This is a genomic window from Streptomyces pseudoechinosporeus, assembly GCF_054783935.1.
In genome coordinates this window covers 84,037-177,067 of sequence record NZ_BAAGPS010000023.1, presented here as the reverse complement: position 1 = coordinate 177,067, position 93,031 = coordinate 84,037, and the positions used below count along the sequence as shown (strand labels likewise).

Here is a 93,031-nt window from a genome sequence, read left to right as displayed (position 1 = left end):
CGACCCGCTGCTGCTGGCCGCCGGACAGCTCACCGACGGGGCGCCGGCGCAGTTCGGTGAGCCCGGTCAGCTCCAGCGCTTCGTCCACCGCCGCCCGGTCCGCCGCGGCCGGGCGGCGCAGCCAGCCCATCTGCCGGGTGCGTCCGGTGAGGACGGCGCCGGCGATGTCGATCACCTGGGCGCCGTCCGCGGGATCCAGGGTCAACGCCCCGTCCGCGTAGGCGATCCGGCCGAGTCCGGGTCCTGCCGTGCGTGCCGTACTGTCGTCCGCGACAGCGGCCCCGCCTCCCGCCAGTCCCACCGGTGTGGCCGCGAGGACCACCGCCACGGCGACCCGCTGAACCCTTCGCTTGCCTCTCATCGGGCGTCCTCCCCCAGGCACTTGGCGAGCTCCGTCGCGTTGTGCCGCATCATCGATACGTAGTCGTCGACGTTGTCGTCGAACGAGTCGCCGTAGATCGTGCAGATCCCGACCCCCTGGTCCTCGGCGACCCGGCGGAGCACGTCGGCGCGCGCCGTGAGGTTCGGCTCCAGGAACACCGACGGGACCTTCTTCTCCCGGATGGTGACGCCGAGTTCCTCCACCTCGGCCGCGCTCGGCTCCTGGTTGGGCACGGGTACGACGAAGCCCGCGATCTCCATGCCGTACGCCTTCGCGAGGTACCCGAAGGCGTCATGCGTGGTGATCAGCTTCCGGTTCTGCTCCGGCACGGTGGCGAGCTTCTGCGCGACCTCCTCATCGAGGGCGCCGAGCGTCTTCAGATACGCGGCGGCGTTCTTCTCGTACGTCGCCTTCCCGTCCGGATCCGCCTTGATCAGCTCGGCCTCGATCCGCCGCACGTACGCCCCGGCGTTGGCGACGTCCGCCCAGGCATGCGGGTCCATGTCGCCGTGCACATGCTTGCCGATCACGGCCTGCGGCAGCACCCACAGCGCGTCGCCCGCCTTGCCGAGGAAGGCGTACGGCTCCTCCTTCGGTACGGCCGCCTTGGCCCGGTCGGGCACGTTGAGCACCACGTCCTCGGCCGCGAGCCGGGCCGGCTCGCCGCTCTTGTCGTCGTCGGCCCGGACGTACACCTTCCCGGTCTCGGCGTTGAGCGCGACGTCGGCGTGCCCGCCGTCGAGGACTCTCGCTCCCTCGGGCGCCTCGGCGTCGTCGCCGACGGTGAAGGTGAAGGTGCCGCTGCCGATCTCCGCGGTCTTCCCGTCGAGGGTCTCGGTGTGTCCCTCGACGGTCAGCCGGTACGTACCGGGCTCGCTGAACGCCCAGTTGACGTGGGTGTGCGCCTCGGGCGGCAGGGTGAAGGAGTCGGCGTCGTCGAGGCCGTCGGCGGAGTCGATGTACACCTTGGGCTTGCCGAGCGTGTCGGTGAGATACACGCGCAGCTCGCCGGGTCCCTCCAGCTTCATGACCGTGCCGCCGTACTCCTCCAGCTTCTCGGCGACCTCGATCTTCGGCGCGGACTTCTGGGCGTTGGTGTGGACCATCTTCATGATCCCGGGCTCTTCGAGCAGCAGCCCGTTGCTGAACACGACATCGGCCTTGGCGACCTTGGTCGCGTCGCCGGGGCTCGGCTCATAGGAGTGCGGGTCGCCGTGGTGCGGCACGATCGAGGTGGTCGTCGACACCGTCAACTCGGCATCCTACGAACCGGCTTGAAGTCCGCTGCACCCGGACAGTAACGCGCTCGCCGCGACCAGCGCGGCGGTGGTGGTGCGTCTGGGATGGCCCCGCATGGGGCTCCTCATTCTCTCGAACACGACAATGCCGCATACGACGGACCGGGTGGCTGCCAGGCGCCGGTCCGTCGTACGCGGAGCTTTCACTGGACGGTACGGCGACGTCGTACGAAGAACACCGCACCACCGCCCACCAGCAGAGCGACCACGGCGATGCCCCCGATCACGGCGACTTGCGCACCGGTGGAGGCGAGGCCGCCGGTCGTCGAGGTGCCGCTGCCGCCGACCAGCCCGCCAGTCGGCTGCGACCGGTGCGCACACTGGACGACGTCGACTCTGCGGTCGCCGCGCTGGCCTGGGCCGGACCGCATCTGCTGGTCACCGCCCACCGCGACGGCCGCGTACGGGCCCACGGGCTGCCCTCGCGGACGACGCTGTGAACCGCCGTACGACACCGATCGCCACCACCACCGGCCGTACGGTGGCGATCGGCGGCGTGGCCAACCGTCCGTGCACGCTGGTCGTCTGCCGCGGCTGCTGCTGCGGCAACCCGCGCAAGCACCCCGGCACCGACCACGCCTGGCAGCTCGACCGCCTGCGCGCGGCAGCGGCCGACTCCGCAGGGCGCCTCACCGTCCGTACATCGGGCTGCCTCGGGCCGTGCGACCTGGGGGCACCTCCCGGCCGGAGGCTGGGGGACAACGTCATGGTCGTCCAGCCCTCCACCGCCGGACGAAGTGCCGGCGGCCGGGCGACCTGGATCGGCTTCGCCCTGGACGACGACTGCACCGACGACCTGCTCGCCTGGGTCACCGCGGGCGGCCCCGGCCTCGCCGAACCCCCGCCCACCCTGAAGCTCCAGTTCGTCCGCCCACCCCGCGAGACGAGGGCCCGTGCACGCCGCTGAGCCCGACAGCAGCGGAGGCGGCAGCCGCGACATCCTCGCGGCCGCCCACCTCGACGAGGCCACCGCCGCCTCCGTCGCCGCCACCCTCCAAGCCCTGGCCACGCCATCTCGGTGCGCATCCTCACCACTTGCACTGCCGAGGTGCCGGACACGGCGTGTGGCACGCTCCCCCACACCTTGCGCGCCCTCTCTTCGCCCCGGCGGGCTGCGTTCCTGAACTGACGGCGGCACAGAAACCTTATGCGGTGGCCAAACCCTTGGCTCCTCCTAGGGCTTAAAGGCATATACAACGGGAAATGATGATCCCCGAACGGTTGTCTGAGTGGCTGCCGGCGCTCGACGGTGTCGCTCGACCGCCGGGGGCTGCAGCCGCCGGTGTACGGGAAGGGGGCCTGCCGTGCGTGCGCCCTTGTATCTGCAGCCGCGGCTGGAGCCACCTCTCGGCTCGTTGCTGGAAGACGTGTCCTTCCTCCACTCCCTCGTCGACGCCCTCGGTTCGCCGCTCAATGTGCTGCTGCCCGACCGGATCGTTGAGAACGCCGCGGGGTTCCGCAGCATCTACCACAAGCACCACCTCACCGGTCGGGTGTACTTCGCGCACAAGGCGAACCAGGCGTACAGCCTGGCGCGGCGGCTGACGGCGACCGACCCGGCCGCGGTCGGCATCGACGTCGCCTCGCTGGGCGAGCTGCGACACGCCCTGGAGTGCGGCTTCACCCCCGACCGGATCATGGCCACCGGTCCCAAGGATCCCGAGTTCCTGTGGCTGGCCGCCCGCACCGGCGCCTGCGTGAACATCGATTCCCACACCGAGCTCGACCAACTGGGCAGGCTGATACGTGAGTACGACCTGCCTCGGACAGACGTGCTACTGCGGCTGTCGGAGTTCGAAGCTTCCGCCTCCGCCGCGTCGGGCACGAGGGTGCTCTTCCGGCGCAGCCGCTTCGGCTCATCCGTGCGGGAGGTCGACACCCTGCTCGACGCGGTCGAACGGCATCGGGACGCCGTCCGGTTGACCGGTGTCGCCTACCACCTGGACACCACCGGGCTCGCGGAGAAGGCCGTCGCGCTGGAAAGTTGCATCACGGTCATGGACGCATGCCGCGCCCGCGGAATGGACCCGCGTGTCATCGACATCGGCGGCGGTTTCGGCGTCGGTTATGTCGCTGACGCCGGTCAGTGGGAGCGCTACACCACCGAGCTCGCCGAGGCCGTGCTCGGGACCCGCCCCGCCCTGACCTGGCGTGGCCACGGCTACGGGTTGCGCAATGAGGGCGGCACACTGCGCGGGGCGCCGGCGCTCTACCCGGCCCACCGTCCCACCGCGGGACCCGGATACCTCGACGAACTGCTGGCCCACCCCGCCCCCACCTCGGGCCGCCCGCTGGCCACCCTGCTCCTGGAGCACCTCTACGACCTCGCCTGCGAACCGGGCAGGGCACTTGTCGACCAGTGCGGACTGTCATTGGCTCGAGTGCTCGACGTACGCCGTACCGGCCAGGACTCGGGCGACCTTCTGGTACGCCTCGGCATGAACGCCGGTGACGTGAGCCTGGAGGAGCACGGGGTTCTCGTCGACCCGGTCCTCCTGCCCCGTCCCGGAGCGCAACAGGATGCCGACGACGGGCCGGTAGGGGTCTATCTGGCCGGCAATCTGTGCCTGGAGGCCGATCTGATCACACGCCGCAAAGTCTCCCTGCCCCGGCTGCCGCGCCCCGGCGATCTGCTGGCGTTCGCGAACACCGCCGGATACGCGATGGACTTCCACGCCCACCATGCGCAGAGGCAGCCGGTCGCCCGCACGGTCGCCGCCACACGGGAGGGGGACTCCTGGCGTTGGTGCCTGGACGAGGAGTACTGGCCGATCACGCGAGGGGACCCGGTTTCATGAGGTACGACAGCATCACGGAGGCCATCGGCAACACGCCGCTGGTGCGGATCGACCCGGCCGTGCACGGCCTGCGCCACATCGACCTGTACGCCAAGCTGGAGATGCTCAACCCCTTCGGCTCGGTCAAGGACCGGGCCGCGTGGAACATGGCCCGCCCGGGTCTGGCCTCGGCGGCGGAGCGCGGTGCGACGGTCGTGGAGCTGTCGAGCGGCAACACGGCCAAGGCCCTCGCCCTGCTCGCGGGGATGCACGGCCTCACGTTCAAGAGCGTCACCAACCGGATGCGGGTGCCGGAGATCAAGGAGCTGCTCCTGCTGCTGGACGCGGAGATCGAGGAGCTGCCGGGGCAGAGCGAATGCCTCGACCCGACCGACACCGACGACCCGCTGACCCGCTTCTACCAGGCGCTCGCCGAGGACGGGAGCGCGTATCTGCACACCGACCAGTACTTCAACCCGCGCAATATCGAGGCCCATGCCACGGGCACCGGCCCGGAGATCGTCAAGGACCTGGACGGGCGGGCGCCGGACTGGTTCATCGCCTGCGTGGGCACGGCCGGCTCCTCCACCGGCGTGGCCCGGGCACTGCGCGAACAGGACCCCGGGGTACGGGTGGTCGGGCTCGTCGCCCACAAGTCGGACTTCATCCCCGGCATCCGCACCATCGACGAGGTGCACCAGGTGGGCCTGTTCGACCCGGCGACGTACGCCACGATCGAGTCGGTGACCGCTGATGAGGCCATCGACGGGATGCTGACGCTGATCCGCCGCTGCGGGATGCTGGCCGGACCCACCGGCGGCGCCGCCTATCACGGTGCGGTACGCCATCTCCGTACGGTGGACACGGAACTGGCAGAAGCAGGGGCGGCGGAGCGGCGTACGGCGGTCTTCATCGTCTGCGACCGTGTCGAGAGCTATCTCAGTTACGTACGGCAGCGCCGCCCCGAGCTCCTGGGCCGGCCGCCCCGGAAGAACTCCGCTGCGGCCCTCTCCGACGCCGAGGTGCGAGAGGAGGCCACGGTCATCGACACGGCGGACGCGCGGCGGTGGATCGAGGACGGGCAGCCGCGGCCCCTCGTGGTCGACCTGCGCGGGCCGCACGCGTACGCCGTGCTGCACATCGACGGATCGGTCAACATCGCCGACGAGCTGTTCGAGGAACTCGTGCGTGGTGGCTTGCCGTTCAGCAAACGGCAGCCGGTACTGCTGGCCTGCCCGATCGGCGAGAAGTCGGCCCGCTATGCCGCGCTGCTGACCCGCATGGGCCATCCCGACGTGCGTAGTCTGTCCGGTGGGATCGTCGCGTGGCGCGACGCCGGCGCCCCGCTGGTAAGGGACTGAATCCGTGCCCGGCCCCGAACTGAAGGAGCTGGCCGACTGGCAGAAGGGGCTGCGGCAGCAGTTCCCCATCATCACCGCACACCCCGATGTGTCCTACCTCGACAGTGCGGCCACCTCGCAGAAGCCGCAGGCCGTCCTCGATGCCGTACAGACGTATCTGACGACGGCGAACGCCAATGCCGGGCGTGGCAGCTACCCGTGGGCCAACCACACGACGCAACTGGTGGAACGGACACGGCACCGCGTCAAGGAGTTCATCGGCGACCCCGAACCAGAGCGCTCGGGCGTCCACTTCACCAGCGGCACCACCGAAGGACTGCGGACCATCGCCCGCGACTGGCTCCCCGGCCATCTCTCGGACGGCGACGAGATCCTCGTCCCCTTCGCCGACCACCGGGCGAATCTGGACCCCTGGCTGGAGGCCCAGCGACTGCTGGCACGACAGGGCATCACCGTGCACCTGCGAGAACTGCCGTACCAGGAGTCGTCCGGCGACTACGACCACCGGGCACTGGCCGGGCTCATCGGCCCGCGCACCCGCTTCGTCGCCGCCACCCACATCCACCACGTCTACGGCAGCGACATGAACGTGCACCGCATCCGCGAGGCCGTCGGCCCGGACGTCCCGATCTGTCTCGACGCCGCCCAGAGCATCGGCCATCTCCCCGTGTCCGTGGACCGGCTCGACGTGGACTTCGTGGTCTTCTCCGGCCACAAGGCGCTGGCCCTGCCCGGCTCCGGGGCCGTCTGGGCCCGCAACGCACCGGGACGCGGCCCGCGGTTCCGTCCCGGCGGCTGGAACGGCACCCCCAACACGGTGGGCATCGCCGCCCTGGAGGCCGCACTCGACTGGCTCGAGGCCGCGGGCACGGACCGCATCGCACGCTGGACCACGGCTCTCGCAGCCCGGCTCACCGAAGGGCTCCGCCGCCTGACCCCCTACGAGATCTTCGGCTGCCAGGCCAGTCTGGCCGCCGACTCCGCCGTGCAGCGGCGCCACGGCATCGTCACCTTCCGACACCGCGACATCCCGTCGGACGACCTGGGCTTCATTCTGTACAGCCACGGCATCATGGTCCGGGCCGACAACCTGTGCCAGGCCGGCACGGACAAGCAAGACGGCTCGGTGCGGGTCAGCCTCCACGTGTACAACACGGTGCGGGAGATTGACCGCCTGCTGACCGTGCTGGCGTCCCTGGAGCAGTAACACGAATGGAAATCGTTTCCAATAGTCGCTAGGTTCTGAGCGTAGCCAGCGGTCGACAGACGGAAGAGGCGACGCGAACCCATGGGCGTAAGCATGGAAACGGCCAAGCTGTGGGTGGAGCGCTGGGAACGCCAGCAGGAGCACTACGCCATCGCCCGTGAGGAGCGGTTCAGAGTCATCGCCGACGTCGTCGAACACGTCGCAGCCCACGAGGCCCGACCGCTGCTTCTCGACCTCGGCTGCGGCCCGGGATCGCTGGCCGCCCGGCTCACCGCGAGGCTGCCGGACGCGGAGATCATCGCGGTGGACATGGACCCGGTGCTCCTGGAACTCGGCCGCACCCATCACACGGAAGCCGCACGCTATGTGGACGCCGTGATCGGGGACAGCGGATGGACCGACACCCTCGCCATGGACCGCCCCCTGGACGCAGCTGTCTCGACAACCGCCCTCCACTACCTCTCGGAACAGACCCTGCTGCGCACCTACCGCCAGCTGGAGAGCCTGCTGCGACCGGGGGGCGCCCTCATCAACGGCGACCACTTCACCCTGGACGACCGGCGGTGCTCGGAACTCACCGCCCATGTGGGGCAACGACGAGCCGAACGATCACGCACACGCGACCACGAGGACTGGGAGTCCTGGTGGAGCGCGGCCGCTCAGGACCCGGAACTGACCGACCTGTTCGCCCAACGCGAGAAGCGACAAGCAGCACTCGGCAACCACTACGGAAACGACAACGACCTCACACTCACCCGCCATATCGAACTGCTGCAGCAGGCGGGCTTTCGCCACATCGCCCCGGTCTGGCAAGTCGGCGACAGCCACGTCCTCGTCGCGCTCAAAGAATGACCAACCCCACCCCGGCCCTGACAGCACTCCTCAATGCCATGCCGCCAAGACAGCGCTCCAGCGATCGCACCCCACATCGGCGACCTTTCCCACACTCCCGCATGCCACCCTTGGCCTGGGTCGTCACCGTTTCGGCCCTATCTGGCGCTACTGGTTCGGCTCGGGCGGCTGATCTTAGGCGCGCAACGGCTCTTCGATCCGCTGATTGTTGATGGACTGACGGTCGTACAGGCACTTGGCGTACCGAGTCAGGAGGACCTCGACACTGTTCCCCGCCCGCTGAGCGACCTCGGCCGGGTCGGCGCCCGCGCACAGCCACGTGGACAGCGCAGGGTCAACAGGCCCTGTCCGGCCACCGGGCGCCGCGTGGTCGGGCCCCGTTGGGCCTCAACCGGCAATACAGCAACCATGAGTTGCCCCTCTGCAACTCTCTTGGAGTAAAAGCCGTGATCACGTCGGCCTCCACCCTGCTCCCGGTCAACCCGCTGCTGGGCGTCGCCCTCGCAGTGCTGCTCGTCGTGGGCGCCGCGGTGGCGGCACTGGCCCGGCTCGGGCACACCCGGGCGATCGTCACCGCGGGACTCCGGGCGACTGTGCAGCTGGCAGCGGTCGCGTTCGTCATCGGCTGGGCGCTCAGCTCGCGTCCGCTGCTCTTCGCCTTCCTCGCCGTGATGTTCGCGGTGGCGACCCGCACGGCCGGCCGCCGGATCACCAGCAACCGCACCTGGTGGTGGGCCGCCGTACCGATCGGCGCCGCCGTGTTCCCCGTCGTACTGCTGCTCGTGGCCATCGGCCTGCTCCCGGTCAAGGGCATCGCCCTCATCCCCATCACCGGCATTTTCATCGGAGGTGCGCTGACCGCGACGGTGCTCGCCGGACGGCGCACGCTGGAGGAACTGGAGACACGGCACGGAGAGGTCGAAGCAGCCTTGTCCCTCGGCTTCCTGGACCGGGAAGCCCGGCTGGAGATCGCCCGGCCGTCGGCGGCCGGGGCACTGATCCCGGCACTCGACCAAACCAGGACGGTCGGACTGGTCACCCTGCCAGGCGCATTCATCGGCATGCTCCTCGGCGGCGCATCACCCCTACTGGCCGGAGCAGTGCAGCTGTTCGTCCTGGTCGCACTCCTGGCAGTGGAGGCAGCAGCAATCGCGGTCGTGCTGGAGCTGGTGGCCCGCAACAAGATCAGCAGACCTCCGCGGGGCACATGACCCCTCGTTCCCGGAACCGATTCACCCACTACGACATCAGGCCACCCGGCAGACAGCCCAGGCAGTCGGCTGGGCCATGGGCGTGGGCGGTAGCACCCGGTCGTCACTGCGACCGGGCACGCGGACGGCTGTTCGTCACCTCGCGCTTGCGACTGGAGGCGCGCACCTCGGGGCAGCACAACCAACCGCATGTGGTCAGTGTCCTCGACTTCGGCGCATACGATGATCTCCACTTCCCGGTCATGAAGCTGGCCCAGGGCGAGAGCCTCGCCCGCTGGCTCACCGGTTCCAGCCCACTGCCCGCCGAACGCGTGGCCCGTACCGCCACCCAAGCAGCCAGTGGCCTCACCGCCACCGGAGAGATCATCGACACCAGCCCCTGCCCGGCGCCCGAGCGCGCCCTGACCCAGTCCGCCGACCCGGCCTCGGACATGCCACTGGGCTGCGTACTCCACCAACTCGTCACCGGCCGACCGCTGTTGCAGCCAGACACTGCGCTCGCGGTCCCAGCACCTCGACGCCTCCCCCACCACCCCGCACACCTCGGCGCGTGCCGATTCACAGGATGGGCAACCAGCGCCACCTCGACGGCGCCATCGACACGCTGCCTGCCCTGCGCACCAATACCGGGGCGGTCTGACCGACTCCCGGCGGCGAGGAAGCGCACCTTCGGTCCGATCTGCTCGTGCACGGGGCACCGGAAGGCCAGCACTTCAGGGCCACCGAGGAGCGCATCGGCCCGCCGAAGGAGTCGGCCGCACAAGGCTTCAACAGGATGGCCAAGAGCGATACTTGACCATGCGGGGGACCATCCCGTGGTGGCTTGATAAGGGAGAGGCAGCAATCCGGTGAGCAGCGACAAGCAGGAAGTGGGGAAGGCCGAGGTACGGCTCAAGTGGGACCCGAGTCCCTGGGATCAGCCGCCTCATCATCTCGACATCATCGCTGCCACCTACTCGGCGGACGCCCCCTACGGGCGGCCGGCGTACGTCGTCCACTTCGACAGCCGCTCACCGGACGGCACCATCAACATGAGCCGCCACAGCCAGACCGGCCAGGGCTTCGGCTATGTCGAAGCGATGTCTCTGGAGCTCGATCGCCTCGCGTCCTCCTTCGCACGGGTCGTCGTGGGCGTGGCGATCCACCAGAACAGCGGCCCCAAGACCTTCGGCGACATATCGAACGCCGGAGTGCTGGTCGTCGAGGGGTACAAGGAGCTACTCAAGGACGACTTCGCACAGGTCGCCGGATCCACCGCCGCCACCGTCGCGGAGTTCACCCGGGATACCTCCGGAGCATGGGAGTTTCACCAGATGGTCCGAGGGTTCGACAGCGACCCCGTGGTCTTCACCGCGGAGATGGGCAGCACCTCACAGCACTGACCGCCAGCAGCGCAGAAACGTACGGCCGTTCACGGTGCTGCCTTCATGATCTCCTGGAACCGAAGCGACAAGCACCCGAACGTGTCACCGTCTTGGCCCCGGCGCTACTCGTCCAACTCGGGCGGCTGGTCGTAGGCGCTCAACAGCCCTTCGATGCGCTGGTTGTTGATGGACTGCCGGTCGTACAGGCACCTGGCATACCGGCTCAGGAGGACTTCGACGCTGTTCCCGGCCCGCTGGGCGACCTCGGCCGGATCCGCGCCCGCGCACAGCCAGATGGACAGCGCCGAGTGCCGCAGATCGTACGGGCGTTTCGCGAGCGGGATGCTGGTGAGTGCGGGTGGCAGGGCGAGGTCGCGGGTTTCGTGCCAGACCCGGTGGTAGGTGGTGTAGCTGATGATCCGGCCCTGTTCGGTGAAGAACAGCCGGCCGTCGTCGGCCGTGCCGAAGGTGGTGACGTGCTCGCGCCACAGGGCCACCAGATGCGTCGGGAGCGGCACCACTCGCGTATCTCCCGGCGGGCGGTTCTTCAGCCCGCGCTCGTCGTGGTAATCGCCGGTGTCGGTCCATGCTCAAGCTGGCTCCGACACCTCAACCCTGCCAACCACAGCCGACAAAAGTGCCGCTTTGATCGAGTCTCAGCGGAGCCCTGACCTGCCCGCCCAGCGATCTGACTCACTGTCAGTAAGCAAGATCAACGAGCGTCAAATGAGCGTCACGAGCGCCATTTCGGCGTCAAGATATCGCCTGCAACGCCCACACCGCACATAATGCGCACGCGTAAAACAGCAGGTCAGGAGCCCTTAGCCACCGGCTCAAGGATGGCAACGCACTCCACATGATGCGTCATAGGAAACAGATCGAACGCCCGAAGCGTCCGCACCCGGTACCCACCCTCGCGGAAGTACCCCAGGTCCCGTGCCAGCGCCGCCGGATCGCAGGCCACGTACGCGATGCGGCGGGCGCCCAGGCGCGTCAGGTGCTGGACCGTCTTCTTGCCGGCGCCCGCGCGGGGCGGGTCGAGGACGATGAGGTCGACCTCGGTGATGCCGGTGCGTGGGAGGACCGACTCGACCTTGCCCTGTTCGATGCGGACGCGGTCGAAGGCGGCGAGGTTGTGCCGGGCGTCCTCCACCGCGCGCTTGGCGGACTCGATGCCGAGCACCGCGCCCTTGTCGCCGAGTCGGTCGGCGAGGGCGCCCGCGAAGAGGCCGACGCCGCAGTACAGGTCGAGGGCCATCTCGCCCTTGCGCGGCAGCAGGCCCTGCATGACCGCCTTGACCAGCGTGTCCGCGGACTTCGGGTGGACCTGCCAGAAGCCGCCGCTGCCGACCCGGTACGTACGGTCGTCCGCGCGCTCGCGCACGAAGGGGCGGCCGTGGACGCGGTGCACGCCCCCGTCCTTCTCCTCCACGCGCATGACCGACACCGGCCGGTCCAGCTCCACGATCGGCAGACGGGCGCCGGGCCGCGGCGTCAGGATCACCTGGCGGTCCTGGGAGCCTGTCGCGGCGATCGCCTCGATCGACTCCATCCCGGGCCACTCACGCCGCTCGATACCCAGCTCGCTGACACCCGGCGCGGCGATCATGCAGTGCTCGATCGGCTCGACCTCGTGCGAGCGGTGCCGCCGCAGACCGGCGTGCCCCAAGTCGTCCACCGCGTACTGCACGCGCGTACGCCAGGCGGGCACCTCACCGGCGGGCAGCTTGTCGCCCTCGGCGGGCATCACCGTGCCGTCCCAGCCGACCTCCTCGGGCGTCAGGCCCGCGAGCCGCTTCAGCTGCTCGGCGATCACCTCGCCCTTCAGGCGGCGCTGCGCGCCCGGCTTGGCGTGCTGCCAGTCGCAGCCGCCGCAGCGGCCGGGGCCCGCGTACGGGCAGGGCGCCTCGACACGGTCCTTGGACGCGTCCAGGATCGTGACCGCGTCCGCGCGCAGGAAACGCGAGTCCTCCTCGCCCTCCGTGACACGCGCGACGACCCGCTCACCGGGCAGCGCGTGCCTGACGAAGAGCACCTGCCCTTCGGACGTACGGGCGACGCAGTGGCCCCCGTGGGCGACGGGCCCGATCTCGACCTCGTACTCCTGCCCCACGAGCGACCCCGCCGGCGATTTCTTCGGTTCTGCCTGCATGGCGGGGTGACTCCAGTTGCGAAAAGGGGGAACGGCCGGACAACAGCCCACCAGTCTACGTGGACGCCGCCCGGCCGTTCGACACGAGTCCGTCAGCCCTTGGGAGTGCTGGGCTCTTTGGGCCGCTCCTCCGCGGGACCACGCCTCACGGAACCCGGCGCGTTCCACTCCTGCCGCTTGCGGGCCCGCCTCTTGGCCACCTCGGAGGACTCCAGCTGGTACGGCACGGATGTCACCATCACCCCCGGGGTGAACAGCAGCCGCCCCTTGAGCCGCAGGGCGCTCTGGTTGTGCAGCAGTTGCTCGTACCAGTGGCCGACCACGTACTCGGGGATGATCACACTGACCGCGTCGCGCGGGGACTCCTTGCGCAGGTTCTTCACGTACTCGATGACCGGCCGCGTGATCTCGCGGTACGGGGAGTCGAGGACCTTCAGCGGTACGTCGATGCCGCGCCGGTTCCACTCCTCCTGGAGTGCTTTGGTCTCGGCCGGGTCGACGTTGACGCTGAGCGCCTCCAGGGTGTGCGAGCGCATCAGCTTGGCGTAGGCGAGGGCGCGCAGCGTCGGGCGGTGGATCTTCGAGATCAGGACGACGGAGTGGACGCGCGAGGGGCGTACGACGTCGTCGCTCGGTCCTTCCGGCGCGGCGATCTCCTCGGCGACGCGGTCGTAGTGCTTACGGATCGCGGACATGGTCGCGTAGAAGATCACCATGCCGAGCAGCGCGACCCAGGCACCGTGCGTGAACTTGGTGACCAGGACGACGATCAGCACAAGCCCGGTAAAGAAGGCGCCGAAGGTGTTGATCGCCCGGGAGCGGTACATGCGGCGGCGCACGGCCTGGTCCCGCTCGGTGGCCAGGTGGCGGTTCCAGTGCCGGACCATGCCGGTCTGGCTGAGCGTGAAGGAGACGAAGACGCCGACAATGTAGAGCTGGATCAGCCGGGTCGAGTCGGCGCCGTAGACCCATACCAGCAGTCCGGCTGCGCCCGCGAGCAGCACGATGCCGTTCGAGAAGGCGAGGCGGTCGCCGCGGGTGTGCAGCTGACGTGGCAGATAGCGGTCCTGCGCGAGGATCGAGCCCAGCAGCGGGAAGCCGTTGTACGCGGTGTTGGCCGCCAGGAAGAGAACCAGCGCGGTGGCCGCGGCGAGCAGCACGAACATGAAGCTGCCGTTCCCGAAGACGGCCTCGGCGACCTGCGAGATCACCGGGTTCTGGACGTAGTCGGCGCCGACCGCGACACCGTTCTCCAGCAGGTCGGTCGCCGGGTGCTCGGCCATGCGTACGTTCGACGCCATGGCCAGGCCGATGATGCCGCAGAACATGGTGACCGCGAGCAGGCCCATCATCGCCAGCGTGGTCCCGGCGTTCTTGGACTTGGGCTTGCGGAAGGCCGGGACGCCGTTGCTGATCGCCTCGACACCGGTGAGCGCCGCACAGCCGGAGGAGAAGGCGCGCAGCAGCAGGAAGACGAGCGCGAAGCCCGCGAGCCCTTCCTGCTCCGCCTCGATCTCGAAGCCGGCGGTCGGGGCCCTCATTGTGTCGTCGAGAACCAGGCCGCGGAACGCTCCCCAGGCGATCATCGCGAAGACGCCCGTCACGAAGACGTACGTCGGAATCGCGAAGAGCCTCCCGGACTCCTTGACCCCGCGCAGGTTCATCAGCGTGAGCAGCACGATGACGGCGATCGCGCAGGGCACCTTGTTCTCGATCACGAAGGGGATCGCGGAGCCGAGGTTCTCGATGCCGGAGGAGATCGACACGGCGACGGTGAGCACGTAGTCGACGAGCAGCGCGCTGGCGACGGTGAGACCGGACTTGGGGCCGAGGTTGGTGTTGGCCACCTCGTAGTCGCCGCCGCCGCTCGGGTACGCGTGCACGTTCTGCCGGTACGAGGCCACCACCGTGAACATCAGCACCACGACCGCGACCGCGATCCAGGGACTGAAGTGGTAGGCCGACACGCCCGCGATGGACAGGACCAGCAGCACCTCGCCCGGCGCGTACGCCACGGAGGAGAGCGGGTCGGAGGCGAACACGGGTAGGGCGATGCGCTTCGGCAGGAGCGTTTCCCCCAGCCGGTCACTGCGCAGTGCGCGCCCGATGAGGATGCGTTTGGGCACGTCGGTCAGTTTGGACACGCTGAGGATCGTAAGCGGTCGGGGTATGGGGTGCCCACCCGCCACCCGACCTCTGCTCTACGAGTGAATTGAGCGACCGGTGATGCTGCGGGTTCCCGCAGCGACGGCGCCGCCATGTCTATATGACAAAACCTCGCCTCCCACCCCTCCTGGAGACCTCATGACGCAAGCCGCCGCGGAGCTCATCGGCGCCGCCGCCGCACTCCTCGGACTCGGTGTCCTCACGCTCGTCAGCGTCCGCAGCATCAGCCGCCGCTGATCGCGACAAGGCGGCGGGCGAGCGTGCACGGGGGTGCCCTCCGCGGACCGCGCGTGTGTAGCTTGGGCATCGGTCTGAGACCCTGTTCGAGACCTTGTTCAGCCTGAGCAGTAACTCCATGAGCAGTAAGAATTGATACCGGAAGGACGGTCGTGCACATCGTCATCATGGGCTGCGGGAGAGTGGGTTCCGCTCTCGCCCAGACCCTGGAGCAACAGGGGCACACGGTCGCCGTGGTCGACCAGGACCCCACCGCCTTCCGACGACTGGGCTCCGGGTTCGGCGGCCGTCGTGTCACCGGAGTCGGCTTCGACCAGGACACCCTGCGCGAGGCGGGCATCGAGGAGGCGGGCGCCTTCGCCGCCGTCTCCAGCGGCGACAACTCGAACATCATCGCCGCCCGGGTGGCCCGCGAGATGTTCGGCATCGAGAACGTCGCGGCGCGCATCTACGACCCGCGCCGCGCCGAGGTCTACCAGCGGCTCGGGATCCCGACCGTCGCCACCGTCCGCTGGACCGCCGACCAGATGCTGCGCCGGCTGCTCCCGTCGGGCGCCGAGCCGCTGTGGCGCGACCCCACGGGCGGGGTGCAGCTCGCCGAGGTGCACGCGTCGACGGCGTGGGTGGGCCAGCGGATCAGCCGGCTCCAGGACGAGACCGGCGTACGCGTCGCCTTCCTCACCCGCCTTGGCGAGGCGATCCTGCCGTCCTCGCAGACGGTGCTGCAGGAGGGCGATCTGGTGCACGTGATGATGCGTACGGACGACGTGGACAAGGTCGAGGCGGCGTTCGCCAAGGGCCCTGACGAGGAGGGCGGTCACTGATGAGGGTCGCCATTGCCGGTGCCGGTGCGGTGGGCCGCTCGATCGCGGGCGAACTGCTGGAGAACGGGCACGAGGTCCTGCTGATCGACAAGGCGCCGACCGCGATCTCGGTCGAGCGCGTGCCCCAGGCGGAGTGGCTGCTGGCCGACGCCTGCGAGATCACTTCGCTGGACGAGGCGGCGCTCCAGCGTTGCAACGTGGTGATCGCCGCGACGGGCGACGACAAGGTCAACCTCGTCGTCTCGCTGCTGGCGAAGACGGAGTACGGCGTTCCGCGCGTCGTCGCCCGCGTCAACAACCCCAAGAACGAGTGGCTGTTCAACGAGTCCTGGGGCGTGGACGTGGCCGTCTCGACCCCCCGCCTGATGTCGGCCCTGGTCGAGGAAGCGGTGAGCGTAGGCGACCTGGTCCGCCTCCTCCGCTTCAGCCACGGCGACGCCAACCTCGTCGAGCTGACGCTCCCCCCGGAGTCGGCCCTGGCAGGCACCCGGGTCGGCGACGTGGAATGGCCCGAGGACACGTCCCTGGTCACCATCATCCGCGGCACCCGCGTCCTGACCCCCACCCGGGAGGACTCCTTGGAGGCGGGCGACGAGCTGCTGTTCGTGGCGGCCCAGGCTCGGGAGGAGCAGCTGGAGGATCTGTTGTCGGTGCGGCGGGAGGATGCGGTCGGCTGATTTCCGGCGATACGAGGATGGGGGCGCCCGGAGATCTCCGGGCGCCCCCATCCTCGTATCCGAGCGTCAGCGCTTGCGGTGCTTCGGGCCGCCCGATTCGACTGAGTCCGTCGGGCCGTCCGTGAGGCGTTGGAGGGTCTCGTCGACCAAGGGCTCCATTGCGTCGCCGAAACGCTCGGCCGTGCGCCGGCGCTCCTCTTCGGCCTTCTCCTCCGCCTCCATCTCCGCGAACACGTCGATCGGCGCGGGCGCCTTCGCCAGGAACACCCAGGTCAGCCACACCGCCAACAGGAACGGCGGAATCTTCAACGCGACCAGGACCCACCCCAGTTGGGTGGTGTCCGCCCACCAGTACAGCGGGAAAAGAATCGCGCACTTGGCGAGCAGGATCGCCCCCCACGCGTAACTCGCCTTCGCGTACGCCTTCTTGCGCCCCGGGTTACGCGTCCGCCAGGAGAGGTTCTCCTTGAAGACCGGACCGAGGATCAGGCCGATCAGCGGGACGCCCGCGAGGGTCGTGATGATGTACGCGAGGCCCAGGCCCAGCGTGTAGAGCATGCCTGGCAGATAGAAGTCCTTGGCGTTGCCGGTCATCATCGCGAAGACCACGCCGAAGGCCACCCCGAAGACACCGCTGAAGGCGTGCTTGACGGTGTCCTTCATGACCAGGCGCACCACGACGAGCAGCACGGAGACGCCGAGGGCCGCGATGGCCGCGGAGTGCAGGTCCTTGTTGACCGTGTAGATCGTGACGAAGAGCAGGCCGGGCAGGACCGTCTCGATCATGCCCCGCAGACCGCCGAACGCCTCGAAGAGCGCGGCCTCCGTCACCGCCCGCGAATCATGGGCGTCGTCATCGGTCGGCTTGTCGAGCGACGTCACCGGCTACTCCCGTCCGAGGGGTCTGAGTTCGTACTTCGGATTGAACAGCACCCGGCGGCCCCGACTCATCGAGATCCGGCCCGATGCGATCAGCTTGCGCCCCGGTTCGATCCCGACGATGGAGCGCCTGCCGAGCCACACCACGTCCAGTGCGGCCGAACCGTCGAACAGTTCGGCCTCCAGAGCCGGGACACCGGCTCTCGGGCGCAACGTGACCGTGCGCAAGGTACCAGTAACGGTCACTATCTGTCGGTCATGTGCGTCACCGATACGCGTACATCCGGTGGTCTCGGTGTCCTCGCGCAGCTCCTCCGACTCCAGGTCCTCCTGCGACGAGGAGAGCCGGTCGATCATCCGCCGGAACCGGCCCGGCGGCCTTCCGGAACGAGGAACAGCACTCATGTCTGAAGCGTACCGGGGGCCGCCGACAGCTTCGTACCCCTTGGACCTACCCGTAGAACTAACGCTCGAATCGATAACCCATACCAGGCTCGGTGATGAAGTGCCGCGGATGCGAAGGATCCCCCTCCAGTTTGCGGCGGAGCTGGGCCATGTAGACGCGCAGGTAGTTGGTCTCGGTGCCGTACGAGGGACCCCAGACCTCCTGGAGCAGCTGCTTCTGGCTGACCAGGCGGCCCGTGTTGCGTACCAGCACCTCCAGGAGGTGCCACTCGGTGGGGGTCAGGCGTACGTCGCGGCCTGCCCGGTTGACCTTCTTGGCGGACAGGTCGACGGTGAAGTCCTCGGTCTCCACGATCACTTCGTCCTCGCCGGCCCCGTTGGGCTCCGCGCGACGGACGGCGGCCCTCAGCCGGGCGAGCAGCTCGTCCATGCCGAAGGGCTTGGTGACGTAGTCGTCGGCGCCCGCGTCCAGGGCCTCGACCTTCTCGTCGGAGGAGTGCCGGGCGGACAGCACCAGGATCGGTACGCGGGTCCAGCCGCGCAGTCCCTTGATCACCTCGACGCCGTCCATGTCGGGCAGGCCCAGGTCGAGCACGATCACGTCGGGGTGGCGGGCGGCCGCGAGCTGGAGCGCGGTGGCGCCGTCGGCGGCCGCGTCGACCTCGTACTTGCGTGCCTTGAGGTTGATCACGAGGGCTCGGGTGATCTGCGGCTCGTCGTCGACCACGAGGACGCGGGTCATGAAGCCTGCCTTTCCGGTTGTGCGAGTGCTACGAATCGTCCGGGACGGGACGGGCCTGCCTGGACGGTGAGCACCATGGTGAGGCCGCCGCCGGGGGTGTCCTCGGCGTCGAGGGTGCCGCCCATGGCCTCGGCGAAGCCGCGGGCGACCGCGAGCCCGAGGCCCACGCCGGTGCCACGCGGGGCGTCCCCGTAGCGCTGGAACGGCTCGAAGATACGGTCCTTGGCCTCGTCCGGGACGCCGGGCCCGCGGTCCACCACCCGCACCTCGACCCGGTCGCCGAGCACGCTGGCGGCCACCAGCACCCGCTCCCCGTCGGGGCTGTACTTCACCGCGTTCTCAACGATGTTGGCGACCGAGCGCTCCAGCAGCCCCGGGTCGACGGCGACCATGGGAAGGGTCTCGGGGATCTCCAGTTCGACGCTGTCCTCGGGGACGCCGCCCAGCGCCATCGGGACCACCTCGTCCAGGTCGATCTCGCGGATCAGCGGGGTGACGGTGCCGGTCTGCAGCCGGGACATGTCCAGAAGATTGCCCACCAGGTGGTCAAGGCGGTCGGCGCCCGCCTCGATCCCCTCCAGAAGCTCGGCCTCGTCCTCCTCCGACCACGCCACGTCATCGGACCGCAGGGACGACACGGCGGCCTTGATCGCGGCCAGCGGGGTGCGCAGATCATGGCTTACGGCCGCCAGCAGCGCCGTACGGATGCGGTTTCCCTCGGCGAGGGTGCGGGCCTGCTCGGCCTCCTGCTGAAGGCGCTGGCGGTCCAGTACGACGACGGACTGGGCGGCGAACGCGGCCAGCACCCGGCGGTCCTCCGCGGGCAGCACCCGGCCGGACAGCGCCAGCGCCATGTGGTCGCCGACCGGCATGTCCACGTCCGCGTCCTCCGGGAGGGCCGGCGGATTCGGGCCGACGCTGGCCGCGCAGGTCCACGGATCGACGTCGCTCGTACGCTCCAGCAGGGCGACCGACTCCATGCCGAAGGTCTCGCGGACCCGCTCCAGAAGGGCGTCCACACTGGTCTCGCCGCGCAGCACGCTGCCCGCCAGGAAGGAGAGGATCTCCGACTCGGCGCGCAGCCTGGCCGCCTGATGCGTACGCCGGGCCGCCAGGTCCACGACAGAGGCGACCGACACGGCCACACCCACGAAGATCACCAGGGCGACGATGTTCTTGGGATCGGCGATCGTGAGCCGGTGCAGGGGCTGGGTGAAGAAGTAGTTCAGCAGCAGGGAGCCGAACGCCGCCGCGGCGAGGGCCGGGAGGAGTCCGCCGAGCAGTGCCGCCGCCACGGTCAGCGTCAGGAACAGCAGCATGTCGTTGGCGAGGCCGAGGTCCGCGTCGATGTGCGTCAGCAGCAGGGCCAGCAGCACCGGGCCCGCCACGCCCGTCAGCCAGCCCCAGATGATCCGGGACCGCCCGAGCCGCGCACCCCGGGCGACCGGCAGTCCGCGCCCCTTGCCGACCTCGTCGTGCGTGATGAGGTGGACGTCCAGGTCGGGCCCGGATTCCCGGGCCACCGTGGCGCCGACGCCGGGCCCGAAGACGTACTGCCATCCCTTGCGGCGGGAGACGCCCAGCACGATCTGTGAGGCGTTGACCCCGCGCGCGAACTCCAGCAGCGCTGAGGGGATGTCGTCCCCGATGACGTGGTGGAAGGTGCCGCCGAGATCCTCGACGAGGGTGCGCTGGACGGCCAGTTCCTTGGGCGAGGCGGACGTCAGGCCGTCGCTGCGGGCGATGTAGACGGCGAGCACCTCGCCGCCCGCGCCCTTCTCGGCGAGCCGGGCGGCCCGGCGGATCAGCGTCCGTCCCTCCGGACCGCCGGTCAGCCCGACCACGATGCGTTCGCGGGCCTGCCAGGTGGAGCGGATGCCGTGCTCGCCCCGGTACTGCTGGAGGTACTCGTCGACGCGGTCGGCGACCCAGAGCAGGGCCAGCTCGCGCAGCGCGGTGAGGTTGCCGGGGCGGAAGTAGTTGGAGAGGGCCGCGTCGACCTTGTCCGGCTTGTAGATGTTGCCGTGCGCCATCCGCCGCCGCAGCGCCTGGGGCGACATGTCGACCAGCTCTATCTGGTCGGCCCGGCGCACCACCTCGTCGGGGACGGTCTCCCGCTGCCGTACGCCCGTTATCGACTCGACGACGTCACCGAGCGACTCCAGGTGCTGGATGTTGACCGTCGAGACCACGTCGATACCGGCCGCGAGCAGCTCCTCGACGTCCTGCCACCGCTTGCCGTTGCGTGAGCCGGGTACGTTCGTGTGGGCCAGCTCGTCGACGAGGGCCACCTGGGGCCTGCGGGCCAGCACCGCGTCCACGTCCATCTCGGTGAAGAACGAGTCCCGGTACTCCAGCTCCCGGCGCGGAACCACCTCCAGGCCGTGCAGCATCACCTCGGTCCGCGGCCGGGCGTGATGCTCCACGAAGGCCACCACACAGTCCGTGCCCCGCTCGACGCGGCGATGCGCCTCGGACAGCATCGCGTACGTCTTGCCGACGCCCGGCGCCGCGCCGAGATAGATCCGAAGCCTGCCGCGTCCCATGGTCCCATTGTCTTCCTGTAACAGTCGCACACGCTGCGTCGACCTTACGGCCAATCATCGCTGCCCAAGGCGCGGAAGGCGGGCCCGGAGACGTCTTTGACGCAACCCTGATGCGCGCCCGGCGCCCGCCGACAACACCTGCCGTCAGCGCTCCGCGATCAGTGCTCGACGATCTCGCCGTCGCTCAGCTCCGGCACCCGGTCCGCCAGGTCGAGCAGCGCGGCGTCATACGTGGCGACGAGCGCGGTGACCTGCTCGCTGCGCACGACCGCACGCAGCAGCTCCATCACGGCGAGGCCGGTCTCCGCGTCGAGCCCACCCACCAGGTTCAGCAGCGTCGTCCTGCCGGACCCCGAACGGCCCTTGAGGGCGACGAGTTCGCCGCGCGGCACATCGAAGGAGACCCTGTGCAGGGCGTGTACGACGACGGGCCGCACCCGGCGAAGGTGCGGCCCATGGTCGTGAATCGGTGTGTCTACCGGACCTCGGTGATCTCCGGCCCGCGCTGCAGCTGCCCCATGCCTCCGGAGAAGCGGGAACCCTCCTGCTCCTCCTGCTGGACGCCCTCGGCGACCATCTGCGCGTCCTCCGGCAGCTTCAACACGATCGGGTCGCGAGGCGCCATCGGGCCCTCACCGCGGACCACCACCGTGTCCCGGAAGATCTGCTCGAGCAGCCCGGCGGCCTGCGGCTGCACCGCGCCCTGCCCGGAGATCACGCCACGCAGGAACCAGCGGGGACCGTCCACGCCGACGAACCGTACGACCTGGAAACCGCCGGTACCGTCCGGCAGCTGCACCGGCACCTGGGCGCGCAGCTCCCAGCCCAGCGGGCCCTCGACCTCGTCGATGACACCGCCCTGCTGGGTGATGCCGGTGGCGATCTCCTCGCGCACCTCACCCCAGATGCCCTCGCGCTTGGGAGCGGCGAAGGCCTGCAGTTGTACGGCGCTGTCCTTCAGCACCACGGTCGCCGCGACGATGGCGTCGCCCGCGACCTCCACACGCAGTTCCATACCGTCCACGCCGGGCACGAAGAGGCCGCCCAGATCGACCCGGCCCTCGGCCGGATCGCGGACCTCCGAACTGTCCCAGGGACCGTCGGGGCGCGGCTTGGGCTCGAGCCGTACGCGCTCCTGCTCTGCGTCGTCCGCCTCAGTGTCGACTTCCTCAAAAACGTCGTCGACCTGCTCGGCCTCGCTCGCCGCGTCCTCGGCGGCACTGCCCTTCTTGCGACGTCCGAACACGTCACTGTCCTTCCCGGTCGGATACGACCGAAGCGTATCGATTCCCACCCGTTGTGCTGTCCACGGCGGCATGCCCGCCGGTGGACCCGAAGCCCCCTGCGGCCCGTGTCGAGTCGGGAAGCTCCGCAACCTCCTGGAAGCGCACCTTCTCGACCTGCTGGACGACCAGTTGGGCAATCCGGTCGAAGCGCTCGAACCGCACGGACTCGCGCGGGTCGAGATTCACCACGATCACCTTGATCTCCCCACGGTACCCGGCATCCACGGTCCCTGGGGCATTCACGAGGGCGACGCCGCAGCGGGCGGCGAGCCCGGAACGCGGGTGCACGAAGGCCGCGTACCCCTCGGGGAGGGCGATGGACACTCCGGTCGGGAGAACGGCCCGTTCGCCGGGCGCGAGCTCACGGCTTTCGGTCGTCCGCAGATCCGCGCCGGCGTCGCCGGGGTGCGCGTATTCCGGCAGCGGTACGTCCGGATCGACGCGCCTGATCAGCACTTCAACGGGGCGCGGGGTCACGGCTCGGGTCACGGGTTCACCTCGAAGGCGCGGGCTCGCCGGACCTGGTCCGGGTCGTTCATGGCCGCCTGGATCTCCTCCTGGCGGCCGTTGTCGACGAAGTGGTCGACCTTCACCTCGATGAACAGGGCGTCCGCGCGGACCGCGACCGGGCCGTCGGGGCCGCCTATCCGGCCGGTGGCCGTGGAGTAGATCTTCCGTCCGGCCACCGCCGTGACCTCGGCCTCCAGATGCAGCACCGTGTCCACGGGGACGGGCCGTACGAAGTCGGTCTCCAGGCGGCCGGTCACCGCGATCGTCCGCAGCAGCCAGTTCAGCGAGCCGAGCGTCTCGTCGAGCGCGCTCGCGAGAACGCCACCGTGGGCGAGGCCGGGCGCACCCTGGTGGGCGGTCTTGACGGTGAACTCGGCGGTGATCCTGACGCCTTCGCCCGCCCGGGCTTCGAGGTGCAACCCGTGCGCCTGTCCGCCGCCACAGCCGAAGCACTGCTCGTAGTGCGCGCCGAGCAGTTCGCCGGGGGCGGGGGCGTCCGGGTGCCGCACCGGTGCCACGGCGTCGGCCGGGGGTCGCAGGGTCGAAGAGGTACCACTCACAGGCGCAGACCTTACCTCCGCGTCAGCGGCCGGTAGGCACCGTGGCAGGCTTGGCTTCATGCAGCTCTCCGCCTCGCCCTACGAAGAACGTCTGACCGCGCCCCGCACCTGGTGGCTCGTCTGCTTTCTGGTCGGCGTCTCGATGGCGCTGATCCTGCTGCCGTTCGGCGTGCTGCCCCTGCTGGGCGGCCTGGCCGGCGGCACGGCGGTCGCGGCGGTGGTGACGAGTTCGTACGGCTCGGTCCGTATCCGCGTGGTGGGCGACTCACTGATCGCGGGCGACGCGAAGATCCCGGTGTCGGCCCTGGGCGAGGCCCATGTGCTCGACGCCGAGGATGCGCGCGCCTGGCGCTCGGTCAAGGCGAACCCGCGCGCCTTCATGCTGCTGCGCGCCTATATCCCCACGGCCCTGCGGGTGGAGGTCACGGACCCCTCGGACCCGACGCCGTATCTGTACCTGTCGACGCGGGAGCCGGAACGCCTGGCGGCGGCACTGGACGCGGCGCGGGCGGCGTAGGTCCCTCGGCGAACTGCTTGCAGGGATCGGCTTTTCGGCGGGCCGCCGTGCGGGCTCAGCGCCCCAGTTCCTTGGGGGTGTTGCCCATGTCCAATGGGTCGGCGGGCTTCTCCAGGGGCGGCAGCGCGGGCAGGGCGTCCCAGGGAACCTGCGTCTTGCGGAGGTCCGTGCGGACGCGGTCCGCGAGTCTTCTGGTCTCGCGGCGGTTCATCACCGCCCCGACGGCCGCGCCCACCAGGAACGGCATCAGGTTCGGCATGTTCCTGATCGTCCGCTTCATGATCCGCTGGCGCAGCTCGCGCCTCATCCGGGCTCCGAGGGCCGCGTTCAGCGTCGACGGCTTGGTCACGTCGATGCCGCGCTCCTCGGACCACGAGTTCAGATACGTGGTCGTGCGCTGCGTGAGATTGCCCGGCGGCCGCTGACCGTAGACCTCGTACAGCTCGGCGATCAGCTTCAGCTCGATGGCGGCGACGCCGGTGATCTCGGCGGCCAGCTCCGTGGGCATCGCCGGTGGTACGGGCATCATCGCGGCGGCGCCGACTCCCGCGCCCACGGTCGCCGTCGCATTGCACGCGCCCGCGACCAGCTTGTCCGCGAGCTGCTCGGGACCGAGGCCGGGGAACTGCCTCTGGAGCGTCTCAAGATCCCGTACGGGGATCCGCGGGGCGTTCTCGATGATCCGGTCCGTGACGTACGCCAGGCCCGCCCTGGCCCGGCTGCCGCCCCAGCGGACGCCTTCCTTCACCCCCTGCCCGACGGCGACCACCCGCCGCTTGGCGACAGGCGCCTTCTTGTCCGCCACCTCGAGGGCACCGGAGGCGCCTGTCACATCCGCTGCTTCGAGCGAGGCCTCGCGGCCTCGCTCGTCGTCACGTACGCCGTCCGCAGACGGACCGGCCGCTCCCTGGTCATGGGAACGGCGCTTCCAGGGCGGGGTCGAGCCATTCACGGCCGACCCTGCCTCAGTCGCAGTCGCGGCAGATCGGCTGGCCGTTCTTCTCGCGGGCCAGCTGGCTGCGGTGGTGGACCAGGAAGCAGCTCATGCAGGTGAACTCGTCCTGCTGCTTCGGCAGGACCCGGACGGCCAGCTCTTCGTTCGAGAGGTCCGCACCGGGCAGTTCCAGGCCTTCCGCGGCCTCGAACTCGTCCACGTCGACCGCCGAAGTCGACTTGTCGTTCCGACGGGCCTTCAGTTCCTCAAGGCTGTCGGAGTCGACGTCGTCGTCGGTCTTGCGTGGGGTGTCGTAATCCGTTGCCATGTCGCTCTCCCCCTCTGGGTTTCTGTGGTGTCTCAGCGCACGTAACGCACGAGAGGCCGGACTTGTGCCCGACCTGAGGCGGAGATTTTGCCTCACATCAAGGTCTGTTACTCAATCGACACCCAACCGAACTCAGCAGTAGTGATCGGCTTGGATGGCGAACGGGACCGTACACGGTCCCAACGCCGCACTTCAAAGGCGTCCCACCTGTACTTCCCGTGAATGAGACCATCGAAAACCCGGACTTTCCCGGCTTTCCGCCAGCCCTCTTGATCACGGAGAGTAGATGGCCAGAAATTCGTCTGTGTGATCGATCACACATGAATCTCCTGGGCTGCTGCCCCGAAAATTCCGCGCAAAGCGAACATCGCCCTGTGTCGGCGACATGTTCTCAGATGGGCAGGGTTACTCGCATCACCAGCCCACCTCCTTCACGCGGCTCGGCGCTGATGTGGCCGCCGTGCGCACGCGCCACGGACCTCGCGATCGACAGGCCGAGACCCACACCCTTGTCGCTGCCCGTCCGCTCGGTCCGCAGCCGCCGGAACGGCTCGAAGAGGTTGTCGATCTCGTACGCCGGCACCACGGGCCCCGTGTTGGACACCACGAAGATCGCCTGGCCGTGCTGGGCCTGTGTCATCACCTCGACCCAGCCGTCCTTCGGCACGTTGTACCGGACGGCGTTCTGGACGAGGTTCAGCGCGATCCGCTCCAGGAGTACGCCATTGCCCTGAACGACCACGGGAGCCCGCTCCCCGCGGATCTCCACGCCGTTCGTATCCGCCTCGGCCCGCACCTGGTCGACGGCCTGCGAGGCGACCTCGGCGAGATCGACCGCCTTGCGCTCGATGATCTGGTTGTCGCTGCGGGCGAGCAGCAAGAGGCCTTCGACGAGCTGCTCGCTGCGTTCATTGGTGGCAAGCAGCGTCTTGCCGAGCTGTTGCAGCTCCACGGGTGCCCCCGGATCGGAAAGATGCACCTCCAGGAGCGTGCGGTTGATTGCCAGGGGCGTACGCAGCTCGTGCGAGGCGTTCCCGACGAAGCGCTGCTGGGCCGTGAACGCCCGTTGCAGCCGCTCCAGCATGTCGTCGAAGGTGTCCGCCAGCTCCTTCAACTCGTCGTCCGGACCGTCCAGCTCGATACGGCGCGAGAGGTCCGAGCCGGCCACCGCGCGCGCGGTGCGCGTGATCCGGCCGAGCGGCGCCAGGACCCGGCCCGCCATCGCGTAGCCGAAGGCGAAGGCGATCACGGCGAGACCGAGGAGGGCCAGGAGGGATCGGCTGAGCAGGTCGTCCAGGGCGTGCCGCCGCTGGAGGTTGACGCACTCGTTCATCGCGATGTTGAACTCGCTGGGCGAAGCTCTTTCGGGCAGGTTGCAGGTCTCGCTGCTGACCCTGCCATCGACGATCTTGAAGGGCAGATCGCTGCCCACGTCCAGGGCCTGTGCGGCGAGCAGGTAGATGATCGACAGCAGGAGGATGCCCGCTATCAGGAACATCCCGCCGTACAGCAGCGTGAGCCTTATCCGGATGGTCGGACGCAGCCAGGGGAACGGCAGCTCCGGCACCCGGGGGTCCCAGGTGGGCTTCGGGGGCGTCTTCGGGGGTGCGGGTGTCGTGGCCACCACGGATCAGATCCGGTAGCCGGAGCCGGGAACGGTCACGATGACCGGCGGCTCGCCGAGCTTGCGACGCAAGGTCATCACCGTGACGCGCACGACATTCGTGAACGGGTCGGTGTTCTCGTCCCAGGCCTTCTCCAGGAGCTGCTCGGCGGAGACGACGGCGCCCTCGCTGCGCAGCAGCACCTCCAGGACGGCGAACTCCTTGGGGGCGAGCTGGACCTCCTTGCCGTCGCGGAAGACCTCGCGGCGGTTGGGGTCCAGCTTTATCCCGGCGCGCTCCAGGACAGGCGGCAGCGGCACGCTCGTACGCCGGCCGAGGGCACGCACGCGTGCCGTCAGTTCGCTGAACGCGAAGGGCTTGGGGAGATAGTCGTCGGCGCCGATCTCCAGCCCCTCGACACGGTCGCTGACGTCTCCGGAGGCCGTGAGCATCAGCACGCGCGTGGGCATACCGAGCTCGACGATCTTGCGGCAGACGTCGTCGCCGTGCACCAGTGGGAGGTCACGGTCGAGGACGACCACGTCGTAGTCGTTGACGCCGATGCGTTCCAGGGCGGCCGCACCGTCGTACACGACGTCGACGGCCATGGCCTCCCGGCGCAGTCCGGTGGCCACCGCATCGGCGAGCAGTTGCTCGTCCTCGACGACGAGTACGCGCACGTCGCTTGTCCTTCCTCTGTCCACCCGCGTAGCGCGCTTTCGGCGCACACGGATGGGTCTGTCGTGGGGTGAGACCTCCATCCTGCCCTTTTCGGCCATAAGTCGGCTGTAAGACGGGTGAGAGGCGAGTGAGGGGCCCGGGAATGCGAGATTTTCTCTTCCGGTTGAGGTTTCCGCGGAAGGGAGTGCGGGGAGGACGGCTTTACACCCCGCGATCACGCTCTGCATGTGGCACACCACCATGTGGTACGCCACCGGCCGCTTCCGCAGAGCGGACGTGGGTGTCCGGCACCGTCGCCGCCCAGCACGGGCAGCGCTGGGCATCCACAGGAGACGTGATCGCCCCTTCCGAACGGCACACCCCCGTGCCACCGACCCACGACCCAGGACGAGGGGGCGCAGCATGGACGCATTCACCGCAGGACTTCTGCAGCGCATAAAGGCGACCGAGTCCGACCTGACGCGGGCTCGCGAGACCGGCGACGACTTCCTCGCGGAGGTCGAGGAGGCCGAGCTCGACGACCTCCGCCGCCTCGCCGCCGAGCACGGTGTGGAGGTCGGCGCGTCGCGCGTCTGATCAGCTCGTACGAAGCGGGGCCCCGGCAGATCCAGACCGGGGCCCCGCTTCGTTGTTGTACGCGGTGTCAATCGCCTGTTGTACGCGGCGTCAGTCGTGCCAAGCGCCCAGTTCCTCCAGGCGCCTCTGGAGCGGCTCGAAGAGGCCGGGTGGGGCCGCGACGGTCAGGTCGGGTGAGAGTGGCTCTCCGGGGCGGCCACCGGTGAGGGCGCCCGCCTCCCGGGCTATCAGGTCACCTGCCGCGTAGTCCCAGGGGTTCAGCCCGCGCTCGTAGTACGCGTCCAGGCGGCCCGTCGCCACATCGCACAGGTCGATCGCGGCTGAGCCGCCGCGGCGGATGTCCCGCACCTGCGGGATGAGCTGGCGGACCACCTCGGCCTGCCGGGACCGGCGCTCGGCGAGATAGCCGAAGCCGGTGCCGACGAGGGCCAGCCCGAAGGCGGGGGCGGGGCGCACGCGCGCGGGGCGGTCGTTCACATACGCGCCCTCGCCCAGGACGGCCCGGTAGGTCTCGCCGCGCATCGGGGCGTGCACCACGCCGACGACCGTCTCGCCGTCCTTGCGGGCCGCGATCGAGACGGCCCAACTGGGCAGCCCGTACAGGTAGTTGACCGTTCCGTCGATGGGATCGATGACCCACTGGATCCCGCTGCTGCCCTCGACGCTGGCGCCCTCCTCGCCGAGCACGCCGTCGTCCGGGCGTAGGTCGGCGAGCAGGCCGGTGATCAGCTTCTCGGAGGCGATGTCCATTTCGGTGACGACATCGGCGGCGCTGGATTTGGTCGCGGCCACGCCGAGATCGTCGGGGCGGCCGTCGCGCAGGAAGGCGCCCGCGTGGTGCGCCGCATCCAGCGCGATCTCCAGGAGTTCGGCCTTCAGGCGGTCGCTCGTTGTCGCGGTCACGGTGCTCCTCAGGCGTACGGGCTGTCGGCGCCCGCAGCGGCGGGCTTCGGGGCGCGGGCGGGGCAGCAGCCCACGGGGCACACGTCGTGGCTCGGCCCCAGGTCGCCGAGGGCGCAGAGCCTCACGTCGCGGCCGCTCTCGGTGGCGGCCCGCTCCACGACGAGCTCACGTATCGCGGCAGCGAACCGTGGGTCGGCGCCCACGGTGGCCGAGCGGCGCACCGGCAGCCCCAGCTCCTCGGCCTTGGCCTTCGCTTCCGTGTCGAGGTCGTACATGACCTCCATGTGGTCCGAGACGAACCCGATGGGCGCCATCACGACGGCCGGCACCCCGGCGCCGTGCAGTTCCTCCAGGTGATCGCAGATGTCCGGCTCCAGCCAGGGGATGTGCGGGGCGCCGGAGCGGGACTGGTAGACGAGCTGCCAGGGATGTTCGGTCCCGGTCTCCTCGCGCACGGCGTCGGCGATCAGCCGGGCGGCGTCCAAGTGCTGCTTCACATACGCGCCGCCGTCGCCGTGGTCCTCGACGGGGCCGGAGGTGTCCGCGGAGGCGTTCGGGATCGAGTGGGTCGTGAAGGCCAGGTGCGCGCCCGTGCGGACGTCCTCGGGGAGGTCGGCGAGGGACTTCAGGACGCCGTCGATCATGGGCTGGAGGAAGCCCGGGTGGTTGAAGTAGTGCCGCAGCTTGTCGACCTTCGGCAGCTCCAGACCCTCGGCCTCAAGGGTGGCGAGCGATTCGGCGAGGTTCTCGCGGTACTGACGGCAGCCCGAGTACGAGGCGTACGCGCTGGTGGCGAGGACCAGGATGCGTCGGCGGCCGTCGGCGACCATCTCGCGCAGGGTGTCCGTCAGATACGGCGCCCAGTTGCGGTTGCCCCAGTAGACCGGCAGGTCCAGGCCGTGCTCGGCGAAGTCCTTGCGGAGGGCGTCCAGCAGGGCGCGGTTCTGGTCGTTGATGGGGCTGACCCCGCCGAACAGGAAGTAGTGCTGCCCCACTTCCTTGAGGCGTTCCTTGGGGATGCCGCGTCCCCGCGTCACGTTCTCCAGGAACGGGACCACGTCGTCGGGGCCTTCAGGACCGCCGAACGAGAGCAGGAGCAGGGCGTCGTACGGATGGGCATCGAGCGCGTCGGACATGTCTTTGATCCTGCCACCCGTCACTGACAGTCGGGAAACGGCGGTATGACGGGCGGGCGCCCGGCACACGTGGGGGTTACCTGACCCGTAAGCTGTATCGGCTACATTCACGCCTTACGGATCCTCACCGGAGACCCCGTGCCCAGCCCCTACCGCGCCCTGTTCGCCGCCCCAGGCTCCACGGGCTTCTCCGTCGCCGGTTTCCTCGGCCGGATGCCGCTGTCGATGATGGGCATCGGCGTGGTCACGATGATCTCCCAGCTCACCGGGCGGTACGGCCTCGCGGGCGCCCTCTCCGCGACCCTCGCGCTGTCCGCGGCGGTGATCGGTCCGCAGATCTCGCGGCTGGTGGACCAGTACGGGCAGCGCCGCGTGCTGCGGCCCGCGACGCTGTTCGCCCTCGCTGCGGCGGCCGGGCTGCTGCTGGCCGCGCACTTCGACTGGCCGGACTGGGTGCTGTTCCTGTGCTCGGCCGGCATCGGCTGCGTACCGAGCATCGGCGCGATGACCAGGGCGCGCTGGGCGTACCTCTACCGGGACAAGCCGGAGTTGCAGACCGCCTACGCCTTCGAGTCCGTCATCGACGAGGTCTGTTTCATCTTCGGGCCGATCATCTCCATCGGTCTGTCCACGGTGTGGTTCCCGGAGGCCGGGCCGCTCCTGGCGGGCTGTTTCCTGGCGACCGGTGTCTTCTGGCTGACGGCCCAGCGCGCCACCGAACCCCCGCCGCATCCCCGCGAGCACCACACCGGCGGCTCGGCCCTGCGCTCTCCCGGGCTGCAGGTCCTGGTGGCCACCTTCGTGGCGACGGGAGCGATCTTCGGCGCGGTCGACGTGGTCACGGTCGCCTTCGCCGAGGAGGAGGGCCACAAGGCCGCCGCGAGCGTCGTACTGGCCGTGTACGCGGCGGGCTCCTGCGTGGCGGGAGCCGTCTTCGGACTGCTGCGTTTCACGGGGGCGCCCGCCCGCAGGTGGGTGCTGGGCATCTGCACGATGGCCGTGAGTATGATCCCCCTCCTACTGGTCGGAAACTTGCCGTTCCTGGCCGTGGCGCTGTTTGTCGCGGGCCTGTCCATCGCGCCGACGATGATCACGACGATGGCCCTCGTCGAACGGCACGTACCTCGCGCGAAACTGACCGAGGGCATGACCTGGGTCAGCACCGGTCTTGCGGTCGGGGTCGCGCTCGGCTCCTCTGTTTCCGGCTGGGTGATCGACGCCGCCGGGGCGCGGGCCGGGTACGGGGTTCCGGCGGTCGCCGGGGCCGTCGCGGTCGCGGTCGGTTTCCTGGGGTATCGCCGGCTCAGCAGGCCGGTTCCGCAGCGGGGAGGGACCCATGAGCAGCACAGCGAGCGGGAAGAGCGGCACGTGGCGTAACTGGGCGGGCAACGTCTCCGCCCGTCCCGTACGGGACGTCACGCCGGCCTCCGTCGAGGAGCTCTCCGCCGTCGTGCGCCAGGCCGCCGAGGACGGACTGAGGGTCAAGGCGGTCGGTGCCGGGCACTCCTTCACGGCCGTCGCCGCGACCGACGGTGTGCTGATACGGCCCCAACTGCTCACCGGTATCCGCAGAATCGACCGCGCGGCGGGCACCGTCACCGTGGAGGCGGGCACCCCGCTGAAGCGGCTGAACGTGGCCCTGGCCCGCGAGGGGCTGTCGCTCACGAACATGGGCGACATCATGGAGCAGACGGTTTCCGGCGCGACCAGCACCGGCACGCACGGCACCGGCCGTGACTCAGCGTCGATCGCCGCCCAGATCACGGCACTTGAGCTGGTCGCCGCCGACGGTTCGGTCCTCACCTGTTCCGAGAAGGAGAATCCGGAGGTGTTCGCGGCGGCCCGCATCGGACTCGGCGCCCTGGGTGTCGTCACCGCGATCACCTTCTCCGTAGAGCCCCTTTTTCTGCTCACGGCACGCGAGGAGCCGATGACCTTCGACGAGGTCACCAGCACCTTCGACGAACTCCACGCGGAGAACGAGCACTTCGAGTTCTACTGGTTCCCGCACACCGACAACTGCAACACCAAGCGCAACAACCGCAGCGCGGGCCCGGAGAAGCCGGTCGGCAGAATCAGTGGCCTCTTCGAGGACGAGTTCCTTTCCAACGGCCTCTTCCAGGTGGCCAATTCGGTGGGCCGTGCCGTGCCCGCGACCATCCCGACGATCGCGAAGATCTCCAGCCGAGCCCTTTCGGCGCGCACGTACACGGACATTCCCTACAAGGTCTACACGTCCCCGCGCCGGGTGCGCTTCACAGAGATGGAGTACGCCGTCCCGCGCGCGGCCCTCGTCGAGACGCTGCGCGAACTGAAGGCCATGATCGACCGCTCTCCGCTGCGGATCAGCTTCCCCGTGGAGGTGCGCACCGCGCCCGCAGACGACATCACGCTCTCCACGGCATCCGGCCGGGACAGCGCGTACATCGCGATCCACATGTACAAAGGCACCCCGCATCGGGCGTACTTCACGGCTGCCGAGCGGATCTTCCTCGCGCACGAAGGGCGCCCGCACTGGGGCAAGCTGCACACGCGCGAGGCGGAGTACTTCGCCGGGATCTATCCGCGCTTCGACGAGTTCACCGCCCTCAGGGACCGGCTCGACCCGGACCGGCGCTTCGGAAACGACTACTTGCGGCGGGTATTGGGGACGTAGTCCCGCCATTGGCAACTACGCGAGAACGAGAGGGCCTTGGAGGGGACTCAGAAGGAACTCAGAGCCGGAACGATCAACTTCAGTCGTGACGATCGCGTGAAGATCGCCACGCACCGTGGTCACCGAAACGGCGCCCCCGGTGGCCAACTCCCGACCCCCGCGAGAAGTTGGGCGGCGTGCCGATCCACGCAGGTGGTTCGAATAGAGTACTGTTGCGAGCCCTGGGTCCGGACACCCGCCAGGGCGTCCGGGGCCTTCCAGGACCGCCATGAGGGGGCTCGTTGCACAGGGTGACGGAGTTTGTCACTTAGCGTTGCGAATAGGTAACCGTGCCATAACGGCGATCCAGGGCCAGCGCCCGACACGCCGGGCAACTCGGCAAGGTTGTGGCAGGCTGCACCCGGGCAGGCCACACTCGACTAGCGGAAGCAGCGACGCACGTGACGTCGGCAGGCACCACCCGGGAGGTCCCCATGCCCGAACTGCGTGTCGTGGCCGTCTCTAACGACGGCACACGGCTGGTGCTGAAGGCTGCGGACAGCACGGAGTACACGCTTCCGATTGACGAGCGTCTGCGCGCCGCCGTTCGCGGCGACCGTCCCCGCCTCGGCCAGATCGAGATCGAGGTGGAGAGCCATCTCCGCCCCCGAGACATCCAGGCGCGTATACGCGCAGGCGCCTCCGCCGAAGAGGTCGCCCAACTCGCCGGCATCCCCGTCGATCGCGTACGCCGCTTCGAGGGCCCCGTGCTCGCGGAGCGCGCCTTCATGGCGGAGCGGGCCCGCAAGACCCCGGTCCGCCGGCCCGGCGAGACCACCGGACCCCAGCTCGGCGAGGCAGTGCAGGAGCGGCTGCTGCTGCGCGGCGCCGACAAGGAGACCGTGCAGTGGGACTCGTGGCGGCGCGACGACGGCACCTGGGAGGTCCTGCTCGTCTACCGGGTCGCGGGTGAGCCCCACTCGGCGAGCTGGACGTACGACCCGCCACGGCGGCTCGTACAGGCCGTGGACGAGGAGGCGCGCTCGCTGATCGGCGAGTCCGACGACGACCTCGCCTCGCCCGAGCCCAGCTTCCCGTTCGTGCCGCGTATCGCCCGGCTGCCGCGCGACCGTGAACGCCCGATGGACCGCGCCCTGGAGCGCCAGACGGAACGTCCCGTCCTGCCCGCCCAATCGCCGGAGCCCGAGGAGGAGAGCATCAACGGTGAGCGGGACTCGCTCACCAGCCTCCTGGAGGCGGTGCCCAGCTTCCGTGGCGACATGGTGGTGCCTGAGCGCCCCACCACGACCACGGAGCTTCCGGTGGAGGAGGAGCCCGCCCCGGAGCCCGAGGCGGAGGAGCCCCCGGCGCCCGCGGCCTCGGCCGGTTCGGCGTACGCCGATGTCCTGATGCCGCGCTCGGTGAGCAGCCACCGCGACCGGCTCGTCGGCTCCACCGACCGGCAGGCCGAGGCGGACGGCGTCCGCCCGGGCCGAAGAGCGGCGGTGCCGAGCTGGGACGAGATCGTCTTCGGGACGCGTCGCAAGAAGCAGGAATAGAAAGCGGAAGATGTACGCGGCTGGGGCTCGCGCCACTTCGGGGCGAGCCCTTTTCGCTGCCGTGCGACTGCGGACCGGGCCGGTCTACTGCGGGTCGGGCCCCGTCGCGACCGGGCGGCTGTCGTCCGCCGACCACTGCGACCACGAGCCCGCGTACAGCGCGGCCGGAATGCCCGCGACCTGAAGCGCGAGGATCTCGTGAGCGGCGGAGACGCCCGAGCCGCAGTAGACGCCGACTTCACAAGTGCCGGTCGCACCCAGGGACTTGAAGCGCTCGGCGAGTTCGGCGGCCGGGCGGAAGTGGCCGGATTCCGTCACGTTCTCCGTCGTCGGTGCCGAGACCGCGCCGGGGATATGGCCGCCGATCCGGTCGATCGGCTCGACGTCGCCCCGGTAGCGCTCGGCGGCGCGTGCGTCGAGGAGCAGGCCGGTGCGGGCGAGGGCGGCGGCTCCGTCCGCGTCGAGCAGCGGCAGCGCGCCGGGCGACGGTACGAACGTACCGGCGACCGGAGAGGGAACACCGGCCTCGATGGGGCCGTCCCAGGCCGCGAGTCCGCCGTCAAGGACGCGTACCGACGGGTGACCCGTCCAGCGCAGCAGCCACCAGGCGCGCGCGGCGGCCCAGCCGAGCCCGCCGTCGTACACGACGACGTCTCGGTCCGCGCTGACCCCGGCCGCCCGCATCGCCGCCCCGAAGACCTCCATGTCCGGCAGTGGATGCCGGCCGCTGGCACCGGCCGGAGCTGCGAGTTCGGAGTCCAGGTCCACGTAGGCGGCACCCGGAATGTGACCCTCCTCGTATGCGGAACGCAGGTTCGGGCCGCCCAGTTGCCAGCGGATGTCGAGTAGCACCGGCGGCTTCGGTCCGGCCAGGGCGCTCGCGAGTTCGGCTGCGGAGATGATGGCGTTCATGGCCACCATCCTTGCGTACGGGGTGGCCGCATCGTCCAGGTCCGGTTACTCTGCCCGCCGGACCGGCCCGAGCACACGGCGTACGAGCATGGACACAGGCTGTACAGCCGATGGACACCGCCAGGCAACCGTGGGGATACGGATGGGATACAGCAAATCGGGCATCCTCCAGCCATGCGCCGTCGGCCGGGGCACGCGGCATCCCTGGTGGTGCGAGCGTCGGCACCGGGCGGGGAATCGCGGGGGCAGTACGCGCTGTCGGAAGCGGAAGTGAAGCTGCGGGCGCCCCGGGGCGCCGAGGAAAGAGTGACGATGACCGAGTCACGGGGGTCGACCGGCCTGAACGGCACCGCGCACGCGCCCGGCACACCCTGCTGGGTGAGTCTGATGGTGCACGGGATGGCCGCGACCCAGGAGTTCTATGGAGCACTGTTCGGCTGGAAGTTCCAGCCCGGCCCTCAGCAGCTCGGCCCGTACGTACGCGCCGTGCTCGACGACCATGAGGTGGCCGGGATCGGGCAGTTGCCGCCCGACCGTCATCTGCCCATCGCCTGGACGCCCTATCTCGCCTCGGACGACGTGGATCTGACGGCGGAGACGGTACGGGCCTGCGGCGGCACGGTCGGCGTGGGCCCCCTGGACGCCGGGGATGCGGGCCGGATGGTCATCGCCTCCGATCCCTCGGGCGCCGTGTTCGGCATCTGGCAGACCGCGGCCCACCTCGGCACGGGCATCACCGACGTGCCCGGCACTCCCACATGGAACGAGCTCGTCACACGCGACTCCGCGAGCGTCGCCAAGTTCTACGAAATGCTCTTCGGCTACGAGAAAGAGCCGCTCGTCTCCGCGGACTCCGACTACATCACCCTGCACATCGAGGGCCGCCCGGTGGCCGGCATCCGCGGCGTGGGCCACGCCCTCCCCCGCGACCGGGGCCCGCACTGGATGACGTACTTCGAAGTCGCCGACGTGGATGCCTCCTTGACCGACGTCATCGACCTGGGCGGCCACGTCCTGAAAACGCCCCGCGACACCCCGCACGGCCGCATCGCCACGGTCGCGGACCCCGAGGGGGCGGCGTTCTCCCTCGTACGCACAAGCCACTGAGCAGGAGCCACTGAGTCTGCGGACCGGGCTGTCTCAGCCCTGCGGCACCACGTCCACCGGCAGTATCTTCGGCCACCTGGAGTCGACGCCGGTATGGGTGACTCCAGGCGTTGTCAGCCGCGTCGATCTCACTGCCGCGGCACGCACCGAACGGGCAGTGCGAGGAGCATCTGCCACCCTGATACAGCTCGGCACCCCTCATGCCCCGCTGTTCCACACACTCCACGCGCGCGATCCGCAGGCGGGCGAGACCGTCTACGAACTCGACGAACAGCAGCTCCGCTCCGTCATCGAAGAGCTCGGTCCGGTTCCCGACCAGCGTGTATGAGCAGTACCTCCCGGCTTCGCGCTCCCCAGAAAGCCAAGTCTCACCCCGGCCCCGCAGTCCTCAAACAGCACGACGCCCTCCTGCACGGGTCGGAGTTCTGCAGCGGTGTGGGGTTTCGTCGAGATGAGGCCCGGACAGAGTGCAGGTGAGCCGTGACTGGCGTGTCGTGATGGGCATAACCATCGGGGAGCGGCTTCGTCATAATGACGCAGTGCCGCGCGCCTGGGCTTCTTGGGATCGACCTGAGAGGCACCCTGGTGATTCGGCACCTGAATTTCTCCCCCATGGCCACCGGCCGGCCCTGGTTGGTCGGGATCGTCAACATGACCGAGGATTCCTTCTCCGACGGCGGCAGGTTCCTGACCGCTGAGGACGCGGTGGCACACGCCCGGCGACTGCGGTCAGAAGGGGCAGACATCATCGAGCTGGGCCCGGCGGCGAGTCACCCGGGAGCCCGGACGGTGACCGCGGACGAGGAGATAAGACGGCTGGCCCCGGTCATCGACCAGCTGGTCGCCGAGGACATACCGGTGTCCGTCGACTCGTTCCTGCCCGAGACCCAGCGCTTCGCCGGCGCCCACGGTGCCGCGTACCTGAACGACATCCAGGGCTTTCCCGACTCCGCCTTGTACGAGGAGCTGGCCGGTACCGGGTGCCGACTCATCGTCATGCACTCGGTGCAGGGCCGGGGACCCGCCACCAAGGTGGTGACGGATGCCGCAGTCGTCCACAGTGGCATCGAGCGGTTCTTCACGAAGCGCCTGGCCGCACTCGAAGCGGCGGGCATCGGCCGGGACCGGCTGGTCATCGACCCGGGGCTCGGCTACTTCCTCGGCGCCGATCCGGAACCGTCGCTGACGGTCCTGACGGGTCTTGAACAGATGAAGGCTCTGTTCGACGTGCCGGTCCTGGTCTCGCCCTCCCGCAAGTCGTTCCTTCGCGCGCTCACCGGGAGCAGCCTTCTGCGGATCGGCCCGGCCGGCCTGGCGGCGGAGCTGTACGCCGCGCGCCACGGGGCGGACTACATCCGCACCCACGACGTCGCCGCCCTCCGTGACGCCCTCACCATCTTCGAAGCCCTGGAATCGACCAAGGAAGCTGCCAGATGAACCAGCGAGAGGCAATCGTCGCAGTGATCCGGCGCGGACAGCGGGTGCTCGTCATCCAGCGGGGCCCGTCGGCCCGGATGCCGGGCTACTGGGCACCCCTCAGCGGCACGATCGAACCCGGGGAAACGCAGGAGAAGGCCCTGGTCCGGGAGGTGCGCGAGGAAGTCGGCCTGCGAGTTGCTCCGGGGGCCAAGGTCTGGGAGTCGCAGACCCACGACGGAAGATTCCGCCTGCACTGGTGGACCGCCGATGCTGAGGACGGCGAGGTGGTCACGGAGCCGGGCGAAGTGAGCGCCGTACGGTGGGTCACGGCACGGGAGTTCGCAGAGCTGCGGCCCATTTTCGACGGCGATCGCGAGTTCTTCGCCCAGGTGCTGACGCGGCTCTGAGCGGCAGCACATCCTGGCCCGGCCCTTCCTGACGCACCCGCGGCCCAGGTGCTCCTCAGACCTTGCGCCACCCAGGGACCCAGGCGCCGTCCTGGACCTCGTAGTCCCCGAAGAGGGCGGGGGCTTCCTTGACCATCAGCTCACCGACCTTCCCGAACAGCAGACGGATCTCCTCCTCCGCTCCCGAAGCCGTCCGGTTCTCGATGACGTGCCGCAGGGTACGGACGTTGGCCGTCCAGGCCAGACCGGTGGCAACGCCCTCGGGCGCGAACCGGTGCATGAAAGAGGTCTTGGCCTTCTTTTCGCCGAACGGCACACCGGGCTCGTCCAGATGGAAATGGTCGGCCATCCAGTGCTGGAACTCCTCCATCTGCTCCAGCAGCGCAGTGGCACGCTCCATCAACTCGCCGTCTTCCTCGGCCCACTGCGGAAACCAGAACGGCAGGTCGTCCGACCGTACGAAGCGCAGCGACTCCTGCGAGACAGCAGCGCCGGCGCGATGCCGGACGAGTTCATGCGTGACGACCCGGCTGACGTGGTGGACTACGAACGTGAAGTTCACGTGCTCAAGAACCGAGCCGTGCGCGCTGGACAGAATGTTGCGCAGGGACTCGTCCTGGTCGGTGCGGATTCGTGTCACGTTCGGGTTCAGCCCGGGCTCCCAGGAGCGGTAGCAGACACGGCCCGCGAACTCGGCGAGATTCTGCGCGTCATCCAGCTCCCCACGATCCACTCGCTCCAGCCAGTTCTCCCCTCCGACTTCGGCGAGATAGCCGGCCACCTCCTCATAGTCCAGCTGAGGCCTGGCGATGAGACGGACCTGGGGTTCGACGCGGTGCACGAGTTCCTGTCCGACGGTAAGCCGGTTCAGCTGTCGACGAGTTGGGAGCCGTACGAGCTGACGGCCGGCACGCTCGTCGTGCTGCCCGAGGGAGGCCCGCACGCGGGAAAGGGCGTGGTCGACCGCATGGCCGAGATCGGTCTCACGGTCACGCACTCCGTGGAGCGGCCAGAGCCCGGGGAAGCCAATACCGAGGAGGCGACCCTCCTCGGTATCCAGCGGGGCGCGCTCGTCACGCGGATTCAGCGGACGTACTACAGCGACGACGGCCGACCGGTCGAGACGGCTGACATCGTTGTGCCTGCCGCCCTCTGCGAGATCGTGTACGAGGTGCCCGTCTCGTAGCACGAATGCCGAGCCGGAGATCGTCCGATTCGCTCTCGGGTTGTCGCGGATCTATCGCCCGCTCAACAGCTCAGGGCCGTAGGCCTTACTAGGCCTGCAGCGTTGGGCACTGCTCTTGGGAGCAGAGTCCAGCATGGTGCCATCCCACATAAGGTGGCCGGGATGAATCTGGTTGACGACCGGCGGGGGATTCGATGGATCAGGGGTTGGCGGCTGTACTGGGTGTCCTCGTAGGCGCGTTGGCGACGGGTGGTGGCACGTACTTTGCCGCAAGGTCAGCGGACCGGCTTCACAAGCGCCAGGCCCGTGGGGAGGCGTATACCAACCTCGTGCGTGACCTCGAGAGGGCGGGCCAGTGACTGCCCTGAGCGAGGGGTCGGATGCGGGAGTCGGCGGCAGGGTGCCGCTCGACCCGGACCGGATCAAGCATCTGGAGTTCATCCAGGCGACGATCACCCGCTTGGGTACCAACTCGTTCCTCATGAAGGGCTGGGCGCTGACCCTGGCCGCGGGCCTGCTCGCGCTGTCCGCCAGTCGGCTGAGCTGGCAGCTCGCGTCCGTCGGCGTGGTGCCGCTGCTCTGCTTCTGGTACCTGGACTGCTTCTTCCTGCGCCAGGAGAGGGCCTTCCGCCGGCTTTACGACGATGCGCGGTCCCCCGACAGCACGGTCGAGGTGCTGTCCATGAACGTGGGGCGGTATCTGTCGCGGATGCCCTGGCCGGAGGTCTGGCTGACGCCGACGTTACTGCTGTTCTACGCGCCCTTGCTGCTCGCCGACCTCGCGCTCCTCGTCCTCACCCTGTGAACTCACCGCGCCGGACGGCCGATCGCCGCGGAGAGTCGGGCGGCGAGCGCGTCCTTGGCCGCGTCGTCCTCGTCCCGGAACCCCGCACTCTCCGGCGGCCAGATCGGCCCCATCGCGTCCCCGGGGCTGCGCGGCACGAGGTGCACATGGGTGTGGAACACGGACTGTGAGGCCTCCGCGCCGGCGGAGTTGATGACGTTCATGCCGTCGGGTTCGAGGACCGCGCGTAGGGCGCCCCCCACCAACAGCACGGTGTGGAAAAGGCGTTGAGCCGCCACGTCGTCCATCGCCCACAGGTCCGCCGCATGCGCCCTCGGCACGACCAGTGTGTGTCCGCGCGTCGCGGGCGCCAGCGGGAAGAAGGCGACGGTGTGCGCATTCTCGTACACCACGCGCGCCTTGCCGGTGCCGGCGACGATCTCGCAGAAGGCGCAAGCCTGTTCACGGGCGTCCATGGACCTTCCCTGTAGCTCTAGGGTGTGCGGCGTGGGCGGCATCTTCATCAACTACCGCAGGGGCGATCACGAAGACGTCGTGCGGGCACTGTACGACCGACTCGAACAGCATTTCGGCGAGGACCAAGTGTTCCGGGATGTCGCGTCCATCGTGCCGGGGCAGCGGTACCCGGACACGCTGCGGCAGCGGGTGGCGGACTGCGAGGTGCTGCTCGTCGTCGTGCACCGGGGCTGGGCGGACGCGCTGGGCGGGTCCGGCGAGCGACGGCTGGACGACGAGACGGACTGGGTACGCCGGGAGATCGACCAGGCCCTGCACACCGGCAAGACCGTCATCCCCCTGCTGCTGGACGGCGCCGCTCCGCCGCGATCGGACCAACTGCCGGAATCCATCCGGGAGTTGGCCCACCGCAACGCCCAGTGGCTGCGCGTGGCCCGCTACGACGCCGACCTGGCGGAACTGGTCGCCGTACTGGAGACCAAGGTGTCCCGGACCTGGCGGCCCGTCCCGCCGCCACCGCCGGGATACCGGCCGGGTCGGTGGCTGGGCGTCCTCGCCACGGTGCTGGCCTGCGCGGCGCTGATCGGGGTCCCCGCGCTGCCTCAGGACGACGACTGGGCGCGCGGGAACGGCCTTCCCTGGACGCTGTACGCGACGCTCGGATGCTGCCTGCTGCTGTGCGCGCCGCTGATCGCGGTCGCCGTCGGCCGCTTCCTGCTGCGCCGCCCGATCGACAGTTGGGAACGCGACCTGCACGCGGTCAAGCACCAGACGTACGTCCGACAGACCTGGCCGATGGCCGCGGGGCTCTTGCTCATCGGGCTGGTCCCGGCGCTTCAGATGTGGGGCGACAAGGGCATGTGGGCGTCCTTGGCCCTGCTGCTGGTCATGGGCCTCGGGGTCGCGCACACGGCCGCCACCCACATCCGCCTCAAGCGGCGCGACGCCGACCTGTGGGCCCGCTGGCCGCAGGGCCTGCCGAACCCGGTGACCCGGCCCGTGCTGCGCCGGGCCATCGCGCGGCTGGAACTCCGCCTGGCCGAGTCGCGGCCACCGCTCTCCCGCGAGCAGCGGGAAAAGGCCGAGTGGGAGCTGAAGGACATGCGCGAGGCGCTCGAACGGCTGGCGGACGAGGCGCGGCGCTCCCGTCTGAGGTGGCTGTGCCAGGACCACCCCTGGATCTTCGGCGGCTACTGCGTGGGGCTGGCCCTGATCACCGCCCTGGCCGTGGCGTCCGGGCTCGCCTTCGACGCGGCGGGGCAGGGCAGGCTGCGTGGCTACGTCGCGCTGGCGGTCGTGGTCCTGACCGGCGCGGCCCTGGCGCTGGCCACCATGGAGCTCGGTCTGCGCCACCAGCGCCGGTTGCGCACAAGCCTGGTGACCGAGGCCACCGAGCGGATCGCCGCACTGGCCGACCAGGTGACCGCCCTCAGCGCCCCCGCCCGCACCAGGCGCCCCACTCCGGCCCCGCGGCCCGAGGAGTTCGCCGAGCCCGACTAGTCGGCGGCCCTCTCCGAGGCGCACCCTGGAAGCAGAGATGCGCTTCTCACCTGCTGGCCGCGGCCGTACCCTGGCCGCGCTCGGGCGTGCAAGGGAGACGGTCCGGGAGTGCCGGCTCGCCCTCCTTTGCGGTCCAAGGCCATCATCCTCACGAAGAGGCCCGGGCACACCACGAACTTGCCCAGACGCTGCCTCCTACCGATCCGTTGGCGGCCCGCCAGCCTCGTCAGGCCGCAGCGCAGGTACTCACACGGCTGGGCGTCACATGCCGCTGCCACACCTGCGCCCGGCCGGCTGGTGAAACGCGTGTCGGGGCCCGGCGCTCCCAGCCGAGACCCTAGGGGCAAACAGGGTTGCGGGGAGAGCAACGCCGACGCTGCCGCGTCGGCCGGGAAGGAGCGTCCGTCTCCGCACGGCGAACCGGTGGAGCTGCGCCGCCCGGTCTGACAGCCTTGACCGACCGCGGCGGGAACGGGTGAGGCGAGCGAGAGGGGCAGGGAAGCGATGAGCGAGAGCGCCACGACCGAATGGACCACCCTGGACCAGGCGCATCAGGCGCTGCGTACGGCGGTACGCGGCGTCGCCGCTGGGGACTGGAGCCGGCCGACGCCCTGCGCGGGGTGGAACGCCACGCAGGTGCTCCAGCACGCCGCCGGCGACCAGGTCGGCTACGCCGCCTTCCTCACCGGCGGCCCGGGCCCCTCCGAGAACCCGTTCGAGCCCTCCGGGCGGCTGGACGGCACTCCCGAGGCCGTCGCGGAGGAGGCGCTGCGGGCCTCCTCGATCGCGTGGGCGGCGATCGGCAGGGGCGTCGCAGAGGTGGCTGTGCCGATTCCGCCGCACAAGATGTCCGCCGAGCTCGGCGCTGGCGCCTGTGCCCTGGACGCCGCGGTGCACGCCTGGGATATCGCCGTCGCCACCGGGCAGCCCTCGCCGCTCACGCCCGGGCTCGCCCGCGAGCTGCTGGACGTCGCCCGGCAGCTCGTCGAGCCGCTGCGGGGCTTTGCGTTCGCCGACGCCCTGTCGGCACAGCAGGGGGACGACGAAGTCGCCGCGCTGCTGCGCTACCTCGGCCGCCGCCCGGACTGGACGGCCTGACTTGCACCACGGGCGGCCACGGGTGCCCGCCCAGATCGCCATCTCGCCCCCGGTCAGCCCGATCGCCTGCCGGTACCGGCGCATCTGAACCGCGATCAGCGCTCCAACGCCCCCTCGACCGGCGCCGGCTGGTCGACCTCCCTGACGGCCGGATCGTGTTCCGATTCCCACCCCATCGATCCACTGATGCTCGCAGCGGTATCCCGCCAGGAAACCACCCCCATCAGGGATGCTCTGGAGTTGCTCTGTTATTTCGGAATAACGTAATGTTGTGGCCATGACTGCCGAGTCCCTCCAGGAGCGGATCGCCGCGCTCGAAGAACGGGTGTCGCGGCTGGAGTCCGTACCGCAGAAGCCCGTATCGCAGGTATCCCGGAGCGAGGCGTTCTGGGCTCTCGAGGGCCTGCGTCAGCGGCTCACGGGGAACGGGCAAGTGCTGTTCACCGGCGTGTTGGACCTGCCTACGGGCGAACACTACGAATGGCAGCAGGGTGCGGTGGCTGAGGGGCTGCTCGAAGCGGACTGGTCGGAACACGCCGCGCCGTACGCCGCGTTGGGGCACCCGGTGCGGCTCACCCTGCTGCGCGCGGTACTGCAAGGGACCCGTTCCGCGACCGAGTTGCAGGAGACGGCCGGACTGAACACGACCGGTCAGCTCTACCACCACCTCAAGCAGCTGACAGCAGCCGGCTGGCTCCATGCGGAGGGGCGCGGCCACTACCAAGTGCCCGCGGGCAGAGTCGTGCCGCTGCTCGTGCTGTTGTCCGCGGTGGTGCCGGCAGGGAACCGAACGACAGAGGAGTAGTTCATGCACCGACGGAAATTTCTCACCGCGGCGACGGCCGCGGCGGCCGGTGTGCCGCTGCTGCCCGGGAACGCCATGGCGGCCGACGACGACTTACCGGCGCGGGTGCGGCGCTGTCTGGACCGGGCACTGGCCGCGGGCAGCCCGAGCGCGGTGTGCGGGGTCATCCACGGTGCACGCCGCTACGTCGCGGGCGCGGGTGGGAGCCGGGGCGCGTCGGCGCCGGACGGCAGGACTGTGTTCCAACTCGGCTCGATCGCAAAGACCTTCACCGCCACCGCTCTCGCCCGCGCCGTGCGTGCCGACGCGACCCGCCTCGACGCGCCGCTCGTTCTGCCCGCCCGGTTCCCCGTCCCGCGCAAGGGCTCTCGGCGGATCACCATGGCCGACCTGGCGACGCACACCTCCGGTCTGCCCTCGCTGCCGCCGAACCTCCTGGCGGGAGCGGATCCGTACGACCCGTACGCGCACTACACGCTGGACGACCTGGCAGCCGGCCTGCGGGAGACCACCTTGAGCACCGAGCCCGGCAGCTCTTACGCGTACTCGAATCTCGGTTTCGGGCTGCTCGGCCAGGCTCTGGCTTTCGACGACGTGGACGCGATGCTGCGGCGCCGCGTGACCTCGCCACTGCGTATGCCCGACACGACGACGACCCTGAGGCCGGACATGGCGTCCCGCAAGGCCGTCGGCCATCTCGAGGGCCACCCCGTTCCCGACTGGCACGACCACGTTCTCAGCGCCGCAGGCACCTCGATGTACAGCACCGCCGACGACATGTTGCGCTTCCTGGGCGCACAACTACGCCCCGAGCGTTCGCCGTTGCGGGACGCGATCGAACTGACCCAGCGACCCCACTTCACCGTCGACCGGAATCTGCGGCTCGGTCTCGGCTGGCACCTCAGCCCACTGCCCAGCGGTCGGACCATGACCTGGCACAACGGCGGCACCGGCGGATTCAGCACCTGCGCGGCGTTCAGCAGACGGAGCATGACGGCGGCGGTGATGATGGTGAACACCGCCAGCGAGGAGACCACGACCGACCCCCGTCCGGTCGATACCCTGACCCTCGCCCTGCTCGGCGAACTCGACGCGGCCTGAGCCGCATCGCGTCGTCGGCCAAAGTCGCTTGCGCCATAAGGCTGTTCAAAAGTGGAGCCGGAACAATTCGGCGGTCACCGAAATGTCCCCCGTCTAGGGTCGGCTTCATGAAGATCTCTTCCGGCCCCGGATGCCGGCGAACAGGGCCCGTACCGGCGGCGGCAGCGGTCATCGCCGCCGGCGGGGCCCCGGCGTGACACCGGGGGAGATGCTCGCCGTGTTCGGCGCCGGTGTGAGCGCCGGTGCCATCAACACCGTGGTCGGCTCCGGAACACTGATCACCTTTCCCGTTCTGCTCGCCACCGGTCTCACCCCTGTCACCGCCACGGTTTCCAATGCGCTCGGCCTCATACCCGGCTCCGTCAGCGGAGCCTTCGGCTATCGAAGAGAGCTCAAGGGGCAGGGCCGACGCATCCTGAAACTCAGCGTCGGCGCCCTGCTGGGCGGCGTCACCGGCGCCATCCTCCTGCTGGCCCTGCCCGCCACCGCGTTCGAGAAGATCGTGCCGGTGCTGGTGGGCTTCGCCCTCGTCCTGGTCTCGGTCCAGCCACTGATCAGCAAGCGGGTACGCCGCAACGTACCGAGCGACACCAGCCGTCGCGACGGTGGCCCGCTGCTGTTCGTCGGCCTGACGCTGGCCAGCGTCTACGGCGGCTACTTCTCCGCCGCCCAGGGAATCATCTACATGTCCCTGATGGGCATACTCCGCGACGAGACGCTGCAGCGCCTCGTCGCGGTCAAAAACGTACTGGTCGCCGTCGTCAACGCGGTCGCCGCGCTGTTCTTCCTCTTCGTCGCGGACTTCGACTGGACCGCCGTCGCTCTCATCGCGGCCGGTTCCGCGCTCGGCGGCCAGCTCGGAGCCAAGGTGGGCCGCCGCTTCAGCCCCGCGGTGCTACGGGCCCTGATCGTGACGATCGGTGTCGTCTCCATCGTCCAACTTCTGCTCCGCTGACGCACGGAGCTGCCGTCGGGAGTAATAGCCCTGGGTATTCAGTCGCCATCAAGGGAGCCGATGGCGACGTCCTGCACCGCTACCAGACTCAGGCGACCCCTCCCACGAGTCGGGCGCGCCCCGCTCTGTCACCTCAATCCCCGGGGCGACCCAGCGCCCGCAGCCGAGCCATTCGGTCAGGATCAAGCCTCAGGTCGAACTCGACCAAGTGTCCCGGATCCGAGAACCCGAACACCGCTTCCCAGTCACCGACTCCCCTTGCCGCAGGCCCTTCTCCGAGATGAATCCGGAGACCGTCCGCGAACAGGCAAACCCCGCCCCCAGAACGGTCCTGGGGAGATTCGTCGAACGACACGAGCGGGACACCTGAGTCGACGACCGCAGGAGCACTCAGCGAGGCGTCAGAGCTTTCCGGCCGACCTATGTCGACCAGAACGAGTTCCACCACTTCACCGCTGTCCCGGTCCGTCTTGACTTCCACCAAGGACCCCCCGGCGTCCAACACGACGGATCGCGGCGCTTCCCGCAGGCGCGAGTAACCCGACCATTGAACGGTCAGGGGAATGTACTCGTCGACCTCGACGAAGTATTCCCCTTCTGGGTTCACGCCCAGAATTCTGAACGGCACCTGCTCACCCGAGCCTTCGCGCATGTTTCAACACCGGATTCGCCCCTGCCGTCCTGCCTGGAGCGATGATCAGCTCCCAGCCCTGGCTCAGGACCCTCCGACCGTACTGGACGCCGTGCATGGTCGCGTCGTCGACCGCTCTGACAAGGCCGACCAGCAGCTCTTCGGTCTTCAGATTGCGCGAGAAACTGTTGTGCATGATCTCTTCGGCGATGTGCTTCGTCGCGTTGGGGTGGACCCAGATCTGGCGACCGCTCGTAGTGAAGAGATTGAACGACCTGGGCAGCATCGTGCTGGCGTAAGCAGGCTGAGTCGCCGCGATCCTCGTCCACACGGAAGCAGTGGCGTACTCGGCTCCTTCGAGGGCAAGATGCCTTCCTCCCGCGACGGGAAAGGGCACCATGCTTCCGTACAGGCCGGAGTTGTAGGCCGGAGGGCAGGTGATCTGGGCGCCGCTGAGGTAGCTGAACCCGCCGAGGGTCAAGCCGTCGAGGAAGCCCAGGCTGGTCTGGGCGGTCACCTCGACTGCCCCTCTGGTGACCTTGTCGGAGAGGTTCTTGGCTGACTGGACCGCGGACGGCTTTGTCGCGGTTTCGCGGTCCTCCTTGTCGCACTCGGTGTTCCAGCCCCAGTTGCCCGAGAACAGGTCCTTCAGCTGCGTGGTGATGCTGCACAGGCCGCTCGGGTCGACGCGGCTGGTCGGCATGTTCTCCGCGTAGGCGTAGGGCTGGGTATACGGCGTGTCCGGGTCGGGAGTGAACGGGTCGGGGCGGGTGAAGCGGCCCGTGGTGGTGTCGTACTGGCGGGCGCGCAGGTCGAGGTAGCCGGTGCTCGTGGCGCGGCCCAGTGGGTCGGTGACCTTGGTGGGCCGGTTCCCGTGCCTCGCCGCCCCAGTCTCGTCTCGGATAGCCCCGCTCTTGTCCCGGAGGCCTGTCGCTGTCTCGCCTTGCTTTCGCTTCAAGCCACCGTCTCGCCACATCTCGTCGGACCGCCTTGACGCGCCATCGGCACTCTCGCCTCGGTCTCGTCGGCCAGGACGGTCGGCATTGTGGTCTCGCTGGCGGCGAATGTGGCGGCCGCGCCTGCGTTGGCGTGGAAGCCGGTGCTGGTGGCGGGGTGGCCGCCGGTTGCCTTGTTGCTGTCTGGAACTGCTCGTCACCACCCGCCCTGAGGGCTCGAACCTGCGGCCAACGCCCGCTCGGGCCGGTGCTCGGCCCCGAGCCACCACCCGCCCGCCACGACCGGGCCGCACTCCGCCCCGGACCGACGTTGCGGCGCTATGGACACCACCGCCCCATCACCGGCCCCGGGTTGCCCCGCAGCATGCCCGTCGGCTATGGATTCCGCGGCCGGACAGCGCTCCCTCCCGCTGACGATCCCCGTCAGGCGGATGCAGCGCCGACCCAGCAACGGTACGGATAACTAGACATGATGACAGATGACGCCATATCAGTTGATGCCAGCACGGGGAACGGCAACGGGTGAAGCGGTCGTACGGGAGGAGCGCCGGGCTCCGCATGGCGTACGCCGCTCGGGGTGGCGTACCCCTTGACTTCACCCCGGTTCCCGCGTCACATTCCTGACTCTGCATCAGAAACGGGGCGCCGGGGCCCCTCGTGTCCCGGGCAGCACAGCACGGCCTCCCTTTCCCTGACCAGACTGGAGAGACCTGCCATGTCCACCCACGCTGATCCCGTCAGACGTACGTCGCTCTCCGTCCCTTCGCGCCGCCGTGTGATCGGTGCCGCCGGCGCCGGCCTCGCCCTCGCCGGCGGGCTGCCGTATCCCGGCGGTTCTTACGCCGACGCCGCCGACCTGCCCCTCCTCGGCACGTACGACGTCGTGGTCATCGGCTCCGGAGCCGCCGGTATGACGGCCGCGCTCACCGCCGCCAAGCAGGGCCTGACGTGCGTCGTCGTGGAAAAGGCGGCCACCTTCGGCGGCTCGGCGGCCCGTTCCGGCGCGGGCATCTGGATCCCGAACAACTCCGTCATCCTGGCCGCCGGGGTGCCCGACACCCCGGCGAAGGCCGCCACCTACCTCGCGGCCGTGGTCGGTGACGACGTCCCGGTCGACCGGCAGAAGGCCTTCCTCGACCATGGGCCCGCCATGCTCTCCTTCGTCATGGCCAACAGCCCGCTGCGCTTTAGGTGGATGGAGGGCTACAGCGACTACTACCCGGAGTTGCCCGGCGGGCTGACGCAGGGCCGTTCCATCGAGCCCGACCAGCTCGACGGGAACATCCTGGGTGCGGAGCTGGCCCGCCTGAACCCGTCGTACATGACGGTCCCGGCCGGCATGGTCGTCTTCAGCGCCGACTACAAGTGGCTCGTCCTTTCCGCGGTCAGCGCGAAGGGGCTCGCCGTGGCCACCGAGTGCCTGGCCCGGGGGACGAAGGCGGCGCTGCTGGGTCAGAAGCCACTCACCATGGGGCAGTCGCTGGCGGCGGGGCTGCGCGCCGGGCTGCTCACGGCCGGCGTGCCCGTGTGGCTGAACACGCCGCTGACCGATCTGCACAGGGAGAACGGCGCCGTCACCGGCGCGGTCGTCACCAGGAACGGCGCACCCGGACTGCTGCGCGCCCGCCGGGGCGTCATCGTCGGCTCGGGCGGCTTCGAGCACAACGCGGCCATGCGCGAGCGGTACCAGGAACAGCCGATCGGCACCCAGTGGACGGTCGGCGCCAAGGAGAACACCGGCGACGGTATCCGGGCCGGTGAACGGGCAGGCGCGGCGCTGGAATTGATGGACGACGCGTGGTGGGGTCCGGCGATCCCGCTCCCCGACCAGCCGTACTTCTGCCTCGCCGAACGCACCCTGCCCGGCGGGCTCCTCGTCAACACGGCCGGAGCGCGCTTCGTCAACGAGGCCGCGCCGTACAGCGATGTCGTCCACACCATGTACGACCGCGACACCCCGAACGCCCCGCACATCCCCGCCTGGCTGATCGTCGACCAGAACTACCGCAACCGCTACCTCTTCAAGGACGTAGCGCCGACCTTCGTGTTCCCCGACGCCTGGTACGAGTCGGGCGCCGTCCACAAGGCGTGGACACTGGACTCGCTGGCCGCCTCGATCGGCGTACCCGCGGCCGCTCTGCGCGCCACCGTCGACCGCTTCAACTCCCTTGCCAGGAAAGGCGAGGACAGCGACTTCGGGCGCGGCGACAGCGCGTACGACCACTACTACACGGACCCCTCGGTCCGCCCCAACTCGTGCCTGGCACCGCTGTGGTCGGCCCCCTACTACGCCTTCCGGATCGTTCCGGGCGACCTCGGCACCAAGGGCGGTCTGCTCACCGACGCCCGGGCGCGGGTGCTCAGCCCGGACGGCTCGGTGATCCCCGGGCTGTACGCGGCGGGAAACGCCAGCGCCGCCGTCATGGGCCGCAGTTACGCGGGCGCGGGCTCGACGATCGGACCCGCGATGGCGTTCGGGTACATCGCGGCACGGGACATCGCGGCGCGCAGGTGAGCCATCAACCGCTTCAGGTACCTTCTCCAGCCTCTGATTCTGGTCTTCGGACTCCAGTGGAGTCCCATGAGGACTGTTCTGTCCCTTGAAGCCTGTCCTGCTGGTGATCGCACCGGGCCGCGTGCGGCCACGGGGAGAACGTCCCGTTCGCCCGCTCCACCAGCAGCCGCCGGCCCTGCGCGAGAACTCCCCGTGGCCGTAGCCAGGTCAGGCTCGCGGTCGTGCAGGCGGCGCTCAGGCCGGCGAGGCCGTGGACGATGCCGATGCCGAACAGGGACCGGGTCTCGGCGATGGCCTCATGGTCGCCCGCCCGGACGACGACCCGCAGATCGGGGGCGACGGCCCGTGCGGCCACGGCCACCGCGATGTTGTCCAGGTCGTCGGAGACGACGGCGGCCATGGCCTGAGCCGCGTCGAAACCGAGCCTGCGCAGCACGAACCTGCCCTGGCGTCGGCAATGACCACGGGGATGCCGAGCGCCTTCGCCAGCCGGAGGTTGGGGGCCGCCGGGTGGCGTTCCACCGCGATCACACCGAGGCCGAGCCCCTGCAACCGGGTGCACAGCCGGAGCCCGACCTGTCCGAGGCCGACGACCACCACGTGGCCCGCCCGAGGACGTGCCCTGGGGCCCACCATGCCGATCGAGCGCGGGGCCAGCAGACGGTCGACCACGCCGACGGTGAACACGCCGGTGAAACGACGGTGATCAGCATGGCGATGCTAGTGAACAACCATCTTGCTCGACCGCAACGCGACCTGGACTGCTTCCTCGCGAAACTCCGGCGAGTACTTACTGGGTGGCGCCACTTCTCCCTCGTTTCCTGTTCAGAACAACCCTATTGGGTCCCTGTCCGGAAACCTCGGGGCACCCCAGCCAGCAACCCGACCGTCGCCAACAGCAACAACCCGTCAACCGACACAGGCCACAGCGTTGCGCTCAGCACATCGACCCCGCCCGGGGACTCGAACCTGCGGCCAACGCACCGGCGCTTCAGATGAACAACGTGCCCTTACCGTTCGAGCCCTTCAAGCAGCCCCTTCATCCACCTCTGCCCCAACCGGCAACACATCGGGGGACAGAGCCGCTGCCCGAGCCGCGGCACTGGTCATCCGCCTACGGTGGTGGCGCCGACACAGCACCTCGTACCCCACGTCCTCCGTCGGCCGGTGCACGTCTCCGACCACGACCTGCTCGCCCTCGATGACCATCTGCCCGCCTACAGTCCGCGCATTGTGCGTTGCCCGGGCACCGCACCAGCACATCGCCTCGACCTGCAGCGTCGCCAGCCGGTCGGCTAGCTCAATCAGCCGCTGCGAGCCAGGGAAAAGCCGGGTGCGGAAGTCGGTGGTGATACCGAACGCGAACACGTCCAGATTCAGGTCGTCGACGATGCGGGCCAGCTGGTCAACCTGCTCCGGCGCGAGGAACTGCGCCTCGTCCACGATCACGTAGTCGACCTTGCCGCCCCGCGACAACTGCTCCACCACATAGCCGTACAGATCCCTGCCCGGGCCCGCCTCCACCGCCTCGGTCACCAACCCCAGCCGAGACGACAGCTTCCCCTCCCCCGCGCGGTCATCCCGCGTGAAGATCACACCCTGGAGCCCTCTGGCCGACCGGTTGTGGCCAATTTGCAGCGCCAAAGTTGACTTCCCGCAGTCCATCGTCCCGGAGAAGAACACCAGCTCGGGCATGGCGACTTGAGCACCTTTCGGCGGAAGGGGGTTCAGGGGCGATTCAGGCGGCCGACGATCAGGAGCGTACTTCGAGCAGCGGGACCAGCTGCTCTGCGGGGGTCATCGAACCGTGGTTGCCGAGCATCGACGACTCCTTCGGCTCCCGCTGCGAGGCGATGAGCAGGACGTCGTCGCGGGCCGCCGCGACCACGTCGCCGATACGGGCGTACACCCGCTCCTCGATCCCGTCGGGCGGCCCGAACCAGCCCGCCGCGATCGCCTCGTCCCGGGACGCCACCCAGAACTGCTCGCCGAGCACCTCGCGCCAGCAGGTCAGTACGTCCGACGCGGCGCCCGGGACGGCGTACACATGCCGGGCGCGGCCCTCGCCGCCGAGCAGAGCGACACCGGCGCGCAGCTCCCAGTCCTCGTCGAAGTCGATGCGGTGCGGCTCGCCGAAGGGGATGTCGATCATGCCGTGGTCGGCGGTGATGTACAGGGCCGTGCGGGGCGGCAGTTGCTCGGCCAGCCGCTGGACCAGGCGGTCCACGTACATGAGTTGTCCGCGCCAGGGGTCCGAGTCGACGCCGAAGCGGTGGCCCTTCCCGTCCACCTCGGAGTAGTACGTGTAGACCAACGAACGTTCCCCGGCGGCCAGTTGCTCGGCCGCAAGGTCCATGCGGTCCTCGCCGGAGAGGCGCCCGTGGAACGTTCCGCCGCTCAGCGCGACCTTCGTCAGGGGCGTGTTCTGAAAGGTCGGCGAGGAGACCTGTGCGGTGTGCACGCCCGCCGCGTCGGCCAGTTGGAAGACCGTGGGGTACGGCTGCCAGACGTTCGGTGGTGTCCAGGGGTTCCAGCGGAGCTGGTTCATCAGCTCGCCGGTCTCCGGATTGCGCACGGTGTAGCCGGGCAGGCCGTGGACGCCCGGCGGCAGGCCCGTACCGACCGTGGCGAGGGAGGTGGCGGTGGTCGCGGGGTAGGCGGCGGTGATCGGGCGGCCGGTGCCGCCGCGGGAGCTGCCCAGGAGGGAGCTCATGAAAGGGGCCTCTTCGGGGTGCGCTTTCAGCTGCTCCCAGCCAAGGCCGTCGATCAGGAAGACGCAGTTCCGGTCGGCCGGGGCCAGGTCCGTGAGCGTGGCGTTCTGATTCGGTACGCCCATGCCCGCGGCGAGCGTGGGCAGCAGATCGGCGAGCGAACCGGAGCCGTACTCGGGCACGGGTGCGGACTCGACGGTGAGCGGTTCCGGATGGTCCCAGACAGGCTGCGCCATTAGCGGGTGACGTCCGCGGTCGCCTCGGAGAGCGACTGGGCGAAGGCGAGTGTCTGCCGCACGGCGTCCGGGCCGTCGCCGGCCTCGCTGACGCGCAGGCTGAGGTCGTCGGCCGTCGAGCTGCCCGTATAGCCGTGGTCCGCCTCGCAGTTGGGGTCGCCGCAGGCGGCCGGCTCCAGGTCGAGGCGGGAGACCGCGCCCCAGCCGATGGTGAGGACGACCTCGCGGGGCAGCGTCCCGGGCACGTACTTCTCCGGGTTGGCCACGACCCGGCTGAGGACGACCGACGAGATCCGGCCAAGCTTCACGGACTCGGTGGATGTCGTCGCGTACGGTGTCGGTGATGTACTGTCCGCCGCCTGCTCGTCGGTGTGGCTCACGATGAAGCGGTTGCCGGTGAGGACGAGCACCGTCACGTGCCGACGTACCTCATTGGCGTCGAACGTCGTCTCCTGGTGGACCAGAAACGACCGGATGGCCTCGCCGCCGACAGCGGCCTCCACCGCCTCGGCCACGAGGGCCGGGTAGTAGCCGCTGCGCTCGATCGCCGATCGCAGCCCCTGGGTCGATGTACTGGTCTTGGCCATGCCGCCCATCCTACGGGGGCGCACTGACTGCGAGGCACCGCTCAGTACACAGGAAGTGTGCGCGGACCGAGGTCGTCGCGGGCGGGCGGAGGCGCGAGCCGCACGGAGGCACCGAGCGCGGTCAGCCCGCGCGGGGCGACGACCACGGGCTCCAGGGTGACGGAGACGACCTCCGGGTGGTCGTCCACAAGGCGCGACAGGCGCAACAGCAGTTCCTCCAGCACTGCCGTGTCCGCCGGTGCCGAGCCCCGCCAGCCGAAGAGGAGCGGCGCCGTCCGGATCGACCGGACCAGGGAGGCCGCCTCCCGGTCGGTGACCGGAATCAGTCGGTGCGCGGTGTCTCCGAGCAGCTCCGAGGCGGCCCCGGCGAGCCCGAACGAGAGCACCGCTCCGGCCGCCGGGTCGATCACCGCGCGGACGACGGTGTCGACGCCGCGGGGCGCCATGCTCTGTACCACTGGGCGCAGCTCGGCGGGCTTCCCGAAGAGCTCGGTCAATTCGGCGTACGCCCGCCGCAGTTGCTCCTCGTCCGCCAGATCCAGCCGTACGCCGCCCAGGTCGGCGCGGTGCCGCAGGTGCGGGGCCGTGGCCTTCAGCGCCACGGGGTAGCCGGAGCGCTCCGCCGCCAGGGCGGCCTCGTCGGGCGTCGGCGCGGGCAGGGCACGGCGTACGTCGATGCCGTACCGGCCGAGCAGCGCGCAGGTGTCGCCGGGGCCGAGCGTGAGCCCGGCTGGGTCGCCCTTCGCCAGCAGAGCGTCGATCTGCTCGGCGGCCCCCTTCTCGTCGATGTCCTCGAACTCGGGCACCCGGCCGGGCTCGGCGGCGTCCCGGCGCCACTGCCCGTATCTGACGGCTTCGGCGAGGGCGCGGACGGCGCGCTCGGCCGCGGGGTAGGCGGGGATGAGACGGGAATCGTCTGCGGGGGCCGGGGCCGCGGGGCGTTCGGCGGGAGGGGGCATCTGGGGCTCGACGGTGTGGGGCGCGGTGCTGGTGGCGGCGGAGAGCGCTTCGGCGAGCCCGCCGAGTTCCACGTGGACGACGAGCACCGGCTTTGCCGGGGACGCCGCGGCGGCCGAGCGGAGTGCCTCGGCGAGGGCGGCGTCGGCCGTCGATGTCTCACCGACCGCCGGTATCGCGGTGACCACGACGGCGTCACAGGCGTCATCGGCCAGCGCATGCGAGAGAGCCGCATGGAAGTCGTCCGCAGAGGCGGCCGTGGTCAGATCCAGTGGCGGCAACGGCCGGAGCCCTTCGGCAAGGCAGGCGTCGTACGTGAGCAGCCCCAGCGACTCGGAGTTCCCGAGGATCGCCACCCGAGGCCCGGCAGGGAGCGGCTGGCGTGCCAGCAAGAGCCCCGCGTCGACGAGTTCGGTGATCGTGTCCACCCGGATGACCCCGGCCTGCCGCAGCAGCGCGGAGACGGTCGCGTGCGGCAGCCGCGTGGCCCGTACGGCATGTCCCGGAGGCGCGGCCCCGCCGTGCCGTGCGCCCTGCACGACGACGAGCGGCTTGGCCGCGGCGGTCCGGCGCGCGAGTCGCGTGAACTTCCTTGGATTGCCGATGGATTCGAGGTACATCAGCGCGACATCGGTGTCGGGATCGTCGTACCAGTACTGCAGCACGTCGTTGCCGGACACGTCCGCGCGGTTGCCCGAGGAGATGAACGTCGACACCCCGGTCACGCCCGTGACGCCTCCACCGCGCCGCTGCAACCGGGACAGCAGCGCGATCCCGATGGCACCGGACTGCGCGAACAGACCGATGCGTCCGGCCCGCGGCATCTCGGGCGCGAGTGAGGCGTTGAGCCGTACATCCGGTGCGGTGTTGATGACTCCGAAGGCGTTGGGTCCGATGATGCGCATGCCGTACGCGCGCGCGTGGCGCACGAGTTCACGCTGGCGCTCCCGCCCTTCGGCGCCGCTCTCGGCGTATCCCGCGGAGATCACGACGAGCCCCTGCACGCCGTGCTCACCGCAGTCGGCGACGGCCTCGGGGACGTGCTCGGCCGGGACGGCGACCACGGCGAGATCGACAGGGTCGGGGATGTCGCGGATCGAGCGGTACGCCGGGACCCCGCCGAGTTCCTTCTCCTGAAGGGCTCTGTTCACCGCGTACAGACGTCCGCCGAACCCGGCGTCGCGGAGGTTGTCGAGGACGCTGCGCCCCACTCCCCCGGGCGCGCGGCCCGCCCCGATGACGGCGACCGAACCGGGTGCGAGGAGCCGCGCCACGGACCGCGCCTCGGCGCGCTGCTCCCGGGCCCACTGCACCGCGCGTGAGCGGTCGGTGGGCTCCAGGTCGAACTCCAGGCGTACGACGCCGTCTTCGAAGCTGCGCTTCTGCTGGTAGCCGGCGTCCGTGAACACCTTGATCATCTTGTTGTTGGCGGGCAGCACCTCGGCGGCGAACCGGCGGATGCCGCGCTCCCGGGCCACCGCGGCGATGTGTTCCAGCAGCGCGGAGGCCACGCCGCGGCCCTGGTGGGCGTCCTGCACGAGGAAGGCGACCTCGGCCTCGTCGGCGGGAGCGGAGGCGGGCAGCCCCTCGGCGTTGATGCGGTCGTAGCGTACGGTGGCGATGAACTCGCCGCCGACCGTGGCCGCGAGTCCCACCCGGTCCACAAAGTCGTGGTGCGTGAAGCGGTGGACATCCTTGGCGGACAGGCGCGGGTACGGGGCGAAGAAGCGGTAGTACTTCGACTCGTCGGACACCTGCTCGTAGAAGCTGACCAGGCGGTCGGCGTCCTCGGTCGTGATCGGCCGGATGCGCGCGGTGCCGCCGTCGCGCAGCACGACGTCGGCCTCCCAGTGGGCGGGATACTCGTGCCGGTCCGACGAGGTCTGCATGGGCCCCAGAGTACGGCTCGTGTCCGACAATGGCGCGAGGCAGTCTGGGGACCCGACTCGGGCCCCCGCACGGGCTCATGGCTTCAACCGGGCTCCACACCCGCTCGGGGCCGCTTCACGGTATGGAATAGTGGTCTAGACAACCTGAGAACACCTGAAGGGCAGCATCACATGGCTGAGCGCCGCGTCAACGTCGGCTGGGCCGAGGGCCTCCACGCCCGCCCCGCCTCCATCTTCGTCCGTGCGGCCACGGCCGCCGGCGTCCCCGTGACGATCGCCAAGGCGGACGGCAACCCCGTCAACGCCGCTTCCATGCTCGCGGTGCTCGGCCTGGGCGCCAAGGGCGGCGAGGAGATCGTCCTGGCCTCCGACGCCGAGGGCGCGGACGCCGCGCTCGACCGCCTGGCCAAGCTGGTCGCGGAGGGCTTGGAGGAGCTGCCCGAGACTGTTTAGTGCGCCCCCTTTGCGCCTAAACCGGCGCCGCTCTCGCGGAGGTGGTTGCGCGCCGTCGTGGTTCCTCAATTGATGGTTGCGGCAGTCGTCGCTTTGAAGGGCACCTTCCGCACACGCACCTAAAGGGCTCGCCCGGAATGCCGGGCGGGCCCTTTGCAATTCCAGGTTGCGGGCAGCGAAAATAATCCCCCGCGAATTACTCCCCCTTTGTATACGGCGCCACTGTTAATGCCGCAGGCTCGCCGTGTTTACGGGATGTTGCGAAGTCCTCACGCGCTCCACGCGATCACCCCGCTCGGGAAAGCGCAGCCGGTGCGCGGCCGTCGCCCGCTCGGTATGCAGCGCCGTGATCGCCCGGGCCCGCTCGCTGTCGCCGCGCGCCACGGCGTCCACGATGCCGCCGTGCTCCGACCAGGACTCGGCGGGGTTGGCAGGCGCCTCGACCGAGTACATCCAGGCGATCTTGTGCCGCAGCTGGGTGAGCATCGAGGTCAGCGCGGGGCTGCCGGAGGCCTGCGCGAGCGTCTCGTGGAACCAGCCGCCCAGCGAGCGCAGATCCTCGCTCTGGCCCCTCCTGGACCGCTCCTGCCCCAGCCTGACCAGGCCTCGCAGCACCTTGAGGTGCGCCTCCGTACGCCTCTGCGCGGCACGCGCGGCACCCAGCGGCTCCAGGAGCATACGCATCTCCAGCAGGTCGGCGGCCTCCTGCTCGGTGGGTTCCGCGACGCAGGCGCCCGCGTGCCGGCGAGTGACGACGAAACCTTCCGCCTCCAGCGTGCGCAGCGCCTCCCGCACGGGGACCCGCGAGACGCCGTAGCGACGCGCGAGCAGTTCCTCGGTGAGCCGGCTGCCGCGTTCGTAGACACCCGCGACGATGTCGTCACGGATCGCCGTGCATACCGAGTGCGCGGGAATACGCATGACCCGACCTCCGCCTTAATCCCCGCGAAACGCGGTCGATTGACGCCAGTTCAGTGACTCTATTGCAGAGAGCCGGAAATTCCGATGGCGGGCCGGAATCCACAGCTATTTTTTGGACACATAGTGCCGCAGAACAGGCAGTCGTCCCGTCGGCATGCGCGAAGGCCCCGGCTCGGTGAGCCGGGGCCTTCGGGAGCGGTGCGGTGAGTCCGAGTCGTCAGACGTCCACGCCGTGCGAGCGGAGGTAGGCGAGGGGGTCCATGTCCGAGCCGTACTCCTGGGACGTGCGCGCCTCGAAGTGGAGGTGTGCTCCGGTGACGTTGCCGGTCGCCCCGGAGAGGCCTATCTGCTGGCCCGGGGTGACGCTCTGGCCGACGGAGACGGAGATGGACGACATGTGGGCGTACTGGGTGTACGTGCCGTCGTTCATCTTGATGACGACCTGGTTGCCGTACGAGCCCTCGAAGCCGGCCTCTACGACGGTACCGGCGCCCACGGCGCGGACGGTGGTGCCGCTGGCGGCGTGGAAGTCGATGCCGGTGTGGCTGCCGGAGGACCAGACGGAGCCGCCGGCCTTGTAGCCGGTGGAGACGTACGAGTCGCTGATCGGCGAGACGAAGGAGTTGAGCAGGCGCTTGCGCTCGGCCTCGCGGGCGGCGCGCTCCTTGGCCTCGCGCTCCGCCTTGGCCTTCGCCTCGGCCCGGGCCTTCTCCTCGGCGGCCCGCTTCTTCGCGGCCTCCTCGGCCGCCTTGCGGGCGGCGGCCTCTTCGGCGGCCTGCTGCTGAGCGTGGGCCTGGGCGTCGATCTGGTCGGCGACCGAGTCGCCCATGGTGACGGCCTGGGTCAGCCCTGTCTGCTCGACCGAGGACTCGTCGGCGAACGCCGGGGCGGCCAGGGTGCCGATGACACCGGTGGTGGCGAGCGTCGCGACGCCCACGGTCCTCGAGGACGTGCGCTTCGTACGGCTCGGGCGACGGTGCTTCCCGGTGGCGCGGGTGAACGCCATGAAGTGGCTGGTCCTTTCCTTCCTTCTCGCCTACCGGGTTAGCTGACGGGTTCGGAGCAGGAAGGTCTCCTACGGGCTCCCTCCAGGAGGGCGCCCGATTCACCCCAGGGACTGCGATGGGTCCCCGGCTCCCCTGGCTCGCGCCGTACGGGGACTCGGCGATGACTGTCCGGTGCCGCGGGTGCGGCGCACTGCCTGACGAACAGCCGGACCGACGCTAAGCGGGCCGTCTCTCAAACAACAAACGGATGACGGTTTTTGTAGCGCACGCCACAGGGCAGACACACAATCCCCATATCAACTCCCAATCAATCCAATCAATTTGGACAAAGAGGGACCCTGAAGGCTCATCAGCCTTCAGGGTCCCCGGGATGTGCAGCGGCTCTACTCGGCCGCGACCACGCTCACTTCACCGATTCCGAGGGCCTTGACGGGCTCCTCGATCTGAGCGGCGTCCCCGACGAGGACGGTCACCAGACGGTCCACCGGGAAGGCGCTCACGGCCGCCGCGGTGGCCTCCACGGTGCCCGTCGCGGCGAGTTGGCGGTACAGCGTCGCCTGGAAGTCGTCCGGCAGGTACTGCTCGACCTGGTCGGCGAGCGTGCCGGCGACGGCGGCCGCGGTCTCGTACTTGAGCGGCGCCACGCCCACCAGGTTCTGTACGGCGATGTCGCGCTCGGCGTCCGTCAGGCCCTCGGCCGCGAGCGTGCGCAGCACCTTCCAGAGGTCGTCGAGCGCCGGGCCGGTGTTCGGCGTGTCCACCGAGCCGCTGATGGCGAGCATCGCGGCGCCGGCGCCGTCCGGAGCGGAGCGCAGCACCTGGCCGAACGCCCGCACACCGTAGGTGTAACCCTTTTCCTCGCGCAGGACGCGGTCCAGGCGGGAGGTGAGAGTGCCGCCGAGGCAGTACGTGCCGAGCACCTGGGCGGGCCACACACGGTCGTGCCGGTCGGCGCCGACGCGGCCGATGAGCAGCTGTGTCTGGACGGCTCCGGGGCGGTCGACGATGACCACGCGGCCGGTGTCGTCGGCGGTCACCGGAGGCACGGGACGCGCCTCGGCCGGCGAGCCGGTCCAGGCTCCGAGCGTGTCCCCGAGCAGCGCGTCGAGGTCGACGCCCGTGAGGTCGCCGACGACGACCGCGGTGGCCGTCGCGGGGCGTACGTGCTTCTCGTAGAAGGCGCGTACCGCCGCCGAGTCGATGGTCGCGACCGTCTCCTCGGTGCCCTGGCGCGGGCGCGACATGCGCGAGGTCGCCGGGAAGAGCTCCTTGGAGAGCTCCTTGGCGGCGCGGCGGGCCGGGTTGGCGGTCTCGTGCGGGATCTCGTCGAGCCGGTTGCGGACCAGCCGTTCGACCTCGTTGTCCTCGAAGGCGGGCGCCCTGAGGGCGTCGGCGAGCAGGCCGAGCGCCTTCGGAAGCCGCGACACCGGGACTTCGAGGCTCAGTCGTACGCCCGGGTGGTCGGCGTGCGAGTCCAGCGTGGCCCCGCAGCGCTCCAGTTCGGCGGCGAACTCCTCGGCGGAGTGCTTGTCGGTGCCTTCGGAGAACGCGCGCGCCATGATCGTGGCGACACCGTCCAGGCTCTGCGGCTCGGCCTCCAGCGGTGCGTTCAGGAGGAGTTCGACGGCGACGACCTGCTGGCCGGGGCGGTGGCAGCGCAGCACCGTCAGGCCGTTGCCGAGCGCACCGCGCTCGGGCGCCGGGAAGGCCCAGGGCCTGGCTTCGCCGGCCTGGGGCTGGGGGTGGAAGTCCATGGTCACGGTGGCCTCGGTCACTGGGCGCTCTCCTCGTCGGTGGTGGTCTCCTCGTCGGTGGTGATCGGCTCGTACACGAGCACCGCGCGGTTGTCGGGGCGCAGGCGGGACTTGGCGGCCTCCTGGACCTCCTCGGCCGTGATGTCGAGCACGCGCTGTACGGCGGTCAGGGCGAGCTGCGGGTCGCCGAACAGCACGGCGTACCGGCACAGTTCGTCGGCGCGGCCCGCGACCGTACCGAGCCGGTCCAGCCACTCGCGCTCCAACTGGGCCTGGGCGCGCTCCATTTCCTCGGCCGTGGGGCCCTCCTCGGCGAACCGGGCGAGCTCCTCGTCGACGGCCGCCTCGATGACGGGGACCTCGACATCGCCGGAGGTCTTCACATCGAGCCAGCCCAGGGAGGGCGCTCCGGCCAGGCGCAGCAGACCGAAACCGGCCGCCACAGCCGTACGGTCCCGGCGTACGAGCCGGTTGTAGAGGCGGGAGGACTCGCCGCCGCCGAGGACGGTCAGGGCGAGGTCGGCCGCGTCGCACGCGCGTGTGCCGTCCTCCGGGAGCCGGTAGGCGGCCATCAGCGCGCGCGCCGGGACCTCCTCCTCGACGACCTCGCGCAGCTGCTCGCCGATGGTGTCCGGCAGGGCGCCGTCGCGCGGGGCGGGCTTGCCGTCGTGCCCCGGGATGGAGCCGAAGTACTTCTCGACCCAGGCGAGCGTCGACTCCGGGTCGATGTCGCCGACGATCGACAGGACGGCGTTGTTGGGCGCGTAGTAGGTGCGGAAGAACGCGCGCGCGTCCTCCAGGGTGGCCGCGTCCAGGTCGGCCATCGACCCGATCGGGGTGTGGTGGTAGGGGTGGCCCTCCGGGTACGCGAGGGCGGTCAGCTTCTCGAAGGCGGTGCCGTAGGGGACGTTGTCGTAGCGCTGGCGGCGCTCGTTCTTGACGACGTCGCGCTGGTTCTCCATCGACTCGTCGTCGAGCGCCGCGAGCAGCGAGCCCATGCGGTCCGCCTCCAGCCAGAGGGCGAGCTCCAGCTGGTGCGTGGGCATGGTCTCGAAGTAGTTGGTGCGCTCGAAACTGGTCGTGCCGTTGAGCGAACCGCCCGCGCCCTGCACCAGCTCGAAGTGGCCGTTGCCCTTCACCTGGGCCGAGCCCTGGAACATCAGGTGCTCGAAGAGGTGGGCAAGGCCGGTACGGCCCTCGACCTCGTGGCGCGAGCCGACGTCGTACCAGAGGCACACCGCCGCGACCGGGGTCAGATGATCTTCGGAGAGCACCACGCGCAGGCCGTTGGCCAGGCGGTGCTCGGTCGCTGTCAGCCCGCCGGAGCCGGCCTCGACGGTGGCCGTGTGACCCATGGGCATGTACGTCCCTTCGATCGCGGAAAACTGCTGAATTCCTGCTAGTCATGCCACTGTATGCAAGCGCGCCGACAGCTGGCGAAGTTCCCGGAACGGCTACGCCGAGAGCGAGCGGGCCGGTGCCCGCCCGGACCCCTGTGGATGGGGCGTGGTCCGGGTTGTCAGTGGGGCGGTCCACAATGGAGCTCGTCAGAACCCGTTCATGCCCCGGCAGACACTGTGAAGGAGTCGCAGCAGCGATGGCCCGCCGCAGCACGAAGACCCCGCCGCCCGACGACTTCGAGGAGCGCATCCTCGACATCGACGTCGTCGACGAGATGCAGGGCTCCTTCCTCGAGTACGCGTACTCGGTGATCTATTCCAGGGCTCTGCCGGACGCCCGTGACGGTCTCAAGCCCGTGCACCGCCGCATCGTCTACCAGATGAACGAGATGGGACTGCGCCCCGACCGCGGCTATGTGAAGTGCGCCCGCGTCGTCGGCGAGGTCATGGGTAAGTTGCACCCCCACGGCGACGCGTCGATCTACGACGCCCTGGTGCGCCTGGCCCAGCCCTTCTCGATGCGCCTGCCCCTGGTCGACGGCCACGGCAACTTCGGCTCGCTGGGCAACGACGACCCGCCGGCCGCCATGCGGTACACCGAGTGCCGGATGGCCGACGCGACCTCCCTGATGACGGAGTCGATCGACGAGAACACCGTCGACTTCGCGCCGAACTACGACGGCCAGGAGCAGGAGCCGGGCGTCCTCCCGGCCGCGTATCCGAACCTGCTGGTGAACGGCGCGTCGGGCATCGCGGTCGGTATGGCCACGAACATGCCGCCGCACAACCTCGGCGAGGTGATCGCCGCCGCCCGGCACCTGATCCGCTACCCGGGCGCCGATCTCGAGACGCTGATGAGGCACGTCCCGGGCCCCGACCTGCCCACGGGCGGAAAGATCGTCGGCCTCTCCGGGATCAGGGACGCGTACGAATCGGGCCGTGGCAGCTTCAAGATCCGCGCGACGGTGTCGGTGGAGAACGTGACGGCACGCAGGAAGGGCCTCGTCGTCACGGAGCTGCCCTTCACCGTGGGCCCGGAGAAGGTGATCGCCAAGATCAAGGACCTGGTCGGCGCCAAGAAGCTGCAGGGCATCGCCGACGTCAAGGACCTCACCGACCGCTCGCACGGCCTGCGCCTGGTCATCGAGATCAAGAACGGCTTCGTGCCGGAGGCCGTCCTGGAGCAGCTCTACAAGCTGACGCCCATGGAGGAGTCCTTCGGTATCAACAACGTCGCGCTGGTGGACGGCCAGCCCCTCACGCTGGGCCTCAAGGAGCTCCTGGAGGTCTACCTCGACCACCGCTTCGAGGTGGTGCGACGGAGGTCGGAGTTCCGCCGCGGCAAGAAGCGAGACCGGCTGCATCTGGTCGAGGGTCTGCTGGTCGCCCTCCTGGACATCGACGAGGTCATCCGCCTCATCCGCTCCAGCGACAACTCCGCGCAGGCCAAGGAGCGCCTGATCGAGCACTTCTCGCTGAGCGACGTCCAGACGCAGTACATCCTGGACACCCCGCTGCGCCGGCTCACCAGGTTCGACCGCATCGAGCTGGAGTCGGAGCGCGATCGGCTCAACGGCGAGATCGAGGAGCTGACCCGCATCCTGGAGTCGGACGCCGAGCTGCGCAAGCTGGTGTCGGGCGAACTGGCCGCGGTGGCCAAGAAGTTCGGCACCCCGCGGCGTACGGTGCTGCTGGAGTCCTCCGGTGCCTCCGCGGCGGCCGTACCGCTGCAGGTGGCCGACGATCCGTGTCGGGTACTGCTGTCGTCGACGGGACTTCTCGCGCGTACGGCGAACGGTGACCCCTTCGGGGAGAGTGACGGCAAGCGCGCCAAGCACGATCTGATCGTCTCGGCCGTCCCTGCGACGGCCCAGGGCGAGGTGGGCGCGGTCACCTCGGCCGGACGGCTGCTGCGGATCAATGTCATCGATCTCCCGCAACTGCCCGAGACCGCCACGGCGCCCAACCTCTCCGGAGGCGCGCCGATTTCGGAGTTCCTCACCCTGGAGGGCGACGAGGAGGTGGTCTGCCTGATGACGCTGGACGAGTCGTCGCCGGGTCTGGCGCTCGGCACGCAGCAGGGTGTCGTCAAACGTGTGGTGCCCGACTACCCGTCCAACAAGGAGGAGTTGGAGGTCATCACGCTCAAGGAGGGCGATCGGATCGTCGGCGCGGCCGAGCTGCGCACGGGCGAGGAGGACCTCGTCTTCATCACCGATGACGCCCAACTGCTGCGCTACCAGGCCTCCCAGGTCCGCCCGCAGGGCCGGCCCGCGGGCGGCGTGGCGGGCATCAAGCTCACCGAAGGGGCCAGGGTGATCTCCTTCACGGCCGTCGACCCGGCCGCGGACGCGGTGGTCTTCACGGTGGCGGGCTCACGCGGCACGCTCGACGACTCGGTCCAGACGACCGCCAAGCTGACGCCTTTCGACCAGTACCCGCGCAAGGGCCGCGCCACGGGCGGTGTGCGCTGCCAGCGGTTCCTGAAGGGCGAGGACTGCCTCAGCCTGGCCTGGGCCGGCCCCGCTCCGGCCCGGGCCGCGCAGAAGAACGGCACCCCGGCCGACCTGCCGGAGATGGACCCGCGCCGCGACGGCTCGGGCGTCTCACTGGCGAAGACGGTGTCGGTGGTGGCGGGACCGGTGTAGTCAGGCCTCGGGGCTCTGTTCCATGGGCTCCGGGCCCGGCTCCTGTTGTACGTCACGGTCCTGTACGTCGGGGTCCTGTACGTAGCGCAGGACGCCCCACATGCTGTGCTCATCGGCGTGCGGGGCGTCCTCCCTGCACGACTCCAACTCCTTGCCGAGAGCGAGGGCGTCGATGCCGGAGCCGATGAGGACGAGCTGGGTGAGGCGCTCGTCGTCGGGCGCCCACGGCTCCGGGTAGAACCGCAGGAACCGGCCCACAGCATGCACGGCGTACCGGTTGCGGCTGTCGGCCGCGCCGAAATCGACGTACCCCTTGATGCGGAACAGTCCCTCCGGCCTGCTGTCGAGGAAGTCCATCAACCGGCGTGGGCCGAGGGGCATTTCGGAGGTGAAGGCAAGGGATTCGTAGGCGGAGTGCAGGTGTCCGGCGTGATGGCGCCCATGCTCGTGACCGTCTTCATGGCCCTGCTCATCACCGTGCTCGTGGTCGTCCTCATGAAGGTCGTCGAAGGACAGCTGCCCGATACGCTCCGTGGACGGCTTGCAGTCGAAGAGGAGTTCCGGGTCGATCCGTCCGTACGTGGCGGGGACGACTGCGGCGCGGTCGGTCAGTGTCCGGACGAGTCGAAGTACCCGCTCGGGGTCCTCGGCCCGGTCCGCCTTGTTGACGACGACGAGATCGGCGAGGCCGAGGTGCCGGTCGACCTCGGGATGTTTCTGCCGCGTGTCGTCGAACTCGGCGGCGTCGACGACCTCCACGAGCCCGCCGTAGACGACGCGAGGGTTCTCACTGGCGAGAAGCATCCGCACGAGCTCCTGCGGCTCGGCGAGGCCGCTCGCCTCGATGACGATGACGTCGATACCGGCGGAGGGCTGGGCGAGCCGTTCCAGGTAGACGTCGAGTTCGCCGGCGTCGACCGCGCAGCACAGGCACCCGTTCCCGAGGGAGACGGTCGAGTCCCCAAGCGCCCCGGCAACCGCCATCGCGTCGATCTCGATCGCCCCGAAGTCATTGACGACGGCCCCGATACGGCTGCCTCCGCTGCTGTGCAGGAGGTGGTTGAGCAGCGTGGTCTTGCCGGAGCCGAGGAAGCCCGCGAGGACGACGACCGGGATCTGCTGGGGGCTCGCAGGACTCAACGCGCGACCTCTCTCACACCGATGCGTGCACCGGCTCGTGGACCGGCTCTCATTACGAGGATTGAATGCCGCCTCAGGATACGAGCCGGTGGAAACCCCGCGAAGTGAACGATTGTTAGCGGCGTTCAGGGGGCACACGTTGGACATGGCGCCAGGAAACGCGACCCGCGCTTCCCCCTGTGCGCCCTCTTCGCCGCCTCCCAGCCGATCAGAGCCGCTCGGCACCCTGGAAGACGGCAAGCGCGCCGCCCACCCGCTCGCCGGTCAGTTCCCTGTCGACCCGCACCCGACGACCGGCGGACGGTTGCCTGATTCGGGGGTTGACATGGTCACACAGAAGCATGGGATACGGGGGCTGAGCTCCGCCGCGGCAGCAGCAGGGATCGGCATGGTGGCAGGTGTTCTCGCCACCATGGCCGCACACCGTCACACACTCGAGTCACTGCGTCTGCGCCTGGAGCATCTGGAGCAGACCGCGCACACGCAGCAGCACACCAACATCGCCAACCAGCAACGCCTGCACTGGGAACTGCTGAGCAAGGCCATAGACGACCCGGAATTGGCCGAGGTGCTGGACCTCTACGAGGTGCCCGTATCTCCCAAGAAGCGCCGCCAGTACCTGTTCGCCAACGCCCTGTACACGAATCTGCTCTTTTATTACCGCATCGGCAACATAAGCCGTGATGAGTTCTTCGGGCATGTTCGGGGCATTTTCCAGAACCCGATCGTCCGCGAGTATTGGCATGCCACTCAGCAGCAGCGGGCGAGCATCGCGAACTCGGAAGAGGCCGAACTCGGACTGATGGTCGACGACCTGCTGCGCCAACTGGAGGAAGCCGACATCGATGAGTGGTGGGTCGTCGGAGAACCGCCCGGCGACCAATAACCCCAGGTGCCCACCTCCGCGCGATATGTAAACTCCACCCACGTTTCACCACTCTTGCGTGGGTATTCTGTCGGCGACAGGATAACGAAGCGGCAACAACGAGCAATACTGCTGCTGTGAGGAGGTTGACTGCTGCGCGACCGCGCGAGTTGACCACCACGAGGAAGTCACCTCCACGCCGCTCGGTTGTCGAGGCTCAGCCCTACAGGGATGTAATCGCACCGCGGAGCAACAGTGCGCAGGGCCTGCGCCTTGAGACCGAAATAAGGGAAAACAACTGTGAGTCAGATCATCCGTCGCCTCGGCGTATCTCCGCGCGCGCGAGGTAGCGCATCTGGTGCAACTTGCCCAGATATCTTCGAATTGGCCGACGGAAATTTCGCCATCATCGGCACAGACGCAACTACTTCTCTCGACTCACAGCTACCCGCCGACGCAGCCCGCGCCGACTACGAACGAATCGTGGTGATCACGCGCGAGACCCTGGTACGGGCAAAGGCCGATATTCCCGACGCTTGAGGCAGTCGCGGTCACCGAAGCCGTCAACGGCATTGGGTGACCTGCGATGTGGAATGCCCGGCGCCGTCATGGCGCCGGGCATTCGTTCGTCAAGCCACCGTCGGCACCGCCACCGGCGCCCCCGGCCCCACATACCGTGCCACCGGGCGGATGATCTTCGAGTCCTGCGCCTGTTCCAGGATGTTGGCGCTCCAGCCGATGACGCGGGCCGTGGCGAAGGTAGGGGTGAACATCGCGCGGGGAAGGCCGCACAGCTCCATGACGACGCCTGCGTAGAACTCGACGTTGGTGTGGAGATCGCGGCCGGGCTTGAGTTCGGCGAGGATCGTCTCCACTCGGCGCTCCACCTCGACCGCGAAGTCGACAAGAGGGCCGCCGAACCGCTGGGCGATGCCGCGGAGCATACGGGAGCGGGGATCCTCGGTGCGGTAGACGGCATGGCCGAAGCCCATGATGCGGTCGCCGGCGAGGACTCGTTCGCGGACCCAGGAGTCGATGCGGTCGGGCGTTCCGATCGCATCCAGGGTGTCCAGCGCCCGGCTCGGGGCGCCACCGTGCAGCGGCCCGGAGAGGGCTCCCACCGCACCCACGAGGCAGGCCGCCACATCCGCTCCCGTCGACGTGATCACCCGGGCCGTGAATGTCGATGAGTTGAATCCATGGTCAATGGTTGAGATCAGGTACTGCTCGATCGCCCGGGCCCGCTCCGGCTCCGGTTCCGAACCCGTCAACATGTAGAGGTAGTTGGCGGCGTGAGGCAGATCGTCCCTCGGCTCCACCGGGTCGAGGCCACGGTCCAGCCGGTAGAGCGCCGTCAGCAGCGTCGGCACGGCCGCCGCCGCGGCGAGCGTGTCCGTACGACGCTGGTCCGCGTCGATGTCGTACACCGGCCGGAACCCACACGCCGCACCGAGCAGCGACAACGCGGTTCGCATCCCGGCGAGCGGCCCGGAACGCCCGGTCGCCGCGGCGATGGCGGGCAGCGCGGCCGACACCTCGTCGGGCAGCCGCCGCAGTGAGGCGGTCCGCGCCGAGAAGGCGGAACGCTGTGCCGCGTCCGGCAGTTCACCATGGACCAGCAGATGCCATACGTCCTCGAATCCGCGGGTCTGCGCGAGCTCGACGGCCGAGTACTGGCGATAGTGGTAGAAGCCCTCGAACCCTCGGACATCACCCAGTGCTGTGTCGGTGACGACGACGCCGGCGAGTCCCCGCGGTACGTCTACAGAGGCGGTCTCGGCACGGTTGATCGGCATGTTTCCTCCCTGGAATTGATCTGACTGTCCATGCTTGACTCTTCCTCTGTCAATATTGATTGAATCAATCTATATCCGTTCGGCTCCATACAGATACGGTGACGTCATGAGGGATCAAGAACCGGCTCCCGCCCACCAAGGCCGACGGATCAGCACCAAGGAGACCGCCGAACTGCTCGGCGTGAAGCCCGAGACGGTATACGCGTATGTGAGTCGCGGTCAGCTCAGCAGCCGCCGTGAACCGGGCAGCCGGGGCAGCACCTTCGACGCCAAGGAGGTGGAGGCGCTCGCGCGCCGCAACAGGCGGGAGGCGAGCGAGAGTTCGCCGAGTGCCGGCAGGCTCTCCGTACGCACCCGCATCACCCTGATCGACAAGGACCGCTACTACTTCCGCGGCGTCGAAGCGACCGAACTGGCCACGCGCCACTCCTACGAAGAGGTCGCCGAGTGGCTGTGGACAGGCGTGCTGCGCCCCGGCGTCACCTTCACCGCCCCGGAGGCGCCCGTCGCAGTCGCCCGCCAGGCCGTCGACGCGCTGCCCGAGCACACCGGCCCGACCGACCGGCTCCGCGTCGCAGCCATCGCTGCGGCGACCGCGGACCCGCTGCGCTTCGACCTCTCCGAGGAGGCGGTGCTCGGCACGGCGCGCACCCTCATCCCCACGCTCGTCGCCGCACTGCCGCCCCTGCGGCGCGACCATCGGGACCGGGGCCCGCTGGCGCACCGCCTGTGGGCGCGACTCAGCGGCCGAAAGGCCGACGACGCCTCACTGCACGCCCTGGACACGGCACTTGCCCTCCTCCTGGACCACGACCTGGCCGCTTCCACCCTCGCGGTCCGAGTCGCCGCATCGGCCCGCGCGCACCCGTACGCCGCCGTGTCCGCGGGCCTCGGCGCCCTGGAAGGCCCACTGCATGGAGCGGCCAGCGGATTCGCGCACCGGCTGATCCTCGACGTGCTGGACCGGGGCACGGCGGCCCCCGTAGTCGCGGACGAACTGCGCGCCGGACGCCGCGTCCCGGGGCTCGGCCACTATCTCTACCCAGGCGAGGACCCACGCGCGCGTGCACTGTTCGCCCTCCTGAAGGAGGTCCCCGGAGCCGAGCCCGCCCTGGCGGCGGCCCACGACATCGTGGCCACCACCGCCCGCCACGCCCCCCTGCATGCCAATGTCGACCTGACCCTCGCCGTCCTCACGGTGGCGTCCGGCATGCACGCGTCCGCGGGCGAGACGATCTTCGCCGTGGCTCGCACGGCGGGCTGGATCGCCCACGTCTTGGAGGAGTACAAGGAGACCCCGATGCGCATGCGCCCGAGCGGGAACTACGTAGGGCCACGGCCACCTCAGCCACTCCCGGAACTCTGACCCCACAAGCCCCGAAAGCCACTTCATACAACTCAGGTTAGGCTTACCTCCGTGAGTACGTGCACGAAGGTCTCCCGGGACCTGGACGAGCCCCTCGCGGGGACCGCCGCCACCGCGAGGACGTGGCTGCTGCTGGAACAGCCCGGCCCCTGGGGTGCCAGAGCGCTGACCTCGAGCCATCTGGATCCGGACCTCGGCCGCGCTCTGGAGAAGGCCACGGAGGGCACCGGCGTACGTATCGCGCTGATCCGCCGCCCGGGACGGCACGCCGACTGCCACACGGTTGCCGAGCGCAAGGTGTACGCGGCCCACACCGCTCCTGGAAACATATGGCTGCACAGTGCCACAACGTCAGACCCCGAACAGCTGCTCAAACTTGACTTCGCCGCACTGGGCGGAGGTGCATCCGGCACCTTCGACACAGTTCTCGACGGCCGCCCCCACACCGGCGACCCCCTCGCCCTCGTCTGCACCAACGGCAAGCGAGACCGCTGCTGCGCTCTCCTGGGCCGCCCCCTCGCTGCCGAGCTCGCCGCCTCCGGAGTGGACGGCGCATGGGAAGTCACCCACCTGGGAGGCCACCGCTTCTCGCCCACCCTGCTCGTGCTGCCGTTCGGTTACGCGTACGGGCGCGCGGAGGCCCATGCCGTCAAGGAGATACTCCAGGGCATACGGGAAGGGCGTGTGGTCACCGAAGGGTGCCGGGGGAGCTCTGCCTGGGAGCGCCCCGGCCAGGCGGCCGAGCTGGCGGTGCGTACGGCGACAGGCGAGGAGGCCGCCGACACGCTGACGGTCGTCCACACGGACGGCATGGCGCCGCGCTGGGAGGTGACCGTCGCCCACACCGACGGACGCATCTGGCGCGTCAGCGTCGCCCGGGGCGCCTCGCTGCCGCCCCGCCAGGAGAGCTGCGGCTCGGCCCTCGGTTCCCCGGCCCGGATGGACGTACTGGCGGTGCGCGAGCTGCCCCGTCCGGCGGTGGCGAGCCTCGTGGCCCGCTGATCACGCCTCGCTCAAGAGATCAACGCCACACCCCCTACGGCACGGCGCGTCCACCCCCGTACCGTCGTAGGCATGAGTCCCACTCCCCCTGCCCGACGACTCCGCCTCGGCATGCCGAAGCGGATGTTCTCGCAGGTGCTGTTGATGCAGGTGGCGATCGCCGCCGGAGTCGCCGTGCTCGCGACCGGCCTGTTCCTCGCTCCGCTCAGTGACCAGCTCGACGACCAGGCGATGCGCCGCGCCCTCGCGATCGCGCAGACCACGGCCGCGCAGCCGCAGCTCGCCGAGGAGCTGACGTCGACGCGGCCCACGGTCGGCGGGCCCGTACAGGCCGAGGCGGAGCGGATCCGGAAGGCCAGCGGGGCCGAGTACGTCGTGGTGATGAACACGGATGGCGTGCGCTGGTCGCACACCGACCCCGGGCGGATCGGCGACGTCGTCTCGACCGACCCCGGGCAGGCCCTGGCCGGCCATGAGGTCATGGAGATCGACAGCGGGACGCTGGGCCGCTCGGCGCGTGGCAAGGTGCCGTTGCGCGACGCCGACGGCGACATCGTGGGAGCGGTCTCCGTAGGCATCGAGTACGACAGCGTGCGCGCCCGGCTCCTCAACGCGATCCCGGGCCTCTTCGCGTACGCGGGCGGGGCCATGGCCGTCGGCGCGCTTGCCGCGTATCTGATCTCCAGGCGAGTCCAGCGGCAGACCCGCGATCTGGCCTTCTCGGACATCGCCGCGCTCCTCGCGGAACGCGAGGCGATGCTGCACGGCATCAGGGAGGGCGTCGTCGCTCTGGACCGCGGCGGCAGGATCCGGCTCCTCAACGACGAGGCTCAACGACTGCTGGGCCTCGGCGACGAGGTGGTCGGGCAGCCGCTCGACAAGGCCCTCGGCGAGGGACGTACGACCGATGTACTGGCCGGACGTGTCACCGGCACCGATCTGCTCACCGTCCGCGGTCAGCGCGTCCTGGTCGCCAACCGGATGCCCACCGACGACGGCGGCGCCGTCGCCACGCTGCGCGACCGCACCGAGCTGGAGCAGCTCGGCCGCGAACTCGACTCCACCCGCGGCCTGATCGACGCCCTGCGCGCCCAGGACCACGAGCACGCCAACCGTATGCACACGCTCCTCGGCCTGCTGGAGCTGGAGATGTACGAGGACGCCGTGGAGTTCGTCGGCGAGGTGGTGGGCGACCACAGGGCCACCGCGGAACAGGTCACGGAGAAGATCCACGACCCGCTGCTGGCCGCCCTGTTGGTCGGCAAGGCCACCGTCGCGGCGGAGCGCGGAGTGGCGCTGTGGATCTCGGACAGAACGCTGTTCCCCGACCAGCTGATCGATCCGCGGGGACTGGTCACGATCGTGGGCAACCTCGTCGACAACGCGCTCGACGCCGTCGCCGGCAAGCAGCACGCGCGCGTGGAGGTCGAATTGCGCGCGGAGGGGCGGACGGCGGTGCTCAGGGTGCGGGACACCGGGCCCGGAATCCCCGCCGAACAGCGTGAGTTGGTCTTCACCGACGGATGGTCCACCAAGAAGCCTCCGGCGCACGGCAAGCGCGGAATCGGCCTCTCCTTGGTGCGGCGGCTCGCCGAGCGGCAGGGCGGCAGCGCGCGGGTCGCGGAGGCGGACGGCGGGGGTGCGGAGTTCACCATCGTGCTGCCGGAGACACTGGCGGAGCCGGAACTCGCACCCGAACCCGGGCTCGCACGAGGGCCGCGCCTCGTACCCGACTCCGGCCCGTCCCACGAAGCCGCCGTGGCCGGCTCCACGACCACCAAGGAGGAGTCGCGATGATCGAGGTGCTGGTCGTGGACGACGACATCCGGGTCGCTCGGGTCAACGCCGCCTACGTGGAGAAGGTCGCGGGCTTCCATGTCGCGGGCGAGGCGCACTCCGCGGCGGAGGCGCTGCGGCAGGTGGAGGCGTTGCCGCGGCTGGATCTGGTGCTCCTCGACCACTATCTGCCCGACGATACGGGCCTCGCGGTCGTCCAGGAGATGCGGCGGCGCGGCCACCAGACCGACGTGATCATGGTGACCGCGGCCCGTGACGTCTCCACGGTCCAGGCCGCGATGCGGCACGGTGCGCTCCAGTACCTGGTCAAGCCGTTCGCCTTCGCCGGACTGCGCGCCAAACTGGAGGCGTACGCGGCGCTGCGCCGGACCCTCGACGGCGGCGGCGAGGCCGAACAGGCCGAGGTCGACCGGATTTTCGGCGCTCTCTCGGCAGGCTCGGAGCCGGATCTGCCGAAGGGGCACTCCCCCACCACCGCGGAGGCCGTACGCCGGGCCCTGCTGAGCGCCGAAGGCCCCCTGTCGGCTCAGGAGATCGCGGACCGGACGGGTCTCAGCCGGCAGACCGCCCAGCGCTATCTGAAGCTCCTGGAGCGCACCGGGAGGGCGACGCTGAGCCTCAGATACGGCGACGCGGGCCGCCCGGAGCACCGTTACGTCTGGGCGACCCGCGCCTGAGGGCACGGTCGAAGTACGGGAGTTGCAACCGCGCCCACCTCAGCACAGCTGTCAGGGGAGGCCAGCCGTGCGAGGAAACTCCAGCCCGCGGCCTGCTTCACCAACTCCGTGTCTGCGCACCTGCCTTGCGACCGTAGAGGTGCCGTGTGCAAGAGCAGCAGTCTTGTGAGCGCAAGGCCTTCTTCTGCTTGCAAAAGCGTGTTGTGCTCGTTTTGCTCGCGCTACAACACTGGAGCCGGAGTCCGGGCACGACCCAGGCCCGGGCTCGGGAAGAGAGGCCCGATGATTGACGTCCTGGTCGTGGACGACGACTTCCGTGTCGCCGAGATCAACGCCCAGTACGTGGGCAAAGTGCCCGGCTTCCGGGTCACCGCCCGCGCCCACACCGCGGCTCAGGCCCTGGCCACCGTGGCCCGCGAATCCGTCGACCTGGTGCTGCTCGACCACTACCTGCCGGACCGTACGGGGCTCGAACTCGTCCAGCGGATGAGGGAACTCGGCCACGACAGCGACGTCATCATGATCACGGCGGCCGGCGATGTGGAGACCGTGCGGGCCGCGATGCGTCTCGGCGCCCTGCACTATCTGGTCAAGCCGTTCACCTTCGCCGCGCTGCGCACCCGCCTCGACTCGTACGCCGCCCTGCACCGAACCGTCGAGCGGGTTGAGGGCCAGGGCGTGGCGGGCCAGGAGCAGGTCGACCGGATCTTCGGCGCGCTGCGTACGGCGCCCACGGCCTCCTCGCCCGGCCTGCCCAGCGGACACTCGGAACCCACCACGGACCTGATCTGCAAGGTCCTGCACGAGGCCGACCATCCGCTGTCGGCCCACGAGGTCGCCGCCGAGACCGGCCTCAGCCGCTCCACCGCCCAGCGCTATCTCCGCCACCTGGAACAGGCCGGACGACTACGGCTCACCCTCAAGTACGGGGACACGGGCCGCCCCGAGCATCGCTACACGTGGGTGGCGCCCTGAGGGACTTGGTCGCTTCGGCCGCTTGGGGTGCCTGGGCGGCCTTGCCGAAGCCCGGTGCGGTTCCCCGCGCCCCTAAGAGGAGGCCGCAGGCCTCTTAGGGGCGCGGGGAACCGCGCGACCAGCCACAACGAACCCGCAGCTTCGAACTGCACTTCCAGCGGAGCGCTTACGCGTCGATGCGTGAACGGTCCAGTGTCGCCGCCGAGTTGGAGATGAACTCCTTGCGCGGGGCCACCTCGTTGCCCATCAGCAGGTCGAACACCTGCTCGGAGGCCTCCAGGTCGGAGATGTTGATACGGCGCAGGGTGCGGTGGCGCGGGTCCATCGTGGTCTCGGCCAGCTGGTCGGCGTCCATCTCACCGAGGCCCTTGTAGCGCTGGATGGAGTCCTTGTACCGGATGCCCTTGCTCTGGAACTCCAGCAGCTTGTCGCGCAGTTCGCGGTCCGAGTACGTGTAGACGTACTTGTCCTGGCCCTTCTTCGGCTGGGTCAGCTCGATGCGGTGCAGCGGCGGAACCGCGGCGAACACCCGGCCCGCCTCGACCATCGGCCGCATATAGCGCTGGAAGAGCGTGAGCAACAGGATGCGGATGTGTGCGCCGTCCACGTCGGCATCGACGAGAAGGATGATCTTGCCGTAGCGGGCCGCGTCGATGTCGAAGGTCCGGCCGGACCCGGCTCCTATGACCTGGATGATCGCGCCACACTCGGCGTTCTTGAGCATGTCCGAGATGGACGCCTTCTGGACGTTGAGGATCTTGCCGCGGATCGGCAGCAGCGCCTGGAACTCGGAGTTCCGGGCGAGCTTGGCGGTACCGAGCGCGGAGTCTCCCTCGACGATGAACAGCTCGCTGCGCTCGACGTCGTCGCTACGGCAGTCGGCCAGCTTGGCGGGCAGCGACGAGGACTCCAGGGCCGTCTTCCGGCGCTGCGCGTCCTTGTGCTGACGGGCCGCGATGCGCGTACGGGCGGCGGCGACGGCCTTCTCCAGGACGGCGCGGGCCTGCCCGGCCACGTCTCGCTTCGTGGAGGTCAGGAACGCCTTGAGTTCCTGGGAGACGACGTTCGTCACGATGCGACGGGCCGCGGAGGTGCCGAGCACCTCCTTGGTCTGGCCTTCGAACTGCGGCTCGGCGAGGCGCACCGTCACCACCGCGGTGAGGCCCTCCAGGGCGTCGTCCTTGACGATGTCGTCCTCGGCGACGCGCAGCAGCTTCTTCGTGCGCAGCACTTCGTTGACCGTCTTCGTGACGGCCTGCTCGAAGCCCGCCACGTGGGTGCCGCCCTTGGGCGTGGCGATGATGTTGACGAACGACTTGAGCGTCGTGTCGTAGCCGGTGCCCCAGCGCAGCGCGACGTCGACGCCGAGCTCACGGGTGACCTCGGTGGGCGTCATCTGGCCGTGGTCGTCCAGGACCGGGACCGTCTCCTTGAAGATGCCCTGACCGGAGAAGCGGAGCACGTCACAGACGGGCTTGTCGCTCGCCAGGTACTCACAGAACTCGCTGATGCCTCCGTCGAAACGGAAGGACTCCTCGCCCTTGCTGCCGCCCTCGCCGAGCCCGTACTCGTCGCGGACGACGATCGTCAGCCCGGGGACCAGGAAGGCGGTCTGGCGGGCGCGCTGGTGCAGCGTGTCCAGGGAGAGCTTGGCGTCCTTGAGGAAGATCTGGCGGTCGGCCCAGTAGCGCACGCGGGTGCCGGTGCGGGTCTTGGGGATCCTCTTGAGCTTGCGCAGACCGGCCGAGGCGTCGAAGGGCGCGTCCGGACCGGTCCCCTCGAAGGCACCGGGCGTACCTCGCCGGAAGCTGACGGCGTGCGTGTGCCCACTGCGGTCCACCTCGACGTCCAGTCGGGCCGACAGGGCGTTCACCACGGAGGCACCCACACCGTGCAGGCCGCCGGAAGCCGCGTACGAGCCGCCTCCGAACTTGCCGCCGGCGTGCAGCTTGGTCATCACGACTTCGACACCGGAGAGGCCGGTCTTGGGCTCCACGTCGACGGGGATGCCGCGGCCGTTGTCCCGCACCTCCACCGAGGCGTCGTCGTGCAGGATCACCTCGATGTGGTCGCAGTAGCCGCCCAGGGCCTCGTCCACGGAGTTGTCGATGATCTCCCAGAGGCAGTGGAGCAGACCGCGGGTGTCGGTCGATCCGATGTACATGCCCGGGCGCTTCCGCACGGCCTCGAGCCCCTCGAGGACGAGCAGGTGCCGCGCGGTGTAGTTGGAACCGTCCCGGTCTGCTCCGGTCAGCAGCGCTGTGGACGGCACGGACGTCTCGGCGGTCACGCGGTTCGCTCCTCGCTGAATTTCAAGTGGGGCCCTTTAGGGTAAGGACCGGCTTCGGTCGCCGGTCCGAGGGTACCGATGCCTGGTAGAGCCGTTGTAACGCCACCCTCGTCTGAGACTCAGAGTAGTCCAGGGTCGCATGCATGTTCGATCCCTCGATGGAGTGAAGTACATATCACGTTCCCTTCCAGGCATGAACCATTTAGGCTCCGGGCACGTCCTCATGAACAACCGGCAACCCAGCCGGGAGGACTTGACCCTGACAGACAGCGCGAACCCGTAAAGATACAAAGACACGCAATACGGCTCATTCGCCGCCAACCGGCAGCAGACAGCCGACTTGGAGAAAGATTTTTCCGAGGCAGAGCCCCGAGCGGGAACGTTTTGGGCCTGGTTGGATGTTGACCCTGGTACGACAGCTCGTCGAGCTAGAGAAGAGGCGACGTGACTACTGTTCTGACCCCCGCGAGCCCGCTGACGGCCGCTGACCGCTGCGACCGTTGCGGCGCCCAGGCATATCTGCGCGTCGTCCTCCTCAGCGGTGGTGAACTGCTCTTCTGCGCCCACCACGGACGCAAGTTCGAGCCGGAACTCAAGAAGATCGCCGCTGAGATACAGGACGAGACGGAGCGGCTGACGGCCGTTCCGGAAAGCGCCAATGAAGAAGAGCGCTGACACTTCGCATCCACGACGAGCCAGCTACGGCACAGGCCGGTGACCGGGCGGCTGCCCCCGAACATCGGGGGCAGCCGCCCTAAGTCTGCCCTGCCGGCCTGGACATCCCAGCCGGCGACCATGCCTGTACGTCCCTGCCGCCGGTCACGGCTGGACGTCCTCGTCAGCGGCCCGCATCCAGCCCTCTGACGGTGCCTGAGACCCGCGTATAGACCCCTGGGCTGTCGGCCCGTCCGCAGCCGCTCCCCCACGACACAAGGCCGATCAGCCGCCCCTGGGCGACCAGCGGCCCACCACTGTCTCCCTGGCAGGCGTCCCGACCACCGTCCGGCTCCCCCGCGCAGAGCATGGAGTCGGCCAGATACGTCCCATCCACACCGCCCGGATACGCCTCCTCACAGACCGCGTCGGACAGCACCCGCAGCCGGGCGGCTCGCAGACCGTGTGCGAAGTCACCCTTGCCCGTCGTATCGCCCCAGCCGTAGACCACAGCGTCCGTACCGGGCCGGTAGGCGGCGTCACCGGAGCCCGCCGTGCGGATCACCGAGCTCGCGGGCAGCGGCTCGGTGAGAGTGAGTACAGCGGCGTCACTGGCGTTCGTCTTGCTGTCGTACGCCGGGTTGACCCGGATCTCGCGCACCGGGATCTCCCTGCCCCCGTCCCCCCGCAGGTCCCCGCGTCCGGCGATCACTTTCAGATCGCGGATCTGCCCCAGGGGTGCGCCCAGCGCCTCCTCGCCCAGACAGTGGGCCGCGGTCAGCACGGTCGACCGGCCGATCACCGCGCCTCCGCAGAACTGCCCGGCACGCGTACCCCCGAACCGGTCGCGACTTGCCAGCGCCACCGCCCAGGGGCTCTTGGAGATCTTGACGGGATAGCCGCCGATGACGACGCTGTCGGCCGCCGCGGATGTGGGGGATGCCAGCGGGATCACGGCCGCCACGGCCGCGAGAGCCAGCGCTCGTACATAGGGCCGACGCATACGCACTCCTCACTCTGAGGTCGTCATGGGAAACCCAGAGTGATTCACGCGACAGCGGCTCGCACTCCACGCACACCAAAGGCCCGGCCCCCTGTGCGGGAGACCGGGCCCTGGGTGACGTACGGCCGGGATCTAGTCGAGATAGTCGCGCAGGACCTGCGAGCGCGACGGATGGCGCAGCTTCGACATCGTCTTGGACTCGATCTGGCGGATGCGCTCACGCGTGACGCCGTACACCTTGCCGATCTCGTCGAGAGTCTTCGGCTGACCGTCGGTGAGACCGAAACGCATGGAGACGACGCCCGCCTCGCGCTCGGACAGGGTGTCGAGGACGGAGTGCAGCTGCTCCTGGAGGAGCGTGAAGCTGACCGCGTCGGCCGGCACGACGGCCTCGGAGTCCTCGATGAGGTCGCCGAACTCGCTGTCGCCGTCCTCACCCAGGGGGGTGTGGAGGGAGATCGGCTCGCGGCCGTACTTCTGGACCTCGATGACCTTCTCCGGGGTCATGTCGAGTTCCTTGGCCAGCTCCTCCGGGGTGGGCTCGCGGCCCAGGTCCTGGAGCATCTGGCGCTGCACGCGCGCAAGCTTGTTGATGACCTCGACCATGTGCACCGGGATACGGATGGTGCGGGCCTGGTCGGCCATCGCGCGGGTGATCGCCTGACGGATCCACCACGTGGCATACGTCGAGAACTTGTAGCCCTTGGTGTAGTCGAACTTCTCCACCGCGCGGATCAGACCGAGGTTGCCCTCCTGGATGAGGTCCAGGAAGAGCATGCCGCGGCCGGTGTAGCGCTTGGCCAGGGAGACCACCAGACGGAGGTTGGCCTCCAGGAGGTGGTTCTTGGCACGGCGGCCGTCCTCGGCGATGATCTCCAGCTCGCGCTTGAGCTTGGGGGCGAGCTTGTCGGCGTTGGCCAGCTTGTCCTCGGCGAACAGACCGGCCTCGATGCGCTTGGCGAGCTCGACCTCCTGCTCGGCGTTGAGCAGCGGGACCTTGCCGATCTGCTTGAGGTAGTCCTTGACCGGGTCGGCGGTAGCTCCGGCCGCGGCGACCTGCTGCGCGGGCGCGTCGTCCTCGTCCTCGTCCGACAGGACGAAGCCCTGGGCGCCGTCCTCGGCGGGCTCTTCGGTACCGGCCTTGCCGGTACCCGGGGTCTCCTCGGTCGCCTCTTCGTCGATGACCTCGGCGTCGTCCTTCTTGGCGGCGGTCTTCTTGGTCGTCGCCTTCTTGGCGACGGCTTTCTTCGCCACGGCCTTCTTGGCGGTCGCCTTCTTGGCAGCGGCCTTCTTGACGGGAGCGTCCTCGGCGGGAGCGTCGACGGCAGGCATCGCCGGAGCGGCGGTGACGGTGGCCTGCTCGGCCGTTGCCGTCTTCGCCGCGACGGTCTTGGTGGCGGTGCGCTTGGCCGGACTCTTCGCTGCGACGCTCTTTCGGGTGCGCTTGGGCTCCGCGGCACTGACCATCAGCGTCACACCCTCTTCCTCGAGGATCTGGTTGAGGCTGCGCAGTACGTTCTTCCACTGAGTGGCCGGAATCTGGTCAGCTTCGAAGGCCCGACGCACGTCATCGCCGGCGATCTGCCCCTCAGCCTTTCCCCGCTCAATGAGCGCCATGACAGAGACGGACTCGGCGATCTCCGGCGGGAGCGTACGGGATGTGCTGGCCGACACGAACAACCTCTCGGAACGTTGGAAAACGGCTTCCGGCCCCGTCCAGTGTGGACCGGAGCCGACGACCGTCGACTGGGGGATGAGTCGACGACGCGGGCGGGGGCCGCGAAGATGCACAGCGCCATGAACGGCGTCCGTATTCCCTCGTCGGCTGTCACCTCTTAGGTCATCGCGCTGCTTCCAGGAGCGTTACGCCCAATCTGCGTGGCCCGAGTCACACCCCGTAAGCATCCAAATGCGTCCAGATACGGTCAAAATTGGTCAACCAGCGGGCGCAAGATCTCAGCGCACCGCCGGACTCTGCCGGATCCTAGGATCCGGCAGAGTCCGGCGGTGGATCGCTCCCCCACCGCGCGATGCCACTCGAGGGGACACGCCCCCGACTGTGCCGCCCTCGGCGCGGTCAGTCAGTGCTCGCGCGGCGCGGGCACCACGCGCTCGGGGTGGACGGTGAGCAGTTGACGCATGGCCGCCTCGGCCGCCGCTCCATCACCGGCGGCGAGGGCGTCGACGATCCGGGCGTGGTGCGCGAGGGAGATCTCGTTCGGCCGGTCGCAGCCGGCGACCGGGCCGCCGGAGACCTGGAGTGCGGCCGACACGATCCCGGAGAGGTGCTCCAGCATGCGGTTGCCGGCGACCTGGATGAGGAGCGAGTGGAACTCCGCATCGGCGCGCGAGAAGGTGAGCGTGTCGCCCTGCGCCATGGAATGCCCCATGATCTCGACCATGTCGGCGAGCCGCTGCTGCACCTCCTCACGTCCGTGTCCGGCGGCGAGGCGGGCGGCCAGCGGCTCGATCGTCCAGCGCAGCTCGCTCAGCTCGCGCCGCTGGTCGTCGCACTGCGGCCCGTAGGCCCGCCACTCGATGATGTCCGGGTCGAGAAGGTTCCAGTCGCTGACGGGCCGTACCCGGGTGCCGACATTGGGGCGGGCGCTGACCAAGCCCTTGGCCTCGAGGACGCGGAGTGACTCACGGACGACGGTGCGGGAGACCTCGAACCGCTGGCCGATCTCCTCGGGCACGAGCGGGCGGTCCGCTCCGAGGTCTCCGGAGACGATCATCTGGCCGAGCTGTTGGACGAGTTGGCCGTGCAGGCCGCGGCCGCGGGAACCCGCGGCCCGCCTGCTCACGCGGCCCAACTCCGGGTCCGCGCCCTCCCACGCGGGGGCTCCGACGCGATCGACGCCGGAGGCCTCCGCGTAGGGATAGCGGTCGAGTTCGCCCGGGCCGGCGAGGCCGGAGTCTGCGGAGCGGGCGGCGGTCATCATGGTGTGCGCAAGGGTACTCACGCATCCTTTGTCGGCGTCGCCCCCAACTGCCTTGAGGTCTTTGGTGAAAAGCACACGAAAGGGTGATCGCTCACCCCGTCGCAATTGACGCCTTATCGGAAAGAAATGGGCGTTCCCCGATGAGTTGTGCGCATCGCGAGAACGCGTGTGCCGCTCATAGCGGTCATCGGCCCCTGCTCCGCAGGGTTGTGAGCAGATACGTGCAGAGCAGGACAGTGAGCGACAACATCAGCGCACCGCCCACGGGTTGAGTGATCATCCGTGCCCCGGCTGCCAGATATCGCTCACCTCCGAAGGGCCACTGCACCAGCACGAACTCACGTAGCCGCGTCGAAAACCCGGTCCCGGTCCGCACAGACGGTCCTTCCAGGACCTTGTGCACGAGGGGTACGACGACGACCGGTACGGTGAGAACGGCCGCCAATCCGGCGGTCGTCGACCGGAAGACGCCCGCGGCCAGCACACCCGCCCAGGCGCAGCCCACCATGAGGCCGATCCAACTGGCGCTCAGCGAAAGCCAGTCGGCGGGAACTCCGGCGACCTCCCGTCCGTAGACGATGTAGAGCAGTTCGGCGTCCACGCCTACTGTGAGGATGGCCAGGATCAGCGCGGTGGCGGCGGCGACGAGGAGTTTGGCGGCGAGCAGTCCCAGGCGGCGGGGGACGGTGCCGCGGTCCGCGGCCAGGGCGGGGTGGCGGAACTCGTCTCCGAAGGCGACGGCCCCGAGCAGCCCCGCGCCGACCGCTGCAGGCGGCAGCGGGAATTGCTGCGGCCACGCGGCGAGCAGGCGTGGCTGCGGCGCGTGTCCCACCCGTGCCAGGAGTACGGAGGTGACGGCAGAGATGGCGAGCACCGCTGCCGCGGTGAGGTAACCGGTGCCGACTCCTGCCGCGCGGCGCAGTTCATAGCGCAGGGGACGCAGCGGATTGCGGCCTTGGCGGAGGGTGATGGGGGGCGGGAGGGGGGACGGCTCGTCCACGTTCTCCGGCTCGGCGAGCCTCTCAGAGGCTTCGGCCTCCTGAGGATCAGTCGCGGGCCGCTGTTCGGTCGGGGGCCCCATGTCGCCGACTTCATCGGCCAGTTGATGTACGAGGATGCCGTGGCGGTACGCGGCTTCGCCGACGTCGGCACAGGTGCTGCCGTACACCGAGAGGCGGTTGCCGTCCTCTCGCACGACTTCGACGGAACGCCGTGCGGTGCGCGCCTCCTTGGTAAGGAGGGCGGCGAGCCGAGCGGCGTGGGGGCTGCGGACGGCGACGCGGGGCCGGAGCCGGGTGCGGGCGAAGTCCGCGACCTCCTGGTCGGCTACGAGCTTGCCCTCCTCGATCGTGACGACCTGGTCGGCGGTCCGAGCGGCCTCTTTCGGGTCGTCCGTGGTGAACAGCACGGTGCCGCCCCCGGCTGCGTACGCGCGCAGAACTCCGTGCAGCCAGCGGCTTTCACGGATCGAGAGACCGTCGGCAGGGGCATCGAGAACGAGCGTGTGCGGGTCCGCCAACAGCGCGCAGGCGAGGCCCAGACGACGGTCCATACCGTGCGAGAGCGTGCCGAGGCGTTCGTCGCGCAGGCTGACGAGGCCCACCACTTCGAGGACTTCGTCGGCGCGACGGACGGGCACGCCCACGGCGGCGCACAGCATGCGGAGTTGGCCGCGGACGGTGCGTCCCGGATGGCCGGGCACCTCGCCGAGGAGCACGCCCACTTCGCGTGCGGGATGGGGGATGCGGTGCAGCGGACGGCCTCTGAAGTGGGTGACTCCGCGGCCCTGTTGGAGTTCGAGCATGAGTCTCAGCACCGTTGTCTTGCCTGCGCCCGGCGCTCCGAGGAGCGCCGTGACGCGTCCCGCGTGCGCCTCGAACGACACGTCGTCGACGGCGGGCGGAAGCTCCTTGCGGGGGTTGCTGGTCAGTCCGATGGCCTGGATCACCCAACGCAAGATAGCGCTATATGTACGGTTTTTCGGGCATTCCGACTCCACTCCGGGACGCCCCTCGCACTGGGCGAGCCGAGTCCTGTGTCAGACCTCGGGGCGCAGCATCGGCGGATTGAGCAGCGTGGCGCCGCCCGCACGGAAGAGCTGGGCGGGGCGGCCGCCCTGCCGGGTGGTCGTACCGCCGGTGGGGACAAGGAAGCCTGGAGTGCCGGTCACTTTGCGGTGGAAGTTACGAGGGTCGAGCACAACTCCCCACACCGCCTCGTAGACACGACGCAGCTCGCCGACGGTGAACTCGGTCGGGCAGAAGGCAGTGGCCAGCGATGAGTACTCGATCTTGGAGCGGGCGCGCTCCACCCCGTCGGCCAGGATCTGCGCGTGGTCGAAGGCGAGCGGTGCCGCCTGTTCGCCGTCGCGGCCGTACCCGCCCCGCTGGAGCAGTTCCTCGACGGGGGCCCAGCGCGCGCTGTTCGCGTCGCCGCCCGCCCTGGGCGCGGGCAGATCGGGGGCGAGCGCGAGATGGGCGACGCTGACGACCCTCATCCTCGGATCGCGCTTGGGGTCGCCGTAGGTGGCGAGCTGCTCCAGGTGCGCGCCGTTGTCCTGCGCGGGGGCGTCCGGGTCGTGGGCGCACAGCCCGGTCTCCTCGACCAGTTCCCGCGCGGCGGCCTGCGCCAGGTCCTCGTCGGGCCGCACAAAGCCGCCGGGCAGCGCCCACCGCCCCTGGAACGGGGGCTCGCCCCTCCGTACCGCCAACGCGCACAGGGCATCGCGACGCACGGTCAATACGACCAGGTCAACGGTGACGGCAAAGGGCGGGAAGGCTGACGGGTCGTAGGGCATGCCGCGATCATAGTCGTCTGCCTGACGATAAGCACTCCTTTCCCCGGTCACTGGGACGGTTGATCCAATCCGCCCCGGTACGGATGTCATGCGAGGCCGTCGGCGCTTGATCCCATCGGGTCCAACGGACTCGCACCCCCAGCTACAGCCCGCCGGCCGCCTCCTCGACCATGGCGAGACCGAGCCTGCTGACGCGTACGGAGAAGTACCGCTCCCTCACCCTCATGTGTCGCTCCTTGTATCACGACGCCCGACCCTTCGCCGGGACCGAGAAGCGCTGCTCGTGCTGTCGCCGACCCGGCCGGGTCCTTCTGTCGCGCTGGGACTCTCGGCGGCGGGCCGGGGGCGGCGCGTGCCTCCCGGCCCGGTGGAGCGTCGGCTCGGATGGCTGCCGGGGCTGCCCGTGGACCGCGTCCTGCGTCGGCGGCGGAACGCCGTCCGTGTCGGGGTGCGGCCGGACGGCCCGTCGGCTCCGGCCCGCGGCGCCGAGGAAACGCTCGCCTCGGACCCCGCCGCCGCTCCGCTGCGATCAGTGCGCTCCTTCCGAAGGCACCGGCGGATCGACTCGGGATCCAGCCCCTCGTTGCACGCCTGGTGCAGCAGGCGTGCGAAGAGATACCCGGGGTCCGCGCCGAGCGCCATGGCGAGGGCTTCGCGGGCCTCCAGCTCATCGCCGGAGGACCAGGCGACCCATCCCGCGAGGGTCAGCGGCGCAGCGGCGTGCTCCCCGTACGCTCCGACACAGCGGCGGGCCAGGGCACGCCACAGGCGCAACGCCGGACCCGCCTCGTCGCCCTCCATCCACTCCGCCGCCCTGTCGCGCGTCGTGCGGTCCTGGAGACCGAGGATCAGGGTGGCGGCCTCGTCGTGGGCCAGTAGCTCGTCATCGCGGAGATCCACCGGAAGCGTGCCGGACAAGGGCGGGGCATCGGCGAACCGGCGCATCACCCGGTCAGCCAGTTCCAGGGTCTGGGCCGCCACGTCCGCACGGCTCTCGTCGTCCAGGATCCTGGGGATGAGAGCCATGCTCACGGCGTTCAGCGCGGACTCCTGCTCCAGCGCCGCCGCGGTCTCCCAGGGGCTGAGCCTAGACCTCAGCCCCCTTAGGGTGCCCCGCACTTGGAGGCCGGCGTAAGTCGCCGCGGCGGCCAGGACCGAGGTGCCGGGCAGGCCCATGGGCGTACCGCCGGAAGGACAGCACTCCTCACTGGGACAGCAGTACGACCAGAAGCGGTTGTCCGTGATGCACAGTGCCTCGACCACGGGGACGTCGAGAACGCCGCACGCCGTGCGCAGCAACTGCGCCAGCGGGCGCAGCCGTTCCATGACCTCCCACCCGGACTCGTTGTCCCTGGGGTCCTGACAGAGGAAGGCGACCATGCTCTCGACCGGTGCGCCCCTGCGTTCGCTTCCCTTGACCAAGCCCTGCGCCAACTGCTCGGCCACGGCCGGCCAATCGTCCGCGTTGCCGGGGATACCGAGCCGTGCTCGCCCGCCGAACCGGCCCCGCCCGTCCCGGTCGTGCAGGGCGACGAGCACGATGCTGTCCTCGGGCCGGTACCCGAGCAAGTACGGCAATGCGTCGGCCAGTTCGGCCGGAGTGCGGAGCGTGACCTGGTGCTCGGCGCACGGGACACCGTCCGCACCGCGCCCCGCACCGTCGGCACCTCCAACCGCGCGGTCTTCCCCATGGCCATCGCACCCGCTCCCTTCCCCACGCCCGTCGTGCCCGCTGATGTCACCGTTGCCGGAAGTCCCGGCCGCTTCGCTGTGATTCGTCATGTGGCGACCATCCCGCGGATCCCGGAATTCCGCTTTACCCTGTGGATAACCATGATCATGACCGTGTCAGAAGTTGTCCACAGCGCGGCGGACGCATTCGCGCGATGTCCGACCCATCGGGTTGCATGGGGCCATGACCAACGAAGAGCTGCGTACCGCGGCCGATACCGTCCTCGCCCGCCTCGTCGGCGCCCGGGCGGGCGCGGCCCGGCTGCGCGAGGACCAGTGGCGAGCTATCGAAGCACTCGTCGCCGACAAGCGCAGAGCCCTGGTCGTGCAGCGCACCGGCTGGGGCAAGTCCGCGGTGTACTTCGTCGCGACCGCGTTGCTGCGCGAGCAGGGCGCAGGCCCCACGGTCATTGTCTCCCCGCTCCTCGCGCTCATGCGCAACCAGGTCGAGGCGGCCGCACGCGCCGGGATCCAGGCGCGGACCATCAACTCGTCCAACACGGAAGAGTGGGACACGATCCAGCACGAGGTGGCCGCGGGTGAGATCGATGTGCTCCTGGTGAGCCCGGAGCGCCTCAACAACCCCGACTTCCGCGACCAGGTACTGCCGAAGCTGGCCGCGGCGACCGGTCTCCTCGTGGTCGACGAAGCGCACTGCATCTCAGACTGGGGCCACGACTTCCGGCCGGACTACCGCAGGCTGCGCACCATGCTCGCCGATCTCCCGCCCGGCGTACCGGTCCTGGCCACCACCGCGACGGCCAACGCGCGCGTGACGGCCGATGTGGCGGAGCAGCTGGGCACCGGTGGCAGCACGGACGCGCTCGTCCTGCGCGGCCCACTGGACCGAGAGAGCCTGAGCCTCGGCGTGCTGCGGCTGCCGGACGCCGCTCACCGGATGGCCTGGCTCGCCGAGCACCTCGGCGAACTGGCCGGCTCCGGAATCATCTATACACTCACGGTGGCCGCGGCCGAGGAGGTCACCGCGTTCCTGCGGCAGTGCGGGCACCCGGTGGCGTCGTACACCGGGAAGACGGAGAACGCGGACCGGCAGCAGGCCGAGGAGGATCTGCTCGCCAATCGTGTGAAGGCCCTGGTCGCCACATCGGCGCTGGGCATGGGCTTCGACAAGCCCGACCTGGGCTTCGTGGTGCACCTGGGGTCGCCGTCGTCTCCGATCGCGTACTACCAGCAGGTGGGACGGGCGGGGCGCGGAGTGGACCATGCCGAGGTGCTGCTTCTGCCGGGCAAGGAGGACGAGGCGATCTGGCAGTACTTCGCCTCGATCGCCTTCCCTCCGGAGGAGCAGGTACGGCGCACACTGGATGCCCTCGCGCAGGCGGGCCGGCCGCTCTCGCTGCCCGCGCTCGAACCGCTGGTGGAGCTGCGCCGGTCCCGGCTGGAGACGATGCTCAAGGTCCTGGACGTGGACGGGGCGGTACGGCGGGTCAAGGGCGGCTGGATCTCCACAGGCGCCGCGTGGGCGTACGACAGCGAGCGCTATGCCTGGGTCGCCAAGCAGCGGGCTACCGAGCAGCAGGCGATGCGTGACTACGTGACGACGACCGGCTGCCGGATGGAGTTCCTGCGGCGGCAGTTGGACGATGAGGGGGCCGCCCCGTGCGGCCGCTGTGACAACTGTGCCGGTCCGCGGTTCGCCGACACGGTCTCCCCCGCCGCGCTGGACTCGGCGCGCGGTGAGCTCGGCCGCGCGGGTATCGAGGTAGAGCCCCGGAAGATGTGGCCGACGGGCCTGCCCTCGATCGGTGTCGACCTGAAGGGACGTATCCCGGCCGGCGAACAGGCCGCGACCGGGCGGGCGCTGGGACGGCTCTCGGACATCGGCTGGGGCAACCGGCTGCGGCCGATACTGGCCCCTCAGACACCGGACGGACCCGTTCCGGACGATGTGGCGAAGGCCGTGATCGGAGTGCTGGTCGACTGGGCGAAGGGGCCAGGTGGCTGGGCCTCAGGGAGCCCCGACGCGCAGCCGCGCCCGGTCGGCGTCGTCACCATGGCCTCGCACAGCCGACCGCGGCTGATCCAGTCGCTCGGGGCGCAGGTCGCCGAGATTGGACGTCTGCCACTGCTGGGTTCCCTGGAGTACGCCGCTGGAGCCGAGGCGGCGCAGGCTTCCAGGAGCAACAGCGCGCAGCGGCTCAAGGCGCTCGACGGGGCGCTGGCCGTGCCACCCGGCCTGGCCAGCGCCCTCGCGGGGGCCCAAGGTCCCGTGCTGCTCGTGGACGATCTGACCGAGACCGGCTGGACCCTCGCCGTTGCCGCGCGCATGCTTCGGAGAACCGGTGCGCAGGGAGTGTTGCCGCTGGTGCTCGCCGTGCAGGCGTGACTCACGCGTCGCCATGGAGGGCACTGTGCGGGGATATATGAGACGCATCGCCAGATAACAGTCAGTGGGCCTGATTGCTCGTTGCCGCAATCAAGTTCGACAGGAAGAATTGGGGTCGCGCCCCCGCATGGCCTGCCCGAAGCCCGGTAGGGCTGTGCCGCGGTGCGCTCCCCCGCCCGACCCTCGCCCGCAGTATGGGCGCGTAGCCGAAGGGAGGACCGTGACCTTCGGATTCGCTCCGTCCCCGGCGGCATCGATGCCGACGTCCGCCGCGTCCGCCAACTCACTGGCCCGGATGCTCGAACCCGCTGAGTGGGCCGCCGCGGGGATTCCGCTGCTGCGCAATCCCCGGGAGGTCGTCAATGGGCTGCACTCCCGGCATCGGCCCCGGCCCACGACCGCCATCGTGGCCGTCCTCGATCCGGAGGAACGGCTGCAGGCGAGCGCCTCGTTCACCCGGCGTCCGGCTCCGGCGGACGGCTGGATGTTCCGTAACGCGCTGCTCGCGCAGCTGCGCCGGGTCATCCCGCATGACCTGCGGCGCCGCACCCCGGTGCGTACGGCCGTGCTGCTCTACTGCCGTGAGGGCGACGCGCGCTGGACGGAGGAGGACGGGGCCTGGATGTGGGGATTGCGGGACGCATGCACGTTGCATGGACTGCGCTGTGGGGCGTACATCACGCTGACCAGTGACGGCTGGCAGGTCCTGGGCGAGGGGCGCGGCGGCCGTCACCCCAACGCGGACTCGGTGCCGGAGTCCTTCGAATCCTTCGCCACGGCAGAGGCACCCCAACCGCGCGCCGGGGGCGCCGCCTCGGACGTACTGCGCCGCGCGGCGGCCCGCTGAGCCGACGAAGGCGGCCCGCCACTGCAGTCGCGGGCGCCCGCCACGCGCGCGTGGCGCCCGGCCCCGACGACGTACCGACGCACGACAAGCCTGGACGGCAACCCACGTGAAGCCAGGCACGCCGACCCGGGCCGCGCCGGTACGTCCCCCCGTACCGGCATACGCCGAACCATCCGCCGTGCACATGCCGCCGTGGCGGCACCCACCCCCTCAAGGAAGGCGGGTCCTCAGACCCCCGCCCCCAGCACCGAGTTGATCTTCTGCGGGTCGCCGCAGACGATCAGCAGGGTGCCGGTTCGGCCCAGGGCCAGCGGCAGGGCCGTGGCGGCGGCAGCGTCGGGACCGCCGTTGACGGCGACGACGACCACGGGACGGGACGCGACACGACCGGCGACGGAGGCGTCGGCGTAGAAGACGTCGTCGCCCGCGTCGTGCTGGGCCCAGTACGCGGCCTCGCCGAAGGACAACTCGTGCGCGGCCCACGGATGCGGCTCGCCGGTGGTGATCACCAGCACCTCACCGGGGGCACGGCCCGTGTCGAGAAGCAGGTCGACCGCTTCCTCGGCGGCGTCCAGCGCCCCCTCGGCCGAGGCCGGGATCAGCTGGATCTGCGGAGTGGAGGAAGCGGCGGGGGCGGCCGGAGCGGGCGGCTCCGGCTTGGCCACAGGCGTGTCGCGCGGCGCACGTTGCGCCGGCGGCATCGGCCGGACGGCACCCGGACGACCGGGCCGCGGCGGGGCCGCGGGACGGGGGCCGGGTACGGGGCGGGGGGTCGGCGCGGTGCGGCCGTTGGCCGGAGTGGCGCGGGGACCCTGGGCACTCTCGTGAATCTGAGGCTCCTCGGGAATGAGAGGCATGAGCTGATTTTTATCAAACGCCGGTGCGACTCGCCTCGGCGGGTGGCACATGAGAGCGAGCGGAACCGTCAGAAATCGAGGCCGAGCTGACCTTCGATCTCCGGAACGCTTCCGTCCGCCCAGCTACGGACCTTCTTGAGGTGCCGCCACTGGGGCAGCGCATCAAGATACGCCCACGACAACCGGTGGTACGGGGTGGGGCCCCGCAACTCCAGCGCGGCCTTGTGCACGGGTGACGGGTACCCGGCGTTGGTCGCAAAACCGAAGTCTGCATGTTCGATGCCCAGTTCGGCCATCAGTTTGTCACGCTCGACCTTGGCGATCACCGAGGCCGCCGCGACGGCCACGCATGTCTGGTCGCCCTTGATGACCGGACGGACCCGCCATGGAGTGCCGAGATAGTCGTGCTTTCCGTCGAGGATGATCGCGTCGGGGCGAACCGGCAGGGCATCCAGGGCGCGTACGGCGGCCAGCCGCAGCGCGGCCGTCATCCCCAGGTCGTCGATCTCCTCCGGAGAGGCATGTCCCAGGGCGTACGACGTCACCCACTTCGTCAACTCCTCGGCCATCTCGGTACGTCGCTTGACGGTGAGGAGCTTGGAATCGGTGAGGCCTTCGGGCGGGCGGCGCAGGCCCGTGACCGCCGCGCAGACGATGACCGGGCCTGCCCACGCGCCGCGCCCCACCTCGTCGACACCGGCAATGACCTTCGCTCCGGTGGTGGCGCGCAAGGAGCGCTCGACGGTGTGAGTGGGTGCTTCGTACGCCATGGCGGCACCAGAGTACGCCGCCCGGAAGCCCATGCGACACCCAGGTTTCTCCGGGCAACCAGTAGGGGCTTCAGACGCCGCTCGAAAGCGGCGCCCGCATCACGTCATGCCCCGCTCGGCCGCAGCAGCGGAACCATCAACTGGTCGACCATCGTTTCCAGTTCCTGCTCGTTCCATTCACAGGCGCACACCTTCGAGCGGTACAGCATCATCGCGGGCATGGCGTCGAAGACGCACCCGTTCGCGGCATCGGGCCGCACCTCTCCTCGCGCGATCCCACGACGAATGATCTCCTCTACGAGCCGCGCACCCGGCTCCACGACGCGTTCGAGGATCACGGTGTGGAAGCGCTCGGCCGTACCGAAGTCGCACTCGTAAAGCACCGAGCGCAGCGCGTATCCGGGGCGCGAGAACATCGCCTCGCGCATCCGGCAGCAGAGATCCAGGAGTTCTTCACGCACGCTGCCGAGGTCGGGCGCGTTCTCCAGCTCCGGCAGCCCGGACCGGAGCGCGTCCACGACGAGATCCTCCTTGGACGGCCAGCGACGGTAGACGGCGGCCTTGCCTGTCTGGGCGCCCGCGGCGACGCCCTCCATCGTGAGGCCGTTCCAGCCGACCGTACTGAGCTGATCGAGCGCGGCCTCGAGGATCGCGCGTTCGAGTACGGCGCCGCGCCGACGCAGGGAGGCCGGCTGAGCGGGGGCGGCCGTCAAGCGCGAAGTAGCCATCTGAGTGTCTCCGTTGTGCAGGGGGAGTGGGGATCTTCGGGAAAAGCGAGCGGACCGGTGACACGCCACGAAAGCGATTCAGTGAACGCTTGCGTTCACTGACGGGGACTCACTAACGTTGACGCGACAGTGAACGCCAGCGTTCACTAACGTACTTGTGGGGGACCCAATAGTGACAACCTCTCAGTTATCTCAAGACCAGAAGCCAGGGGCGGCCCGCCGGGAGGGGCGTCCCGGCATCGCGCTCACCGTCATCGCGGCCTGCCAACTCATGGTGGTACTCGATGCGACGATTGTGAACATCGCACTCCCGCACATTCAAGACGCGCTCCAGTTCTCCACGACCGATCTCACATGGGTCGTCAGCGCGTACACGCTCACCTTCGGCGGTCTGCTGCTGCTCGGCGGCAGGGCCGGCGACATCCTCGGCCGGCGCCGGGTCTTCATGACCGGCATCCTGCTCTTCACACTTGCCTCGTTGCTCGGCGGTTTCGCCCAGGAACCCTGGCAGTTGCTGGCCGCACGCGCTCTCCAGGGCGTCGGTGGCGCGATCGCGTCGCCCACCTCGCTGGCGCTCATCACCACGACCTTCCCCGAAGGTCCCGAACGCAACAGGGCGTTCGGGGTCTTCGCCGCGGTCTCGGCCGGCGGCGGCGCGATCGGTCTGCTGGCCGGCGGCATGCTCACCGAGTGGCTCGACTGGCGCTGGGTGCTCTTCGTCAACGTACCCATCGGCCTGCTGATCGCGTTCCTCACGCCGCTCTACATCAGCGAGTCCGAACGGCATCCGGGGCGCTTCGACATCGCGGGCGCGCTGACCTCGACGGTCGGCATGGCGTCCCTCGTCTACGGCTTTATCCGGGCCTCGGAGGAAGGTTGGCGCGACAACCTCACCCTCGGGTCCTTCGGGGCGGCGGCGGTCCTGCTACTGGCCTTCGGGCTGATCGAGTCCCGGGCCAAGGAACCGATCACCCCGCTGCGCATGTTCGCCGACCGCAACCGCTCGGGCACGTATGTGATCATGCTGAGCCTGGCCGCGGCGATGTTCGGCATGTTCTTCTTCATCGTGCTGTTCGTGCAGAACGTGCTGGACTACACGCCGATCGAGGCGGGCCTTGCCTTCCTCCCGGTTACGGTCGCGATCGCGTTCGGTGCGGGCCTGTCGCAGCGGCTCCTGCCCGTGCTCGGCCCCAAGCCGTTCATGGTCGTCGGCTCGGTGCTCTCCGTGATCGGTCTCGGCTGGCAGACCTTCATCAGCCCGGACAGCTCGTACGCCGGCGGGGTGCTGGGTCCGATGGTGGTATTCGGCTTCGGCATGGGGCTGAACTTCGTGACGCTGACGCTCACCGCGGTCTCCGGTGTGGCCCAGCACGAGGCGGGCGCTGCGTCCGGGCTGCTCAACGCCACGCAGCAGGTGGGCGGTTCGCTCGGGCTTTCCATCCTGACCACGGTCTTCGGTACGGCGAGCCGTGACGAGGCGGAGAAACAGCTGCCCGCGTTCATGGCGAACGCCTCTCCGGAGCAGAAGGCGGAGTTCGCGCAGACGCAGCAACTGCCCGCTCCCTGGGGTAATGAAGTGCTGGCCCAAGGCATATCCACCGCCTTCATCCCGGCCGCAGCGATGGCCGTACTGGCCCTGGCCGTCGCCGCGTTGGTGATCCGGGTCCGCAAGAGCGACCTCGACGCCCTGTCGGGCACCGCGGGGCCCGCCGGGGGCTGACA

At 69.6% G+C, this 93,031-nt stretch carries 83 protein-coding genes, 4 pseudogenes and 2 riboswitches; of the genes and pseudogenes, 39 read left to right on the top strand and 48 right to left on the bottom strand.

The genetic code is table 11. From position 1 onward, the window contains the following. The 3 genes and pseudogenes from ACYVO6_RS24220 to ACYVO6_RS24210 form a co-directional block, all read right to left on the bottom strand. A pseudogene (locus tag ACYVO6_RS24220) lies at nucleotides 1–361 on the bottom strand (hypothetical protein); the annotation flags it as partial. Beyond that, nucleotides 358–1,629 (bottom strand): anchored repeat ABC transporter, substrate-binding protein, encoded by a 1,272-nt coding sequence (locus ACYVO6_RS24215; RefSeq protein ID WP_461064870.1) that lies wholly within the window; start codon nucleotides 1,627–1,629, stop codon nucleotides 358–360. The gene ACYVO6_RS24215 and the pseudogene ACYVO6_RS24220, both read right to left, overlap by 4 nt. A gap of 194 nt (nucleotides 1,630–1,823) precedes the next feature. After that, a complete protein-coding gene (locus ACYVO6_RS24210; protein WP_461064417.1) occupies nucleotides 1,824–2,093 on the bottom strand; it encodes an LPXTG cell wall anchor domain-containing protein in 270 nt (89 codons plus the stop codon). Nucleotides 2,094–2,116: 23 nt separating this feature from the next. Here ACYVO6_RS24210 and ACYVO6_RS24205 point away from each other — a divergent pair, with 23 nt between their 5' ends. From ACYVO6_RS24205 to ACYVO6_RS24185, 5 genes are all read left to right on the top strand, one after another. Next, nucleotides 2,117–2,587, top strand: a complete 471-nt coding sequence (locus tag ACYVO6_RS24205) for a (2Fe-2S) ferredoxin domain-containing protein (protein ID WP_461064415.1) — start codon at nucleotides 2,117–2,119, stop codon at nucleotides 2,585–2,587. A gap of 397 nt (nucleotides 2,588–2,984) precedes the next feature. Continuing rightward, complete coding sequence (locus ACYVO6_RS24200) at nucleotides 2,985–4,478, top strand: Y4yA family PLP-dependent enzyme (RefSeq protein WP_461064413.1); 1,494 nt, start codon at nucleotides 2,985–2,987, stop codon at nucleotides 4,476–4,478. Then, the gene (locus ACYVO6_RS24195; RefSeq protein ID WP_461064411.1) at nucleotides 4,475–5,818 is read left to right on the top strand and encodes a pyridoxal-phosphate dependent enzyme; all 1,344 of its coding nucleotides are present in this window, start codon (nucleotides 4,475–4,477) and stop codon (nucleotides 5,816–5,818) included. The genes ACYVO6_RS24200 and ACYVO6_RS24195 overlap by 4 nt, the downstream gene beginning before the upstream one ends. Before the next feature lie 4 nt (nucleotides 5,819–5,822). After that, a complete protein-coding gene (locus ACYVO6_RS24190) occupies nucleotides 5,823–7,025 on the top strand; it encodes an aminotransferase class V-fold PLP-dependent enzyme (RefSeq protein WP_461064409.1) in 1,203 nt (400 codons plus the stop codon). Nucleotides 7,026–7,106: 81 nt separating this feature from the next. Continuing rightward, nucleotides 7,107–7,877 (top strand): class I SAM-dependent methyltransferase, encoded by a 771-nt coding sequence (locus ACYVO6_RS24185; protein WP_461064407.1) that lies wholly within the window; start codon nucleotides 7,107–7,109, stop codon nucleotides 7,875–7,877. 174 nt (nucleotides 7,878–8,051) lie between these two features. Here ACYVO6_RS24185 and ACYVO6_RS24180 read toward each other — a convergent pair. Beyond that, nucleotides 8,052–8,207, bottom strand: a pseudogene (locus ACYVO6_RS24180) (tyrosine-type recombinase/integrase); the annotation flags it as partial. Between the two features lie 116 nt (nucleotides 8,208–8,323). On the opposite strand from ACYVO6_RS24180, the gene ACYVO6_RS24175 reads away from it, so the two are divergent. Together ACYVO6_RS24175 and ACYVO6_RS24170 are read left to right on the top strand one after the other, a co-directional pair. Continuing rightward, a complete protein-coding gene (locus tag ACYVO6_RS24175) occupies nucleotides 8,324–9,088 on the top strand; it encodes an ABC transporter permease (protein ID WP_461064405.1) in 765 nt (254 codons plus the stop codon). Nucleotides 9,089–9,936: 848 nt separating this feature from the next. Beyond that, entirely contained in the window at nucleotides 9,937–10,470 is a 534-nt protein-coding gene (locus ACYVO6_RS24170; protein ID WP_461064403.1) for a TerD family protein, read from the top strand. A 104-nt stretch (nucleotides 10,471–10,574) separates the two neighbouring features. Here ACYVO6_RS24170 and ACYVO6_RS24165 read toward each other — a convergent pair whose 3' ends face one another. The 3 genes from ACYVO6_RS24165 to ACYVO6_RS24155 all read right to left on the bottom strand — a co-directional run bounded on the left by ACYVO6_RS24165 (nucleotide 10,575) and on the right by ACYVO6_RS24155 (nucleotide 14,748). Further along, on the bottom strand, nucleotides 10,575–10,970 hold the full coding sequence (locus ACYVO6_RS24165) for a hypothetical protein (RefSeq protein ID WP_461064401.1): 396 nt from the start codon (nucleotides 10,968–10,970) through the stop codon (nucleotides 10,575–10,577). Nucleotides 10,971–11,263: 293 nt separating this feature from the next. Further along, complete coding sequence (locus tag ACYVO6_RS24160) at nucleotides 11,264–12,604, bottom strand: class I SAM-dependent RNA methyltransferase (protein WP_461064399.1); 1,341 nt, start codon at nucleotides 12,602–12,604, stop codon at nucleotides 11,264–11,266. A 92-nt stretch (nucleotides 12,605–12,696) separates the two neighbouring features. Then, nucleotides 12,697–14,748, bottom strand: coding sequence for an APC family permease (locus tag ACYVO6_RS24155; protein ID WP_461064397.1), 2,052 nt, complete (start codon nucleotides 14,746–14,748; stop codon nucleotides 12,697–12,699). Nucleotides 14,749–15,159: 411 nt separating this feature from the next. On the opposite strand from ACYVO6_RS24155, the gene ACYVO6_RS24150 reads away from it, so the two are divergent. After that, the gene (locus ACYVO6_RS24150) at nucleotides 15,160–15,831 is read left to right on the top strand and encodes a potassium channel family protein (RefSeq protein ID WP_461064394.1); all 672 of its coding nucleotides are present in this window, start codon (nucleotides 15,160–15,162) and stop codon (nucleotides 15,829–15,831) included. Beyond that, the gene (locus ACYVO6_RS24145; RefSeq protein WP_461064392.1) at nucleotides 15,831–16,508 is read left to right on the top strand and encodes a potassium channel family protein; all 678 of its coding nucleotides are present in this window, start codon (nucleotides 15,831–15,833) and stop codon (nucleotides 16,506–16,508) included. Before ACYVO6_RS24150 ends, ACYVO6_RS24145 begins: the two co-directional genes overlap by 1 nt. A gap of 66 nt (nucleotides 16,509–16,574) precedes the next feature. Here the strand turns inward: ACYVO6_RS24145 and ACYVO6_RS24140 are convergent, their stop codons facing one another. The 8 genes from ACYVO6_RS24140 to ACYVO6_RS24105 all read right to left on the bottom strand — a co-directional run bounded on the left by ACYVO6_RS24140 (nucleotide 16,575) and on the right by ACYVO6_RS24105 (nucleotide 23,436). Next, a complete protein-coding gene (locus tag ACYVO6_RS24140) occupies nucleotides 16,575–17,390 on the bottom strand; it encodes a DUF3159 domain-containing protein (protein ID WP_461064390.1) in 816 nt (271 codons plus the stop codon). A gap of 3 nt (nucleotides 17,391–17,393) precedes the next feature. Then, entirely contained in the window at nucleotides 17,394–17,792 is a 399-nt protein-coding gene (locus ACYVO6_RS24135) for an OB-fold nucleic acid binding domain-containing protein (protein ID WP_461064388.1), read from the bottom strand. A gap of 58 nt (nucleotides 17,793–17,850) precedes the next feature. After that, nucleotides 17,851–18,534 carry a response regulator gene (locus ACYVO6_RS24130; RefSeq protein ID WP_189324733.1) on the bottom strand — a complete coding sequence of 228 codons (684 nt, stop codon included), beginning with the start codon at nucleotides 18,532–18,534 and terminating at the stop codon, nucleotides 17,851–17,853. Beyond that, on the bottom strand, nucleotides 18,531–21,080 hold the full coding sequence (locus ACYVO6_RS24125; protein ID WP_461064386.1) for a DUF4118 domain-containing protein: 2,550 nt from the start codon (nucleotides 21,078–21,080) through the stop codon (nucleotides 18,531–18,533). Before ACYVO6_RS24125 ends, ACYVO6_RS24130 begins: the two co-directional genes overlap by 4 nt. 158 nt (nucleotides 21,081–21,238) lie before the next feature. After that, complete coding sequence (locus tag ACYVO6_RS24120; protein ID WP_461064868.1) at nucleotides 21,239–21,547, bottom strand: ATP-binding cassette domain-containing protein; 309 nt, start codon at nucleotides 21,545–21,547, stop codon at nucleotides 21,239–21,241. Nucleotides 21,548–21,555: 8 nt separating this feature from the next. Continuing rightward, a complete protein-coding gene (locus ACYVO6_RS24115) occupies nucleotides 21,556–22,326 on the bottom strand; it encodes a DUF3710 domain-containing protein (protein ID WP_461064384.1) in 771 nt (256 codons plus the stop codon). A 1-nt stretch (nucleotide 22,327) separates the two neighbouring features. Beyond that, nucleotides 22,328–22,822: a dUTP diphosphatase gene (gene dut, locus ACYVO6_RS24110; RefSeq protein ID WP_461064866.1), complete on the bottom strand. Its 495-nt coding sequence runs from the start codon at nucleotides 22,820–22,822 to the stop codon at nucleotides 22,328–22,330. A 29-nt stretch (nucleotides 22,823–22,851) separates the two neighbouring features. After that, complete coding sequence (locus ACYVO6_RS24105; protein WP_461064382.1) at nucleotides 22,852–23,436, bottom strand: PaaI family thioesterase; 585 nt, start codon at nucleotides 23,434–23,436, stop codon at nucleotides 22,852–22,854. A gap of 58 nt (nucleotides 23,437–23,494) precedes the next feature. On the opposite strand from ACYVO6_RS24105, the gene ACYVO6_RS24100 reads away from it, so the two are divergent. Then, the gene (locus ACYVO6_RS24100) at nucleotides 23,495–23,953 is read left to right on the top strand and encodes a DUF3093 domain-containing protein (RefSeq protein WP_461064380.1); all 459 of its coding nucleotides are present in this window, start codon (nucleotides 23,495–23,497) and stop codon (nucleotides 23,951–23,953) included. A 55-nt stretch (nucleotides 23,954–24,008) separates the two neighbouring features. On the opposite strand, the gene ACYVO6_RS24095 is transcribed toward ACYVO6_RS24100, so the two are convergent. From ACYVO6_RS24095 to ACYVO6_RS24080, 4 genes are all read right to left on the bottom strand, one after another. Continuing rightward, nucleotides 24,009–24,905 (bottom strand): hypothetical protein, encoded by an 897-nt coding sequence (locus tag ACYVO6_RS24095; RefSeq protein ID WP_461064378.1) that lies wholly within the window; start codon nucleotides 24,903–24,905, stop codon nucleotides 24,009–24,011. A gap of 13 nt (nucleotides 24,906–24,918) precedes the next feature. Continuing rightward, nucleotides 24,919–25,215 (bottom strand): DUF4193 domain-containing protein, encoded by a 297-nt coding sequence (locus ACYVO6_RS24090; RefSeq protein WP_005481602.1) that lies wholly within the window; start codon nucleotides 25,213–25,215, stop codon nucleotides 24,919–24,921. Nucleotides 25,216–25,606: 391 nt separating this feature from the next. Beyond that, nucleotides 25,607–26,839 (bottom strand): sensor histidine kinase, encoded by a 1,233-nt coding sequence (locus tag ACYVO6_RS24085; RefSeq protein WP_461064864.1) that lies wholly within the window; start codon nucleotides 26,837–26,839, stop codon nucleotides 25,607–25,609. 6 nt (nucleotides 26,840–26,845) lie between these two features. Then, on the bottom strand, nucleotides 26,846–27,499 hold the full coding sequence (locus ACYVO6_RS24080) for a response regulator transcription factor (protein ID WP_010983842.1): 654 nt from the start codon (nucleotides 27,497–27,499) through the stop codon (nucleotides 26,846–26,848). 403 nt (nucleotides 27,500–27,902) lie between these two features. On the opposite strand from ACYVO6_RS24080, the gene ACYVO6_RS24075 reads away from it, so the two are divergent. Then, nucleotides 27,903–28,076, top strand: coding sequence for a hypothetical protein (locus ACYVO6_RS24075; protein WP_165258325.1), 174 nt, complete (start codon nucleotides 27,903–27,905; stop codon nucleotides 28,074–28,076). 90 nt (nucleotides 28,077–28,166) lie between these two features. Here the strand turns inward: ACYVO6_RS24075 and ACYVO6_RS24070 are convergent, their stop codons facing one another. Continuing rightward, nucleotides 28,167–28,979, bottom strand: coding sequence for an inositol monophosphatase family protein (locus tag ACYVO6_RS24070; RefSeq protein WP_461064375.1), 813 nt, complete (start codon nucleotides 28,977–28,979; stop codon nucleotides 28,167–28,169). 8 nt (nucleotides 28,980–28,987) lie between these two features. After that, the gene (locus tag ACYVO6_RS24065) at nucleotides 28,988–30,115 is read right to left on the bottom strand and encodes a ferrochelatase (protein WP_461064373.1); all 1,128 of its coding nucleotides are present in this window, start codon (nucleotides 30,113–30,115) and stop codon (nucleotides 28,988–28,990) included. 138 nt (nucleotides 30,116–30,253) lie between these two features. On the opposite strand from ACYVO6_RS24065, the gene ACYVO6_RS24060 reads away from it, so the two are divergent. From ACYVO6_RS24060 to sepH, 3 genes are all read left to right on the top strand, one after another. Further along, complete coding sequence (locus ACYVO6_RS24060; protein WP_461064371.1) at nucleotides 30,254–31,492, top strand: MFS transporter; 1,239 nt, start codon at nucleotides 30,254–30,256, stop codon at nucleotides 31,490–31,492. Then, nucleotides 31,452–32,771 (top strand): D-arabinono-1,4-lactone oxidase, encoded by a 1,320-nt coding sequence (locus tag ACYVO6_RS24055; protein ID WP_461064369.1) that lies wholly within the window; start codon nucleotides 31,452–31,454, stop codon nucleotides 32,769–32,771. The genes ACYVO6_RS24060 and ACYVO6_RS24055 overlap by 41 nt, the downstream gene beginning before the upstream one ends. A gap of 473 nt (nucleotides 32,772–33,244) precedes the next feature. Further along, a complete protein-coding gene (gene sepH, locus ACYVO6_RS24050) occupies nucleotides 33,245–34,309 on the top strand; it encodes a septation protein SepH (RefSeq protein ID WP_461064367.1) in 1,065 nt (354 codons plus the stop codon). Between the two features lie 84 nt (nucleotides 34,310–34,393). Here the strand turns inward: sepH and ACYVO6_RS24045 are convergent, their stop codons facing one another. After that, nucleotides 34,394–35,221, bottom strand: coding sequence for a sulfurtransferase (locus ACYVO6_RS24045; protein ID WP_461064365.1), 828 nt, complete (start codon nucleotides 35,219–35,221; stop codon nucleotides 34,394–34,396). A 312-nt stretch (nucleotides 35,222–35,533) separates the two neighbouring features. Here ACYVO6_RS24045 and ACYVO6_RS24040 point away from each other — a divergent pair, with 312 nt between their 5' ends. The 4 genes from ACYVO6_RS24040 (at nucleotide 35,534) to ACYVO6_RS24025 (ending at nucleotide 38,154) form a co-directional block, all read left to right on the top strand. Further along, entirely contained in the window at nucleotides 35,534–36,328 is a 795-nt protein-coding gene (locus tag ACYVO6_RS24040) for a VOC family protein (protein ID WP_461064363.1), read from the top strand. Nucleotides 36,329–36,485: 157 nt separating this feature from the next. Then, complete coding sequence (locus ACYVO6_RS24035; RefSeq protein WP_461064361.1) at nucleotides 36,486–36,656, top strand: hypothetical protein; 171 nt, start codon at nucleotides 36,486–36,488, stop codon at nucleotides 36,654–36,656. Between the two features lie 142 nt (nucleotides 36,657–36,798). Further along, nucleotides 36,799–36,891, top strand: a riboswitch (ZMP/ZTP riboswitch). Between the two features lie 49 nt (nucleotides 36,892–36,940). Beyond that, complete coding sequence (gene folP / locus ACYVO6_RS24030) at nucleotides 36,941–37,765, top strand: dihydropteroate synthase (protein ID WP_461064359.1); 825 nt, start codon at nucleotides 36,941–36,943, stop codon at nucleotides 37,763–37,765. Next, on the top strand, nucleotides 37,762–38,154 hold the full coding sequence (locus tag ACYVO6_RS24025; protein ID WP_461064357.1) for an NUDIX domain-containing protein: 393 nt from the start codon (nucleotides 37,762–37,764) through the stop codon (nucleotides 38,152–38,154). Before folP ends, ACYVO6_RS24025 begins: the two co-directional genes overlap by 4 nt. Before the next feature lie 55 nt (nucleotides 38,155–38,209). Here ACYVO6_RS24025 and thyX read toward each other — a convergent pair whose 3' ends face one another. Further along, entirely contained in the window at nucleotides 38,210–38,995 is a 786-nt protein-coding gene (gene thyX / locus ACYVO6_RS24020; protein ID WP_461064355.1) for an FAD-dependent thymidylate synthase, read from the bottom strand. Between thyX and ACYVO6_RS24015 the strand changes: the two are divergent. Next, nucleotides 38,993–39,340 (top strand): annotated as a pseudogene (locus ACYVO6_RS24015) (UTRA domain-containing protein); the annotation flags it as partial. The gene thyX and the pseudogene ACYVO6_RS24015 overlap by 3 nt on opposite strands. Before the next feature lie 355 nt (nucleotides 39,341–39,695). Then, entirely contained in the window at nucleotides 39,696–40,145 is a 450-nt protein-coding gene (locus ACYVO6_RS24010; RefSeq protein WP_461064353.1) for a hypothetical protein, read from the top strand. A 2-nt stretch (nucleotides 40,146–40,147) separates the two neighbouring features. Here the strand turns inward: ACYVO6_RS24010 and ACYVO6_RS24005 are convergent, their stop codons facing one another. Next, nucleotides 40,148–40,600, bottom strand: a complete 453-nt coding sequence (locus ACYVO6_RS24005; protein ID WP_461064351.1) for an HIT domain-containing protein — start codon at nucleotides 40,598–40,600, stop codon at nucleotides 40,148–40,150. Between the two features lie 31 nt (nucleotides 40,601–40,631). Here ACYVO6_RS24005 and ACYVO6_RS24000 point away from each other — a divergent pair, with 31 nt between their 5' ends. The 5 genes from ACYVO6_RS24000 (at nucleotide 40,632) to ACYVO6_RS23980 (ending at nucleotide 46,060) form a co-directional block, all read left to right on the top strand. Next, nucleotides 40,632–42,101 carry a toll/interleukin-1 receptor domain-containing protein gene (locus ACYVO6_RS24000; protein WP_461064349.1) on the top strand — a complete coding sequence of 490 codons (1,470 nt, stop codon included), beginning with the start codon at nucleotides 40,632–40,634 and terminating at the stop codon, nucleotides 42,099–42,101. 504 nt (nucleotides 42,102–42,605) lie between these two features. After that, nucleotides 42,606–43,199, top strand: a complete 594-nt coding sequence (locus ACYVO6_RS23995; RefSeq protein ID WP_461064347.1) for a TIGR03086 family metal-binding protein — start codon at nucleotides 42,606–42,608, stop codon at nucleotides 43,197–43,199. A gap of 277 nt (nucleotides 43,200–43,476) precedes the next feature. Then, a complete protein-coding gene (locus tag ACYVO6_RS23990; RefSeq protein ID WP_461064345.1) occupies nucleotides 43,477–44,004 on the top strand; it encodes an ArsR/SmtB family transcription factor in 528 nt (175 codons plus the stop codon). 3 nt (nucleotides 44,005–44,007) lie between these two features. After that, nucleotides 44,008–45,105, top strand: coding sequence for a serine hydrolase domain-containing protein (locus tag ACYVO6_RS23985; protein WP_461064343.1), 1,098 nt, complete (start codon nucleotides 44,008–44,010; stop codon nucleotides 45,103–45,105). A 193-nt stretch (nucleotides 45,106–45,298) separates the two neighbouring features. Continuing rightward, nucleotides 45,299–46,060 carry a sulfite exporter TauE/SafE family protein gene (locus ACYVO6_RS23980; RefSeq protein ID WP_461064341.1) on the top strand — a complete coding sequence of 254 codons (762 nt, stop codon included), beginning with the start codon at nucleotides 45,299–45,301 and terminating at the stop codon, nucleotides 46,058–46,060. Nucleotides 46,061–46,193: 133 nt separating this feature from the next. Here the strand turns inward: ACYVO6_RS23980 and ACYVO6_RS23975 are convergent, their stop codons facing one another. Together ACYVO6_RS23975 and ACYVO6_RS23970 are read right to left on the bottom strand one after the other, a co-directional pair. Further along, nucleotides 46,194–46,712 (bottom strand): hypothetical protein, encoded by a 519-nt coding sequence (locus tag ACYVO6_RS23975; RefSeq protein ID WP_461064339.1) that lies wholly within the window; start codon nucleotides 46,710–46,712, stop codon nucleotides 46,194–46,196. After that, nucleotides 46,693–47,649: an RHS repeat-associated core domain-containing protein gene (locus tag ACYVO6_RS23970; RefSeq protein ID WP_461064337.1), complete on the bottom strand. Its 957-nt coding sequence runs from the start codon at nucleotides 47,647–47,649 to the stop codon at nucleotides 46,693–46,695. Before ACYVO6_RS23970 ends, ACYVO6_RS23975 begins: the two co-directional genes overlap by 20 nt. Before the next feature lie 713 nt (nucleotides 47,650–48,362). Here ACYVO6_RS23970 and kstD point away from each other — a divergent pair. Further along, nucleotides 48,363–50,162, top strand: a complete 1,800-nt coding sequence (kstD, locus tag ACYVO6_RS23965) for a 3-oxosteroid 1-dehydrogenase (RefSeq protein ID WP_461064335.1) — start codon at nucleotides 48,363–48,365, stop codon at nucleotides 50,160–50,162. 13 nt (nucleotides 50,163–50,175) lie between these two features. Here the strand turns inward: kstD and ACYVO6_RS23960 are convergent, their stop codons facing one another. The 6 genes and pseudogenes from ACYVO6_RS23960 to ACYVO6_RS23935 form a co-directional block, all read right to left on the bottom strand. Then, complete coding sequence (locus tag ACYVO6_RS23960; RefSeq protein ID WP_461064333.1) at nucleotides 50,176–50,598, bottom strand: NAD-binding protein; 423 nt, start codon at nucleotides 50,596–50,598, stop codon at nucleotides 50,176–50,178. A 68-nt stretch (nucleotides 50,599–50,666) separates the two neighbouring features. Next, a pseudogene (locus ACYVO6_RS23955) lies at nucleotides 50,667–50,798 on the bottom strand (hypothetical protein); the annotation flags it as partial. A gap of 390 nt (nucleotides 50,799–51,188) precedes the next feature. Then, nucleotides 51,189–51,857 carry a thymidine kinase gene (locus ACYVO6_RS23950; RefSeq protein WP_461064331.1) on the bottom strand — a complete coding sequence of 223 codons (669 nt, stop codon included), beginning with the start codon at nucleotides 51,855–51,857 and terminating at the stop codon, nucleotides 51,189–51,191. 58 nt (nucleotides 51,858–51,915) lie between these two features. Beyond that, complete coding sequence (locus ACYVO6_RS23945; RefSeq protein ID WP_461064329.1) at nucleotides 51,916–53,109, bottom strand: alkaline phosphatase family protein; 1,194 nt, start codon at nucleotides 53,107–53,109, stop codon at nucleotides 51,916–51,918. Beyond that, nucleotides 53,109–53,696 carry a DUF5998 family protein gene (locus ACYVO6_RS23940; protein ID WP_461064327.1) on the bottom strand — a complete coding sequence of 196 codons (588 nt, stop codon included), beginning with the start codon at nucleotides 53,694–53,696 and terminating at the stop codon, nucleotides 53,109–53,111. Before ACYVO6_RS23940 ends, ACYVO6_RS23945 begins: the two co-directional genes overlap by 1 nt. 41 nt (nucleotides 53,697–53,737) lie before the next feature. Continuing rightward, entirely contained in the window at nucleotides 53,738–56,542 is a 2,805-nt protein-coding gene (locus ACYVO6_RS23935) for a bifunctional acetate--CoA ligase family protein/GNAT family N-acetyltransferase (RefSeq protein WP_461064325.1), read from the bottom strand. Nucleotides 56,543–56,713: 171 nt separating this feature from the next. Here ACYVO6_RS23935 and ACYVO6_RS23930 point away from each other — a divergent pair, with 171 nt between their 5' ends. After that, the gene (locus ACYVO6_RS23930; RefSeq protein ID WP_189324765.1) at nucleotides 56,714–56,995 is read left to right on the top strand and encodes an HPr family phosphocarrier protein; all 282 of its coding nucleotides are present in this window, start codon (nucleotides 56,714–56,716) and stop codon (nucleotides 56,993–56,995) included. 225 nt (nucleotides 56,996–57,220) lie between these two features. Here ACYVO6_RS23930 and ACYVO6_RS23925 read toward each other — a convergent pair whose 3' ends face one another. The 4 genes from ACYVO6_RS23925 to ACYVO6_RS23910 all read right to left on the bottom strand — a co-directional run bounded on the left by ACYVO6_RS23925 (nucleotide 57,221) and on the right by ACYVO6_RS23910 (nucleotide 62,032). Beyond that, nucleotides 57,221–57,916 carry a GntR family transcriptional regulator gene (locus ACYVO6_RS23925; protein WP_352377475.1) on the bottom strand — a complete coding sequence of 232 codons (696 nt, stop codon included), beginning with the start codon at nucleotides 57,914–57,916 and terminating at the stop codon, nucleotides 57,221–57,223. 217 nt (nucleotides 57,917–58,133) lie between these two features. Next, nucleotides 58,134–58,922, bottom strand: coding sequence for a M23 family metallopeptidase (locus tag ACYVO6_RS23920; RefSeq protein WP_461064322.1), 789 nt, complete (start codon nucleotides 58,920–58,922; stop codon nucleotides 58,134–58,136). A 13-nt stretch (nucleotides 58,923–58,935) separates the two neighbouring features. Beyond that, nucleotides 58,936–59,093, bottom strand: a riboswitch (cyclic di-AMP (ydaO/yuaA leader). Nucleotides 59,094–59,306: 213 nt separating this feature from the next. Continuing rightward, nucleotides 59,307–60,698, bottom strand: a complete 1,392-nt coding sequence (locus ACYVO6_RS23915; RefSeq protein WP_461064320.1) for a M16 family metallopeptidase — start codon at nucleotides 60,696–60,698, stop codon at nucleotides 59,307–59,309. After that, the gene (locus ACYVO6_RS23910) at nucleotides 60,695–62,032 is read right to left on the bottom strand and encodes a M16 family metallopeptidase (protein WP_461064862.1); all 1,338 of its coding nucleotides are present in this window, start codon (nucleotides 62,030–62,032) and stop codon (nucleotides 60,695–60,697) included. Before ACYVO6_RS23910 ends, ACYVO6_RS23915 begins: the two co-directional genes overlap by 4 nt. Before the next feature lie 242 nt (nucleotides 62,033–62,274). On the opposite strand from ACYVO6_RS23910, the gene ACYVO6_RS23905 reads away from it, so the two are divergent. Then, nucleotides 62,275–64,725: a DNA gyrase/topoisomerase IV subunit A gene (locus ACYVO6_RS23905; RefSeq protein ID WP_461064318.1), complete on the top strand. Its 2,451-nt coding sequence runs from the start codon at nucleotides 62,275–62,277 to the stop codon at nucleotides 64,723–64,725. Here ACYVO6_RS23905 and ACYVO6_RS23900 read toward each other — a convergent pair whose 3' ends face one another. Beyond that, nucleotides 64,726–65,865 carry a CobW family GTP-binding protein gene (locus ACYVO6_RS23900; protein WP_461064316.1) on the bottom strand — a complete coding sequence of 380 codons (1,140 nt, stop codon included), beginning with the start codon at nucleotides 65,863–65,865 and terminating at the stop codon, nucleotides 64,726–64,728. Between the two features lie 325 nt (nucleotides 65,866–66,190). On the opposite strand from ACYVO6_RS23900, the gene ACYVO6_RS23895 reads away from it, so the two are divergent. Then, a complete protein-coding gene (locus tag ACYVO6_RS23895) occupies nucleotides 66,191–66,751 on the top strand; it encodes a DUF6082 family protein (protein ID WP_461064314.1) in 561 nt (186 codons plus the stop codon). Between the two features lie 279 nt (nucleotides 66,752–67,030). Continuing rightward, nucleotides 67,031–67,270 (top strand): hypothetical protein, encoded by a 240-nt coding sequence (locus tag ACYVO6_RS23890; RefSeq protein WP_328768194.1) that lies wholly within the window; start codon nucleotides 67,031–67,033, stop codon nucleotides 67,268–67,270. 89 nt (nucleotides 67,271–67,359) lie between these two features. Here ACYVO6_RS23890 and ACYVO6_RS23885 read toward each other — a convergent pair whose 3' ends face one another. Further along, nucleotides 67,360–68,526: a citrate synthase gene (locus ACYVO6_RS23885; protein WP_461064312.1), complete on the bottom strand. Its 1,167-nt coding sequence runs from the start codon at nucleotides 68,524–68,526 to the stop codon at nucleotides 67,360–67,362. Between the two features lie 106 nt (nucleotides 68,527–68,632). Here ACYVO6_RS23885 and ACYVO6_RS23880 point away from each other — a divergent pair, with 106 nt between their 5' ends. The 5 genes from ACYVO6_RS23880 (at nucleotide 68,633) to ACYVO6_RS23860 (ending at nucleotide 74,343) form a co-directional block, all read left to right on the top strand. Further along, on the top strand, nucleotides 68,633–69,892 hold the full coding sequence (locus tag ACYVO6_RS23880) for a citrate/2-methylcitrate synthase (protein WP_461064310.1): 1,260 nt from the start codon (nucleotides 68,633–68,635) through the stop codon (nucleotides 69,890–69,892). Nucleotides 69,893–69,943: 51 nt separating this feature from the next. Next, nucleotides 69,944–70,894 carry a sucrase ferredoxin gene (locus ACYVO6_RS23875; protein WP_461064308.1) on the top strand — a complete coding sequence of 317 codons (951 nt, stop codon included), beginning with the start codon at nucleotides 69,944–69,946 and terminating at the stop codon, nucleotides 70,892–70,894. A 72-nt stretch (nucleotides 70,895–70,966) separates the two neighbouring features. Next, complete coding sequence (locus ACYVO6_RS23870; RefSeq protein WP_461064306.1) at nucleotides 70,967–72,691, top strand: ATP-binding protein; 1,725 nt, start codon at nucleotides 70,967–70,969, stop codon at nucleotides 72,689–72,691. Next, complete coding sequence (locus ACYVO6_RS23865; protein ID WP_461064304.1) at nucleotides 72,688–73,368, top strand: response regulator; 681 nt, start codon at nucleotides 72,688–72,690, stop codon at nucleotides 73,366–73,368. The genes ACYVO6_RS23870 and ACYVO6_RS23865 overlap by 4 nt, the downstream gene beginning before the upstream one ends. A 282-nt stretch (nucleotides 73,369–73,650) precedes the next feature. Continuing rightward, nucleotides 73,651–74,343 (top strand): response regulator, encoded by a 693-nt coding sequence (locus ACYVO6_RS23860; protein WP_461064302.1) that lies wholly within the window; start codon nucleotides 73,651–73,653, stop codon nucleotides 74,341–74,343. Nucleotides 74,344–74,509: 166 nt separating this feature from the next. On the opposite strand, the gene ACYVO6_RS23855 is transcribed toward ACYVO6_RS23860, so the two are convergent. Further along, complete coding sequence (locus tag ACYVO6_RS23855; protein WP_461064300.1) at nucleotides 74,510–76,633, bottom strand: DNA gyrase/topoisomerase IV subunit B; 2,124 nt, start codon at nucleotides 76,631–76,633, stop codon at nucleotides 74,510–74,512. A gap of 444 nt (nucleotides 76,634–77,077) precedes the next feature. Between ACYVO6_RS23855 and ACYVO6_RS23850 the strand changes: the two genes are divergently transcribed. After that, complete coding sequence (locus ACYVO6_RS23850) at nucleotides 77,078–77,308, top strand: DUF7455 domain-containing protein (protein WP_352377465.1); 231 nt, start codon at nucleotides 77,078–77,080, stop codon at nucleotides 77,306–77,308. A gap of 163 nt (nucleotides 77,309–77,471) precedes the next feature. Here the strand turns inward: ACYVO6_RS23850 and ACYVO6_RS23845 are convergent, their stop codons facing one another. The 6 genes from ACYVO6_RS23845 to ACYVO6_RS23820 all read right to left on the bottom strand — a co-directional run bounded on the left by ACYVO6_RS23845 (nucleotide 77,472) and on the right by ACYVO6_RS23820 (nucleotide 85,811). Continuing rightward, the gene (locus ACYVO6_RS23845; RefSeq protein ID WP_461064298.1) at nucleotides 77,472–78,290 is read right to left on the bottom strand and encodes a serine protease; all 819 of its coding nucleotides are present in this window, start codon (nucleotides 78,288–78,290) and stop codon (nucleotides 77,472–77,474) included. Between the two features lie 132 nt (nucleotides 78,291–78,422). Further along, a complete protein-coding gene (locus ACYVO6_RS23840; protein WP_461064296.1) occupies nucleotides 78,423–79,964 on the bottom strand; it encodes an RNA polymerase sigma factor in 1,542 nt (513 codons plus the stop codon). 407 nt (nucleotides 79,965–80,371) lie between these two features. Next, the gene (locus ACYVO6_RS23835; RefSeq protein ID WP_461064294.1) at nucleotides 80,372–81,253 is read right to left on the bottom strand and encodes a FadR/GntR family transcriptional regulator; all 882 of its coding nucleotides are present in this window, start codon (nucleotides 81,251–81,253) and stop codon (nucleotides 80,372–80,374) included. 163 nt (nucleotides 81,254–81,416) lie between these two features. Continuing rightward, nucleotides 81,417–83,180, bottom strand: a complete 1,764-nt coding sequence (locus tag ACYVO6_RS23830) for an ABC transporter ATP-binding protein (RefSeq protein WP_461064292.1) — start codon at nucleotides 83,178–83,180, stop codon at nucleotides 81,417–81,419. A gap of 90 nt (nucleotides 83,181–83,270) precedes the next feature. Then, complete coding sequence (locus ACYVO6_RS23825) at nucleotides 83,271–84,029, bottom strand: NUDIX hydrolase (protein WP_033318868.1); 759 nt, start codon at nucleotides 84,027–84,029, stop codon at nucleotides 83,271–83,273. A 222-nt stretch (nucleotides 84,030–84,251) separates the two neighbouring features. Then, nucleotides 84,252–85,811, bottom strand: coding sequence for a DUF4192 domain-containing protein (locus ACYVO6_RS23820; protein WP_461064290.1), 1,560 nt, complete (start codon nucleotides 85,809–85,811; stop codon nucleotides 84,252–84,254). A 133-nt stretch (nucleotides 85,812–85,944) separates the two neighbouring features. On the opposite strand from ACYVO6_RS23820, the gene ACYVO6_RS23815 reads away from it, so the two are divergent. Further along, nucleotides 85,945–88,107 (top strand): RecQ family ATP-dependent DNA helicase, encoded by a 2,163-nt coding sequence (locus tag ACYVO6_RS23815; protein WP_461064288.1) that lies wholly within the window; start codon nucleotides 85,945–85,947, stop codon nucleotides 88,105–88,107. A 220-nt stretch (nucleotides 88,108–88,327) separates the two neighbouring features. Further along, a complete protein-coding gene (locus ACYVO6_RS23810; RefSeq protein ID WP_461064286.1) occupies nucleotides 88,328–88,954 on the top strand; it encodes a hypothetical protein in 627 nt (208 codons plus the stop codon). Between the two features lie 227 nt (nucleotides 88,955–89,181). On the opposite strand, the gene ACYVO6_RS23805 is transcribed toward ACYVO6_RS23810, so the two are convergent. From ACYVO6_RS23805 to ACYVO6_RS23795, 3 genes are all read right to left on the bottom strand, one after another. Then, nucleotides 89,182–89,811, bottom strand: coding sequence for a hypothetical protein (locus ACYVO6_RS23805; RefSeq protein ID WP_461064284.1), 630 nt, complete (start codon nucleotides 89,809–89,811; stop codon nucleotides 89,182–89,184). A 68-nt stretch (nucleotides 89,812–89,879) separates the two neighbouring features. Further along, complete coding sequence (locus ACYVO6_RS23800) at nucleotides 89,880–90,581, bottom strand: ribonuclease HII (RefSeq protein WP_461064282.1); 702 nt, start codon at nucleotides 90,579–90,581, stop codon at nucleotides 89,880–89,882. 104 nt (nucleotides 90,582–90,685) lie between these two features. Continuing rightward, nucleotides 90,686–91,309 carry a TetR/AcrR family transcriptional regulator gene (locus ACYVO6_RS23795; RefSeq protein ID WP_461064280.1) on the bottom strand — a complete coding sequence of 208 codons (624 nt, stop codon included), beginning with the start codon at nucleotides 91,307–91,309 and terminating at the stop codon, nucleotides 90,686–90,688. Between the two features lie 172 nt (nucleotides 91,310–91,481). On the opposite strand from ACYVO6_RS23795, the gene ACYVO6_RS23790 reads away from it, so the two are divergent. After that, nucleotides 91,482–93,029, top strand: coding sequence for an MFS transporter (locus ACYVO6_RS23790; protein ID WP_461064278.1), 1,548 nt, complete (start codon nucleotides 91,482–91,484; stop codon nucleotides 93,027–93,029). Nucleotides 93,030–93,031: the final 2 nt, after the last annotated feature.

Excerpts from the sequence above, each read along its gene's own strand:
- ACYVO6_RS24065 (WP_461064373.1), bottom strand. The coding sequence starts at position 30,115 with ATGTCCGACGCGCTCGATGCCCATCCGTACGACGCCCTGCTCCTGCTC.
- ACYVO6_RS23905 (WP_461064318.1), top strand. The coding sequence starts at position 62,275 with ATGGCCCGCCGCAGCACGAAGACCCCGCCGCCCGACGACTTCGAGGAG.
- ACYVO6_RS23975 (WP_461064339.1), bottom strand. The coding sequence starts at position 46,712 with ATGCGCGAAGGCTCGGGTGAGCAGGTGCCGTTCAGAATTCTGGGCGTG.
- ACYVO6_RS23995 (WP_461064347.1), top strand. The coding sequence starts at position 42,606 with ATGAGCGAGAGCGCCACGACCGAATGGACCACCCTGGACCAGGCGCAT.
- ACYVO6_RS23825 (WP_033318868.1), bottom strand. The coding sequence starts at position 84,029 with ATGCCCTACGACCCGTCAGCCTTCCCGCCCTTTGCCGTCACCGTTGAC.
- ACYVO6_RS24025 (WP_461064357.1), top strand. The coding sequence starts at position 37,762 with ATGAACCAGCGAGAGGCAATCGTCGCAGTGATCCGGCGCGGACAGCGG.
- ACYVO6_RS24005 (WP_461064351.1), bottom strand. The coding sequence starts at position 40,600 with ATGGACGCCCGTGAACAGGCTTGCGCCTTCTGCGAGATCGTCGCCGGC.
- ACYVO6_RS23945 (WP_461064329.1), bottom strand. The coding sequence starts at position 53,109 with ATGGCGCAGCCTGTCTGGGACCATCCGGAACCGCTCACCGTCGAGTCC.
- ACYVO6_RS23865 (WP_461064304.1), top strand. The coding sequence starts at position 72,688 with ATGATCGAGGTGCTGGTCGTGGACGACGACATCCGGGTCGCTCGGGTC.
- ACYVO6_RS24160 (WP_461064399.1), bottom strand. The coding sequence starts at position 12,604 with ATGCAGGCAGAACCGAAGAAATCGCCGGCGGGGTCGCTCGTGGGGCAG.
- ACYVO6_RS23815 (WP_461064288.1), top strand. The coding sequence starts at position 85,945 with ATGACCAACGAAGAGCTGCGTACCGCGGCCGATACCGTCCTCGCCCGC.
- ACYVO6_RS23870 (WP_461064306.1), top strand. The coding sequence starts at position 70,967 with ATGAGTCCCACTCCCCCTGCCCGACGACTCCGCCTCGGCATGCCGAAG.
- ACYVO6_RS24075 (WP_165258325.1), top strand. The coding sequence starts at position 27,903 with ATGGACGCATTCACCGCAGGACTTCTGCAGCGCATAAAGGCGACCGAG.
- ACYVO6_RS24045 (WP_461064365.1), bottom strand. The coding sequence starts at position 35,221 with ATGAACGCCATCATCTCCGCAGCCGAACTCGCGAGCGCCCTGGCCGGA.
- ACYVO6_RS23820 (WP_461064290.1), bottom strand. The coding sequence starts at position 85,811 with ATGACGAATCACAGCGAAGCGGCCGGGACTTCCGGCAACGGTGACATC.
- ACYVO6_RS23800 (WP_461064282.1), bottom strand. The coding sequence starts at position 90,581 with ATGGCGTACGAAGCACCCACTCACACCGTCGAGCGCTCCTTGCGCGCC.
- ACYVO6_RS23935 (WP_461064325.1), bottom strand. The coding sequence starts at position 56,542 with ATGCAGACCTCGTCGGACCGGCACGAGTATCCCGCCCACTGGGAGGCC.
- ACYVO6_RS23950 (WP_461064331.1), bottom strand. The coding sequence starts at position 51,857 with ATGCCCGAGCTGGTGTTCTTCTCCGGGACGATGGACTGCGGGAAGTCA.
- ACYVO6_RS24090 (WP_005481602.1), bottom strand. The coding sequence starts at position 25,215 with ATGGCAACGGATTACGACACCCCACGCAAGACCGACGACGACGTCGAC.
- ACYVO6_RS23845 (WP_461064298.1), bottom strand. The coding sequence starts at position 78,290 with ATGCGTCGGCCCTATGTACGAGCGCTGGCTCTCGCGGCCGTGGCGGCC.
- ACYVO6_RS23940 (WP_461064327.1), bottom strand. The coding sequence starts at position 53,696 with ATGGCCAAGACCAGTACATCGACCCAGGGGCTGCGATCGGCGATCGAG.
- ACYVO6_RS24055 (WP_461064369.1), top strand. The coding sequence starts at position 31,452 with ATGAGCAGCACAGCGAGCGGGAAGAGCGGCACGTGGCGTAACTGGGCG.
- ACYVO6_RS24125 (WP_461064386.1), bottom strand. The coding sequence starts at position 21,080 with ATGGGACGCGGCAGGCTTCGGATCTATCTCGGCGCGGCGCCGGGCGTC.
- ACYVO6_RS23795 (WP_461064280.1), bottom strand. The coding sequence starts at position 91,309 with ATGGCTACTTCGCGCTTGACGGCCGCCCCCGCTCAGCCGGCCTCCCTG.
- ACYVO6_RS24100 (WP_461064380.1), top strand. The coding sequence starts at position 23,495 with ATGCAGCTCTCCGCCTCGCCCTACGAAGAACGTCTGACCGCGCCCCGC.
- ACYVO6_RS23920 (WP_461064322.1), bottom strand. The coding sequence starts at position 58,922 with ATGGCGTTCACCCGCGCCACCGGGAAGCACCGTCGCCCGAGCCGTACG.
- ACYVO6_RS23885 (WP_461064312.1), bottom strand. The coding sequence starts at position 68,526 with ATGCCGATCAACCGTGCCGAGACCGCCTCTGTAGACGTACCGCGGGGA.
- sepH (WP_461064367.1), top strand. The coding sequence starts at position 33,245 with ATGCCCGAACTGCGTGTCGTGGCCGTCTCTAACGACGGCACACGGCTG.
- ACYVO6_RS23930 (WP_189324765.1), top strand. The coding sequence starts at position 56,714 with ATGGCTGAGCGCCGCGTCAACGTCGGCTGGGCCGAGGGCCTCCACGCC.
- ACYVO6_RS23910 (WP_461064862.1), bottom strand. The coding sequence starts at position 62,032 with ATGGGTCACACGGCCACCGTCGAGGCCGGCTCCGGCGGGCTGACAGCG.
- ACYVO6_RS23990 (WP_461064345.1), top strand. The coding sequence starts at position 43,477 with ATGACTGCCGAGTCCCTCCAGGAGCGGATCGCCGCGCTCGAAGAACGG.
- ACYVO6_RS23860 (WP_461064302.1), top strand. The coding sequence starts at position 73,651 with ATGATTGACGTCCTGGTCGTGGACGACGACTTCCGTGTCGCCGAGATC.
- kstD (WP_461064335.1), top strand. The coding sequence starts at position 48,363 with ATGTCCACCCACGCTGATCCCGTCAGACGTACGTCGCTCTCCGTCCCT.
- ACYVO6_RS24130 (WP_189324733.1), bottom strand. The coding sequence starts at position 18,534 with ATGACCCGCGTCCTCGTGGTCGACGACGAGCCGCAGATCACCCGAGCC.
- ACYVO6_RS23880 (WP_461064310.1), top strand. The coding sequence starts at position 68,633 with ATGAGGGATCAAGAACCGGCTCCCGCCCACCAAGGCCGACGGATCAGC.
- ACYVO6_RS24040 (WP_461064363.1), top strand. The coding sequence starts at position 35,534 with ATGACCGAGTCACGGGGGTCGACCGGCCTGAACGGCACCGCGCACGCG.
- ACYVO6_RS24195 (WP_461064411.1), top strand. The coding sequence starts at position 4,475 with ATGAGGTACGACAGCATCACGGAGGCCATCGGCAACACGCCGCTGGTG.
- ACYVO6_RS23985 (WP_461064343.1), top strand. The coding sequence starts at position 44,008 with ATGCACCGACGGAAATTTCTCACCGCGGCGACGGCCGCGGCGGCCGGT.
- ACYVO6_RS24135 (WP_461064388.1), bottom strand. The coding sequence starts at position 17,792 with ATGAGTGCTGTTCCTCGTTCCGGAAGGCCGCCGGGCCGGTTCCGGCGG.
- folP (WP_461064359.1), top strand. The coding sequence starts at position 36,941 with ATGGCCACCGGCCGGCCCTGGTTGGTCGGGATCGTCAACATGACCGAG.
- ACYVO6_RS24145 (WP_461064392.1), top strand. The coding sequence starts at position 15,831 with ATGAGGGTCGCCATTGCCGGTGCCGGTGCGGTGGGCCGCTCGATCGCG.
- ACYVO6_RS23925 (WP_352377475.1), bottom strand. The coding sequence starts at position 57,916 with ATGCGTATTCCCGCGCACTCGGTATGCACGGCGATCCGTGACGACATC.
- ACYVO6_RS23895 (WP_461064314.1), top strand. The coding sequence starts at position 66,191 with ATGGTCACACAGAAGCATGGGATACGGGGGCTGAGCTCCGCCGCGGCA.
- ACYVO6_RS24185 (WP_461064407.1), top strand. The coding sequence starts at position 7,107 with ATGGGCGTAAGCATGGAAACGGCCAAGCTGTGGGTGGAGCGCTGGGAA.
- ACYVO6_RS23805 (WP_461064284.1), bottom strand. The coding sequence starts at position 89,811 with ATGCCTCTCATTCCCGAGGAGCCTCAGATTCACGAGAGTGCCCAGGGT.